Annotated in this window: 99 protein-coding genes and 1 pseudogene (1 of these 100 only partly in view); 25 read left to right on the top strand and 75 right to left on the bottom strand. The window is 56.0% G+C overall.

Annotated elements, in window-relative coordinates; all coding sequences use genetic code 11:
* The 9 genes and pseudogenes from QWJ34_RS21240 to QWJ34_RS21195 form a co-directional block, all read right to left on the bottom strand.
* Nucleotides 1-160 (bottom strand): annotated as a pseudogene (locus QWJ34_RS21240) (glycoside hydrolase family 130 protein); the annotation flags it as partial.
* A gap of 153 nt (nt 161-313) precedes the next feature.
* The gene (locus QWJ34_RS21235) at nt 314-1,987 is read right to left on the bottom strand and encodes an aminotransferase class I/II-fold pyridoxal phosphate-dependent enzyme (protein WP_368046977.1); all 1,674 of its coding nucleotides are present in this window, start codon (nt 1,985-1,987) and stop codon (nt 314-316) included.
* 116 nt (nt 1,988-2,103) lie between these two features.
* Nucleotides 2,104-3,003, bottom strand: a complete 900-nt coding sequence (locus QWJ34_RS21225; RefSeq protein ID WP_302730950.1) for an Rpn family recombination-promoting nuclease/putative transposase — start codon at nt 3,001-3,003, stop codon at nt 2,104-2,106.
* A gap of 30 nt (nt 3,004-3,033) precedes the next feature.
* Nucleotides 3,034-3,477, bottom strand: coding sequence for an NUDIX hydrolase (locus tag QWJ34_RS21220; RefSeq protein ID WP_302730948.1), 444 nt, complete (start codon nt 3,475-3,477; stop codon nt 3,034-3,036).
* 82 nt (nt 3,478-3,559) lie between these two features.
* A complete protein-coding gene (locus tag QWJ34_RS21215) occupies nt 3,560-4,039 on the bottom strand; it encodes a DMT family transporter (protein ID WP_302730946.1) in 480 nt (159 codons plus the stop codon).
* Nucleotides 4,040-4,079: 40 nt separating this feature from the next.
* On the bottom strand, nt 4,080-4,781 hold the full coding sequence (locus QWJ34_RS21210; protein WP_302730944.1) for a Crp/Fnr family transcriptional regulator: 702 nt from the start codon (nt 4,779-4,781) through the stop codon (nt 4,080-4,082).
* 20 nt (nt 4,782-4,801) lie between these two features.
* Nucleotides 4,802-5,227, bottom strand: coding sequence for a DMT family transporter (locus tag QWJ34_RS21205; protein WP_302730964.1), 426 nt, complete (start codon nt 5,225-5,227; stop codon nt 4,802-4,804).
* A 209-nt stretch (nt 5,228-5,436) separates the two neighbouring features.
* On the bottom strand, nt 5,437-6,405 hold the full coding sequence (locus QWJ34_RS21200) for an alpha/beta hydrolase (RefSeq protein ID WP_302730942.1): 969 nt from the start codon (nt 6,403-6,405) through the stop codon (nt 5,437-5,439).
* Nucleotides 6,406-6,421: 16 nt separating this feature from the next.
* A complete protein-coding gene (locus QWJ34_RS21195; RefSeq protein ID WP_302730940.1) occupies nt 6,422-6,886 on the bottom strand; it encodes a DinB family protein in 465 nt (154 codons plus the stop codon).
* A 199-nt stretch (nt 6,887-7,085) separates the two neighbouring features.
* Here QWJ34_RS21195 and QWJ34_RS21190 point away from each other — a divergent pair, with 199 nt between their 5' ends.
* Nucleotides 7,086-8,273 carry a cytochrome P450 family protein gene (locus tag QWJ34_RS21190; RefSeq protein WP_302730939.1) on the top strand — a complete coding sequence of 396 codons (1,188 nt, stop codon included), beginning with the start codon at nt 7,086-7,088 and terminating at the stop codon, nt 8,271-8,273.
* A gap of 92 nt (nt 8,274-8,365) precedes the next feature.
* On the opposite strand, the gene QWJ34_RS21185 is transcribed toward QWJ34_RS21190, so the two are convergent.
* A complete protein-coding gene (locus QWJ34_RS21185) occupies nt 8,366-10,912 on the bottom strand; it encodes a diguanylate cyclase domain-containing protein (protein WP_302730938.1) in 2,547 nt (848 codons plus the stop codon).
* Nucleotides 10,913-10,991: 79 nt separating this feature from the next.
* Nucleotides 10,992-11,591 (bottom strand): biliverdin-producing heme oxygenase, encoded by a 600-nt coding sequence (locus tag QWJ34_RS21180; RefSeq protein ID WP_302730937.1) that lies wholly within the window; start codon nt 11,589-11,591, stop codon nt 10,992-10,994.
* Nucleotides 11,592-11,946: 355 nt separating this feature from the next.
* Here QWJ34_RS21180 and QWJ34_RS21175 point away from each other — a divergent pair, with 355 nt between their 5' ends.
* Entirely contained in the window at nt 11,947-12,633 is a 687-nt protein-coding gene (locus tag QWJ34_RS21175; protein ID WP_302730936.1) for a Na-translocating system protein MpsC family protein, read from the top strand.
* Nucleotides 12,634-12,745: 112 nt separating this feature from the next.
* Here the strand turns inward: QWJ34_RS21175 and QWJ34_RS21170 are convergent, their stop codons facing one another.
* The 4 genes from QWJ34_RS21170 to QWJ34_RS21155 all read right to left on the bottom strand — a co-directional run bounded on the left by QWJ34_RS21170 (nt 12,746) and on the right by QWJ34_RS21155 (nt 16,695).
* Nucleotides 12,746-13,309 (bottom strand): GNAT family N-acetyltransferase, encoded by a 564-nt coding sequence (locus QWJ34_RS21170; protein ID WP_302730962.1) that lies wholly within the window; start codon nt 13,307-13,309, stop codon nt 12,746-12,748.
* A 1,568-nt stretch (nt 13,310-14,877) separates the two neighbouring features.
* Nucleotides 14,878-15,327 (bottom strand): chemotaxis protein CheW, encoded by a 450-nt coding sequence (locus QWJ34_RS21165; protein ID WP_302730935.1) that lies wholly within the window; start codon nt 15,325-15,327, stop codon nt 14,878-14,880.
* A 114-nt stretch (nt 15,328-15,441) separates the two neighbouring features.
* Nucleotides 15,442-16,164, bottom strand: a complete 723-nt coding sequence (locus QWJ34_RS21160) for a YebC/PmpR family DNA-binding transcriptional regulator (protein ID WP_302730934.1) — start codon at nt 16,162-16,164, stop codon at nt 15,442-15,444.
* A 108-nt stretch (nt 16,165-16,272) separates the two neighbouring features.
* Nucleotides 16,273-16,695, bottom strand: coding sequence for a hypothetical protein (locus QWJ34_RS21155; protein WP_302730933.1), 423 nt, complete (start codon nt 16,693-16,695; stop codon nt 16,273-16,275).
* A gap of 216 nt (nt 16,696-16,911) precedes the next feature.
* Here QWJ34_RS21155 and QWJ34_RS21150 point away from each other — a divergent pair, with 216 nt between their 5' ends.
* Complete coding sequence (locus QWJ34_RS21150; RefSeq protein WP_302730932.1) at nt 16,912-18,081, top strand: MFS transporter; 1,170 nt, start codon at nt 16,912-16,914, stop codon at nt 18,079-18,081.
* Nucleotides 18,082-18,179: 98 nt separating this feature from the next.
* On the opposite strand, the gene QWJ34_RS21145 is transcribed toward QWJ34_RS21150, so the two are convergent.
* A complete protein-coding gene (locus QWJ34_RS21145; protein WP_302730931.1) occupies nt 18,180-18,899 on the bottom strand; it encodes a general stress protein in 720 nt (239 codons plus the stop codon).
* A gap of 246 nt (nt 18,900-19,145) precedes the next feature.
* On the opposite strand from QWJ34_RS21145, the gene QWJ34_RS21140 reads away from it, so the two are divergent.
* A complete protein-coding gene (locus QWJ34_RS21140) occupies nt 19,146-20,801 on the top strand; it encodes a sensor domain-containing protein (protein WP_302730930.1) in 1,656 nt (551 codons plus the stop codon).
* Between the two features lie 118 nt (nt 20,802-20,919).
* On the opposite strand, the gene QWJ34_RS21135 is transcribed toward QWJ34_RS21140, so the two are convergent.
* From QWJ34_RS21135 to QWJ34_RS21095, 9 genes are all read right to left on the bottom strand, one after another.
* Entirely contained in the window at nt 20,920-21,075 is a 156-nt protein-coding gene (locus tag QWJ34_RS21135) for a hypothetical protein (RefSeq protein ID WP_302730929.1), read from the bottom strand.
* Between the two features lie 45 nt (nt 21,076-21,120).
* Nucleotides 21,121-21,714 carry a DNA-3-methyladenine glycosylase I gene (locus QWJ34_RS21130; RefSeq protein WP_302730927.1) on the bottom strand — a complete coding sequence of 198 codons (594 nt, stop codon included), beginning with the start codon at nt 21,712-21,714 and terminating at the stop codon, nt 21,121-21,123.
* Between the two features lie 15 nt (nt 21,715-21,729).
* Entirely contained in the window at nt 21,730-23,673 is a 1,944-nt protein-coding gene (locus QWJ34_RS21125) for an LTA synthase family protein (RefSeq protein WP_302730925.1), read from the bottom strand.
* A gap of 171 nt (nt 23,674-23,844) precedes the next feature.
* Nucleotides 23,845-24,348 (bottom strand): metallophosphoesterase family protein, encoded by a 504-nt coding sequence (locus QWJ34_RS21120; protein WP_302730960.1) that lies wholly within the window; start codon nt 24,346-24,348, stop codon nt 23,845-23,847.
* 92 nt (nt 24,349-24,440) lie between these two features.
* The gene (locus QWJ34_RS21115; protein ID WP_302730924.1) at nt 24,441-25,256 is read right to left on the bottom strand and encodes a (2Fe-2S)-binding protein; all 816 of its coding nucleotides are present in this window, start codon (nt 25,254-25,256) and stop codon (nt 24,441-24,443) included.
* A gap of 279 nt (nt 25,257-25,535) precedes the next feature.
* A complete protein-coding gene (gene pstB / locus QWJ34_RS21110) occupies nt 25,536-26,303 on the bottom strand; it encodes a phosphate ABC transporter ATP-binding protein PstB (protein WP_302730923.1) in 768 nt (255 codons plus the stop codon).
* A gap of 11 nt (nt 26,304-26,314) precedes the next feature.
* Entirely contained in the window at nt 26,315-27,211 is an 897-nt protein-coding gene (gene pstA, locus QWJ34_RS21105; protein WP_302730922.1) for a phosphate ABC transporter permease PstA, read from the bottom strand.
* Nucleotides 27,208-28,119 carry a phosphate ABC transporter permease subunit PstC gene (gene pstC, locus QWJ34_RS21100; protein ID WP_302730920.1) on the bottom strand — a complete coding sequence of 304 codons (912 nt, stop codon included), beginning with the start codon at nt 28,117-28,119 and terminating at the stop codon, nt 27,208-27,210. Before pstC ends, pstA begins: the two co-directional genes overlap by 4 nt.
* A gap of 91 nt (nt 28,120-28,210) precedes the next feature.
* A complete protein-coding gene (locus QWJ34_RS21095; RefSeq protein ID WP_302730918.1) occupies nt 28,211-29,158 on the bottom strand; it encodes a phosphate ABC transporter substrate-binding protein in 948 nt (315 codons plus the stop codon).
* Between the two features lie 438 nt (nt 29,159-29,596).
* On the opposite strand from QWJ34_RS21095, the gene QWJ34_RS21090 reads away from it, so the two are divergent.
* Nucleotides 29,597-30,829, top strand: coding sequence for an aminopeptidase (locus QWJ34_RS21090; RefSeq protein ID WP_302730916.1), 1,233 nt, complete (start codon nt 29,597-29,599; stop codon nt 30,827-30,829).
* Between the two features lie 146 nt (nt 30,830-30,975).
* Here QWJ34_RS21090 and QWJ34_RS21085 read toward each other — a convergent pair whose 3' ends face one another.
* Entirely contained in the window at nt 30,976-32,118 is a 1,143-nt protein-coding gene (locus QWJ34_RS21085) for a zinc-dependent alcohol dehydrogenase (protein ID WP_302730915.1), read from the bottom strand.
* A 231-nt stretch (nt 32,119-32,349) separates the two neighbouring features.
* Here QWJ34_RS21085 and QWJ34_RS21080 point away from each other — a divergent pair, with 231 nt between their 5' ends.
* The 3 genes from QWJ34_RS21080 (at nt 32,350) to QWJ34_RS21070 (ending at nt 34,848) form a co-directional block, all read left to right on the top strand.
* Nucleotides 32,350-33,153, top strand: a complete 804-nt coding sequence (locus QWJ34_RS21080) for a TraR/DksA C4-type zinc finger protein (protein ID WP_302730914.1) — start codon at nt 32,350-32,352, stop codon at nt 33,151-33,153.
* A gap of 311 nt (nt 33,154-33,464) precedes the next feature.
* Nucleotides 33,465-34,052 (top strand): RNA polymerase sigma factor, encoded by a 588-nt coding sequence (locus QWJ34_RS21075; protein ID WP_302730913.1) that lies wholly within the window; start codon nt 33,465-33,467, stop codon nt 34,050-34,052.
* On the top strand, nt 34,033-34,848 hold the full coding sequence (locus tag QWJ34_RS21070; RefSeq protein WP_302730911.1) for a hypothetical protein: 816 nt from the start codon (nt 34,033-34,035) through the stop codon (nt 34,846-34,848). Before QWJ34_RS21075 ends, QWJ34_RS21070 begins: the two co-directional genes overlap by 20 nt.
* Before the next feature lie 126 nt (nt 34,849-34,974).
* On the opposite strand, the gene QWJ34_RS21065 is transcribed toward QWJ34_RS21070, so the two are convergent.
* The 15 genes from QWJ34_RS21065 to QWJ34_RS20995 all read right to left on the bottom strand — a co-directional run bounded on the left by QWJ34_RS21065 (nt 34,975) and on the right by QWJ34_RS20995 (nt 50,316).
* On the bottom strand, nt 34,975-35,508 hold the full coding sequence (locus tag QWJ34_RS21065; protein ID WP_302730909.1) for a hypothetical protein: 534 nt from the start codon (nt 35,506-35,508) through the stop codon (nt 34,975-34,977).
* Between the two features lie 120 nt (nt 35,509-35,628).
* On the bottom strand, nt 35,629-37,263 hold the full coding sequence (locus QWJ34_RS21060) for a PH domain-containing protein (RefSeq protein WP_302730907.1): 1,635 nt from the start codon (nt 37,261-37,263) through the stop codon (nt 35,629-35,631).
* A complete protein-coding gene (locus QWJ34_RS21055) occupies nt 37,260-37,769 on the bottom strand; it encodes a PH domain-containing protein (RefSeq protein WP_302730905.1) in 510 nt (169 codons plus the stop codon). The genes QWJ34_RS21060 and QWJ34_RS21055 overlap by 4 nt, the downstream gene beginning before the upstream one ends.
* Before the next feature lie 131 nt (nt 37,770-37,900).
* On the bottom strand, nt 37,901-39,340 hold the full coding sequence (locus QWJ34_RS21050; RefSeq protein WP_483314293.1) for a hemolysin family protein: 1,440 nt from the start codon (nt 39,338-39,340) through the stop codon (nt 37,901-37,903).
* Nucleotides 39,341-39,667: 327 nt separating this feature from the next.
* Complete coding sequence (locus tag QWJ34_RS21045) at nt 39,668-40,531, bottom strand: class I SAM-dependent methyltransferase (protein ID WP_302730902.1); 864 nt, start codon at nt 40,529-40,531, stop codon at nt 39,668-39,670.
* 26 nt (nt 40,532-40,557) lie between these two features.
* Nucleotides 40,558-42,018, bottom strand: coding sequence for a DUF6892 domain-containing protein (locus QWJ34_RS21040; RefSeq protein ID WP_302730901.1), 1,461 nt, complete (start codon nt 42,016-42,018; stop codon nt 40,558-40,560).
* A 456-nt stretch (nt 42,019-42,474) separates the two neighbouring features.
* Complete coding sequence (locus tag QWJ34_RS21035) at nt 42,475-43,380, bottom strand: copper amine oxidase N-terminal domain-containing protein (protein ID WP_302730900.1); 906 nt, start codon at nt 43,378-43,380, stop codon at nt 42,475-42,477.
* 25 nt (nt 43,381-43,405) lie between these two features.
* A complete protein-coding gene (locus QWJ34_RS21030) occupies nt 43,406-44,908 on the bottom strand; it encodes an alpha-L-fucosidase (protein ID WP_302730899.1) in 1,503 nt (500 codons plus the stop codon).
* 133 nt (nt 44,909-45,041) lie between these two features.
* Nucleotides 45,042-45,401 carry a tetratricopeptide repeat protein gene (locus tag QWJ34_RS21025; RefSeq protein WP_302730897.1) on the bottom strand — a complete coding sequence of 120 codons (360 nt, stop codon included), beginning with the start codon at nt 45,399-45,401 and terminating at the stop codon, nt 45,042-45,044.
* Between the two features lie 358 nt (nt 45,402-45,759).
* On the bottom strand, nt 45,760-46,167 hold the full coding sequence (locus QWJ34_RS21020) for a spore coat protein GerQ (protein ID WP_302730895.1): 408 nt from the start codon (nt 46,165-46,167) through the stop codon (nt 45,760-45,762).
* A 375-nt stretch (nt 46,168-46,542) separates the two neighbouring features.
* Entirely contained in the window at nt 46,543-47,292 is a 750-nt protein-coding gene (locus QWJ34_RS21015) for an SDR family NAD(P)-dependent oxidoreductase (RefSeq protein WP_302730894.1), read from the bottom strand.
* Between the two features lie 207 nt (nt 47,293-47,499).
* On the bottom strand, nt 47,500-47,679 hold the full coding sequence (locus QWJ34_RS21010) for a hypothetical protein (RefSeq protein ID WP_302730893.1): 180 nt from the start codon (nt 47,677-47,679) through the stop codon (nt 47,500-47,502).
* Between the two features lie 218 nt (nt 47,680-47,897).
* A complete protein-coding gene (locus QWJ34_RS21005; protein WP_302730892.1) occupies nt 47,898-49,184 on the bottom strand; it encodes a hypothetical protein in 1,287 nt (428 codons plus the stop codon).
* A gap of 96 nt (nt 49,185-49,280) precedes the next feature.
* Nucleotides 49,281-49,967 carry an LrgB family protein gene (locus QWJ34_RS21000; RefSeq protein ID WP_302730890.1) on the bottom strand — a complete coding sequence of 229 codons (687 nt, stop codon included), beginning with the start codon at nt 49,965-49,967 and terminating at the stop codon, nt 49,281-49,283.
* Complete coding sequence (locus tag QWJ34_RS20995; protein WP_302730888.1) at nt 49,948-50,316, bottom strand: CidA/LrgA family protein; 369 nt, start codon at nt 50,314-50,316, stop codon at nt 49,948-49,950. Before QWJ34_RS20995 ends, QWJ34_RS21000 begins: the two co-directional genes overlap by 20 nt.
* Before the next feature lie 200 nt (nt 50,317-50,516).
* Here QWJ34_RS20995 and QWJ34_RS20990 point away from each other — a divergent pair, with 200 nt between their 5' ends.
* Entirely contained in the window at nt 50,517-51,446 is a 930-nt protein-coding gene (locus QWJ34_RS20990; protein ID WP_302730886.1) for an L-lactate dehydrogenase, read from the top strand.
* Nucleotides 51,447-51,746: 300 nt separating this feature from the next.
* Here the strand turns inward: QWJ34_RS20990 and QWJ34_RS20985 are convergent, their stop codons facing one another.
* From QWJ34_RS20985 to QWJ34_RS20970, 4 genes are all read right to left on the bottom strand, one after another.
* Nucleotides 51,747-52,856 carry a hypothetical protein gene (locus QWJ34_RS20985; protein WP_302730884.1) on the bottom strand — a complete coding sequence of 370 codons (1,110 nt, stop codon included), beginning with the start codon at nt 52,854-52,856 and terminating at the stop codon, nt 51,747-51,749.
* 115 nt (nt 52,857-52,971) lie between these two features.
* Nucleotides 52,972-54,063: a DUF3900 domain-containing protein gene (locus QWJ34_RS20980; RefSeq protein ID WP_302730882.1), complete on the bottom strand. Its 1,092-nt coding sequence runs from the start codon at nt 54,061-54,063 to the stop codon at nt 52,972-52,974.
* Nucleotides 54,064-54,528: 465 nt separating this feature from the next.
* Entirely contained in the window at nt 54,529-54,897 is a 369-nt protein-coding gene (locus QWJ34_RS20975; RefSeq protein ID WP_302730880.1) for a hypothetical protein, read from the bottom strand.
* 92 nt (nt 54,898-54,989) lie between these two features.
* The gene (locus QWJ34_RS20970; protein WP_302730878.1) at nt 54,990-55,940 is read right to left on the bottom strand and encodes a tyrosine-type recombinase/integrase; all 951 of its coding nucleotides are present in this window, start codon (nt 55,938-55,940) and stop codon (nt 54,990-54,992) included.
* A gap of 285 nt (nt 55,941-56,225) precedes the next feature.
* On the opposite strand from QWJ34_RS20970, the gene QWJ34_RS20965 reads away from it, so the two are divergent.
* From QWJ34_RS20965 to QWJ34_RS20950, 4 genes are all read left to right on the top strand, one after another.
* A complete protein-coding gene (locus QWJ34_RS20965; RefSeq protein WP_302730876.1) occupies nt 56,226-57,575 on the top strand; it encodes an outer membrane protein assembly factor BamB family protein in 1,350 nt (449 codons plus the stop codon).
* A 39-nt stretch (nt 57,576-57,614) separates the two neighbouring features.
* Nucleotides 57,615-58,979: an outer membrane protein assembly factor BamB family protein gene (locus tag QWJ34_RS20960; protein WP_302730875.1), complete on the top strand. Its 1,365-nt coding sequence runs from the start codon at nt 57,615-57,617 to the stop codon at nt 58,977-58,979.
* Nucleotides 58,980-59,083: 104 nt separating this feature from the next.
* Nucleotides 59,084-60,031: an alpha/beta hydrolase gene (locus QWJ34_RS20955; protein ID WP_302730874.1), complete on the top strand. Its 948-nt coding sequence runs from the start codon at nt 59,084-59,086 to the stop codon at nt 60,029-60,031.
* A gap of 146 nt (nt 60,032-60,177) precedes the next feature.
* Nucleotides 60,178-61,401: an outer membrane protein assembly factor BamB family protein gene (locus QWJ34_RS20950; RefSeq protein ID WP_302730873.1), complete on the top strand. Its 1,224-nt coding sequence runs from the start codon at nt 60,178-60,180 to the stop codon at nt 61,399-61,401.
* 170 nt (nt 61,402-61,571) lie between these two features.
* Here QWJ34_RS20950 and QWJ34_RS20945 read toward each other — a convergent pair whose 3' ends face one another.
* The 4 genes from QWJ34_RS20945 to QWJ34_RS20930 all read right to left on the bottom strand — a co-directional run bounded on the left by QWJ34_RS20945 (nt 61,572) and on the right by QWJ34_RS20930 (nt 65,138).
* The gene (locus tag QWJ34_RS20945) at nt 61,572-62,108 is read right to left on the bottom strand and encodes a hypothetical protein (RefSeq protein ID WP_302730872.1); all 537 of its coding nucleotides are present in this window, start codon (nt 62,106-62,108) and stop codon (nt 61,572-61,574) included.
* Nucleotides 62,101-63,876, bottom strand: coding sequence for a sensor histidine kinase (locus QWJ34_RS20940; RefSeq protein ID WP_302730870.1), 1,776 nt, complete (start codon nt 63,874-63,876; stop codon nt 62,101-62,103). The genes QWJ34_RS20945 and QWJ34_RS20940 overlap by 8 nt, the downstream gene beginning before the upstream one ends.
* A 2-nt stretch (nt 63,877-63,878) precedes the next feature.
* Nucleotides 63,879-64,571: a response regulator transcription factor gene (locus QWJ34_RS20935; RefSeq protein WP_302730868.1), complete on the bottom strand. Its 693-nt coding sequence runs from the start codon at nt 64,569-64,571 to the stop codon at nt 63,879-63,881.
* Between the two features lie 84 nt (nt 64,572-64,655).
* Nucleotides 64,656-65,138 (bottom strand): hypothetical protein, encoded by a 483-nt coding sequence (locus QWJ34_RS20930; RefSeq protein WP_302730867.1) that lies wholly within the window; start codon nt 65,136-65,138, stop codon nt 64,656-64,658.
* A gap of 135 nt (nt 65,139-65,273) precedes the next feature.
* Here QWJ34_RS20930 and QWJ34_RS20925 point away from each other — a divergent pair, with 135 nt between their 5' ends.
* A complete protein-coding gene (locus tag QWJ34_RS20925) occupies nt 65,274-65,849 on the top strand; it encodes a dihydrofolate reductase family protein (protein WP_302730866.1) in 576 nt (191 codons plus the stop codon).
* Nucleotides 65,850-66,155: 306 nt separating this feature from the next.
* On the opposite strand, the gene QWJ34_RS20920 is transcribed toward QWJ34_RS20925, so the two are convergent.
* Entirely contained in the window at nt 66,156-66,584 is a 429-nt protein-coding gene (locus QWJ34_RS20920) for a P-loop nucleotide/nucleoside kinase family protein (RefSeq protein WP_302730865.1), read from the bottom strand.
* A 68-nt stretch (nt 66,585-66,652) separates the two neighbouring features.
* Nucleotides 66,653-72,553: a rhamnogalacturonan lyase family protein gene (locus QWJ34_RS20915; RefSeq protein WP_302730864.1), complete on the bottom strand. Its 5,901-nt coding sequence runs from the start codon at nt 72,551-72,553 to the stop codon at nt 66,653-66,655.
* A gap of 186 nt (nt 72,554-72,739) precedes the next feature.
* On the opposite strand from QWJ34_RS20915, the gene QWJ34_RS20910 reads away from it, so the two are divergent.
* A complete protein-coding gene (locus QWJ34_RS20910) occupies nt 72,740-73,612 on the top strand; it encodes an AraC family transcriptional regulator (protein ID WP_302730863.1) in 873 nt (290 codons plus the stop codon).
* Nucleotides 73,613-73,751: 139 nt separating this feature from the next.
* Here QWJ34_RS20910 and QWJ34_RS20905 read toward each other — a convergent pair whose 3' ends face one another.
* On the bottom strand, nt 73,752-74,732 hold the full coding sequence (locus tag QWJ34_RS20905) for an aldo/keto reductase (RefSeq protein WP_302730862.1): 981 nt from the start codon (nt 74,730-74,732) through the stop codon (nt 73,752-73,754).
* A gap of 215 nt (nt 74,733-74,947) precedes the next feature.
* On the opposite strand from QWJ34_RS20905, the gene QWJ34_RS20900 reads away from it, so the two are divergent.
* Nucleotides 74,948-75,874, top strand: a complete 927-nt coding sequence (locus QWJ34_RS20900; protein WP_302730861.1) for an AraC family transcriptional regulator — start codon at nt 74,948-74,950, stop codon at nt 75,872-75,874.
* Between the two features lie 32 nt (nt 75,875-75,906).
* Here QWJ34_RS20900 and QWJ34_RS20895 read toward each other — a convergent pair whose 3' ends face one another.
* From QWJ34_RS20895 to QWJ34_RS20880, 4 genes are all read right to left on the bottom strand, one after another.
* Nucleotides 75,907-76,965 carry a hypothetical protein gene (locus QWJ34_RS20895; protein WP_302730860.1) on the bottom strand — a complete coding sequence of 353 codons (1,059 nt, stop codon included), beginning with the start codon at nt 76,963-76,965 and terminating at the stop codon, nt 75,907-75,909.
* Between the two features lie 271 nt (nt 76,966-77,236).
* Nucleotides 77,237-78,397 (bottom strand): multidrug effflux MFS transporter, encoded by a 1,161-nt coding sequence (locus tag QWJ34_RS20890; protein ID WP_302730958.1) that lies wholly within the window; start codon nt 78,395-78,397, stop codon nt 77,237-77,239.
* 270 nt (nt 78,398-78,667) lie between these two features.
* Entirely contained in the window at nt 78,668-79,117 is a 450-nt protein-coding gene (locus tag QWJ34_RS20885) for a nuclear transport factor 2 family protein (RefSeq protein ID WP_302730859.1), read from the bottom strand.
* A gap of 23 nt (nt 79,118-79,140) precedes the next feature.
* Nucleotides 79,141-79,590, bottom strand: coding sequence for a MarR family winged helix-turn-helix transcriptional regulator (locus QWJ34_RS20880; RefSeq protein ID WP_302730858.1), 450 nt, complete (start codon nt 79,588-79,590; stop codon nt 79,141-79,143).
* Nucleotides 79,591-79,767: 177 nt separating this feature from the next.
* Here QWJ34_RS20880 and QWJ34_RS20875 point away from each other — a divergent pair, with 177 nt between their 5' ends.
* Entirely contained in the window at nt 79,768-80,337 is a 570-nt protein-coding gene (locus QWJ34_RS20875) for a TetR/AcrR family transcriptional regulator (protein WP_302730857.1), read from the top strand.
* A 301-nt stretch (nt 80,338-80,638) separates the two neighbouring features.
* On the opposite strand, the gene QWJ34_RS20870 is transcribed toward QWJ34_RS20875, so the two are convergent.
* The 3 genes from QWJ34_RS20870 to QWJ34_RS20860 all read right to left on the bottom strand — a co-directional run bounded on the left by QWJ34_RS20870 (nt 80,639) and on the right by QWJ34_RS20860 (nt 82,449).
* Nucleotides 80,639-81,124 (bottom strand): hypothetical protein, encoded by a 486-nt coding sequence (locus QWJ34_RS20870; protein ID WP_302730856.1) that lies wholly within the window; start codon nt 81,122-81,124, stop codon nt 80,639-80,641.
* 45 nt (nt 81,125-81,169) lie between these two features.
* Nucleotides 81,170-81,565 (bottom strand): hypothetical protein, encoded by a 396-nt coding sequence (locus QWJ34_RS20865; protein WP_302730855.1) that lies wholly within the window; start codon nt 81,563-81,565, stop codon nt 81,170-81,172.
* Between the two features lie 164 nt (nt 81,566-81,729).
* On the bottom strand, nt 81,730-82,449 hold the full coding sequence (locus QWJ34_RS20860) for an SDR family oxidoreductase (protein WP_302730854.1): 720 nt from the start codon (nt 82,447-82,449) through the stop codon (nt 81,730-81,732).
* Between the two features lie 182 nt (nt 82,450-82,631).
* On the opposite strand from QWJ34_RS20860, the gene QWJ34_RS20855 reads away from it, so the two are divergent.
* Nucleotides 82,632-83,540 carry an AraC family transcriptional regulator gene (locus tag QWJ34_RS20855; protein WP_302730853.1) on the top strand — a complete coding sequence of 303 codons (909 nt, stop codon included), beginning with the start codon at nt 82,632-82,634 and terminating at the stop codon, nt 83,538-83,540.
* 64 nt (nt 83,541-83,604) lie between these two features.
* Here QWJ34_RS20855 and QWJ34_RS20850 read toward each other — a convergent pair whose 3' ends face one another.
* Both QWJ34_RS20850 and QWJ34_RS20845 read right to left on the bottom strand, forming a co-directional pair.
* The gene (locus tag QWJ34_RS20850) at nt 83,605-84,471 is read right to left on the bottom strand and encodes a hypothetical protein (RefSeq protein WP_302730851.1); all 867 of its coding nucleotides are present in this window, start codon (nt 84,469-84,471) and stop codon (nt 83,605-83,607) included.
* 175 nt (nt 84,472-84,646) lie between these two features.
* Nucleotides 84,647-85,561, bottom strand: a complete 915-nt coding sequence (locus QWJ34_RS20845; RefSeq protein ID WP_302730849.1) for a LysR family transcriptional regulator — start codon at nt 85,559-85,561, stop codon at nt 84,647-84,649.
* Between the two features lie 208 nt (nt 85,562-85,769).
* Between QWJ34_RS20845 and QWJ34_RS20840 the strand changes: the two genes are divergently transcribed.
* From QWJ34_RS20840 to QWJ34_RS20825, 4 genes are read left to right on the top strand one after another with little or no spacing between them, the layout of a single operon-like run.
* Nucleotides 85,770-86,774 (top strand): ABC transporter ATP-binding protein, encoded by a 1,005-nt coding sequence (locus QWJ34_RS20840; protein WP_302730847.1) that lies wholly within the window; start codon nt 85,770-85,772, stop codon nt 86,772-86,774.
* 26 nt (nt 86,775-86,800) lie between these two features.
* The gene (locus QWJ34_RS20835) at nt 86,801-87,874 is read left to right on the top strand and encodes an ABC transporter substrate-binding protein (RefSeq protein ID WP_302730956.1); all 1,074 of its coding nucleotides are present in this window, start codon (nt 86,801-86,803) and stop codon (nt 87,872-87,874) included.
* A 1-nt stretch (nt 87,875) separates the two neighbouring features.
* A complete protein-coding gene (locus tag QWJ34_RS20830; RefSeq protein ID WP_302730846.1) occupies nt 87,876-89,555 on the top strand; it encodes an ABC transporter permease in 1,680 nt (559 codons plus the stop codon).
* Nucleotides 89,552-90,949: an MBL fold metallo-hydrolase gene (locus tag QWJ34_RS20825; protein WP_302730845.1), complete on the top strand. Its 1,398-nt coding sequence runs from the start codon at nt 89,552-89,554 to the stop codon at nt 90,947-90,949. Before QWJ34_RS20830 ends, QWJ34_RS20825 begins: the two co-directional genes overlap by 4 nt.
* A gap of 330 nt (nt 90,950-91,279) precedes the next feature.
* Here the strand turns inward: QWJ34_RS20825 and QWJ34_RS20820 are convergent, their stop codons facing one another.
* Nucleotides 91,280-92,290 (bottom strand): phosphotransferase family protein, encoded by a 1,011-nt coding sequence (locus tag QWJ34_RS20820; protein WP_302730843.1) that lies wholly within the window; start codon nt 92,288-92,290, stop codon nt 91,280-91,282.
* A gap of 31 nt (nt 92,291-92,321) precedes the next feature.
* Nucleotides 92,322-93,020 carry a hypothetical protein gene (locus tag QWJ34_RS20815; RefSeq protein ID WP_302730842.1) on the bottom strand — a complete coding sequence of 233 codons (699 nt, stop codon included), beginning with the start codon at nt 93,018-93,020 and terminating at the stop codon, nt 92,322-92,324.
* A gap of 137 nt (nt 93,021-93,157) precedes the next feature.
* Here QWJ34_RS20815 and QWJ34_RS20810 point away from each other — a divergent pair, with 137 nt between their 5' ends.
* Complete coding sequence (locus QWJ34_RS20810) at nt 93,158-93,352, top strand: stalk domain-containing protein (RefSeq protein WP_302730841.1); 195 nt, start codon at nt 93,158-93,160, stop codon at nt 93,350-93,352.
* Between the two features lie 147 nt (nt 93,353-93,499).
* Here the strand turns inward: QWJ34_RS20810 and QWJ34_RS20805 are convergent, their stop codons facing one another.
* A complete protein-coding gene (locus QWJ34_RS20805) occupies nt 93,500-94,144 on the bottom strand; it encodes an HAD-IA family hydrolase (RefSeq protein ID WP_302730839.1) in 645 nt (214 codons plus the stop codon).
* Nucleotides 94,145-94,337: 193 nt separating this feature from the next.
* On the opposite strand from QWJ34_RS20805, the gene QWJ34_RS20800 reads away from it, so the two are divergent.
* A complete protein-coding gene (locus tag QWJ34_RS20800) occupies nt 94,338-95,099 on the top strand; it encodes a DUF6199 family natural product biosynthesis protein (protein WP_302730837.1) in 762 nt (253 codons plus the stop codon).
* A gap of 100 nt (nt 95,100-95,199) precedes the next feature.
* On the opposite strand, the gene QWJ34_RS20795 is transcribed toward QWJ34_RS20800, so the two are convergent.
* From QWJ34_RS20795 to QWJ34_RS20745, 11 genes are all read right to left on the bottom strand, one after another.
* Nucleotides 95,200-96,066 (bottom strand): aldo/keto reductase, encoded by an 867-nt coding sequence (locus QWJ34_RS20795; RefSeq protein WP_302730835.1) that lies wholly within the window; start codon nt 96,064-96,066, stop codon nt 95,200-95,202.
* A 105-nt stretch (nt 96,067-96,171) separates the two neighbouring features.
* Nucleotides 96,172-96,879 (bottom strand): hypothetical protein, encoded by a 708-nt coding sequence (locus QWJ34_RS20790; protein ID WP_302730833.1) that lies wholly within the window; start codon nt 96,877-96,879, stop codon nt 96,172-96,174.
* 161 nt (nt 96,880-97,040) lie between these two features.
* On the bottom strand, nt 97,041-97,460 hold the full coding sequence (locus tag QWJ34_RS20785; RefSeq protein ID WP_302730831.1) for a DUF3592 domain-containing protein: 420 nt from the start codon (nt 97,458-97,460) through the stop codon (nt 97,041-97,043).
* A gap of 21 nt (nt 97,461-97,481) precedes the next feature.
* Nucleotides 97,482-97,976, bottom strand: coding sequence for a DinB family protein (locus QWJ34_RS20780; protein ID WP_302730829.1), 495 nt, complete (start codon nt 97,974-97,976; stop codon nt 97,482-97,484).
* 139 nt (nt 97,977-98,115) lie between these two features.
* Nucleotides 98,116-100,338: a TerD family protein gene (locus QWJ34_RS20775; RefSeq protein WP_302730827.1), complete on the bottom strand. Its 2,223-nt coding sequence runs from the start codon at nt 100,336-100,338 to the stop codon at nt 98,116-98,118.
* Nucleotides 100,339-100,443: 105 nt separating this feature from the next.
* Entirely contained in the window at nt 100,444-100,833 is a 390-nt protein-coding gene (locus QWJ34_RS20770) for a hypothetical protein (protein WP_302730825.1), read from the bottom strand.
* Nucleotides 100,830-101,228 (bottom strand): hypothetical protein, encoded by a 399-nt coding sequence (locus QWJ34_RS20765; RefSeq protein ID WP_302730823.1) that lies wholly within the window; start codon nt 101,226-101,228, stop codon nt 100,830-100,832. Before QWJ34_RS20765 ends, QWJ34_RS20770 begins: the two co-directional genes overlap by 4 nt.
* A gap of 18 nt (nt 101,229-101,246) precedes the next feature.
* A complete protein-coding gene (locus tag QWJ34_RS20760; protein ID WP_302730821.1) occupies nt 101,247-101,813 on the bottom strand; it encodes a cysteine hydrolase family protein in 567 nt (188 codons plus the stop codon).
* Nucleotides 101,814-102,044: 231 nt separating this feature from the next.
* On the bottom strand, nt 102,045-102,980 hold the full coding sequence (locus QWJ34_RS20755; protein WP_302730819.1) for an NAD(P)/FAD-dependent oxidoreductase: 936 nt from the start codon (nt 102,978-102,980) through the stop codon (nt 102,045-102,047).
* Nucleotides 102,981-103,309: 329 nt separating this feature from the next.
* Complete coding sequence (locus QWJ34_RS20750) at nt 103,310-103,906, bottom strand: GNAT family N-acetyltransferase (protein WP_302730818.1); 597 nt, start codon at nt 103,904-103,906, stop codon at nt 103,310-103,312.
* A gap of 20 nt (nt 103,907-103,926) precedes the next feature.
* Nucleotides 103,927-104,625: a DUF4279 domain-containing protein gene (locus QWJ34_RS20745; protein ID WP_302730816.1), complete on the bottom strand. Its 699-nt coding sequence runs from the start codon at nt 104,623-104,625 to the stop codon at nt 103,927-103,929.
* A gap of 177 nt (nt 104,626-104,802) precedes the next feature.
* Between QWJ34_RS20745 and QWJ34_RS20740 the strand changes: the two genes are divergently transcribed.
* On the top strand, nt 104,803-105,554 hold the 5' end (the start) of the coding sequence (locus QWJ34_RS20740; RefSeq protein WP_302730815.1) for a cache domain-containing sensor histidine kinase. The gene runs 1,078 nt beyond the window's last position; 752 of the gene's 1,830 nt are visible here — the first part of the coding sequence; it begins with the start codon at nt 104,803-104,805; its stop codon lies off the right edge, out of view.

Below are 105,554 nucleotides of genomic sequence, written 5' to 3'. Positions count from 1 at the left end.
CGAGGTAATTCTTGCACGGGGTCAGGGAACCCGCGGTGCGTTCGATCATATAGAACTTGCCGTCTTCGATAATGACGGCCGGGTTGAACACCGTCGCTTTGCGCCAGTCGTACAGACCGGGCACGACGATCGGGTTATCGGGATGTCGCTTGATCTTCATTGTATCCGCCTCCTCAAACATGCTTTATCGCCATTATAAGAGGCGGAAGCCGAACGGAATATCCGGTGGATTATCGAAAATATCCGAATAATCGCGCCGGTTTCCCCGGCGGCCGGAGGACGTCGGCCTCCGATCGGCGCCTTTACGGACTCGCTAAATCTCTCCGCGGATAAACCGCCCGATCCGCCGAGCGGCTTCGAGCAGCGCCGCTTCTTCGCGCACCAGCGCGATGCGCACGAAGCCTTCGCCTTCGGCGCCGAACGCTTCGCCCGGCACGACGGCGACGCCCGTCGCCAGAAGCAGCTCGCCGGCAAAGCGGCTCGCGCTGCCCTGCCGGCCGCCGGACCGGAAGCGTTCCGGCAGCTCGGCCCAGAGAAACATGGTCGCCGGAGGTTTGGGCACCGCCCAGCCCTGCTTCGCCAGCGCCTGCGCGAATACGTCGCGCCGGCGTTCGTACAGCGGAGCGACGCCCCGGTCGCCCGCCGGGGCTTCCATCGCCAGTCGCAGCGCTTCGATCGCGGCTTCCTGCACCGGCTCGAATACGCCGAAGTCGATATGCCCTTTCAGCTCGCGCAGCGCGCCGACCGCTTCGCGGCAGCCCGCGATAAAGCCGACGCGGCAGCCGGGCATATTGAAGCTCTTGGAGCAGGAATGCAGCTCCACCGCCTGCTCTTTGGCGCCGGGCAGCGCCAGGATGCTGAGCGGACGGTAGCCGTCGAAGCCCAGCTCCGAGTACGCCAGATCGTGCACGATCAGCACGTTCCATTTGCGCGCCAGCGCAAGCAGGCGCGTCAGGTAGGCTTCGTCCGCCCGGGCCGCGACCGGGTTGCCCGGAAAGCTGACCAGAATAAAGGAAGCCCGCGCCCAGACTTCGTCGGGCACGGCTTCCAGTTCGGGCAGGAAGCCGTGCCCGGCGCGCAGCGGCATCAGATGCGCGCGCACGCCGGCGAGCTTGAGCGCGCCGGCATAGATCGGGTAGCCCGGATCGGGGATCAGCGCCAGATCGCCGGGATTGCAGATCGCCTGGGCCAGATGCGCCAGGCCATCCTGCGATCCGGACAGCGGCAGCAGCTCGCTGTCCGGATCGATGTCCGCGCCGAAGCGATGGCGCATCCAGTCCGCCGCCTGCCGGCGGAACGCCGCGCTGCCGCGCGTGCCCGGATAGCGGTACGCGTCTTCCCGCAGAGCCGCTTCGCTCAAGGCGCGCCGGATCTCCGGCGCCGGAGGCAAATCCGGCGTGCCGATGCTCAGGTCGATCATTTCGCGGCCCAGGCGCAGCGCTTCTTCTTTCCAGCCGAAGATCCGCGAGAAAATGGACGAACCCATTTCTCCGATCGCATCGGCTTTCCAGCCGGCCTTGAGCGAGCGCATGTACCAGACGTCGCAGGCGAAGTGCTCCGAGCCCGACAGCGGCGCGTCCAGCTTCGCGAAGCCGTGCTTCCGGTAGAAACGATTGGCCGCATCCATATTGCTCAGCGTTTCCAGGTAGCACTGGCTGTAGCGCGTTTTTGCAAAATCGAGCGCCGTTTGCAGCAGCCCCGCGGCCGTTCCGGTTCCGCGCGCTTCGCCGGTCAAATACATTTTTTGCAGCTCGCAGACTTCGATGGAATCGGCAAACGGCGCGATGCCGACACCTCCGAGAATCCGGCCGTTTTCTTCCGCTACCCAGTAGGCCCGGTCTTCCCCCGCATAATAAGCAGCCAGCGCGCTCAGGCTGTCGTCCTGCCAGGCCAGTCCTTCGCGGTTGCCGCCGAATTCGATCAGGCATTCCCGTATGATGCGTTCGATGGCGGCATTGTCTTCCGCGCGCAGTTCTCTGATTTCCACTGATGGGTTCCGCCCTTTCCGTTCGCTTCGGCGCCAGCGCCGGGACTTAAAAAAGTGTTTTCTTCAACAACGCGAAGAAAACACTCTTTGCGAATCATTATGAATGCTTATCCAAATTATTCATTCAATTTTCGTATTTCTTCCGGAGTCAGTCCTGACGCCTCCGCAATCGCCGACAGCTCTACGCCTATTTTAAGCAGTCTGCGGGCCATTTCTTTCTTTTCTTGTTCAATTCCTTTCTCCAAGCCTTTCTCCAAGCCTTTTTCCAAGCCTTTTTCCATCCCTGCATTAAATCCGTAAATCTCCGCATTTTTAGCCGCTTCACGCATGGACGCTTCATCGTGCAGAAACTTTTGCCGAGCTTCGTACTGAATCCTTGCTTCTTGATCCTGACTTAAGAATTCCAGCGTCGTCATCGCCTTTTTCAATTTCGGTTCGCTCATGGTCAGCGCCTCCCATTTTGTAGGGTTTGCTCCTTTAAGAAACAATAGCCAATTCACAAGTCCGCCTCGATCCAACGAAGTCGAATGTTCGCTCAGCTTAGGCAGCTCCAGAAAGTGAATTTCGATATCGTCGATCAACGGAATGCCGCTTCGATCTTCCCGCAGATGAAATACACTATGATACAAATCGTTTTTCAAAAAAGAAAAATCCAAAATATTGATCGTTACGCATCGTTTAAGAGTGCTGTATGCCTGTCCTTCCACCAACTGCGAAGCATACTGCTTGCTCCAATAAAACAGAGTTCTCTTATCCATATCGTACCTGTTGAACAGCTGCATTTCCACATTGATGATTTCGCCTTCGGCAGTTTTGGCCTTGATATCCAAAATAGACTGTTTGTCGCTCGGCGAATCTTTATCGGTATACGGATTAAGCAAAATGATTTCACGAAGCGGCGGCTTTCCGGCTTCGTCGAAGGTGCGGTTCAGAAAAGCAAGCAGAACGTCCTGATTCTCCTCGCTTCCAAAAATGCGTTTAAACAAAAAATCATTCCGCGGATCAAGCAGTTCCAAAACGATCAGCTCCGTTTTTCTTTCAGTATATCATTTTTCGGCAGCGCTGCCGCTCTCCGCGCCGTAAATCCGGTCGAATACCAGCCGGCTGACGGCCGAGACCCGGTGCAGGTCCGACTCGTCCAGCCAGGCGAGTTCTTCGATCTCCGCGGCCGGAGACAATTCGCCTTCGTACTCGGCCGTGTAACACGTCATGCGTACGGAGACGCCTTCCGCTTTGCCGTCCGCGTGCGCTTCGAAAGCGCCGAACAGTTCGGCCGTTTCCGGCTTGACGCGTACGGTCAGCTCTTCTTCGATCTCGCGCGCCAGCGTCTGGATATCGCTCTCGCCCGGTTCGCGCTTGCCGCCCGGAAAGTAGTAGGTGTCTTTGCCCCGGGAGCGCGCGCCCAGCACTTTTCCGTTCCTGACCAGAATCCAGGCGACTTTGTCGATGACCGCGGCCGGCACGTTAACTTCCGGTTCCTTGTTTTTCAAAACGATCTTCCTTCCCAACGCTCTTTTTATTTTCGTCCCATAGGCTGCTGTCTTTTTGGTTACGTCTATCTGTTCATCGTCTTCACTCCGCCGCCGCTTCCGCTTCGACGATCTCCACCGCTTTCTTTTTCCCGCCGAATTTGAAAATGTAGATGCCCGCGATGATGACCAGAACGCCGGCAATCTGCTTCCAGTCCAGCGGCATCTTCTCCAGCCCGAGCCAGCCGAGCGAATCGAACAGCAGCGCGAAGCTCAATTGAGCGGTCAGCACGACCGAGACGGAAAAGGTCGGTCCGAGTATTTTGACGCCGAGCACCAGACAGATGACGACGCCTACGCCGATCAATCCGCTGAACCAGTACCACGGCTGCATATTCGCCAGAGCGAACGTCCGCGATCCCTCGAAGATCAGGCTGCATGCCAGCGAAGCGACAAAGCCCATGAACAGCACCCAGGTCGTCGTGGCCCAGGAGCCCATATGCACATCCGTGCGATTGTTGAAGATCGTTTGCAGCGCGACCATTACTCCCGCGAAAGCCGCCAGCATCAAGCCCGTTACCATAGTATTGCCTCCCGTTTCGTTTCCGTAAAAATATTCGCGCTCAATGCTCGTACAGATTCCGTCCCGCCAGTCGACTCAGCCGGTCGCGGTCGCGCACATGCAGATAACCGCCGCCGCGCTCGACCATGCCTTCCTCCGACAGCCTGCGGATCACTCGGTTGAGATGCCGGTAGCTGGTGCCGATCAGGTTCGCCGTATCGGTCAGCTGGGAGATCGCCAGGCGTCCTTCGAAGCCTTCGTCGCTTTCGTCGTAGCAGACGGACAGCAGATAGCTCGCCAGCCTGACTTCCACCGGATACATCAGATTGAAGCTGAGGAAATCCGATTTGATATAAAACTTTTTCGTGATAACATCCAGCATAAACTTCAGCAGCGGCGCGTGATCGTCTCCGTAGCGCTTTACCGCCGTCCCCGAAATGCCGATCACCGTCACCGGCGATACCGCCTCCACGGTGTTGATGATATCGAGGTCCCGGACGTATTCGATGTCTCCCACCATGTCCGGCGGATTCTTGAACGAAATCACCAGTGTTTTTCCTTCGGGCGAAGTGGTGTAGATCTTGATCTTGCCTTTCACCAGCACGTGCAGCGCATCGGTGCTTTCGCCCTGCGAGCACAGCGCTTCGCCCGGTTCGAACGCATACAGATGCAGATGCGGGCGCAGCGGAGCGTGGAAGATGTCTTCGAGCGAATGCTGAGCCAGATACTTGTCGAGCCGGGCCGGATCTTTGATTTCTTTCATCTTCCGCGCTTCCTTTCCCGCTACAATTTCATAATCAGCACGCCGGCGATCATCAACGCCAGACCGATAAACTGCGGCGCGCCCATTTTGCTTTTGACGGTGCCGAACCACCCGCGCGTGTCGATCAGGAACGTCATGCAAAGCTGGGCGATCAGCAGCGCGGAAATGGTGAACGTGACTCCGATCGTCTGAATAGCCGTGACTTCGCTGAAAATGATCACCGACCCGAACGCTCCCCCGGCCAGATAGAGCGGTTTTACTTTTCTGAATCCCAGCAGATCGCCGTCCCGAACGAGCAGATAAATCAGCAGCGCCATAATAAAGCCGGTCAGCTGCGTAATCGTCGCCGCCTGCCACGTCCCGATATCCTGACTGATCCGGGCGTTGGCGACGCCTTGAAGCGTGATACAGGCGCCGCCGATAAATGCAAATATAATGCCTTTCAACATCCGATATGCCTCCGTTTCATGCCGATTTCCTTCCCTATTATACGGACAGCGGGGCGTCGGCGGGGAAGGACATATGTCCCAATTTTCAAAAAAGACCGATAAAAAGCGCTTCCCGCTCCCGTAAAGGAGGAGAAACGCTGAAATTTATTCCGGCTATAAACGGAAAGATTGCTTGCCGTCATAAGCTGAAACGCGAACGGCCCGCGTCAGTCCGACGCACTCAGCCCGTCGATACGCGTCCGCAGAAACTTCGTCACACTGCGCGTATACAGCGGTTTGTCGATAAGGAACGAATCGCCGTGTCCCGCTCCGTCCACGATCAGCAGTTCTTTCTCGGACGGGCAGGCTTCGTACAGCTCGTGCACCATCGAGGTCGGGACGAACTGGTCGTTCGACCCGTGGATAAACAGCATCGGGGTCCGGCAACGCCGCACCTGGCTCAGCGCCGACGCTTCGGTAAACGAATAGCCGGCTTTGAAGCGGGTCAGCGCCTCGGTCGCGGGCAGCATCGGGAATGCGGGCAGCTTGTACATACGCTTCATCTGGTAAGCCAGCTCGTCTTTGACGGACGTATAACCGCAGTCTTCGACAATGGCTTTGACCTGCGGCGGCAGGTCTTCCCCGCTCGTCATCATGACCGTCGCACCGCCCATCGAGATGCCGTGCAGCACGATCTGCGCGTGCGTTCCGGTCTGCGCCACCGTCTGGCGAATCCAGCCCAGATAATCCAGCCGCTCGTGCCAGCCGTAGCCGATATACGCGCCTTCGCTGCGGCCGTGGCCGCGCGCGTCGGGTACCAGGATATTCATGCCCAGGTCTTCGCGGTAGTACCGTGCGACCCCGCTCATGATCGAAGCGTCGCCGGAATAACCGTGCGCCAGGATAGCGGTCTGCGCCGTCGGCTTGCGGGCCGGCAGATAATAGGCGTGCAGCTTGAGCCCGTCGCCGGAGAGCAGCACGCGGTGGTCGAACGGCTGCTGCGCCCACCAGCTGCGGCTGGATGCCGTCTCGGTCTGCACATCCGGATTCGGCTGCAGACCGGGATCGGATGCGAGAAACGCTTTGGGCGCGCGCGCGACGGCCATGCGGTAGAAGTAGAAACTGCCGGCTACGACGACCGCGGCCGGAACGGCCGCCACCCCGAGCGCGGTCAGCAGAGCCTTGGATGTTTTCATTTCAACAAACCCTCCTCTATTGTCGCGCGATGCGCGCCATGGCGTTGACCATGCCCAGGTGATTGTTCATGTGCGACACATTCAGCATCAGCAGATCGCCGAGCGTCTCGGCTTTGGCAAAGTTGTCGGGATTGGCCAGCGGCTCGTCCGGCTTGTCTCCGAAGTCCGCGCGGAAGCGATCCGGCAGGCCGCGCAGTTCGGCGACCAGTTCGTCCCAGGCCGGAGCTTCGCCCTGCCAATCGGCCGGTTTGGTGCCCGGCGCGAAGAATGCGGGATATTCCTGCGGGAAAACGGGCGTGCGCCCGGACAGCCCGTTGACGACGCGGTCCGCCACCGTGACGATATGGCCGACCTGCCAGTGTAGATTGTTGTTGAATCGATCCGGCACGATGCCGCGCGCGTTTTCCGGTACGTCTTCCAGAATCTTGAGCAGAGCGTTCACCGCTCTGTCCATCAATTTGAATACGAATGCGTTTGTCATTTGTTCGACCTCCATGGGGCTCCGAGCAGGCGCTTCTCGTCTGCTCGTTCGGGAGCGCAAGATTGCAAAAACCACTTCTCCAGTATACAACGCGCCGTTTCGGCCGGGCAACGCGGCGGAATTTGTTGTTTCATCCGGCCGGCGGTTGAATATATGTGTTATGAGGTTTTTTATCCGATTGCGAGAGGAGATTGTTCGATTGAAACCAAACGAATCCGCAAGATCCGGTTTGTTTACGCCGGAATTCACACAGAACCCTTATCCGGCTTATGCCAGGATGCGCGAAGACGAACCGATCGCCAAGCTGATGTTTCCCGACGGCCAGTTCGGATGGATGATTACCCGTTACGAAGACGCGGCCGAGATTCTGAAAGACAATCGCTTTATCAAAGATATGACCAAAATCTACGGCAGCGCCGGACAAAGCATCTTCACCAGCAATATGCTGTTCTCCGATCCGCCGGATCACCGCCGCCTGCGCGGCCTTGTACAGAAAGCGTTTACACCCAAAATGATCGAAAGCATGCGCGAGCATATCCAACAGATCGCCGACGGCCTCCTCGACCGGCTGGAAGGCCGGAACGAGATGAAGCTGATCGACGATTACGCTTTCCCCCTGCCGATTATCGTCATCAGCGAAATCCTCGGCGTGCCGATCGAAGACCAGGATAAATTCCGCGTCTGGTCGAATTCGATCATCGGCGCGTCGAACTCCGAAGGCGGTCCGGACGTGTACCGCCATACCCAGGAATTTATCGAATACCTCGGACGCTGGTTCGAGAAAGTCCGGCGCGAACCGGGCGACGACCTGATCAGCCAGCTGATCCAGGCCGAAGAAGCGGGCGAACGGCTGTCCGAGCAGGAGATCTACGGCGTCGTCTCGCTGCTGATTATCGCCGGCCACGAAACGACGGTCAATCTGATCGGCAACGGCATGATCTCCCTGCTCCAGCATCCCGAGCAGCGCAAGCTGCTTCAAGGCGATCCGACCCTGATCCGCGGCGCGATCGAAGAAATGCTTCGTTATAACGGCCCGGTCGAATTCAGCACGTCGAGATGGGCGGGCGAAGATATCGAATTCCGCGGCCATTCGATGAAGCAAGGCGATATGGTCGTGGTGGCGCTCGATTCCGCCAACCGCGACGGCGAACAGTTCCCCGATCCCGACCTGTTCGATATCCAGCGCGAGCGCAGCCGCCACCTGGCGTTCGGCCACGGCATCCATCTGTGCCTCGGCGCTCCGCTCGCCCGGCTCGAAGGCGAGATCGCCGTCAATACGCTGCTGCGCCGCTTCCCGAATTTGCAGCTCGCCGCAGACGCAGGCGAACTCGAATGGCGCCCCGGCATGATCGTCCGCGGCGTTAAAGAAATTCCTCTGTCGCTGTAGATGTTATACAGCACCTAACTCCCACCACCGCCGCTCCAAACAACCAAGAGCCTCTTATCCTTTTGAGGGATAAGAGGCTCTTTATCGTCCCCTTAATGACTGAATTCCACGCGGTTCTTGCCCGCCTGTTTCGCTTTCATCAGCGCCCGGTCGGCCTGGGCCATAAAGTACGAGAAGTGATGATCCGGGTCCGGCTGCATAACGCATCCGCCGATACTCACGGTCACATACTCGCTCTCCTGGTCGTCGCGGCGGATTTGCAGATCGTATACGCCCTGGCGCAGCCATTCGGCCAGTTCTTCCGCTTTCTCCGTGTATATACCGTCCAGACGCAGCATGAACGTACCTCCGCCGGTGCGGGACATGCTGGCTTCGTACTGCCGGCCGAACAGATCGAGCACCTGCGAAACGCTCTGGATACAAAGATCCCCGCCCTGCAGGCCGTGTACGGCGTTGTATGTGCGGAAATCGTCGATATCGATCATCATCAGCGCAATCGGCATCCGTCCGTTCGTCTTCCGCGCGTTCCAGTCTTCTTCAAGCTGCTGCTCGAACATGCGGCGGTTCGGCAGATCGGTCAGCGGATCGGTCGTCATATAACTGGTCAGCTGATTGGTGATATTCGTATAAGCGTCCTGCTGCTCCGTATCGTCCGAAACTTTGCGGGCGATCAGCATGACCGACGGTCGTCCGCTGTGCGATACGGCGGCCAGCGTGACGTCGAGCTGCATCGATTCGCCTTTGGCATTGAGGAACGCCTGGCTGCCGGAAACGAACTGCGTCGCGTTTCCTTCCAGTTTCTGAAGCAGATCCTGCATCGGCAGGCGGGAATCTTCTTTTACGAAAGGCAGGAAATCGCGGCCGATCAGTCTGTCTTTGTGCGCCTCGCCGAGCAGTTGAGCCGCTTGTTCGTTGGAATACACGATATGGCGATTGGTAATGGTGAAGAAGGCGACCGGCGAGAATTCCATCAGCTGCAAATAGCGCTGTTCGTTCTGCCGCAGCATCCGCGAATTCTGCAGCGCCTGCTCTTCGGCCTGCTGGAGTTCGCTTTCGGTCTGTCTGCCGACGACCGCGCGCAGTTCCGGCAGCGCGTTCAGCTCCTCGTCTTTCCACCGCAGGGCCGTGGACTGCACGACCTGGCGCCATTTCTCGAACGATTTGCGCGGCGACAGGCGCACGCCGTCGTCTTCCTGGATCACGGCTTTGGCCGGATCTCCGGCCCAGTCGACGATCTGGAGCACTTCGGGGCGGAACCAGATGATATAGTTCTGCTGGCCCGGCGACAGCGCGACGTAGAGCGCGCCGGACGCTTTTTCCTTGTAGGCGGCCGCAGGCACGAATTCAAGACCGAGCCTGGAGGTATGGTATGTGTAGTTCTCGGACTTGCCGCCCATCCATCCGGCAAGCTCGCGGATCTGTCCCGGCGCCGGCGTATCGCCGAACTGGATCAGTTTGTCGTTATAGCTGATCGCCGCGCCGGATGCGCTCATCAGCTCCAGAATCCGGCTTTCGGCGGCATACAGTTCTTCGACGACCCGGAACGACGTCGTATTCCCGATAAAGATCTTGGCGATGCTTGACGCTTCGGTGCGCAGACGCAGTTCGGTCTGATACTCGTCGAGCTGCTGGCGCTGATACAGCTCGTTCGAGAAGAAAGCGCCCAGGAAATTGCACAGATTGCGAATACGGTGCGAAACGTATTTGGGCGAATAGTGATGGCAGGTAATCAATCCCCAGAGCTGGCCGTCCTGGATCAAAGAAATCGTCACCGTTGCCCCAACGCCCATATTCTGCAAATATTCGATATGCAGCGGCGATACGCTGCGCAGCACGGACAAACTCAGGTTCAGCGGCTTGCCCGTCAGCGGCTGTACGGTGGGCACGATCTCGACGGGAGCGTAATTCACGTCGACGATCGTGCGCAGCCAGTTGCGCACATACAGCGCTCGGGCCTGCTTCGGAATATCGGAAGCCGGATAATGGTGGCCGAGGAACGGTTCCAGTTCGGGCTCTTTGGCTTCGGCGATTACTTTGCCGTTCCATTCTTTGTCGAATTCGTAAATCATGACCCGGTCGTAGCCGAGGATTTCTTTGACCTGTTCGGCCGCGGCCTGGCTGGCCGTATACCGGTTGGCCGACTGCTTCAGCTTGACGAAGAAAGTACGGATCCAGCGGAAGTCCTCGTCGGCCGCTTCTTCTTCGATCAGCGGTTCGAGTTCCAGGATCAGCAGACCTTCGCTGTCGTGGGCGACGCCGGTGAACCTCGCCGGCACGCCCTCGATTTCGACACTCAAGTCGAGATACTGGAGATCGGAAGAAGCTTCCGCGTTCAGGTCGCGCTCCAGCAGATCCAGCAGCGCTTCTTCGCCGATCAGGTCGGAGAGCCGGCTGCCGAGCAGCTGCTCGGGCGTGCGTCCGAGCAGCGCGGCGGAGTTGCGGCTGCATTGGACGATCTTGCCGCCCGGTTTGCGCAGCGCGGCCAGCAGCACGCCGTTCGGCTGAATCAGACCCGGAATATGAATCGGTTCTTTGTCGCAGTTGGTCAAGTCGATCGGTTCGTTGGTCACGAACTCGCCGTCGGTAATCAGAGAGCGGTCCAGAGGCTCGTTCTCGAAATTGGGATTGGAGTTGGGCATCGGTACGGGTTAACCTCCTGTAGGTACTGTAGATGTAGTCGAGCGGTACATAATCCGGATAAACGCCCGGCGGTTTCCGTTAAGCGCGCGCCGCGGTCTCCAGCCAGCGTTCCAGCAGCGCGAAAGTCTCGATCGCCGAGGCGACGATTTCTCGGCGCTCCCCTTCGCCGGTCCCGGCTTCGAGCAGGCGTTCCCGGAAAGCGGCCCAGCGCGGCCGGGTCTCGGCTCCATACGCGTTAAAGTAGCGCAGTCCCCGCTCCGGCGTTACGGACAACGATTGCGACAGCTGCCGGGTAATCATCTGTCCGCCCATCGTCGAGCCTTCAATGACATAGAAACTGCCCAGCAGTTTCTCGGGCGTGGACAAATCGGGCAGTTCGGCGCAGCGCGGGAGCTCGTTCAGCCGCTGCCGGTCAAGGCCGAGATCGAGCAGGTCCCGCTCCAGCATCGGCGTTTTACGCCGCACATCCAGATCGTATGCGGAAGCGTCCAGCGCGCCGGATTGGTCGGCGAGCTGCTCAAGCGGCTCCACAAAGCCGTAAAAAAGTTCGAGATAACGGATATACTTCGGCATGGACAAACTTCCGTTCATAATGGCTGCCGCATAGGGGTTGGCCTCGACCCGATCGTGATAAGCGGCAGTCTCGGTTCTAAGTTGTTCCAGGATCGTAGAGGTCATAAGTGGGTCTCCTTCGAATGGATGCCGATTGCGCGCGACTGAAGAGCAAAGGCCGCGCCGCGTATCCGCATAAATATTAATAGGGCTTGATTAGTTAGGGCTTTATTTTCTGGCAAAAGAGTATCTATAGAATAACCGATTCGGGAAACGAAGAAAAGAAAGAGGCATAGGCTTTTTTCTATATCAATTGATCGAATCGTTTCGAAATATATTCTTATAAATTGTTCAAAACCCTTGACTATTTTTTTACAGAAATTTGTTGTAAAATATAGAGCGATCGTTTATGAAAAATTTTATTTTTTGTAAATGGATTGCTTACTAATTTTATTCATAAAAGCAGGAGTGGTCTCCCTTTATGCCTACCTTACAACAAACCATCGCTTCTTTCACCCGCAATCTTTTGGAAAACAGTTTCGGTAAAGTTCCGGACAAAGTCGACGTCTATATGGACGAACGTTCGATCATTATTCATATGGAAAAATTTATCGGAATCGTAATGACGGACCTGGTCGATACCGAAGATATGGACGCGATGCGGTCGATCCGGGAATTGATGGTCGAGCACCTTTTTCCCAGCATCATCGAATATATTCAGGAGTATACGGTATTCGAAGTCAGCGGACTCTATTTCGACTGGGACGACGACAACCTGTCCGGTACACTGATCGGAATCATGGAAAACGACCTGTATCAAACCGGCAAAATTCAGTACAAAGAGATGGATCGTGTAAATGCCGCAATTTCCGAAGTCACCAACGAAGTTCAAAAAACGCCGAAAGCCGTATACTCCTATTGGGCCGACCCCGATGTACTGATCGTGATTCGGGAAGGCCTTCTGCTTAAACTGGAAAAAGGATTCGTTAAGCAGGGAGCTGTCGATGTCCTGCGCAAAGTCAAACGCGGAATCGAAAAAGATGTAATCATTCACAAAGCCCGAATTCCCGCCATTCTTGAACGCAAAGCGAGCGGGCTTTATTTGGACTGGAAATTCGAAGACGACAAGAGCGTTATCGTTTATGTATTCGAACCCGAACCCGCTTAGTCAGGGCATTATTTTAAAAATCTCATCCCTTGATCGATAAAAGCTCCGCCGGACTGTTTCCGGCGAAGCTTTTTGTTTTCTCCGCACAACCGTTCGGCATACGCCGACGGCTTCAATATTGATGCCAGACGTCCTTGTAATCCGAATCGCGTCTGAACTGCGCCACCACGTACGAGCAGACCGGGAAGATTTTCTTGTCTTCTTTGCGCGCTTCTTCAACCAGACGGTCGAGCAGCGCTTTGGCAATGCTTCCGCCCCGGTATTCCGGTTTGACGTACGTATGGTTCGCCATCCACGTATCTTCTTCCGGACCGACCGCATACGTGATCTCGCCGATCACTTCGCTGCCCTTTTTCAACGTAAAGCCGCCTTCTTCCCGAACGAACTCCGCGCCCGGCACCAGCTTCCCCGCCGTTTCCTTGTCCTTGCCCGCGTCTTTCACTTCCGTCACCCCCTGCTTCGTTTCGGCGATCGTCGCTTTGGCGTCCGCGATGCCCAGCTTCAGATACGACATCGAAGACTTGAGCTTGGCCGGCTTTTCTTTCACCTGCGCCTGGACGAGCGCCAGATTGCCTTTCAATACGTCGGCTTCTTCTTTCACGCCGTTTATCGATTGCTTGATGCCGTCGAGCGCCTGCTTCGTATCGTTGATACTCGTTTTGATCGTTTTGAACATACTCACTTTGCTTTCGCCTCCCGTCGGATATTTGTGTCGCTTATTCCCCGTATTTGCTTATTACCCACATTCCCGCCCGCTCTATCGAGCTTGCCGATTGCCCGGAACGAGCATACTCGAAAAAAAACGCGTAATTCCAAGATTGGACAAGCTGTAGCGTGCTGGATTCACGAGATCGCGTTTTACAAAGATCTTGATGTTTTTACACAAGTTTTACTTTTCGGCCGAAGAGGTTAATATAGAGGCAACACCAGCGGCAATGCTTCAAAGCACTAAACCAAAAGCATACGCGGGTGGGCTCAAGAAGACTTTTTCCATCATCCTTATACAAGGAGGGACAAGTCCAATGGACTAGGGTAAGCGATGCATATCGGAAGGCTCTTAAATGGAAAGAAAGGCGACCGTGAAAACGTCTTTCGAGAGACCGGATATGCGGGAACTCAGATATTCACCGTAGGCCATTGAGTTGGGACGGAAGAATGAAGCCGATTCAAACGAGAATGATTTCTTGGATGAAGGGAGCAGGATTCCGATGACACAGGTTAGCGAAGCGTATCAATGACCGATTTTCACGCATGAAAAACTTCAGTGAAAAAGTTTTTCGTGAGATCGAGGATACGTGGGGAACTCAGAAGCAAGCGCGGTTCGAAACGGAAAGCACCGATTGCGCAGAATCAATTCTGCCGAGGGGAGTAGATTCCGATGAAACACGCCAGCGAAGCATACTGAGTGGTTTCACGTTTCAAAAAGTGTTCGTGACAGCGCTTTTTGTGAAATCAGGTATGTGGGAAACTCAACCGAAGAATGTGCAAGACCATGCAACAAACCCGGGTGAAACGAGTTTCTTAATCAATGAGTTTGAACGTGTACGAAATCATGCGATAAGGTTAAGGTGATCTGTTGAATAAGACCTTTGTAGAAGGAAAACGCGATTTCGAGCAGGGAATGAAACCTTGCAAGATGGGAGCATGATTCCAATGCAATAGGTTAGGCAGGCATAACGCTCTGCCGCATGACGCGACGGACGCTGTGAAGACGAGGTCCCATGCGAAAGCAGCTGCGATGTCAAACCAAAGTGAAACTATTGTTCAGCGGAAGAAGCCGTTTCGAGCATGAGTCGAGCCTTGCGTGGAGAGGAGCAGGATTCCGATGCAATAGCGAAAGCGAAGCATACTAGCCCGATTCACACCGAGGAAAAGTGCCGGTGAAAACACTTTTCGTGGAATCGATGTATGCGGGAACCCACCCCCATATGCGTAGAAGACATGGTAGCCGTGAAGAGTACGGCAAGCTCCGATAAGCTGCGGAGTACGGATGTTTCAAATAAGCACGATAAATTTAGAAACAAACCGCTAAACGATTGACGAAAGCTGTGAAGCATACGCCAATCGGCAAGACTGGAAACACAAGCAGTACGTTCACCATGTCAAGCATGTGGATTGGATCATCAGGAGGAACGAAGAAAATTGAATAATGATCTAAACGAATAGCCCCCCCGCAGTCTTGTTGATTCAAGGATGCGGGGGTATTTGTGTGCTTTTTTTCAGTTCGCTGCATTCCCGTTGGATCTAGTTCAGTTCCAGTCCTTCTTCCTCCAGCATATCGCGCAGGTCGAACAGCAGGACGATTCGTTCCGGGGTCCGGTACATGCCCGTGAAGAATCCGCCTTTGCGCATTCGGCGCACTCCGCTCGGCACCTCGGGCTGCTCCTGCCCCGTTTTCAGCACCTCCGTCACTTCGTCAACCAGCAGCGCGACGGTCAAACGTCCTTCCCGAATCACGATCAAACGCTGTCTGGGATCGGGAAAAGGTTCGTCGAAGCCGAATGCAAAATGCACGTCGAAGACCGGCATAATCTTCCCCGCTATCTTCATCATGCCGTGAACGGCCGAATAATAATCCGACACCGGAACGTTGTCCGGCACCGGAAGGATTTGATGGACCGATTCGATCGGAATCCCGTATTCTTCTCCTTCGATTTTAAATACGACGTATTGTTCGCTATCCGGGTTGAACATGCGGCGGCACCCTTCTTTCTTTTTTCCTCATTTTAGCATATTCCGTTTTGAACGACCTATTCGGCCTTACAAAAAAACGAGGCCCCCGCCGGGAGCCTCGCACAAATTTGCTTCTTACTCTTCTTCGGAATCGACGTTGTGGTAGACCTGCTGAACATCTTCCAGGTCTTCGAGCGCGTCGATCATCTTGTCGAACTGTTTCTCGCCGTCTTCGTCGAGGGACACAAAGGTTTGCGGCAGCATGGTGATTTCGGCGACCGTGAATTCTTCGATGCCCGCCGCGCGCAGAGCTTCCTGCACGTTGTGGAACTGGTCCGGTTGGGCATAGATGATAACAGCGTCGTCTTCGGCCATGATATCGCGCGCGTCCACATCGGCTTCCATCAGCAGTTCGAGCACTTCTTCTTCGTTCTTGCCTTCGATCCCGATTACGGCCGTTTCGTCGAACATATAAGCGACGGAACCGCTGACGCCCAGGTTGCCGCCGTTCTTGCTGAATGCGGCGCGTACGTCGGAAGCGGTACGGTTCACGTTGTTGGTCAGCGCGTCGACGATCACCATCGAACCGTTCGGGCCGAAGCCTTCGTAGCGCAGCTCGGTATACGTCTCGTCGCCGCTGCCTTTGGCTTTTTCCATGGCGCGGTCGATAATCGCCTTCGGCACGTTATACGTCTTGGCGCGTTCGAGAACGACCTTCAGAGCGCGGTTCGATTCCGGATCGGGCTCGCCTTTCTTGGCCGCTACGTAAATTTCAACGCCGAACTTGGCATAAACCCGACTGGTATTGGCGTCTTTGGAAGCTTTCTTTTCCTTGATATTATTCCATTTACGACCCATATCTATCCCGCTCGCTTTCCATTTATTGGTTCTGTACTTGGTTTCACACCTGTTTATTGTAGCGTGAATTACAGGGCGGAACAAGTGTAAATCGGTATACGCCGCTTCTTACAGGTCTCCGGTCAGCTTATTGAAGGCCCGGCGGGCGTTTTCCAGAAACCGGCGCTTGCGCTCCCGCTCTTCGCCTTCCGGTTCGCCCAGCAGTTCGTGTTCCGTTCCGGCGATTGCCATATGCAGGCTTTCGGTCAGGGCGTCTCTTTCTTCGTCGTCCAGCAGGCCCTTTAGTTTATCCGTCACATTGGGCTTGTACGGCATCCGGTTATACTCTTCCGCGCTGACCGTACGAACGTCGAGATACGTGCTTCTCACTTCGATAATCGTACTCGGATTGCGCACGTTCTTGTCCGTTTCCACGACGACCGTTTTATTGGCGTAATCCGGATAGACATTGATGATCTTTTGCCTGATGCCCAATACCCCGCAAATTCTGCTGAACGGAATCCGGTGAACCCGGCTCACTTCGTCCGACATCGCTCTCTCCTCCGCTTCCCCAGGGCCGTTGGTACCTTGTCAACGCTAAAGATAAGGTACTGTTCCTGTCTCTTTTTCTATCTTACCATATCCGCGCCCCGCATCTGTATTGACAATCCCGTTCAAAATTTATATAGTTGTTAAGACAATTAAAAGTGAAACGATATGTAGGAGGATGGTTGTCTGGATACGCAGCGATTATGGAGCCGCAATTTTTTGACGATAAGCTTCAGCAGTTTTTTTATTTTTATCAATTTCTACATTCTGGCGGTGACGCTTCCGGCTTATGCCCTGGAACACCTGAACGCGGCCAAAGGCGGCATCGGGCTCGTCACCACCGTTTTCGTGATCGCGGCGGTTATTTTTCGTCCGCTGACGGGTAAGTGGCTGGACGAGATCGACCGGAAAAAGCTGCTGGTGTTCTCGGTGTCGATGTTCGCGGTATGCAGCCTGTTCTATCTGTGGGTGCCGAGTTACGCTCTTCTGCTTCTGCTGCGCTTCGTGCACGGCATCTCGTTCGGCATCGCGGCCACGACGACCTCGACGGTCGTGCTGGATTTGATTCCGCGCGAACGCAAAGGAGAAGGCATCGGCTACTTTACGCTGTTCATGAGCCTGGCGATGGTATTCGGGCCTTTCGTCGGGCTGTCGGTATCGGAACGAGCCGGCTTCGCCACTCTGTTCGTTCTGATTATCGGGTTTGCCGTTCTCGCCTGCGTGTGCGGGATCGTCACGCCGATTCCTAAGCGCGAGCGGCCCGCGCACGAATTCGGGGCGTGGAATATCCGCCGGTTTATCGAATTCAAAGCGATTCCGGTTGCGCTGGCGGGCTTTCTGGTCGCTTTTGCTTACGGGGCGATCTCGACTTTTATTTCCGTGTACGCGGATTCGCTCGGGCTCAAAAGTTCAGCCAGCTACTTTTTTGTGGTGTTTGCCGCCGTCGTGCTGCTGTCGCGCCCGTTTACCGGCCGGCTGTTCGACAGACGCGGCGCGCATGCGCTGGTGTATCCGGGTATCGCGCTGTTTGCGGCCGGACTGATCGGGCTCAGCCGTGCGGACACAGCCGCCCTGTTCCTGCTTGCGGCGGCCGTTATCGGGCTTGGCTACGGCGCGATCATTCCGAGTTTTCAAACGCTTGCGATCCAGTCCGCTCCGCCGCATCGCAGCGGTCTTGCGACCGGCACGTATTTCGTGTTCTTCGATCTGGGCTACGGATTGGGCTCGTACCTGCTCGGCGCAATCGCGTCCTCGATCGGCTACTCTAAGATGTATCTGATCGGCGGGCTGATCGTGCTGTTGGCGCTGGCGGCTTACTACGGGCTGCATCACCGGATGGAACGCCGCAATCCGGTCCGCCGGGCCGGGGAGCCGAAGATTTCGGCATAAGCCGAAGCATGGCGCTTGATCGTGATAGAAAAAGGAGCTTTCGGCGGCATGCCGAAAGCTCCTTTTTCTATACAGATCGAACAGCGCGGCGGCTGCAGTCAGTCGTTTCCTTTGTATGGGCGGTCGTCGCGTCCGATGATCAGGTTTGACGACTGGCGTGTCGGGTCCGTCGTGCTGCTCGGATCGATCGCTTCTTCGCGGTTGCGAACCGGATCGCCGGAGTTCTCCGGCGTATCGGGCAGCTCCGCGCTTCTTGCCGCGGCCGGAGCCGCGCTCTGGTCGGCCGGCATCATGTCCGGAGTTCCCGTCGCGTCGTCGGGATCGAAGTATTCGGTATTGGTGGCGCCGTTGCGTAGATAGATCTCGTAAATCTTGCTGCGCATCGCTTCCTGTTCGTCCACGAGCACCAGGACTTCGCCCGCATGGACGCGGTCGTTGTAGTATTTGGCTTCTTTCTCCGGAATGCCGAGTCCGATAAGGCCGCCCGCCAGGCCGCCTACTCCCGCGCCGAGCGTGGCGCCGGCAAGCCCTGCCGCGATCGGTCCCGCCGCGAGCAGAGGGCCGATGCCCGGAATCGCAAGCGCGCCGAGGCTGGCGATGACGCCGGCTGCGCCACCGAGCGCCCCGCCCGCGATCGCGCCGCCGGCCATGCCTTCCGGCGCTTTCGTACCCGTTTCGCTGCGCAGTTCTTCGGATTCCTTCGTATCTTTGGCGATGACCGAAATCTCGTCGCCCGTATACCCCGCGTTTTTGAGTTCGTGGATTGCTTGTACCGCCTGTTCTTCGCGTTCGAAAGTACCTGCAATTTTCTTGATCATTGTCGTTTCCTCCCCGCGTTATCGGTTTCAACTTTTTTACCCGATCCGGCTTGCCGTCAAACTAGTCCATCTATTTGAGACACGTTTCCCGGGCCGCGCCCGCTCTGTATTTTCGACAAAAAATGGGAAGTCCTCTTCTCGTTATGACGCGTTTATCCTCCTTTCTTCCCCTAGGCGGGCGGAACGCGTCCATAGTATGATGGAATTATAAAATTGCGCGATCTCGGATTGATTAAGGGGGACATCATGAAACAAACAGATCCGCAGGAAAAAGTCTTGGCCCGGATGCTGAATGCGCTGGAAGATTGCGTATACGTCATGGCCGTGGACGATGAACAGTTTCGCTATCATTACGTCAATTCTGCGGCCGCGGAAATCAGCGGCATCCGGCCGGAACATATCGGGAAGACTTTCCATGACGTTTATGCCAACGAGCCGCAGATGGGCCAATATCTGCATCATAAATATCATAAAGTCGTCGACGAGCGCCGCAGCCTGCGTTTTGCGGACGGAACGCTTCTGCCGAACGGGGCGCTCAGCGGTGAAAGCATTCTGACGCCGATGTTCGACGAGCACGGGGAGATCGAGTACGTCGTCTGCGTAACGCGGGATATGATGAAAGGCGACGATTACGGACATCGCTCTCCGCACTACGCGTATCACGACGAGTTGACACATTTGTTTACCCGGCGCTTTCTGTACGATTTCGTAAACAAGCCTTATGCGCTGTTTCTGATCGACCTGGACAATTTCAAGAATATCAACGATTCGCTCGGACACGAGATCGGCGACAAGCTGCTGACCGAAGTGGCGGATCGGTTGAAGCAGGCTTTCGGTCCGCCGTATGTAATCGCGCGTCAGGGAGCCGACGAATTTATTCTGCTGTGCGAAACGCCGATCCGGGAAGCCGACCAGGAAGCGCGCAAGATTCTGAACATCCTGGAAAGTCCGTTTCTGCTCGAAGAACGCATGATCAAAGTCAGCGCCAGCATCGGCATCTCCTCCTCTCCGGCGCGCGACGATCTGTCGAAGCTGCTGCGCCAGGCCGATATCGCCCTGTACTACGCCAAAGGCAAAGGCCGCAGCCGCTACCACGAATACAAAGAAGACTTCCGCTACGACCAGATGATCAAATTCGATTACGAAATCGCGCTGAACCAGTGCATCGAAAGAGACGAGCTGCTGCTGCACTACCAGCCGATCTTCGATGCTTCGCGCAACCGGGTGATCGAGGTCGAGGCGCTGCTGCGCTGGAATCTCGGACACCGCCAGCTGATTCCGCCGGGCGATTTTATTCCCGTTGCCGAAGAGACCGGCCTGATCGTTCCGATCGGTGAATGGGTCGTCCGCCGGGCATGCAAAGATTTCCCCCGGCTTCGCGAGAAGTTCGGGCCCGAGGTGCGGATCGCGGTCAATATCTCCCAGGTGCAGTTTCAAAACGAAGACTTCGTCGACCGCCTGAATACGATTATTGCGGAAGAAGGCCTGACTCCCGCGCAGTTCGACCTCGAAGTGACGGAAACGCTTGTGATGCGCGATATCGAAGAAATTCGCGGCATCCTCAAACGGCTCCAGGGCCTCGGATACACACTTTCGCTCGACGACTTCGGTACAGGCTATTCGTCCCTCGGCATCCTGACGCAGATTCCGATCGACCGTTTCAAGATCGACCGCTCCTTCATCGTACAGATGAATCCCGCCGTTATCTCCGCTCTGCTCGGCATGGCCCGGGCAATGAACCTGGGCGTCGTCGCCGAAGGCGTAGAGGACGGCGAACAGCTGCTCCAGCTGATGGATATGGGCTGCCCGGGCATCCAGGGTTACTTGATCTGCCGCCCGATGAGCGTGGACGAACTGCCTGCGATCTGGTTCCCGGACCGCGCGGCAACTTCCGTCGTGTAATGTGAAAAAACCTGTTCGTCAGCCGGGAAAGCGTTGTACGCTGCCGCTCCGGATTCGAACTAAAAAAGCTGTTTCCGACCTGCGCGGTTGATGCCGCGGTGTCGGAAACAGCTTTTTTTTACCGAATCAATCCGACCCGGCGCGCCTGCTCTTCGGTCAGGATGAACTGTTCGTTCTCCCAGTAATCTTTGTCTTTCTCCAGCCCGAACATCTGGATAATATCGTCCCAGATCTTGCGCTGCATCGCTTCCTGCTGCGTAATCATGATCTTCATCGGATTCACGCTCCTCTTCGTCTCGTCAAACTTCCCTTTCTATATTTAACCCGGAGAAGGGCCCGATGAGACATCGCGCGAAGATCGGCAGCAGTCGGCCAGATGATCGTCGACCATGCCGGACGCCTGCATCAGCGCGTAGCAGATCGTCGAGCCGACGAAGCCGAAGCCCCTGCGCTTGAGATCGCGGCTGATCCGGTCCGACAGCGGCGTCTTCGCGGGCACTTGTTCGGGAGCGGACCAGCCGCCGATAATCGGCGCGCCTTCGACGAAGTTCCACATATAAGCGTCGAAGCTGCCGAATTCCCGCTGCACGAGCAGAAAAGCTTCGGCGTTCCGGACCGCCGACCGGATCTTCAACCGATTGCGGATAATGCCCGGATCGAGCAGCAGCTCGGCGATCTTGCCGTCGTCGTAGAGCGCGACCGCTTCCGGATCGAAGTTATCCATGACTTCGCGGTAGCGGGCACGCTTCTTGAGCACCGTATACCAGCTCAGCCCCGCCTGCGCGCCTTCGAGCGTCAGCAGTTCGAACCATTGGCTGTCGTCGTGGACGGGGACGCCCCATTCCTCGTCATGGTAACGGATGTACAGCGGATCTTCGTTGACCCAGCGGCATCTGACCGGCTGTGCGTTCATCTTACCGCTCCTTTCTTATTTGCCTCCGATTCCCCGCTTCGGCAGCACTTTGACGTAATCGTCCGACAGCTTCATCAGCTGGAGAACATACTCGTAATCGTCGCGGTACGGTTCGAGGTCTTCGACCGGCTCCAGCGTATCCAGCGATACGGCAGTCCCGTCTTCGAAGCCTTCGCCCGGCGTAAACAGCACGCCGTCGCCTACAAACGAACCCGTCGGCAGATAGTAGCGGATGCCGATCGTATTGCGCGCCGCATTGAGCAGATCGCGTCCGAACAGCGTGTAGCCTTCTTTTTCCGGCGAGATGCCCAGCAGGTTCATCAGCGTCGGCACGAAGTCCATCTGGCCTCCCGCAAGTTCGACTTTCTCCCCCTGCCCGGCGCCCGGAACGTGCACGATCATCGGAACGTTGAAGCGGGTAATACTCGGTTCGTACGGAATGCCCAGCACGGAGCTTACCCATTCCGGATCGTTCTCCGCCGTGGACAGACCGCCGTGATCGCCGTACAGCAGCAGCAGCGTATTGTCCCAGATTCCCTGCTCTTTCAATCCTTCGATCAGCTTGCCGACCGCGTAATCCGTGTAGTGCTGCGCGTTCAGGTAGCGGCCGAGCTGCGTATCCTGCAAGCGATCGGGAATCGCCAGCTGCGGGAACTCTTCCGGGACGTTGAACGGCGCGTGGCTCGCGGTCGTCACGAACTGAACGTAGAACGGCGAACCGTCCGCTTTCATCTCGTCGATTTTTTCCAATCCGACCCGGTACATCTCTTCGTCCGAAGCGCCGAAGTTGTTGAAATGGTCGTTGTCGTAATTGGGCTTGTCGTAAAAGTTCTGGAAGCCGAGCGCCGGATACAGCTGATTGCGGTCCCAGAATGTGGCGCTGTTGATCTGGAAAGTAGCGGTCTTGTATCCTTTGCTCTCCAGCAGCCTTGGCGAACTCGGAATCTGGCGGTCGCCGTAACCGGTCGACATCGCGATCTGCGCCGTGGGATAGATCGACGTATTCGAGATGAACTCGGCGTCGGAGGTGTTGCCCGGACCGATCTGCTGAAAAATATGCGGGAAATAAAAGCTTTCTTCGACCAGAGCGTTCAGGTTCGGCGTCACTTCCGTCCCGTCCAGCTTGTAGCCGATCGGGAAGTTCTGGAACGATTCCATCTGCACGACGACGACGTTCATGCCTTCGGCCGCGCCGAAATACTTCGGATCATTCGTTTGAGCCGCCGCGTCCGCGCTGCCCGAAGCATCGAACGAATTCTTCAGTTCCGAGACCTGCGCGGCGATTTCTTCCGGCGAAGTGGACGCGAGGAACTGTTTTTCTTTGCGCTTCTCGATCGCGGTACTGACCTGATAGTTGAAAAAGCCGATGTTTTCCGCGCGCACGATCTCGTTGCTGATCGCCGAGCTGCGGTTGATCCACACGCCCGACAGCAGCAGGCAGACGATAAGCGTCGCGGCCGCAGCCACGCGGCTCGTCTGGACGACGGCGGCACCGCGACCGGCCGGGCCGAAGATCGGTCCGCGCGGTTTGCGGCGAACCATCCGGGCCGCTGAGCGTCCGATCAGAACCAGCAGGTCGGCGAAGAACAGGAAGTATACGGGCTTAATCAACCCCTGCACCACATTGCCGACTTCCGGCACCTGACCGAGCGAGCCGAGCGCGACATAGGTCGGCACCGAGCCGAAATAGGAATGGTAAACGGCCGCCGAGAAGAACACCATCGACAGCGCAAGATTGATCGCCCACAGGACGCCCGCCCGCCAGCGGCGCGGAAGGATCAGTTCCATCAGGCAGGTCAGGCCGAGCGCGGCCATCAGATCCACGAACACGCCGCCGACCTGAAGCTCCGAGAAGAAAAATCCGCGCAGCAGCAGCAGTTTGGCGAACAAGATGCCGGCCGCCGTCAGAAGCAACCGGTCGGGTTTGTGCGTCGCGGCATAAGGTTGTACAAATTTCATGATTCGATACCTTCTTTGAACAAGAGAGTTGGATTCAAACGTCCATTATAAAACACTCTCTTTACACGGTCAAAACACTGCGCTTACAAAACAGGAATATTCGGGGAATTGTAGATACAAAGTTTTCATCCGCTGCAAGCCGGGGATTTAGAAGGATGTTTAAAGCACGACCTAGACTTTGGAAGAGTAATAGCCATGCTGATAAGTGCTCATTACACTTTGCAGCGTGATGATTCCGTAAGAAAAGCGTTCCTGCCGCCGTTTATCCGTCGCAGAGCCGGGATTGAACAGGGTGACGCCGTTCGCAGCTGTCAGAAGCGGCACATGCGAATGACCGAATACGATCGCGCTAATCCCTTCTTCCTCTTCAAAAGCCGCATACGCGTTCTGCGCGGCACTGCCCCACCCGAGATGGCCGTGCGCCAGGCCGAAGCGGTGGCCGCCGATCTCGACGATCCGGCGATATCCCCAGCGTTCGACAATATCGGGACCGTCGTTGTTGCCCGCCACGCCCTGCACCGGCGCATAAACGGCCAGCATGTCGTATACTTCCGGCGATGTCCAGTCGCCGGCGTGAAGAATCAGGTCGGCATCGGCCAATTCCTGCACAAGCGCAGGAGGCAGTGCTTTCGCCATTCGCGGCATATGCGTATCCGAGACCGCGACGATCTTGATCGTTGCGGTTGCATCTGCCGCTTCTTCGCTCAGTTCGAATTCGCTTCTGCCCGTTACGCCCTCCAGCCGGCCGTAAATCCGCTCTTTATCGCTCACTGCGCTCTCAGCCGGGCTCTGCGCTCCGCCCGCTCCCGTTCGTTCAGCTTCGGACAGTTATAACAGAAGTCGCCGCCTTCGATGGTGTGGTACAAGCAGCAGCTCGGACGAAGCTGGATCTGCTGCTTCGGGTCGATCGCATGCTCGACAAAGCGAAAGCGGATATCGAACGGATTCTTCTTGCGGCCGAACGCCTCCGCTTCCAGGTTCTTTATCAGCTCGTAGCCGCGTTCCAGCCGTTCGCGGTGCGGCGCCAGCAGCGGCGCGATCTGGGGATGGTTCCGCCAGCTCTCGGCGAAGTAATTCATTCGCCCGGGCAGCTGCGCCCACACCATGCCGACCGCAAGGCCGGAAGCGGCGGCCAAATTCTCCATCAGCGGCCGGCAGGTCCCGCCGAAGAAGCCGCGGAACCCGGCGCGCGTCCACTCTTCTCGTTCCGTTTCGTCCTGCGGAGCGGGCTCGGCCATCCGGCTGCCGACCACGAAGTTCAGCGAGCCGCCTTTCTCCAGCGGAATCAGCTGCACGCTCAGGTTGGCCGGCGAGAAGTCGGGCCGCTTCCCCAGCACGGCCGGAAAATAAAGCGAAGCGCTGACTATGCCGGAGTACCAGCTGCAGAAGTACGTAACCGGCGCCTGCAGATCGGGCGCTTTAAGCAGTTCCGCGTACCGGCTCAGGAACCTTTCCGCATGTTCCGGCGGGCTCAGTTCTTCCAGCGTAAACGTAAGTTCGGCTTCCGGCTTGGGTTCGGCCGTCATATAGAACTGCGGCTGAAGCGCTTCGGCGCCGAATTCGATCTTGTTGGCTTCGGACATGATAGGTTCTTCCTTTCCGTATCGGGAATCGTTCTCATTCGTTAATCCTACCCCATTCCGCGTGGCAGTTCAATGTATGCCGCGGGCGTTCGTCGGGTCCTCCAATACAAAAAGGCCGCTTTCTCCGGAAGAGAAAACGGCCGCGGAAGCCGGTACCTATCAAGGCTAAAGGCAAGGCTGCGTTCAATGGAGATTCGTACCTGAAACGTGTACGAAGTCTCAGCGCGGAATCGGCCGAAGCCCGCAAGAAATCGCCAACCGGGCAAGTTGGGCCGGGGTTCAGCCGAACCGGCCCATGATATACTCCTGGGTCATCTGGTTGGCCGGATTGGAGAACAGCCGGGTCGTATCGTCGTGCTCGACCAGGTTGCCCAGATAGAAATAGGCGGTATAGTCGGACACGCGCGCGGCCTGCTGCATATTGTGCGTGACGATTACGATGCGCAGTTCTTTTTTTAGCTCGATCACAAGTTCTTCGACTTTGCCGGTCGAAACCGGATCGAGCGCGGAAGCCGGCTCGTCGAGCAGCAGGATCTGCGGGCTGACCGACAGCGCGCGCGCGATACACAGACGCTGCTGCTGGCCGCCGGACAGCGACAGCGCCGATTCTTTCAAGCGGTCTTTGACTTCGTCCCACAGCGCGGCGCGGCGCAGGCTCTGTTCGACGATCTCGTCGAGCTTCTTCTTGCTGCGCGTGCCGTGGTACCTCGGGCCGAACGCGATATTTTCGTAGATCGATTTGTAAAAAGGATTGGGGCGCTGCCAGACCATGCCGATCTTCTGGCGCAGCGTGACCGCATCGGTGTCCCGGTCGTTCAGGTCTTCCCCGTCCATCCAGATACGGCCGGTCACGCGGGCGGACGCGATCTCGTCGTTCATCCGGTTCAGCGAACGCAGAAACGTCGACTTGCCGCAGCCCGACGGGCCGATCAGCGCGGTCACGCTTTTCTCCGGGAACTCCATGTTGATCTTCTTGACGGCTTCGTGCGTGCCGTAAAATACGCTTAATTCTTCCGTCCCGAATCGGGGCTGCGTGCTTGTCTGCATATGACTTCCTCCTAATCCATCCGCTTGGAAGCGGTAATCCTGCGGTAAACGAAACGTCCGAACCAGCGCGCGATCAGGTTGAAGATCAGGACCATGATCACCAGCACGGCCGAAGCGCCGGCGGAGACTTCTTTGGCGTCCGGAATGCGCGCTTCGCTGTTGACTTTCCAGATATGCACGGCGAGCGTCTCGGCCGAGCGCAGCGGATTGATCGGGGAACGCGGATGCAGCGGATTCCAGTCGCCGAAGTCCAGCGGCGGCGTGGTCATGCCGGACGTGAACAGCAGCGCGGCCGCTTCGCCGAACACGCGGCCCGCGGCGAGAATCGTGCCGGTAATCAAGCTCGGCAGCGCGACGGGCAGCAGGATCGACGTGATGATCTTCCACTTGGACAGGCCCAGGGCCAGTCCCGCTTCCTTCTGCTCGCGCGGCACGGCGCGGAACGACTGCTCGGTGATGCGCACCATCAGCGGAAGGTTGAAGATCGCCAGCGCGATCGCGCCCGACAGCAGCGAATAGCCGAGGCCGAAGGTGTTGACGAACAGCAGCAGGCCGAACAGGCCCACAACGATCGACGGAAACGACGACAGCACTTCGACGACGAGGCGGATAAAGCCCGTCAGCTTGTTGTCTTTGGCGTATTCCGACATGTAGATGCCGCCGCCGAGCCCGATCGGCACGGTAATAATCATGGTCAGCACCAGCAGGAACAGCGAGTTGAACAGCTGCGGGCCGATCCCTCCGCCCGCTTTGAAGTTCTGGGACGGCGAAGTCAGGAAGTCCCAGCTGATATGCGACAGGCCGCGTACCAGGATATAGCCGAGCAGCCCGCCCAGGATAGCGACGATCAGTACGGCAAAAAAGATAATGACGCCCGTGGCGACTTTGTCCGCGGTTTTGGCATTCACAGCTTATTCCTCCTTTGAAGCAGCCGTACGACGATGATGAACACGAAAGTCATAAAGAGCAGCATCAGCGCCATGCTCCAGAGGACGTTGTTTTGCACCGACCCGGTCGAAGTATTGGTCATGTTCAGCGTGATGACGCTCGTCAGCGTGGACGCCGACGTCAGCAGCGATTTGGGGATAAACGGCGCGTTGCCGATAACCATCTGCACGGCCAGCGCTTCGCCGAACGCCCGGGCGATGCCCAGGATGATGCCCGTCCAGAGCGAAGGAGCCAGCGTCGGGAGGATCACCCGGTAAATGGTCTGCCAGCGGGTCGCGCCGAGCGCATAGGACGCTTCGCGCAGTCCGCGCGGCAGCGAAGCCAGCGCGTCGGCCGCGATGCTTGTGATCGTCGGCAGGATCATGACCGAGAGCACAAGCGCCCCCGCCGCCACGCCGTAGCCGATCGAATCCCCGCCCGTCAGGGCCGAGATAAACGGAACGAGCACCGTCAGGCCGATAAAGCCGTAGACGACCGACGGAATGCCCGACAGCAGCTCGATGACCGGCTGGAGAATACGCTTGCCTTTGCCCGGCACGATCTCGGTCATGAACAGCGCCGCGCAGATGCTGAGCGGTCCGGCGATCAGCGCCGCCAGCAGCGAGACGATGAACGAACCCGCGATAAACGGCAGGGCTCCGAAAGAAGCGTTGTCGCCTACCGGATTCCAATGCGTGCCGAACAGGAACTCGACCGGACTGACTCCGTCCGTAATAAATGTCGCCAGTCCTTTGGAAGCGACGAAATAAACAATGGCCGTAATGACGATAATCAGCAGCAGGACGCAGATATACGTATACGTTTTGCCGATCAGGTCCTCGCGGCGGTGCCTGGCGAATCCGCCGGCACTTCCTTTGTTATTTTCCATAAGTGGTTACCCTCTCCATTCGTGGTTGAACGCGCAAATAGAGGCGGTCGACCCGCCTCTTTTGCTGCCGCTGCCGGCGCTGCCGGAAGAATTACTGAATGACTTTGCCTTCGGCGTCGCGCTTGACTTCCATGCTGGATACCGGAATGTAGCCCAGCTCGGTTACGTCGGCGTTTTGCACTTCTTCGGTCATCATGTAATCGAGGAACGCTTTAACCGCGCCTTCCGGCTCGCCCTTCGTGTACATGTGCTCGTAAGCCCAGATCGGGTACTTGCCGCTTTGTACGTTTTCTTCCGTCGGCTCTACGCCGCCGTAGCTGAGCGCCGTTACGGTGTCGTCCAGATACGAGAAGGCCAGGTAGCCTACAGCACCTTTGGTATCGGCCACGATTTGTTTAACGGTACCCGAGGAATCCTGCTCGATCGCGCCTTCCACGTTCTCGACCGATTGTCCCAGCGCGTACTTCTCGAACGTTGCGCGGGTGCCCGAGCTGCTCGGACGGTTGACGATCGTGATCTTCTGATCGGCGCCGCCCACGTCTTTCCAGTTCGTCACTTTGCCGCTGAATACGTCCAGCAGCTGCTCTTTGCTCAGGTCGGTTACGCCGGCATCTTTGTTAACGACCGTTGCCATAGCGACAACCGCTACTTGGTGGTCGACCAGTTCTTTTGCTTTGTCGGCATCCAGCTTCTCTTCCGCGAATACGTCGGAGTTGCCGATGTTCGCCGCGCCTTCGGACACCTGCGTCAGGCCCGTGCCGCTGCCTCCGCCTTGAACCTGTACGGTGACATCTCCGTTATTGGTCATGAATTCCTGTCCGACTTGATCGACCAGCGGCTGGAGCGCCGTGGAACCGACTGCCAGGATCGTGCCCGATACGGTTTCCGCCGCCGGCTGTTCCGTTGTCGTGCCGGTCCCGCCGCTTCCGGTCGTGCCGTTGTCGGCCGGTGCCGCCGTGCTGCCCGAGTTGCCGCAAGCGGTAAGTGCGAGCATTGCGGAAAGTGTTAATGCGCCGAATAACGTTTTTTTCGATTTCATGTCTGGTTAGACCCTCCTAGTGGTTTCATACGATTGCGGCCGTCTGCTCTCTATCCGAGTTGTCCGTGCCGCTTTACAGTCCTTATTGTAGAGAGCGAAAATTAACGCAAAACACTTGTTTTGTAAATGCAGTGTAAAATATGCCGGAAGGGTGATTCGTGAACGAAGACGTAAAAACGCGTTCTCTCCATTTGAGATCCTATTCGTAAAAGCATCGCAAAGGCTGCGCTCTATCCAGGCAAACTCTTTTGACGCGTCTTCGCGGTTTCGGCCCGAATTGTCGCTGTTGACCGCAATCCCCTGTCCCATTCGTTTTTTATATAGCGGCTTCCCGCGTAATTAACCCATGTTAGATTCCCTTTCGCGATACGATCTTGTACAATAAAAGACATAGCACTCATTATTAAAAAGAAGTAAATATCGAAACGGAGGCTTATCATGTCGGATTTCCAAACCAAACTCAACAAATACGCCGAACTCGCGGTCAAAGTCGGTGTCAATGTCCAGCCCGGACAGATTCTGATGGTCGACGCGGGAATCGAATCGATCGAATACGTGCGCCTGATTGTCAAACACGCGTACGCGGCGGGAGCAAAGCTTGTCAAAGTCAATCTGGCCGACGAAGCGATCACGCGCATGCGCTACGATCTCGCGCCGGACGACTCGTTCGAGATTGCGCCGAAATGGACCGCGGCCGAACGCGAAGAGCTGGCCGAGAACGGCGGCGCGATGCTGGCCGTCATCTCGAACAACCCGGACCTGCTCAGCGGCGTAAACCCGGAACGAATCGCCACGCTGCAAAAAGTTTCCGGACAAGCGCTGAGCAAATACCGTCAATACGTGCAATCCGATAAGCTGGCCTGGTCGATCGTCGCTGTGCCTTCGGCGGCATGGGCGGCCAAAGTCTTCCCGGAACTTCCGGAAAACGAGCAAATCCCGGCAATGTGGGACGCGATCTTCAAGGCGGTTCGCGTCGATCAGGACGAGCCGGTCGCGGCATGGCAGCAGCATATCGAAACGCTGAACGCCAAAGCCGCATACCTGAACGAGAAGAAATACAAAGCGCTTCACTACACCGCTCCGGGCACCGATCTGACGATCGAACTGCCCAAGACGCATCTGTGGGTGGCGGCGGACAGCGAAAGCGAACGCGGTTCCGCGTTTGTGGCGAACATGCCGACGGAAGAAGTATTTACGGCCGCGCTGAAAACGGGTGTAAGCGGCCAAGTGTCCAGCACCAAGCCTCTGAGCTACGGCGGCAATATCATCGACAACTTTACGTTGACGTTCGAGAATGGACGCATCGTGGACGTGAAGGCGGAAAAAGGCGAAGAAACGCTGAAGCGCCTGGTCGAAATGGACGAAGGTTCGCACTATATCGGCGAAGTGGCGCTCGTGCCGCATAAATCCCCGATCTCCGAGTCGGGCATCCTTTATTACAACACGCTGTTCGACGAGAACGCTTCGAACCACCTGGCGATCGGCAGCGCGTACGCGTTCAATATCGAAGGCGGCAAAACGATGTCCCGCGAAGAGCTCGCCGAAGCGGGCATCAACCAGAGTCTGGCGCACGTCGACTTCATGATCGGTTCGGCCGAAATGAATATCGACGGCATCGCCGAAGACGGTACGGCCGAGCCGGTATTCCGCAGCGGAAGCTGGGCGTTCTAAATTCGGTAATCGCATCTAAAAAAATATAAAAAACAGCCCTCTCTTCTTCCCTTGCGGGAAGCGGGAGGGCTGTTTGCGATTCCGAACGATTACAGCCGGCAGCGGACCGTTTGACGCCGATGCGCTGCCGATTTCGTTTCGACTTTTTACGGTTTCAGCACGACCTTGATGCAGTCTTCCTTTTTGCTGTCGAAGATGTCGTAAGCGTGCTCCGCTTCGTCCAGCTTCAGGCGGTGCGTGATGATATCGGTCGGGTCGATCTGTCCGGTCTTGATCTGGTTGAACAGTTCCGGCAGATAGTGGATCACCGGCGCCTGGCCTGTCTTCACCGTAATATTGCGCTCGAAGATATGGCCGAACGGGAAGTTGTTGTAGTTCAAGCCGTATACGCCGGTTACCTGGATCGTGCCGAATTTGCGCACGACGTTCGCCGCCATATGGAACGCGCCGAGACCGCCGCCCTGGAGCTTCAGCGTCGTTTCGACTTTTTCCATAAACGTCTTCTCGGAGTCCAGGCCCACGCAGTCGATCACGACATCGGCTCCGCCGTTCGTAATCTCCAGCAGGTGCTTGTCGAGATCTTTGTCTTCCATGAAGTTGAACGTCTCGACTTTGTTCGTGCGGCGCGCGTGCTCCATCCGGTATTCGACGTGATCGACGGCGATAACGCGCTTCGCGCCTTTCTGCCAGGCAAACTTCTGCGCCATCAGGCCGATCGGGCCGCAGCCCAGGATGATGACCGTATCGCCTTTTTTCACGCCGCCGTTCTCCACGCTCCAGTAGGCGGTCGGCACGACGTCGGACAGGAACAGCACCTGTTCGTCCGTCACTTCGGCGTCTTCCGGGATCACCAGCGGTCCGAAGTTGCCATAAGGCACTCTCAACAGCTCCGCCTGCCCGCCGGCAAAACCGCCGTAAGTATGGGAATAACCGAGCATCGCGCCCGTATCTTTGGCCGGATTGTCGTTGGCGTTGTCGCACTGGCTTTCCATCTGGTTTTTACAGAAAAAACATTCGCCGCACGATACGTTGAACGGGATAATGACGCGGTCGCCCTTTTTGACATGCGTCACGTCGGGCCCGATTTCTTCGACGATCCCCATCGGCTCGTGTCCGATGACGTAATCGTCGTTCATGCCGGGGATTTCCCCGTTGAATATATGCAGGTCGGAACCGCAAATCGAAGTCGAAGTCACGCGAATCAGAATATCGTCCCTTTTTTCCAATTTGGGAGTCGCCACTTCTTTAACTTTTACCTTGCGCTTGCCCTGGTAAGTGAGTGCTTTCATAATCGCCGATCTCTCCTTTGATGTTGGATTGTGGGGGTTTTTTACGGCGTTTTCTTTCTTCATTAACCCAATGGTTGAAAAGGTTAACAAATTTCATCGCGGCGCTTTTTCCGCAGAACGGCGCGGCGGGCCGAAGCGATTGGTTTACTTGCCCTGCGGGTATAGAAAGGGAAGAAGCGCACGGGCCGCCGCGGCCGAAATTCAGCGCCAACCCGAATGGAGGAATAAACGATGAAACACTTGGACGATTCCCAAATAGATACACTCAAAAACCTGCTGCTGGAGCAAAAAAGCGAGCTGGAACAGCATTTCGGCGACAGCGAGGATACGACGACCGGCTTCGAAACGTCGCTGCGCGTCTCCACCGGCGAGCTGTCGTCCGTGGACAATCATCCGGCGGATCTGGGCACCGAGGAATTCGAGCGCAGCCGCGACATGGCGATCGACTCCGACTTGTCCGACCGGCTGGACGAAGTGAACGCGGCGCTAAAACGGATCGAAGACGGCACGTACGGCGTCGATATCACCACAGGCAAAGAAATTCCGTTCGAGCGCCTCGAAGCGGTGCCGTATACGGCCTACAACGTCGATACGACGCCGGAGAACGGCCCCCTGCTCGATTACCGTCCGGTCGAAGAAGAAGTGATGACGCCTCCTCCGGCGGGCGCGGGCGAGAATCGCCAGGAACACGCGGGCAAATTCGACGACTCCCACGCCTGGCAGGCGGTCGAGAGCTACGGCAACGCCGATTCCCCCGCCATGTCCACCAAGCGCGACGTGAAAAGCTACGACCAGATCTCCAGCGAAAACGATCCGGACGAAGGCACCGTCGAAAGTTATGAGAAATTTACGGGCAACGATATGACGGAGGGCAACCGCAGCGTGGAGATGACCCGCGCCGAACGGGAATATATCGAAGCCGGCGAAGGCGAGCGCGTGGCCGAGATCGACGAGTCGGTCGACGACGAAGCCGAACTGGCCCGCGCGGCAGAGCGGAACGGCAGCCAATCCGGCAAAAGAAGCAGCGACGAATAAAAAGCGGCATGCTCTGAACAAGCGGGAATTTTCTTCGTTTGACAAAGAACCGGTCCGGATTTCGGGTCGGTTTTTTGGTATGCTTACGGTAGATGTATGCTTCTTCTCCCCGTTTACAGCGTCGTTTTATGCGCTTTCTGGCAGCGCGATTTCCTTTTGTTAAAATTGCAGCTAATAAAAAACGTCCACCTTCTTCCTATTTTCGTGTAGAATATGACAATAGGTTATATTTTCTGGCCATCCACAGCAGGGATCGGCGCAAACGGTAGCGTATTCGAAGAATACGTACAAGGACCGGGGAAGGAGCGTTTATGGCTCAACATCTTCAAATGCTGCTCACTCATCAGTTCGACGATCTGGATTCGGAACTGCAGGAGCTGCTCTATAACGAATATTACGACCTCGCTTACGGTTCCGTCTTCTATGTCGTGCGCGATCACGCGGCGGCGGAAGACGTAATTCAGGAGGCGTTCTTGAGATTGATCGGCAAGCGTCCGGAATTCGAAAGCGAAGCCAAGTTCTTCGCCTGGCTGAAGGTCGTAACGCGCAACTGCGCCATCAACGATTTGAGAAAAAATAAAAGACACCGTAACCATGTGGAAGCGGACAGCGTTCTTAATCATATAGAGGCCCGTCAGGAAAGCGGCGCTTCGCCGGAAAAAGCGGTCGAAGTGCGGATGATGGAAGAAGCGATCCTGCGGCATCTGCAAAGCATGAAGCCCGAATACCGGGCGATCATCCTCTACCGCTGGAAGTACGGCATGTCGTACAAGGAAATCGCCGATTCGCTCGGCACGAGCGAAGATATCATTCGGCAAAGACTGTTTAGGGCAAGGGAAAATATGCGTAAAGTGCTGCGCAAGGAATGGGAGGGCAGCGATGAAAGACGAAAAATTTGACGAGCTGTTCGACGAAGCGTTCGAACGGGCCGTCCGTTCCTCGTCGCCGGTGGATGAGGAATCCCGCCGCGCCGCCTGGCAGCGGGTGCAGCAGCACCGCCGCCAGCAGTCGAGCCGTCTGCGGCGCAAACGCACAATCCGGCTTACGGCTTCTGCGGCGGGTTTTATTTTACTCGGTTCGATCGCTTTCTCGGAGCCGGTCCGCACGGGAGCCCTGTCTCCGATTTATCAGAAGCTTCAGAATTGGGGCGACGGTTCACAGACGGTTACCATCGACAATCAGGTTGCCAAGGACCCTTCTCTGGCGTTAACCGCCCCACCGCCGGATTCGACGATGGACCCCAGCAATCCTTCAAATCAAAACGATCTGGACAAACATATGATCAGTTATGTCGAAAAAGAAGTCAGCTTGGAGGAAGCGCGCAGCCGTCTGGCTTTCGTTCTTCCGGATCTCACCGATATTTCGGAACAATTCGAATTTGAAAAAGTTGTTCTCATGGTTCCGGACCCGGACGACGGCAGCAAGGCGCGTACCGTGTTTCTCTATTATGCATCCGGCAATGGAGAACTTATGGATATCATGATCCGTTGGATCGCTCCTAATTCAACGTCCGGAATGGTCTTCGGAGGACCGGTTACAGAAGTGAACTTGAAAAATGAACAGCTCGCACATTTTGTGGACATGGACGACAACCCCAACTTTATTGAGTTTGTCTACAACAACATGGATATACAAATTAGCGGTAAACTATCTCAAAAAGAGCTGGTTGAACTGGCAAACCATATGATCGACTGATCGAATTTGTCGGTATACGGCAAAATATCGATTTCTAAGCCGGTTTATTTGTATAAAAGAACCGCTCCGTTTCCCGAAAAGGAAACAGAGCGGTTTTTCATTCTTGCCGCATTTAATTTTTAAATGTTATTTGGGGAGCAAAACGGTTCTGCTGTACGAGGTCAGATTCTCCCGGGTTCCCGAACTCTTCGCCCAATGGTCGGACCTTACGCGATAATAATACCCGCGTGTCAGCGTTTGGTTAAAGGAATTTGCAATATAGCTCGAGGAGGAACTGCCGGTCATTCCGGAGCTTGCGTTCAGCCATTTCGCTCCGTCCCATTGTTGAATGACGGCAGTAAATCCTACCGACAGCGAGGAAGGCGTTCCTCTTGTATAAGCGTCAATGGAAGCGGAAGAGCCGCCGTCGAATTCGATGGTGCCGGCCCCTCCTTTCAAATACTTGTTGGCGCCCAGCGTACTGAAGGACTCGTCTTCGTGAAATAAAGGAGGCGGCGGTGTCAGCGCCCCTTCCACGATCGGCAGCTGGAAGTTTTCCGGAGCGGACGGATTCAAAACGGCGGCGTCGGAAGCTTCCCCGATGCCGGCAAATGCGCCAAGCGCAAGAGTTAAAGCCAGTACGGGAGCGGCGAAGCCTTTAAGGATTTTAATGGTTCCCATGTGCATTCTCCTTTTTGTATGTAGGTCATCAACGCCTATTCCTCATACGAAAAAGAAGTTGCAAAGGTTCCTGGAATACCCAAATATTATTAATTGATTTTTTGGAATCACGATCTGTATTCAGGCAGCCGAACGTCTGCCGTACCAATCGCGCAGCCGTTCGGCGTCCGCTTGATCGAGCCGGGATACGCCGAACGAAGAAGCGCCGGGGCTGCCGATCAGATGCGCTTTGATCGTCAGCAGCTTTTTGCCGCGCTGGAATCGGCTGCCGCTGAGCGTAAAAGCGACGATATGCCGCCGCAGCGTGCAGTGCGTGCGTTTGGCGAAGATTCGATTGACCAGGATCAGGCGGTCTCCGTCCAGCGCCACTCCGGCATCCCGGAAATGCCGGAAATCGATGGCGGCGCTCGCCGGAAACAGCAGCAGCGACCACAGGCCGGCATGCGGGAAAAAGTAAATCGATATGGCGGCCGCAGCCGCGCTGACAATCAATCCCAAGCGCATATAAGCAAAAAGCGCGCGCTTGGGCGGACGGGATTCCGCTGCTCCGAAAGCGAACTGGGGAACCGTTTGTTCCAGCAGCGCGGGAATATCTTTCCGCCGGATAAACGGATGCAGGGCCGGCGTCTCTTTATCCGAAGAAGAAGATACGACGTTCAGCTCGACATGCGCATAGCCCAAAGCCTGGCGAAGCCAGCTCTCGCGCACGGTAACCGCCTGGACTCGTCTGGGATCGAACAGAAACTGCTTGCGTTCGAGCAGCCCGTAGCGGATCGACAGCCGTTCCCCGTCTCTGTAGAGCGAAAATCCGCCGTACTTGATTACGAAAAGAATCAGGGACAACAGCCAGGCAAGCAGCAGCGCGATAGCGGCCACGATCAGAATCGCCCGAAAGCCGGTTAAATACGCCTGCGCGTTCGAAATCGCCCGGTTCATCCACTCGTCCGGCAGCAGATCGTCGGCAAAAGAGAAAATGGCCGCGACGAACGCGGCGGCAAGCCCCAGATTCATCTCGGTCAGCGCCGCCTGCAGCAGTCTTCCCGGTCCCAGCCGGTATAACAGCACCGGCTGGCGGCGGCTTTGCGCCGCTGCGGCAGGGCCCGCCGCTTCCGGCGGAAACCAAGCATCCGCATCTGCGGCCGTCCGGTTTGCCGACCGCTCAGAAAAAGGCTGCACTTCGGAACCGGGCTCGGCACCGAAAGAACCGGGCGCGGAAGTTTCTTTGCCCGAACCGCTTAATTCGTCAGCCGTCCGCTCCTCATGTTCCTGGACGCCGGCGGCTTTTGCGCTGCTTGCGCTAAGAGAAGCCTGCTCGTTCAGCGCGTGCTGAAGCCGCTCCGCTTCGCGCCTCGGCAGGACCGGGAGAGTCGCGTCGCTGTCCTCGCTTCCGCCGGGCGTTTCGATCTTGAGCTGGACCACGCCGAGCAAACGCTGGATCAGCGGCTGTTCCTGGCTGACCGAGTGAATGCGCGAATAATAAATAATCTTCTCCGTGCGGCGAAGTATCCCGTGCCGGATCGTCAGCCGATCGCTTTCCTCCTGGTAGGTAAACCGTCTCCAGCCGAAGATTTCCCAGATTCCGGTCAGGATCAACAGCCCTACCAACACCCCGATAATCCAGTACAGGAATGTCGGAACCCGCTCTCCGCCAAGCGCGCGGAAGCCGAAGATCACGAGCAGCGGCAGCAGGCTGCGCAGCATTTTCAGCATCGTAAACACGATATAGAGCGGAGACATCCGTTTGGGCTCGCTCATTCCTCCGTCCTCCTCGCCAGCTCTCCGATCGTTCGTTTCAACCGTTCCGCTTCGTCCGATTTAAGTCCGGCGATCGTATGCGTGGTGGCCGCGGTAACGATGCGGATCTCCGCCAGCTTGTAGCGCCGCAGGATCGGCCCGCTTTCCAGCTCGACATGCTGCACTTTAGTCATCGGAATCAGCGTTTCGGTAATAAAGAACAGTCCTTTGCGAATCTCGATCTCTTCTTCGAATACTGCAAAGCCGAATCTCTTATACAGAATAACCGGAATGCGAACCGCCGCGAATACCAGCAGCAGCGCAAGCGCCAGGGTAATCAAGCCGCCCAGCCACGGCGGCAGCCAATTCCAGTCCAGTACAGCGGCTAGCACGGTCAGCGCGGCGGCGGCCAGCAGCGGAATCGAGTAAAATACAGCGCTGCCCAGCCGGGATGCCGCAATCCAGTCCGGGTGCAGCCGTCTGAAGCGTTCCGCTCCGTCCGGATTTCCGGATACTATTTTTTCCATAAGCCTTCCCCTCCATGCCTTTCAGCGTAGCGGGATTGAGAAGCGAAGTCAACGAACGGACGAAGACGGCGAAAAGCGGGCTCCGGAATGATTTCCGAAACCCGCTTTCTGTGTGCTTGCTTTCTTCTTGTTCAGGCGCCGGCCTGCTTGATTGGAAGAACGTCCGCTTCCTCTTCCGGTTCGTCTTCCGCAGACGGCGCCTGCGATCCGCGCCCGGCGCGTTCCCGCTCGAACTCCCCTTCGTCCGCCGGAACCGGCAGAGGCTCCAGCAGGGCGTCCGCTTCCGGCAGAGGCTTCAGGATGCGCACGCGGGAGATCCGCTTCTGCTCCGTCTCGTCGACGATAAACGTGCAGCCTTCGTGATCGACGGACTGCCCTTTCTGCGGCGGCAGCGCGTCGATACGCGCGTACAACCAGCCGCCGATCGTATCGTAGTCGTCGAAGTCCAGTTCGAAGTCGAACTGGTCGTTTACGTCCTCGATCAGCATCATGCCGTCGACCGAGTAGCTGAATTCGCCGGCCTGTTCCAATTCCGGACGTTCTTCTTCGTCGAATTCGTCCTGAATTTCGCCGACGATTTCTTCCATGATGTCTTCCAGCGTAACCAGACCGGCAGTGCCGCCGTATTCGTCGACCAGCATCGCGATCTGCGTCCGGCTGCGCTGCATCAGCTTCATCAATTCGCTGATGCGAATCGATTCCGGCACCGCGATAATCGGGCGAACCAGATTGTCGTAGTCGGTGTCCGGCGAACGCATCAGGTCTTTGATATGAATAAAACCGATAATATGGTCCTTATCCTGCTCGCAGACCGGATAACGCGTCCGCATGCCGTCGTAGGCGATCTCGAGATTTTCCTCGCGCGACAGATTCGTATACAAACAAATCATTTCCGTCCGCGGAATCATGACTTCTCGCGCGGTCGTATCGGCAAACTCGAAGATATTGTCCACGAGCGCCATCTCCGTATTGTCGATCAGCCCGTTCTTGTTGCTTTCCTTCACCAGAATCCGGATTTCTTCTTCGGTATGCGCCAGGTCGAGCTCGGAAGCGGGTTCGATTCGCAGCAGCCGAAGCAGCCCGTTCGCCATCCCGTTCAGCGCCCAGATAAACGGATACATCGCTTTGTAGAAAAAGACCATCGGAGCGGCCGCCAGCAGCGTCACCGACTCCGTTTTGCGGATCGCCATCGACTTCGGAGCCAGTTCCCCGATCACGATATGCAGCACGGTGATAATCACGAACGCGATCGCCACGGACGTGCCGTGAATCGCCGCTTCGTTATTCCACCCGATCGACTGAAACAGCGGCCGCAGAAACGACGCAACCGCCGGTTCCCCGATCCAGCCCAGTCCGAGCGACGCCAGCGTAATGCCGAGCTGACACGCGGACAGATAAGCGTCGAGATTGTTCACCATGCTCCGGGCAAATCCGGCTCTCCGGCTGCCCGCTTCGGCCATTGTGGCGATCCGGCTTTCCCGGATGCGCACCATCGCAAATTCCGCCGCTACAAAAAATCCGTTCAATCCGACAAGCAGCACCACCAATAAGATGCTTAACCAACCTGGCAAGGGGTCACTAGTCAATATGTTTCCCCGTTTTCCGCCCCGCTTCCCTGAGCGTTACATTGGCGAAAAACGGGTCCACCTCCTTCGATTTTCTGAATAATATTGAATTACCGTCAGGGACTGTCCTCTTTTCTTCGGCCGCATAGGCGGCGCTAGCAACTTCCCAATTTCGCTCACTCCGTTTCTTTTTTAGCTATAACTTTAATTATAATTCCAGACGCCGCTGAGCAAAATAGGGATAAGGCGTCAAAAAGAACAAAAAACCGCCTTTTCGGCGGTTTTTCGGCGTTATTCTTGTTTCGTTCATATTGAAATGCGGCCTGGATGGCTTTATGCACGCTTTTCCGGCGTTTCCTGCGAATATTTATGCGCCGTTAAGGTAAATGTTTTCGGAATTCCCCGATCGAAGCTGTCGCCGGACAGATTCGGTTCCTCGTTCAAACGATGGATCGTCAGCCCGGAAGCGGCGGCGGCCGTAACGATTTCCCCGAGATTCCACTTACGCAGCAGCACCTTCGGAGACTCTCCTTCCGCATACTTGGCAAAAGAAGCTTCCTGCTCTTCCAGTGAAGTATCGAAATAATCGCCGTCGACTTTATGCTTGCGGATCTTGGCCGTCGTGCCGCGCGAAGAGATCAGCTTGGTGGACACCGGATGGAAGTCGCGCAGCACGAACCGCCCGCCCGGGGCCAGCAGCGCGTGTACGAGTGCCATAAACGGAGACAGGTCCGTAAAATAATGCAGGATGCCCATCTCGGCCAGCACAATATCGAACGATCCCGCAAGGACTGCCGTATCCAGCTTCAGCACGTCGGAGACGATATACTCCAGCGGCACGCCGGCGGCTTTCGCCAGGTCCAGCGCGTAGCGTCGGTTGCCCGGCGAGAAATCGGCGACCGTGACTTTGGCGCCGAGCAGAGCCAGAGCCGCCGCTTTGCTGCCGTTCGAACCCATCAGGTTCATGATGCGTTTGCCGGAAGGATCGCCGATCGCTTCGAGCAGCACCGACAACGATTTCGCAGGCTGCGCGGCGATTCGCGCAGCCGCTTCTTCGGGCGTCCCGAACCGCTGCACCCAGGCGTCGTACGTTTCCTTGTTCCAGGCGTCCTCGTTAAAAGGATGCGAAGCGGCGGGTTCCGTTTGCTTCGTCGCGCCGTGTTCGTTTTCCCGGTCCGGGGTTGGCTGTTTGCTCATGCTGCACATCCTTCCTGTAGCTTTTTCTAATCCTGAATCAAAATAATGCCGCGCTCGACAGCGGGAGCCGCGTCGGCTTTCAGCAGCCCGATCGTCTGGAGCACGCGCAGATTCGGCAGGTGCTTGAGGTCTTCGAGCGAATGCACATCGAACATTCCGTCTTCGCCGTTCCAGAACGGCACGATCTGAAGCTGGACCTGCTGTCCGCCCGCGATGACAAGCTTGGTCACCCGCGCCAGATCCTGCTCGGTCAGCACGAGCCGTTCGAAATATTCGCGAACTTCCGGGATCGGGCAATCCCCTTCTTCGGCGATCGAGATTTCCCGCAGCACATACTCCTGCACGAATACCCCTACATCGAACCGCGGCCGCAGTACCTGCTGTTTATACATCAATTCCTCGATCACCGCAAGCTTGAAGTTGAAATCCGCGAATCTCACTCCGCCTTCTCCGCTGGGCATCCGTTCGGCTTCGATCTGCGCGATAATTCGATTCGCTTCTTCCAGCGTGCACGCCGCTTCTTCGGCGCGGGAAGTCCGGCGCTGCTGCCGGACCGCCAGGTCCAGTACCATCCGGCGCTCCGTCGATCTGGCAATCTGGAGCAGCGGCTGATGCAGCAGCGGATAATACACGAACGTATCCAGGAATTCGTCGAATTCTTCGTCCGTCCAGCCTTTCATCAGCCTGCCCAGCACATCCAGCACCGGCACGACGCCGCGTTCGAGCGCCGCCGCCCCTTCCCCCATGAAGGAAGAAGCGAGGCTGAGATAAGCGGCGCCTTTCTTTTCCCGGGGCCGGTCCAGCTTTACATAAAAGTCGATCAGCAGCGCCGTTTCCCTGGCATAATCGCCGTGATAGCCGAGCATATATACATGAATATGATTGCAGTCCGCATAGAAGATGCGGATCAGCGCAGGCAAAAGTCCGGCGGCTTCGGCGCGCAGATCGTCGTCGTCCATATAATGCGGATGATTGAAGTACACTTCGAACAGCGCAGCGGCGGCGCGCGAAAGTCCCGGAAACCCCGGACTGTCCGGCGCGGTCTGCGCTCCCCTGTCGATCCAGTTCTTCAGCAGTTCCAGCAGCCGGGGATGCTGCAGCCTGAGCTCTGACCGGAGCGCGTAGGAGCTTTCCAGCGAAGCTTTGCGTAAAGCGAACAATTCCGCCAGCTTCGCGCTTTGCCGCGCTTTTTCCGGTTCTACAAAAGGTTCGCGTTCCAAATATGTAAGTATCGTTTCATAGAACCAGACGCGGTCTTCAGGGGTCAGAAGAGCGAAAGTCGACCATGCTTCGTTGATCCGATCGTCGATACGCCTGTTTGTTTCATCGTCAAGCCCGAAATCGTCCACCCATTCGAAAGAAGCCTCGATCAGCGCATGCCCTGCTTGTTCCGGCATAAAGCTTTGCAGCCGGTTCAGCAGTCTTTGCGAGAGCTCCAAAGGCTCCTCGTCGGGATTCGCCTGAAGTAAGGCTTGGAGCTTGCCCATTGTCTTTCCTCCCAGTGCATATGTCGGTAAAACGTCAAATTCCCTTCCTTTCATAGTAGCATTTTGTCCGTTTGAAACACCAGTCTAGCTTTTTGGAATCCTTTCAAATTTTCATTAAAAACCGGTTGGGATTGACTAAGCTGGTTGCTTGCTTGAAAATCCGTCAGCGATACCTCCTTTCGCATGTGCAAAAATAAGCCGCCCTATACGAAACGCTGTACAAACGCAGCCGCCGGATTGAACGGCCTTTCTAAATCATACGATTTTTACAGCTCTTTTCAAGCGTAAAACGGCTTATTCCATAAACGTTCCGCCGTTTGCTTTCGTTTACTTTTCAACAAAAAAATATAAAAAGCCCCGAAGGGCCTTATAGAGAAAAGGAAAATTGATATTGCGCATCCCGTATATGAAAGCTGACGCGCCGAGGACGATACGCGATATGTCTTTGACCTGCGGTTAGAGCTTTTGTTCGCCTTCGATTCCGATTATGGTCCCGAAGTTCATTTCCCGCTGCCCCAGCTGCGTCTCCGTGCCGTCGGCTTCGACAAATCCGTACTGTGCCTCGCCGATATGCGGCATGACATGGAAGAAAGCAAAGCGGCCGGAAACCGCCGGTTTCTTGCCTTCCTGCGCAAGCGCTTTAGACTGTATGAACGGGAGCGCGCCTTCGCCCTTTTTGGTTAAAGGATCGAGCTTGGCGGTCCAGACTTCGCGGCTGACACCACTTTTGATCTCATAATAATAGATTAGATCGCCCGCCGCGATAAAGAAGCGGTCGGCGCGGCCTTCCGGGAAATAATAAGTAAGGTTCTGGCCCTCCGCGGAAACGGGATCGATTTCAAAACCTTTTACAAGTCTTATCGTCGGAAGCTGCACCGCGGCCGTCCGCGCTTCGGCCAAATTCTCGCTGTTCAGCCGCTCCAGCAGCTTGCTGTCGGCTTTGCCGATAAACACGGTCTGCGTTGCCGGGCTCCATTCCACATAAGCGCCCGACGCTTCCGCGATCACGCGCAGCGGAACCATGATCCGGCCCCCGCTCAGCACCGGCGCGGCAGCCAGCGCGGTTTTTTTGCCGTCGATCACAGCCCATTTCTGTCCGGCCGCCAATTGGACGGTTTTCGTGCCGCTCGTAACCGTAGCCGTTTTGGCCGCGTTGTCCCATTTCACTGTGCTGCCGGGAATCTGGCCGACTACATTCAGCGGGACGAAGGTCACGCCCTGCCGGATATAAGCGGACACATCGCTGCTTACGTTTTTGTCGTTGACGATAATTTCGATCTTTGCGGCAGCGGCGGCGTTTCCTTGAACAAGCGAGAGCGCAATCATCGCAGCGGCCCCGAATGCGGCGAATCGTTTGATCACATGAATCCCTCCGTTTAAATTCTTTTCAGTCTCGAATATGGGCCGGCCGTACATGCGCCAGCGTCATGAACCCCCGATAGGCTTTAAAAATGATCCGGATCGTTCCCGAGACCGGCCGGTTCAGTCGAACGATACGCTGATAGCCGACAATAGTTCCCGAGGCAACCCGATTCCAGCTTTTCGTATCCGCAGGAAAACCGGCGGCTTCTTCGCTTTCGCTCCAGATCTCGAACGCTTCGATTCGCTGTCCAAGCCGGATATGCTCCCGCAGCACAACGGCGTTAACTTTCGTTTCTCCCGACAATGTCAGCTCCAGCCAGGGCGCCGCGTCTGCGGTATCCGGCTTCCAGAAATCCCAATCCGACGCAAAAATATTTGACTGCGATTCGTCGACGGGACGGCTCGTATGCGCAAATCCGCCGTCCAGCCAGGCTTCGACACTCGTCAGGCGATCCGTGCTGGACACGGCAAGGCGCGCATTTGCGCTTGGAGATTCATCATGGAGCTCCGCAATGCGCCGACCCAGATCGAGCAGCGAATCGCGATCCGGCCGGGCGATCTCGCCCCGGGCGTTCGGCGGCACATTCAACAGAAAAGTCGCATTGCCGCCGACCGAATTAAGATAGATCTCAAACAGTTCTTTGCCGCTGCGGACGCGGTCGTCTTCCTCCGCATGATAGAACCAACCCGGCCGGATCGACGTATTGACCTCGGCCGGATACCAGACCCATTCCCCGTCGTAGGCTTCGATCGCCCGGCGGCTGCCCAGGTCTTCTTCCATCGAGTTGAAAGAACGGGAGAATTGCCCGTCGTCCGCCTGCTGCGATTTCTCCGACGTTTTCTCCGCGTCCCGCAGCGGCCCGGGCACGACGCTCCATTCTTCGACACGGGTATGTCCCGCCTCGTTGCCGACCCAGCGAATATCCGGACCGCATACGCTGATGACACAGCCGGGCTGACAGCGTCTGACGACTTTGTAATAACGATCCCAATCGTAAGACTGCTTTTTCCCGCTCGGACCTTCTCCGTTGGCGCCGTCCAGCCATACGCAGCCGATCTCGCCGTAATTTCGCAGCAGCTCCGTAAGCTGGCTGACATAGAAGTCGTCGTAAGCCTTGCCTTCGCCGTAGCTGGACTCCGTCCGGTCCCAGGGCGACAAATAGACGCCGAATTTCAATCCATATTCACGGCAGGCGTCCGACACTTCCTTGACCAAATCCCCTCGTCCGCCGCGCCAGGGCGTATTCGCTACCGTATGCGCCGAGTACTCGCTCGGCCATAAGCAGAAGCCGTCGTGATGCTTGCAGGTCAGAATGACCGCCTGCATGCCGGATTCGCGCAGCAGCGAAACCCACTCGCGCGCGTCCAGCTTCTCGGGGTTGAACAGCGAAAGATCTTCATGCCCTTCGCCCCACTCGCGGTTTGTCATCGTATTCATGCCGAAATGGATAAAACCGTAAAAACCCAGCCGCTGCCAGGCCAACTGCCTGTGCGACGGAGCAATGCTTGCGATTTCTTGCAAATTCATAGTGGAGATCGCGTCCTTTCTTGATCGGCTGCTCGCCGTTCCATCTGCGGCAGTTTGCCTGATTTAATACGTGCGAATCAAACTGCCGACTAATGTATTTCGCCGTCCGAGCCGATCTTCCTCTGCGTTTACTTTACTGCATGGGCGGATTTTCATCCGATAGCAGCTGTCTGGCGGGAAAATACGAAGGATTGCGGGACAGAATTTTTTGCAAAACGTCCCGCGCTTGCGCGATGCTTCCGGCCTCATGCAGAGTACGGGCATACTCCAGCGACACTTTGTCGCTTCTGTCGTTCAGAGCATAAGCCTGCTGAATATGCTTCTTTGCCGGCTCGTGAGCGTTCAGGCGTTTATAACATTCGTACAACCTCATATGTGTTGCAAAATGTTCGCCTTCGGTCAGCGATGCGTTGAAGTGACGGATCGCTTCCTCCATGCGGCCGGCATCGAGCGCTTCCATGCCCAGACCGTAATGCGAGTAACTCGCCTCCATGCGTAGCCCTTCTTTCTATCTGATCGCTCGATATATTATTCCCTGCTTACATGAATACTGTGCAGTTTATATTCTTTTTCTTCAAGGACAAAAATAACGACCGCGCCCGATTCCGAGCGAAAACCGGTTTGAGAGCCTTCGAACGTGTGCATCGCGTCGTGCGTGAATAGGATCGAAACTTGTGTTCCGGCTCTGTAAATAGTCTTTTCTAAACGACGTTCATTAAAAAAGCCCCTCCACCGTCCGATCGGCAAAGGGGCTTTCATATGTGGATATCCATGTGGGGTCCAAACCTCGCTTTAAAGTGGGATGATTGGAATTCCGCTTCGGAACGACGGGAACACCTGCTGGGTGAAGGTTATTGTCCGGCGAAAAAAGCTTCGTTGCCCGAATAGAAATAACCGGTCGTATCGCTGAATACCACGTAATCGATACTGCTCATCGGTACGACGGTGCGCTGGCCGTATTCGGCGCTCAGCACGATATGATCGCTGCCTGCGGCTTCGAGTCGTCCTTCGATCGAAGAAGCCGTAACGCCCGCGTTCATTCCGGGTACCAGATAAAAAGTGCCGATCCGTCCCAGGTTGTTCTGCAAAGTGGACATCACATTCGGCTGATCGTAATTGGTCTGCGGAATCGAAGCGTCGATCATCGGAGCGCCCGATCTTGCAAGCGGATTGCGGAAACCCGCCGCGCTCTTGCCCGACAGTCCGTTCAAACCGCTGCCAATCCGGTAAGTCACCGGCGAGTATGCGTATTCCATCATTTATTCCTCCTCGTGTTTTGCGCGGATGTCCGCGAATAAGTGAATTTGGCTTCACGTCCGGCTGTCCGTACAGTGAACTTAGGAGAAGAAATACTGAGAATAAGAAGCGAACATTACTCCATGCCTATTAATTTACCCGAAATCGAAGCACTTAAACCTTTTATTTACATATTCCATGACAAAAATTCGAACAACGTAAAAAAAGCGTACAGCGGATGAAGGCACAGCCCGCTCTGAACATCGTAAACAAGTATAAATAGCAGGTTTGCTAACATGCTCGGAAAGTCCGGAAATGCGTGCAATAAGTCCAGTCATGAAAATAAGGCAGGCTCCGCTTGCGCGTTTGCCCGCCTCGCTTTACTCTGCTTGATCGCCTCAATCGGGCTCGTAAATCATTTTCCGCGTCATTCCGCCGTCCAATACCAATTCCGTTCCGGTCAGAAACGTATTGTCCGGATGCGTCAGGTACAGACAAGCGCGCGCCACGTCTTCCGGGCGTCCCACGCGTCCGGCGGGATGCTGCTTGTGGTCCTCGTCCCGCAGCGCTTCGTAATCGCCCGTTTCGATCCAACCCGGACTGATGCAGTTAACCCGGATGCCGTCTTTGCCGAGCGACACGGCCATCGCGTGCGTCAGCGCCAGAATCGCGCCCTTAGACGCGGCGTAGGCTTCCGAATCCGGCTCGGACATGTGCGCGCGCGTCGAACACAGATTGACGACGCAGCCGGAAGCATGCTTGCGCATATGCAGCGCGGCTTCCCGCGTGCCCAGAAACGCGCCGCGCACATTCGTGTTCAACACGTCGTCCCATTCTTTGACGCTCAGCTCGTACGGCGACTTCCAGGTTCCGAAGCCGGCGTTATTGATCAGGATATCGATTTGTCCGAACGCTTCGATCGCTTCGCGCATCAGCTGGGTGATATCCGCTTCTTTGGACACATCGCAGGGAACGAAGATCGCTTCTCCGCCGGAATTGCGGATCTCCGCCGCGGCAGCCGCGCCTTCCGCTTCTTTCGTATCGGCAAGCACGACGCGCGCTCCCTGTTCGGCGTAGCTCTTCGCAACCGCCCGGCCGATTCCTTGAGCGGCTCCGGTGACGATTACGGTCAAATGTTCAAATTCCATGTGATTCTCAGCTCCTTGACGTCGTTTGCTTCCTATTACCCTTTCCCCCGCCGGCCGCAAACAGAACACCTCTATCCTTTTAAGACAAAAAGTCCTTCGCGGGAGGGGAGGCGAAAGACTTGTCGAGCACATATGAAAGTTATTGTGAATATATTCACTTAGTAAGATGCAATGAGTGTTTGTTAAAGGATGAAAAAGGATCGACGCTTAAGCGTAGTACATGTTCAGCAGTTCGTTTGTTTCGCTTGCTTCGGTTTCTTCGTCCATCAGTCCTTGTTCCGACCAGCAGGCCAGGCATTTTTCTTCGGTTTCGCAGAGGTGCGCGTCCTGGCAGTTGTAGCAGAGGGTCAAGTAGTTCCGTGTCAGTTGGCTGGTTGCAGTTGTCATAATCGATCACTCCTCGTTTAAGTTAAAAGCCTTTGGCTTATTTCTCGCTTGTCTTGTCGGATGTTTCGTTGTGCCGCTTCGTTTTGTTGCATTCTTTATATTTAAAAAATAACAGATTTCTCGAAAGATTTATGTGATTTTTTTCACAATAACAAAAGAAAAATTAAAAAAACGCCCCTTTTTGTTCAGGGACGTTTTCTTGCTGCTCGGTTTCTTCGCTACAGCACTTTCCAGGTGACGCCGCCATCCAAAGTTTGCAGCAGCAGCGAGCGCCGGATTTCCGTTTTACCGATCAGAATCCAGCCGACCTTCTGCGAGACGAACTGCAGCCGGAACACTTCCGGGTATTTCTCCATCTGTTCGGCCAGCTTGTCGCTCGCCGGCAGTGTCTTCCAGGCGGTTCCGCCGTCGAAAGTCCGGTACAGGCGATTGCCTCGTACCTGCCATCCGTTCATCCGGTCGAGGAAGAACGGCGCGATCGTTTGGTTGAGCGACTGCTGCGCCGGCAGATCGAACGAAACGAACTTCCAGCCCGCTCCCCCGTTTTGCGAAAAGTACCCGTTGTATTTCACCGTGTCGCGCTGTTTGCAGCCGATCGGAATCCAGGAACCCTGTCCGCCCGCCCGGTACGACTGCGGTTTGCCGCTCATATAAGCGTCGCAGCTGCCGATCGGATCTTCGGCGGAGAAGAAGTTCGACGCCTTTTTCCAATTGCGGCCCGCGTCGCTTGTCCGGTAAAGCGACGGCTTGCCGAGCTCAAGCATGGTCGCGTAGCCGGCGCTTGCGCTCTGGAACACCATTCCCGACACATAACCGAGATCCGGCAGCGGGTATTCCGAACCGGCCGGCTGCGTGCCGCCGACGGTGCGCATGACCGCTCTCCAGCTTTCGCCTCCGTCGATCGTCCGGTACAGCGTCTTGTCTTCGCGCCCGGCGTTGGCCGACGTCTTCGTCAGCAGCAGCCAGCCGTGATTGCGGTCGCTAAAGTACAGGGAAGTCGGCGTCTCGTCCGTGCGCCCCAGCGTCGCGATCGACCAGTTCTCTCCCCCGTCCACGGTGCGCAGCACCAGCGTTTCGTCCGAGGCTCCTGCGCTGCGAACGATCCAGCCGTGCTTCGCGTCCGTAAAAAACATTCCTTCTCCATATGCGGGAAGCGACGAAAACTCGACCTGCTCCGAAGGAGAGAGCGCGATCCAGTTCTTGCCGTTGTTGGCGGTCAGGTAGATTCGCAGCGCGCTGCGCGTCAGTCCCCAGGCCATCCCCGTAGTATCGTCGAACAAATGAAGCTCCGTCAGCCTCGTCTGCACCACGTATTTTTCATGTTCGTTGTCGCCGCCGCCCTCTTCGGGCTCGACGAGTGTTATGGTCTGGCCGCCGTCGTCCGCTTTGTCCGGTTCCACGGCGGTTTCGGAAGAAGTTTCCGGCTTCGCGCTCTCTTCGCTGCAGCCGCCGATTACGATCAGCAAGGCAAGCAGAGGCAGAAGAACCCTTCGCTTGAACCGCATCGCAACTCGCCCCCTTTGTTCCAATAATTTCGCACGGAGCGCAATCCTTCGTCATTATAGCACAAAACCCCGGGGGCGTCTCAAGCTTGCCCGCTATCAGCCGAGCCAGAGATACAGCGGGATAAACAAGATCGAAGTCACGATGCCCGAAAGACCCATCGCCAGCGCGCTGAAGCTGCCGGCCGTTTCCGATTCCTGCAGGCTGCGCGCGGTTCCGAATCCGTGCGCAGCGCCGCCCATGGCCAGGCCGAAAGAAACGGGATCGCCGAGACCCGCTCTGCGCAGGAACAGCGGTCCGGCCACGCCCCCCAGCACGCCTGTAACGACGCTGAACATCACCGAGAGCTCGGGCGTCCCGCCGAGCGTCCGCGAGATCTCGATGCCGATCGGCGAGCTGACCGATTTGGGCAGCATGCTGAGCAGCACCTCGTGCGAGCCGCGGGCGATATACACAAGCAGCGCCGCGCTGGCGATGCCCGTAACCGAGCCCGCGAGCACCGAGACGAATACCGACTTCATGCGTTCGCGGATCAAGCGGCGATGCTTGTAGATCGGTACGCCCAGCGCAACCGTGGCGGGACCGAGCAGCACGGTCAGCATGCCGATCTCGCTTTGATAGTCGGCGATATTGAAACGCAGCAGCCCCAGAACGATCAGGATGATCGCGCTGCTGCTGAGAATCGGATGCAGCCAGCGTACGCGGCGGTGTATCGCTCTCGCCGCTGCGTACGCGCCGATCGTCAGTGCAAGCCCGAAAAGAGGATCATGCAGAAAGTCGTTCATCCCGCGCCTCCTCCCCGCTTTTCGGCGCCGTTTTGGCCGCGACCGTGCCTGTTACCCAGAGTACTGCGAGCGTGCTGCCAACCACCCCGACGATAATGGAAACCGCATTATGGCCCATAAACGGAATCAGCGCCGCGGCCCCGATCACATACGGAATAAAAAAAAGCAGCAGATGACCCGTCAGCAGGTCGGCCGACGCCTCCACCCATTCCAGTTTGACGACTTTGCCGAACAAAGCGGCCAGAAACAGCAGCAGGCCGATCACATTGCCCGGCAGCGGCAGATGCAGCGTATCGTGCAGCAGCGCGCCGGCCAGACTGAATCCGAGCAGAATCGCGAATCCGCGCATACGTTTAACCTCTTTTCCAACGATTTTTACGTGATAATGCTTGTCCAAACATTTTTTTATTATAACAAAAACCGACATCGTTCGCGCAAAGACTTTTTGCACATTTCCGTGACAGAAGATCATTCGCCGTGTAAAGTGGTTAAAAGTTAAGAGAAATTCGATTCTCTTATCCAAAGACGAAGAAATGGAGTGAATTGAACATGACCACGATTTCCTCGCGTTCCCGCCGTGTCGTCGTAATCGGCACGGGCGACGTAGGAGCCACTACCGCGTATACCCTGCTGCTGAGGCAGCGGATGACGGAGCTGGTTCTGATCGACGTCAACAAAGAGCTTGCGCTCGGACAGGCGCTCGATATGAACCACGGCCTTCCGTTCGTCGGCGGCGTCAAAGTCTGGGCCGGCGATTATTCCGACTGCAAAGACGCCGCGGTCATCATTATCGCGGCCGGCGCCGCGCAGCGTCCCGGCGAAACGCGGATCGATCTGCTCAACCGCAACGCGGGCATCTTCGACCAGATCATCGGCAATATCGTCAAATACAACGATAACGGCATTATCCTGGTCGCCACGAACCCGGTCGATATCCTTTCTTACGTTTCGTACAAAAAGAGCGGCTGGCCGGCGCATCGCGTTATCGGCTCCGGCACCCTGCTCGACAGCGCGCGCTTCCGCTACCTGATCGGCCAGCAGAAGCATCTCGATCCGCGCAGTATCCACGCCCACATCATCGGCGAGCACGGCGATTCCGAGCTGCCGGTATGGAGCATGGCGAACGTCGCGGGCGCGGCGCTCAATCTGCCCGAAAGCGAGCAGGACGAAATCTTCGAGAATACCAAGAACGCCGCTTACGCGATCATCAACGCCAAAGGATCGACGTATTACGCGATCGCCCTGGCGCTGGACCGGATCGTAACGGCGATTCTCCAGAACGAAAGCTCCGTGCTCAACGTTTCCACGCTGCTGGACAACTACCACGGCATCTCCGACGTCTACCTCGGTCTGCCGTGCGTCGTGGACAGCACCGGCGTGCGCGAGCATCTGGAGATCCCGATGAACGACAAGGAACTTGAGCTGCTGAACGCTTCGGCCGAGAAGCTCAAGTCCGAGATCGCGAAGGTCAATCTGTAAGTTTTTCATTTTGAGCTTCGAAAAAAGCAAAAAAGAGACGCTCCCGCAAGCCGTAACACCGGCGGGACCGTCTCTTTTTGTTTTGCGTTTCTCTTTCCGGATAAATCGGGGGTATTTCGAAACCGCGAGAACAGGGAATAAGAGCAATATCGCGAAACATAATACGTATCGCGGTGCTACCGCGCCGAGCCGCCGGTTTTCGCGCGAGCAGGCACGGCAGCTTCACTTCGTTGTAACGCTCCACACCGGCGTCCCGCAGCTGTCCGGTACGAGCGCCAATGCGATCATCGGGCGAATCCGTCACAGCCGGATCGGCCGGGCCTCGATCAGCCGCCCGGCCGCGGCGTCGTAGACGAACGGACTCTCTTCCAGCCAGACAAAAGAGGCTGTGCGCGGAGCGCCGCCGCTGCGGTCTTCCGGCGAGGGACGCGCGTCGTACACGGGGACCGCGCGGATCGTATCGCGTAGGCTTTCCCAGGCTTCGCCCTCTTTGAGCTTCGGCTTCAGGAGAGTCCCGGCGAGACCCTCGGGACTCGACCGGCGAAACGAAAGCTCGTCGGAAGCGGACAGCAGCCGTCCGCTTCCGCGCTCGACGTACAGGTCGAGGCTGCCTCCGAGCACCGGCAGGCCGTTCGCCAGCCGGTATGCCCGCACATGGACGCAGCCGCCGTCCACGGGGCGAAAAGACGAGGCTTCCCGGCCGGCCAGGAAAGCCCAGCGAAACCCGCGCGGCCGGCTGCGCCGCGCCAGATAAGCGAGCACGGCCGCTCGGACGCGCCGCTGCTCTTCCCGGTCCAGCGGCTCAGCTGCGCTTCCTTCGCCGCCGGACGAACCGCCGCCGCGAACCGCGCGCCGCGGCTCCCGGGAATTCCGCCTGGCGGCCGCGGCCGCCCGCAGATCGAGCCATTCCCAGGGCCCCAGCCCGGCCCTGCGCACCACCCGCTCGCCGCCGCGGTCGACCATCCGCGGCGGAAACAGGTAAAGCGGCGCTTCCGACGACGCTTCAAGCGCATAGGCGCCGCGCAGGCATGACGCGCCGCGGTTCCCGCCCATGCCCGCCGGCTTCGCGAAGCCTTCGCCCGGCGGTTCTTCGAAGCGGCAGAGCGGCCAGTTCGCCCGCAGATCCCGCAGTCCGCCATCCGGGTCCATCCGCACAAAGACCCGGTGCTCCTGGTAAAGCGGAATCCCCCGGTGCTGCCGCCCGTATTCCAGCAGCACTTCTTCGTCTCCCAGCTTCAACGCGCTCAGCGGAAGCAGCTCCGCCGGATCGATCTCCGGCCGCCGGCGGGCGATCGCTTCCAGCGCGGCGGCGCCGTAATCGGCGCTCTCGCATCCGGACAGGAACGTAATCCCGTCCGGCTTCTCCCGCCCGATTTTCTTGAACGAATCCCGTCCGTTTCTATCCGTCAAAAGCATCCCCCTCTTGCTGCGCGCTCCTGCTGCCGTGCTTTTTCTACTGCTTGCTGTCGTCGCCGAAAGCGGGTTTAGCCCGCAGCGGCCGGTTAAATCCGCCGTTTACCCGAGCTCAATACGGCAGCCCGTCGTCCGGTTCTTCCCTGCGTTCGAGCAGACGCTTCGCCACTTCTTCGAACGGCTGCGGCTGAAGCAGCTCGACCGGCGAATGCCCTTTGTCGAACACGAACGATTCGCCTTCCAGAATCACCGCGTAGCGGCCGTTCAGCCGGGTAATATGCACGCCGTAGCCGAAGTCCGCCAGCAGTCCTTTGACCTGGCTGTTGCCGAGTTTGAAGCGCACTTCGATCTCCGGCTGGAGTTCGGTAATCCGCTCGGCCGCTTCCATGACCTGCTCCGGCTCCCATTTTCCCTGGAGATCGCGCTTGTCGCTGGCCGTCCACAGCTCCAGATCGTGTTCTTCGCGCTGGCGTTCTTCGCTGCTTTCGTCGGGCCATTTCTCTTCGACGTAGCTCTGCACGTATTCCATCACCCGCTCCGTCACGATCTCCGGCACGGACTGCTCGTACACGACGAATTTGAGGAAGTCTTCGAAATAACGCGCGTGCGACGGCTGATGGATCTTGAGTTCCCACTCTTCGGTCATGCCCGGTTCCGGCATATGCGGATACATAATCGACTTGATGCTTTTGGTGCTGATCGCCATCTCCACTTCGTCAATCAGGTTTTGCTCGTCGGAAATGCGCGCGATCTTGTTCTCGAAGTCGCATTTCATCACGAAGATAAACGGATCGTCCGAATGCGTCGTCAGTTTGGCCCGGGTCAGGATCAGCGCTCCCCCGCGCACCGAACCCGTGTCCAAATAGTTTCGCACGACGTCGTCGCAGGCGTTTTTGAAATCTTCTTTGCCGTCCGCGGTCCGCATCCGGTTGAGCATGTTGAAGTTCGGGTTGCTGTCCAGCTCGTAGCCGGGTTCGACGATAAACGCTCCGATCTTGGTCGGCGCCTGTTCCGTCAGCGGATTTTTCTCCACTTTGCGTTTGGCCGTCCGCGAGAATTCCCCGTCCAGGAATTTCTTCACCGGGCTGTCCTCGTAATCGTAATCGTCCATCGTCTGGTAATGCTTATATCCCCTCGCTCCCTGCCCTTCGCGTCCTTCGACCTGGATCACGAAAAAAGACAGGTATTCGATATCGAAACGCATGTCTGCCGCTCCTTCCGCCTTCGCCGCCGCGCGCATACGCGCCGCTCTCCGGCTGCCTGTAAATAGTGTGCCCGTTTGTGCTTGTAAACGTTCCGGCAAAAAAATGCCTGTCTGCCTACGATAGCACGAGCGGGACGAATGGACAATGAGCGGGCGGGAAAAAGCCGCATCTCTCGGCTTTGGTTTTGATAGGTTGAGAAAGTCCTGTTCGTGTATAAGAAGCCTTGGAGGCTGCGGGGGAGATTCGTTTCGGTCGCGTGTTGAAATCGGGAAGAGACTAATTAGATTTTATGGAATCTTCCCGATTTCAAAGGCGAACACTATCGTTCCTCCACTGAATCTCCCCCTCCGCTAGCCGGCTTCTTAAAAAACAGGAATTCTTCAATAAAAAAACCGCAGCGCTCGGCTGCGGTTTTACGCCCTCTTTAAGAAAAGGGAGGGAAAATAGAAAAGGTAAAGAAAATCTTATTTCCCTTGGCGGTTCTGCATGAACTCCAGGCCTTTTTGCAGCAGTTCCTGCATGGAGCCGAACTGGGTGTTGGCTTTGACTTTCTCGTCCAGTTCCTGCGGCGGAACGCTTTGCAGCGCGTTCGGGTCGCTGCCGCCGACTCCGAATTTTTGCAGCATCTCGGCTACGGAGCCGAAAGGCGTATGCTGCTTTACGAAGTCGGAATTCAGCAGTTGTTCCAGCGGAAGCTTTTGCAGCAGTTCGCCCATCGGCAGCTTGTTCAGCAGTTCCGACAATCCGCCGAGTCCGCCTCCCGTACCGCCCGCGTTCGAACCTCCCTGAATTTTGCCGATCAGATCGCCGAGTCCTCCAAGATTGAATCCCATCGCAATGACCTCCCTATTTGGGTTGCGCGTTATGCGCTCCTATGCAAATATCGTACATAATGACGATTGGCCGCATCCGGCCTTTTTCGCGTTCAGGAGTTTTTACCCGAATCTCCGGGAAGCCTAACATCCAGGCGGTCCATCGCTTCTTCTTTCTCGCGGCTGGTGACGTGCGTGTAGACGGTGGTCGTCTGGATCGAAGAGTGGCCGAGCATTTCCTGCACCGTGCGCAGATCCGTGCCCCGGCGCAGCAGCATGGTGGCGAACGAGTGCCGCAGTTTGTGGCTGGAATACGGAACGCGCAGCTGCGGCTCGATATCCTGCTGGAAACGGTCGAAAGTATCCGAAGCCAGCTGCTGGATCGCGCGAATCGACATGCGGCGGCCTTTTTGCGAGACGAACAGCGCTTCTTCGCGGTCCGTCCACGGAGCCAGGCGCTGAGCGATCGCTTTTTCCAGCACGCCGGTCACGGCCGAGGGTACCGGCAGCGTGCGCCACTTCCGCCCTTTGCCGAATACCTGCAGCGTGCGCCGGTCGGCATTGTAATGCGACAGATTGAGCGCGTGCACTTCGCCGACCCGCAGCCCCATATAGGCCATCAGCAGAAAAATCGCCAGATTGCGCTCCCGGTACTTGCCGTCGACCGATTCGAGGAATGCGGCAATCTGCTTTTCATCCATATAAACGGGCGCGCGGTTCTGCTCGGTCTTGGCTTTCTTGATGCCCGCGGCCGGATTATTGTCCAACAGTTCAAGTTCGGCCAGCGCTTTGAACAAACAATGCACCGCCGCGTGCTTCCGGTTGCGCGTCGAATCGCCCGCCCCGCTTCTTCTTGCGTTCGACAGGAACGACATGACGTGGATTTTCTTCGTATCTTCCAGCGCCCGGCCGTTCAATGCGTCGATAAACTGCTTCACGTCGCTCAGGTAATTTTTTTGCGTATATTCCGTATAGCCCGCGTCCTGCATCCAGATCAGAAACGCTTCCAGGTAGTCGTAATAGTTCTCGTAAGCCTCGTCGTCGGGAATGCGAATACTTGTCATGGATCGTTTCGTCCTTCTTTAATGAAAATTTTTGGGTAAAAAAGCGAGGAAGTCTTCCCCGGCTCCGTTCTATTAGTATTGTGAACGACGCGGCGGCGCGGCGCAAGCTTCGATCGCGCAAAAATAAGGAGGTGTCGAACGATGGTCTATCAACCCGGTCCCTGGTCGTGGCTGCAGCAAATCCTGATCAGTTTTCTGGATATCTTTTTCTGATAGAGACATATTATTTATTATGTAAACTTAAAAAGCGATTGAAGGCTATTCTAACGAACAGGAGGCTTTTTGATGAAAAAACGTTCGCTAAGCTTTGCCAAAACATCTTTCGCCCTGCTGCTGTCTTCCATTCTCGGTTTCTCCGCTCTGCCCTCCGCTCATGCCGGCCCGGTGACTTCTTATAACGGAGGATTCAGCCTGACTTCGAGCGATTCGACGCCGGTGCTCAAGCCGCTGTGGACCAAAACCGCCGATATCGGCGGCGCGCAGCGTTTGGATACCTTCTATGCGCAAACCGCCGACGGTCTTGTTTTCTATCCGGCCAAAGGCAAGCTGTTCGCCGTCGAAGCTTCGACCGGACGCCAGAAGTGGAGCGTGAACGCCAAATTGGGCTCGGAAATGGTTGTCGGCAGCGGAACGATCTATTTCATCGATAACTCCGGCAGCCTGGTGGGTCTTAATGCCAAAACAGGCGGCGTACTTTGGAAAACCAAGACCGGAATTACAGCCCGGTACGGGACGTACAACCTGGCTTTGTCCGGCGGCAAGCTGATCGTCGGCAGTACCGAGACCCTGCACGCTTACGATACGGCAACCGGCAAACGGTTGTGGAAGCAGTCGACGGAAGCCGTGGAAGGGGGTACGGTCTACGGAACGTATGACGGCGTGCTGGTCGCGTCTTCTGTTGTCAGCGGAGCGATCATGGTCGACCAATATATCGGATACGATATCAAAACGGGCAAACAGCTGTGGGCGCTGGGCGGCAGCTACGCTCCCTTGCTGGAACAGCGCGGCGGCTATCTGTATCTCAGAGACAATTCGATGTGGGCCAATCAGGATTACGCCGCGATCGTGGATAAAGTATCCGTCAAAACGGGTAAAAAAGCGGCTTCCTATTCTTTTGCCCAGGTGCAGGACGGCATGTACCAGCAGGCGGATCAAGTCATTATCGACGGCAAATATATCTACGTTTCCATGCAAAAATATATCCCGAATGTGCTTCAGGGATATTCGAGTATTCTGTACCGGTACGAGCTGGATAAAGACCCGAAAACGCAGAAGCCGGTCGCTTACGAAGATCATGGCGATCTGCTGGCGGGACCTTATATGGATCGGTTCTTTTTCCAACGCGGCCTTCAGCTTTCTTATATGAAATTTGCCGGTCAGGCGAGCACCTCTTACCCGGAGATCCACAACCCGGTTTCACGGCTCGATCTGCACGGTACGGGCATTTACACCGGACTTAGCGACGGCCTGTTCTACCTGATCGATATCCCGTCGGCCAAAACGCTCGGACGGATCGATACGGGCGGCCGGGTGTACGGAGAAACGCTGTTCTCGGACGATACCGTGATTGTGCAGGCGGAAAATAAACTGATCGCCGTTAAGCGTCCTTCCGCCTTAACAGATAAAGCTCAATAGTTTAATGAATCAAAAAGGACAAAAGGAGCCTGATATTCCATGAATAAAATTCAGCAGGGAGCCATGTGCATACTTGCCGCAGCCTTATTTTCTTCAGGCGCGCCGGGTTGGGTAAGAGCGGAATCGCTTCTGACGCCAGCGGCTCCGCAGCGTACGAGCGTCCAGGCTGCGCAGGTCGGTCAAGCTTCCCCGGCCGCTTCCGCAGATGTAAAACCGCCCCGGAAACTCCAGCCGGTATGGCAGGCGGATACCGCCGGCAGCGAACGTTCGGCACTCCTTCCCGTTTCAAACGGTTTGACGTACTACACCGATCGCCAGCAAACGTTGCATGCGGCCGATATACGGACGGGCAAAATCAAATGGTCGATCAAAGAGGCCGGAGCGCCGGAAGTCGTAACTTCCAATACCGTTTCTTTTATCAACAAGGCCGGTCAATTAGTGAAGGCGGATGCCGTCAGCGGCCGAATACATTGGAAAGTTTCGGCAGTAAAGCTCCCGAATGTACTCGGCGCGCATATTCATTCCGTGGGAGGGCTGCTGCTGGTGCTGAACGAAGACGGCGGCGTATCGGCCTACAACCCGTCCAGCGGTAAACGGATATGGAAAAACTCCCGGCTTCGCATGTATGCAAGCGATGTGATCGGGCAGTATTCCGACACGCTGGTCGTCGCGAGTTCGGTCGACAATATGCAGACCCGGTTCTTCGGTCTTGATCCGGATACCGGAAAAATACGATGGAGCCTAACCGGGTTCTATAATAAGATCGGAACGGATAACGGCAACCTTGTGCTTCGGGAAGTCACAGAGCAGGCAATGCGCTTGTTTTACAGGGAGAAGCCTTTTCGCGGTTACCAATTCCGGCTGGCCCTGCTCGACCCCAAGACCGGCAGGATTGTCGAAACGGAAAAATACGGTCTGCTGCAGGATGCTCGGTTATCCGTCGATTTGCAGGGTTACCTGACAGGGAAGTTTGCCTACGGCGTCGAAGGGGAATTGGACAGCAGGAACGTGGATAACAGACTGACCCGTTACCTGCGCGGCAGCACCTCGCCCGAAACGATCAAGAGCTACGCGGAATACGGGAATCTGGTTTCGGGATTGGAAGAGGGATGGTTTTTCTTTCAAAAAAACGGCGTTCTTACCGCCCTTCGCGCTTCGGACGACAAGACCGTCTCGTTCGGCCGTCTGCCCGCCTCCGTGGAAACGACCGGCGTCAAAGTCGAAGGTCAATACGTCTTTGCGGGACTTAACGGCGGAGGCGGATATCTGTTCAATCTAAAAACGGGAGCTCCGATCGGCCGATTTGACACAGAGTTGGACCTTTTCACGCATCCGTTCTTTTCCGAAGGTATGCTCTTTATTCGAACCGAAACAAAAATAGAAGCATTTCAAATAGGAGAGTGACGTAATTTTAATTATGTAAACAAAATTGTGCGGATGATTTCAAATCCAATTTTTGGTTTAAATAAAAGCTGGAATAAATTCACTTTCGAAAGGAATTGATCCCGTTGACCGAAGCCAAAAAGGTAGTGCTCGAACCCGCCGCACAGAAATTTGCCGACGATAATGCCAACCCGCCCTATTTGTTCGATCTCGGACCGGAAAAAGGCCGCGAAACGGTCGATCAGGTTCAATCCGGCGAGATCGCCAAGCCCGACGTAGACATCGAAGACCGGACGATACCGGGCGGCCCGAGCGGCGAAGTCTCGGTGCGCATCCTGCGTCCCAAAGGCGCGACCGGCCCTCTTCCTGTCCTGATCTATATCCACGGAGCGGGCTGGGTATTCGGCAACGCGCATACCCACGACCGGCTTATTCGCGAATTGGCGGTCGGCGCCGAAGTCGCGGTCGTGTTCCCGAACTACAGTCTGTCTCCGGAAAATAAATACCCCGTCGCGATCGAAGAAATCTATGCGGCGCTGGAATGGATAAGCAGCGAAGGCGCGGCCAACCGTTTCGATACGTCCAAATTGTACGTGGGCGGCGACAGCGTCGGCGGCAATATGACCGCGGCGATTACCCTGATGGCCAAAGAACGCAAAGGACCGAAGATCGCCAAGCAGCTGCTGTTCTATCCGGTAACGGACGCCGCGTTCGAGACGGAATCATACAACCAATTCGCGGAAGGCTACTTCCTGATGAAGAAAGGCATGCAGTGGTTCTGGGATCAGTACACGACCGATCCGCAGGAGCGTGCCCAGATTACCGCTTCCCCGCTGCGCGCGACGACCGAACAGCTCAAAGATCTTCCGGAAGCGCTGGTTATTACGGGCGAAGCCGACGTGCTGCGCGACGAAGGCGAAGCGTACGCCAACAAGCTGCGCGAAGCCGGCGTTCCGGTGACCGCGGCGCGGTTCCAGGGCATTATTCACGACTTCGTCATGCTGAACGCGCTGGCGGAAACCAATGCCAAGCAGGGCGCGATGCTGCTGGCGAATGCGTGGCTGAAAGCTTAAATCCGCTTCTGAAGTACCAATCAAAACGTCGGCTCCGTATCGGAGCCGGCGTTTTTCTACGCGTTTATGCAACTATTGATCGGAGCAAAGCGTCCAAACACTGTACAGATATTCATATTGATTCCTATTTTTAGGAGGGGTATTAAATGTCGATTATCAAACAAACCGGATCTTCGATCCGTAAATTGGCCGCAGCCGTTCTGGCGGTTTCCCTGCTGCTTCCGGCGGCCGGAGGCGCGCAGCGGGTTCTGGCCGAGCAGTCTTCCGTTACCGCCAAATCGGTCTATCTGAAACCCGATTGGGAAAAGACCGTGCGCAAGATCGAGTACGGAGCCGGACCGGAGATCGGCACGTATGCAAACGGCCGCGTCTTCTACAAACTCGGGCAAACGCTGACCGCTGCCGATGTGAAAACCGGCAAAGCGCTCTGGAGCTGCGCGGCCGAACCGGGAGCCGCTCCGATCGCGGACGGCTCCGGCGTTTATTTTGTCGATGTGCAGGGGTATGCCTACAAACTCAATCCGTCTACCGGAAAGCGGATCTGGAAATCGGCGGCTTCTCTCAACGGGAAAAACGGCATGTATAGCGCCTACAATATCGGGCTGCAAAGCGGCCTGCTGATAGTCGGCGATTCCGGGAATCTGAGCGCTTTCGATACGGCGACGGGAACGCTCAAATGGAAAACGCCCGCCGGCAAAACGTACGGCTACCGGCTTCAAGAAGGCGGCGGCAATACCGTTCTGGCTGTTCAAGTCATGCTGGACCCTTACCTGGCGGGAAGCAAACCCAAGCAGCTGTACGCTTTCGATGCGCAGACCGGCAAAAGGCTCTGGAGCACAAAGTCGATCTATCAAGAAATCGTGACGGTGCAGGACGGTTATGCTTACGCTAAAGTTTTTGCCACGGAAGATGAAGAATACCGGCTGAATATCGACAAGATCGATCTCAGCAATGCCAAAGCCATCGAAACCTTCCGCTATATCCCGCATGAAAAGGGGTATGGCGAAGAAGGCGGAAGCTCGGCAGCGTATTACGACGGTAAATTCTATATCAGTTACCTGATCGATTATCAGAAAAGGCAATGGGGGCTGGCGCGCATTCCGCTAGGAGCGCCCAGCGGTGCCAAGCCCGAAAGCACGCTCAGCTTCCCTACGCCGATCTACCAAGTCACACCGAGCAAAGATTATATCGCCGTCGCGCTTATGACCAAGCAGGTTTACCTGATCAACCGCCAAACGAATAAAATCGCCGCTTCAAGCACATTCACCTCGAATTTTTTCAACCTGACGCTGGATGCGGACACCCACTTTCTGGTGCAGACGGCCGGAAAAATATCGGCGATCAAAAAGCCCGCTCCGGTAAAAGAATAGCCGCTCGAAATCCCTGTCCGCTTGCCGGTATTTACAATCGAAACCAAGAAAGCGCCGCTCCATTTCGGAACGACGCTTTCTTGGTTTACATAATAAAAATGACGTAAACTAAAACAAAAACTTCTAAAAACCGAATTCCCAGAATCGTTCCCGCTTGTTTCTTCCGCTCGTTATTGAAGCGTAATCTTCTTTTTCCAGCTCAACTCTTCTCCTTCGTCGTTGACGAATACAAAGGACACCTCGCCCCGCTCGCCTTTTCTGGAGTTGGGATACAGAAAGCCGGAAAATTGACCGTCCCCGCTGATATAGAAGCCGTCTCCGCCGGTCGCGCCTTTCTCGGCCGCTTCCTGAAAAGTGCTGACGATCGGCTCGCCGTCCCCTTTCCACTGCATCGTTTGCAGCGCATAGCCTTCGGGTCTGCGTTTTACGGAAAAATTGAAACCGCCGCTCTCGATCGGCATTTCGGTCTGATCGATTACGATCAGGATCTCGGTATCTTCCGGTTCGCCGCCCGCCGCTTCGTCTTCGGCATCCCCCGGCATCGTTTCGGAGTCGGGCTTTGTTGGCGGCTGAACGGAATCGGCGCTTTCTTCGGCTGTGTTTTCTTGTTCGGAAAAACCGGTTTCGCTTTTATGGTTTTCGCCGCAGGCACTCAGCAGCAAAGCAACCAGCAGAGCGCAGACCGCCGGCAGTACTCGTTTATTCATTGTCTTTTCTCTCCCCGTTATCGGACGCCGCTTCCCGCAGCGTGAAGCGGAAAGCAACGCCTTTCTCTGTATTGGCCGCGCCGTATTCACTGCCGTGCAGCTCCAGGATATGGCGCACGATCGCCAGCCCCAGCCCGGTGCCGCCAGATTTGCGGTCGCGCGAACGCTCCGCCCGATAGAACTGCTCCCAGATCCGCTCCAGCTCGTTTTCCGGAATAGGCGGGCCGTCGTTTTCCACAATGATCTCCGCGGTTCCCTGTCCGATCCGATTCAGCGTAATGAGAATCTCTCCGCCTTCGCCGGCGTGACGCACGGCGTTGCTCAGCAGATTGAGCAGCACCTGATCGATTCGCCGCGGGTCGGCAATCGCGAGCAGTTTTTGCTCTCCCTGTATGCCCGCGCTCAGATTCCGGGCTTCCAATTGGGCCGCAAAAGAGTCCAGCAGCGAGCGGACATGACCGGCGATATCGACCGCCTCGGGCTTCAATTTGATCGCTTTCGCTTCGAACCGGGACAACTGGAGCATATCCAGGATCAGGGCGTTCATCCGGTCGGTCTCGCCGACGATCAACTGCAAATAACGTTCTCTTTTGTCCGCGGCCACATCGTCCTGAAGTCCTTCGGCGAAGCCTTTGACAATCCCGAGCGGCGTTTTCAGTTCATGCGAAATATTGGCGATCAGCTCTTTGCGCAGTTCTTCCGCGCGGACTTTTTCTTCCATCTGCCGCGCAAGTCCGGTATTGGCTTCGGACAGCCCGCGCAGCGCGGCGTCCAGATTATGGCCGAGCGCATCGAGATTGCGGGACAGTTCCCCGAATTCGTCGCGCGAACGGATCGCACGCCCTTCGTCGGGCGTGAAATCCAGCGCGGCCATGCGCGCCGAGGTGCGGCTGAGACGCACCAGCGGCCGGGACAGCAGCCGCGAGTAAACAAACGAAAGCAGCAGCAGGACGCCGGCCGCGGCCGGCGCCAGATAGAGGAAATACCGCCGGAGCATAACGGTCGCTTCGCCGAGCGGCTGGAGCGAAGACAGCGCGAACGCGTAGCCGATTGTTTGTCCGTCGGGTTTTTGCAGCGGCACGATCACCCGCGCATACACGACGCCGCTCCATTTGTCGGTCCATTCTCCGCGCAGTGCAGCCGTCCCGGCAGAAACATCCCCGGTGCCGGTTTGCTCCGCGCGCCAATCCCGAAGCGCTTCGTCGAGCCGCGTCTGCGTGTAGAACGGATTGATCGCCTGATTCTCCGGCAGTACCATCTCCGTTATCTCCCCCTGCACGCGGGTGAGTCCCTGCTCCGGCTTTTCCGTCTCCGGCTGGAGCGTAACGGGCTGCATCAGGGTATCTTTTTCATCCATATATATACCGTCCGCCGTCAGCGGGTCGCCGGTTTGCAGACCCGAAGGCACGTCCGCGGCCGCTGTACCTTCCGAAGACAGCAGCAGCGTAACGCTCCGGCCTTCGCTTTGCAGGGTGATGAAATACGGATCGAAGCTGCGGCGTTCCATGTTATCGTTCAGGATCGCCAGCGCCGCTCCGTTCTCATTGGCGAATCGTCCCAACACCCGCGCGGAAGACACCGGATCGGTCCGGACTTCGGTATATTCCTGGCCGAAGGTCTGCATATGCCGTACCAGATCGTTTACTTTCACCGTCCGGTAAAAGCGTTCGAAGAAAAGACTCTGAGCCAGCAGGATCAGAGTCAGAATGCCCAGCATGACGAGCGAGGTAACGAGAAACAGCTTCAGTACAATGCCTGCCTTTTTCATCTCTACTCCAACTCTCGTTTCTCGACCTCGAATTTATATCCCGTTCCGATGACGGTTCGGATATGCCGCCCTTCCCCGCCCAGCTTGGCGCGCAGCTTCTTGATATGCGTATCGACCGCGCGCGGATCGCCGAAATAATCGATGCCCCACACCGCGTTCAGAATCTCGTCCCGCTCGAGCACCGCGCCGGTATGCCGGGTCAGCAGAAGCAGCAGATCGTATTCTTTCGGCGACAGGCCGACGGATTCTCCGTCGACCTCTACGGTATAAGCCCGTTTGTTAATCGTTATCCCGCCGTACGACAGCACATCTTCTTCGCGCCCGAGCGTGCCTTCCGCCCGTTTGAGCAGCGCCGCGGCGCGGGCGACCAGCACTTTCGGGCTGAATGGCTTGGTAACGTATTCGTCCGCGCCCAGCTCGAAACCCATGATCTGATCGTCGTCGTCCGCTCTCGCCGTGATGATGATAATCGGCACGCCGGATTTCTTGCGCACGCGCCGGCAGACCGACCATCCGTCGATCTCCGGCATCATGATATCGAGCACGATCAGGTCGATCTCGTGCAGCTCGAACAGCTCCAGCGCTTCGCGTCCGTCGCCCGCTTCCAGTACGTTCCAACTGTCTTTTTTAAAATAATCGGTCATAAATTCGCGCATCAGCACATCGTCTTCGACCAGCAGAATCGTTCTCTTCATTAAATATGCACTCCGTATCTTCTCCGGATTCAACGTCCTCTTCCATGCTAACCGGAGAGCGTCGAGGCTGTCAAAGACGGTGAATTACTTATTGATTCCGTATACGCCGAGTTTGCCGTCCAGCTTGCCGATCCACAGCGTTCCGTCGCCGACCGACACGCCTTTCCAGTTGACGAACAGATCGTCCTCGATCGCATAACCGAGCGTCTTTTTCACTTCCGGCGTCATGATCGAATCGTATTTGGCGATAAAGCGCGCCGGCGTGGCGAATTTATACGTTTTGCCTCCCGTGTTGACGTTAAGCGGATAGCTGACCATCGAAGCAACGGCTTTCTTATTGTTTTTGGCAACGGCCTGCTGAAGTTTGACGAAAAAAGTGTGGAATTCCGCGGGATCGTCGATTCCGGCCGTGTAATAAGGGTTGTTCTTCTGCGCCGTTTGCGAAGCGGACGCGCTTGCGCTCTGCGACGCCGCGGAAGCGGTATCGGCCGGAGCCGCCCAGGAAGAACCGACAACTGCGGTGCCTGCGAGTGTAACGCCGATCAGAAATTTGGATGTTTTGTTCATGATAGATTGCCTCCCGTTTGTTTGGTATGATCCAAGTATAAAAAAGCGGTGTGTAGTCGGTGTGTACATGGCGTGGAATTTTGGACGCGAATAGAAAACGGTCTTTTTTCGTTTACGATCAAAGGAGGACGGACAATGAGAAAACTCGTTTTGTTTCTGCATTCATCGCTCGACGGATTCGTGGAAGGCCCCGGCGGCGAGATGGACATTGGCTGGGCGGCTTACGATGCCGATCTGGAGAGTCAAGCGCAGGAGATTCTGAGCACGGCAGACACAGTCGTCTGGGGACGCGGAACTTACCAGATGATGCACGGGTACTGGCCTTCGGTGCTTTCCGATCCAACGGCTTCGCAGCACGAACGGGATCATGCGCAGTGGATCGACAAAGCGTCCAAAGTCGTTTTTTCGACCACGCTGGACAAGGTCGAATGGAACAATTCCCGACTGGTCAAAGAAAACGTCGCAGAAGAAATCGAGAACCTCAAGCGGCAGGAAGGCGGGGATATCGTGATTCTCGGCAGCCCCCGCTTCGCCCACTATCTGATGCAGCTCGGCGTAATCGACGAATACAAAATCACCGTATCCCCCGTGCTGATCGGCAGCGGACTGCCTTTATTCCAAGGAATCCAGGAAAGAATCAACCTGAAGCTTATCGAGAACAAAACATTCGACTCGGGAGCCATCGTACTTATTTACCGAACGGGTGAATAATTTCATCTGCCGGCGGACGCGTTTATCAAATCTTTGCAAGCAGCGGCAGGCCGAGACGTTGGAATCCGGTTTACCGCTTCGGTGGCGAAGGTGGTTAATCCGATGATTCATAATAATTATTATGTAAACTTAAAATTTAACGTTTGCCATGCTCGAAAAACATGCAAGACAAGTCTGTTTTTTCTATGGAATAAATTAGAAGAATTCGTCTTTGCAACCTCTTTTTAAAGCGGGTAAGGAGTCGAATTGGCGTTTATTAATCGATTTGAGCGGAAACAGCGTATAATTTATATTATACGCTGTTTTTTAAGTGCTATTTTCGACTGAAATTCTTGCTTCTTCATTGCCCGAAATCAAGATAAAACTTGAGGCCGTCTTGACCGATTGCAGCAGAGCCTCCTTATTATGCCCCGAAGTATCCAGAAAAAAGCCGGCGTTCAGAGGCTCCTGACGCAGCTTGTCCCGCAGAAACAAAGAACGTTCGAACGATTCCGGATCGCCTCGCCGCTCCAACTGCCGAATGATCCGTTTCGTATCGGCTTCCAAAACGACATAACGCACTTCGGCGCCAAGTTCCGCAAAGCGAAACTTTTCCCGGATCCAAGGCAGTTCGTCTTCGACGACAAAGTCGATCACGACCCCATGGCCGTTCTTAAAGAAATTCCGCGTCAAAGCAAGCAGGTTGTCCCAGGTGATCTGAGGGCGCTTTTCCCAAAGTGAGCTGTTAAAAACCATTTATGAATGAAAAAGAACCCGCTTCGGCGCATCCATACGGTGCGTGTCGAAGCGGTTTTTTTGGTTAACTATTTGACCGTTACCGTCAACTTGGATGTCCGGGTTTCTCCGGCTGCATTTTGCAGAACGGCTTCATACTCGTAGCTGCCTGTCGCTTTGCCGGAAATATTCGTTGTCGCCGTTTGCGCGCCAGGCGTTGCGGCTTGCAGCGCTTGCGTATCGACTAGCGTTCCGTTCTCGTACAAGCGATATTCGGTTGCGTTCGTGCCCCACCACAGATTCATGCTGACCGCGTAATTGCCGTCTTGATCCCAGTTGTCGTGCGACAGGACGGCTTGTCCCGGCGCGGCGTCCGTGACCGTCACGGTCAGCGGCGCGCTTGCGGTGGTGCCGAGCGCATTGGTTAATTCGCCCGTGTAGACATAAGTGCCATTCGGCTTACCCGCAATATCCACCTTCATGGATTGCGCGGAAGGCGATTGATCGGTCAACGGGACTTCCTTGATCAGCTCCCCGTTCTCATAAAGCTTGAACGAGCTTCCGTTATTCCCCCACCACAGATTCATCGTGATCGTATAATCGCCGTCTCTCAACCCCGTATCGTGACCGTTGTTATCCGAAAGAACAGCGACTCCCGGAGCGCCTGTCGCAAGCGGCGGCGCGAAAGCGATCGAGATTTCCAATACTTGCTCCGCTTCTTTATTCCCTGCGACATCGACACTCCAATAGGTAATACGATGGCTTCCTTTTTCGTTCAATGTGAGCAGATTGCCTTCGACAGCCTCTCCATCATTGATACGGTAGTAGGTAGCCGCTACTCCCGATCCTTCATCTGCTGCTTCGAATCGAACTTCGACGGCTGAGGCGTAGGAACCGTTTTGCAAATCGCCGGTCGGAGTCGCCGTCGTCTGCGGAGGTGTCTGATCCGAACCGTCATCCAGCGTTACGAAGGCGGACAGCGGGATATTCAATTGCTTGACCAGACCCGCGACGAGCTTGGACACTTCGATTGCGCCGTTCATTTGCAAATGCGTATTGTCTTCCGTCGCGCCGACCCACATGAAGATCGATTTGGTGCCTTCCGTGCCGAGTCCACTGAAGTATTCCCAGCTTGCCTGGTTCAGGTCGACCAGCAGCGTATCGGTTTCCTGAGCCACTTCCTTCATGGCTTGCACATATTCCGGGAAACTTTTGTTCAGTACGTCTCCTGTGTAATCGCGGCGGTTCACAGGCGTCACCAGAACCGGAGTTGCCCCGCGTTGGTTCGCGCCGTCGATGTACGTTTTCAGATACACTTTGAACTGTTCCGGCGTCAGATAACGTTCCGGACGGGACGGCGTGGAGTCGTTATGCGACCACTGCATGAACAGATAATCGCCTTCATGCACGTCCAGCAGCAGATCGTTCAGATGCCCGCCGACCAGGAAGGTCTTGCTGCTCAAGCCTCCGATTGCCCGGTTATCCACGCTCACTTCGTTCGGATCGAAATATTGGCCCAGCATCTCGCCCCAGCCGGCTTGCGGACGGTACGTTTCGGCATAATTGGCTACGGTGGAATCGCTCGCCAGATAGATTGTAGGACGATCGGCCGTGCCATGATCCGGCAGACGCTCAAGGGTCAAAGCGTTGATCTTCGGCGAATTGCCTGCAAACTCGAAGTTGAATACGCCGTCGATCAGCGCTAAGTCGTATGTCACTTCCTTGAACTCGCCTTTGGCGATGGTCGCCAGCGGGAGCTTGGTCATCTGCTCCGTGATTACGCTGGTGCTTGTCGATTCCCCGGCATCGCCGACGATCATCGTCACGCGATAGTTGGCGGGTTCCAGTTCCGCCAGGAAGGAGGTCGCATTCACTCGGGTGAAGTCTTCCTTCAGAGCGTCGCCTGTCTCCCGGTTCTCGTCATTGGTCAAAGCCGTATCGGCAAAGCCATAGCCGTTGCCTTCGATATAGGCATGATCGGCCGTGACTTGCGTGTAGCCGTCGGCGATCGCTCCCGAACCGAAATCGAATTTGTATACATTGACAGGTTCAGCGGCTTCGCTGGTTAGCGAAGCTTTGGCAACTCTCAGCATGTTCAGGGCATGATCCACCTGAGCCTGCGTTGCCGTCTTGTCGATGATCTTCTCGGCAGCGGTCAAAGCCTTGCTCAGCACGGCACGCGAAGCTTCCGTATAAGGCGACAGATCCAGTTCTTGGATCTCTGCGTACAAAGCTTTCAACGCCGTCTGATCGCCGGATTCCGGCGGAAGCTCCGTGCCTTCGATCCGCACGTTGTCGATCGCCGTTGTCCAGTTCAACGTACCTGCGCCCCCTTTTCTTGTACCCAGGAAGCGAAGCGATCTTACATTATCCGCATAAGCCCCCGGACTCAGCGCCAAGCCTTCGAACGTCTGGGTGACCGATGGATTGCTTCGGCTCGTGAGTGTCAGATCCAACGTTTTGCTGGCGAAGTTAATCGTGGCATCCACGTTGACCCATTGATTTTTTGGAATCGTGGTCGCCGTACCGCCTTCAGGGATCGCGGTGTTGCCTCCTGCGTAATCCGCGACGTATGGACCTACGAAGTAATACAGATTGGCATCGCCGTTTTTGGCAACCAGGGTAAATAGTGCATTTTCATTCGAATCCTGCACGGTCAGATGACCTTCCGAAGGGAATGCCGCTACATTGCCGGATTGCCAATCGAAATTCACATCGACTTTGTCGCCGTTCACGGCATCGAAGATGCGGAAAGTCTTCGCCCGATGGCCGGAGCCGCTGCCGTTTAACGACAGCACTTTGCTTCCGTTCTGGTCCACGACCGTGCCTGCCATCGTTCCTCCGATTCCCGTCGCATTGATCAGGGAGTATTGAACATCGGCCGGATCGCCTTCGAAATCTTCTTCATAGAGCTGCGCTTCCGGTTCCGGCTCCGGTTCTTCAATATCCGGGTCAATGACCAGAGGCGAGATGCTCAGTCCCAGATCTTTGACCGCGTTTGCGACCAAACCCGCGATTTTCTGGGCGCCGTAATGGCTGAAATGGGTATTGTCGTTAATGCCGTTCGGGTATTTCGGATACTCGCCCGGATTGGCGTACAGGAATACTTTTTCCGTTGCCGTATTGCCGATTTGGTCGTAATACGCCACACTCAATTGGCTGAGATCGACCAACGGTACGTTCAGCTCTGCCGCGACTTCTTTGGCAGCCTGCACGTATTCCGGGAAACTCACATTGAATTCCTGAGTCACCGTATTGAAATCGCGACGACCGACCGGAGTAAGCACCACCGGAGTCGCGCCGCGCTGCTTGGCCCCGTTGATATAACGCGCCAGATACATTTTGTAATCCGCCGGCGAAGCATACCGATCCGGAATGCCCGCGCTTGCATCGTTATGGCCGAAGGAAACAAACAGATAATCGCCCGGTTTGATACGCTGCAGAATGGTGTCCAAGCGACCGTCTACCAAGAAGGATTTGCTGCTGCGGCCGCCGATCGCATTGTTCGCCACGACCGCTCCGTTCGCGAAGTAACGACCAAACTGTTGGCCCCAGCCTTCTTGAGGCGCTTGCGACTCGCTGTAAGACTGCATCGTCGAATCGCCCGCCATGTAGAGGGTCGCAGCGGCTCCGGCTTCTTTGTCCGGATACTTCTCGATAATGATATCCTGAATATCAATCGCTGTGCCGGTGAACAGGAATTCGAGCTGTCCGTCCACCAGAGCTACGTCATACGCGTATTCCAGAGGTTCGCCCGCCGTTACCGAAGTCACCGCCAGCTTCTGGACATATTCCGACTTGACGCCGACGTTGGAGTCACGCGACTCGCTGCCGAGCCGTAAGGTGACTTTGTAATTCGCATTCGGCAGGTCGACAGCAAACGTCGTTCCTGATTGGACAGAGACTTGATTGGCTTCCGCAACGACACTGCCGGTGTCCGTGAAGCCATAACCGGTCTGCTCGGTGTACAACGTATCCTGCACACCCGTATTCCCCGCTGCCGGCTCGGTTCCGAAGTCAAATCGGTATACCGACTCCGTTTGTTGGCCTCCGCCGACCAGTTTCAGATCTGCTTTCGGGAATTCGGTCGCTTCCGCGCCGATATAGAATCCGGTATGCGGAGGCTGATTATAGGCAACATTCTGCCAGGCAATCCCCAGTCGGTAGATGGGGTCCTGCATCAGGGTAGGAATGCGGTATTCTGTCGGAATCGTTGTCGTATACAGACGATATTCCGAGCTATCTTCGCTACGCACCAGAATTTCTTCGCGCCAATCGCCCAGAAGATCCGCCTGAAGCGCCGGATTCCCTTTGGTATGATTGTTGGTCAACGCACCGTTCGCACGGAAAATCTCATTCAGTTTTTTATTCTCATAATCCCATTTGTAAATAAGCGGAATGCCTTTTGCCGTACTGGCGTCCCATTGATGGTCGAACAGTTCGCGCTGCAAATCGCCGTCCCACCAGATTGCGAAGTTTGCCGTTTTCGGCGATTGCTCCGGCGTATACACGACTTCTCCGGCTGCTGAGTACGTGCTCGTGACCGGAATGCTTTGTCCGTCCGTAATGGTTGTGGCCCAAGATTCATAACCCGGATAATTCGGATCGATGTCCGCCGACATGCCGCGTCCGGTATCCCGACCCGTGAACTCGCCCCAGACGATCTCGCCCGTCCCGGCGTCGCGCATCTCGACCCCGTATGTAGCGTTGGTATGCTCATGCACGCTCATGACTTGGTACCCCTCGCGGTTCGGATCGAGCTTGCCTGCATGAATCGCATCCCCGTGTCCGAGCCCGGTGCTGTAGATCAGCGTTCCGTCGTCGTCGATCGCCAGAGCGCCGAACATGATCTCGTCTTTGCCGTCCCCGTCGACGTCGAGCACGCTCAGGTTATGGTTGCCCTGCGATTCGTACTCTTTGCCCGCTTCGTTCGTATCGAACACCCAACGCTTCACCAACTGACCGCCTTCGTAATCGTAAGCGGCGATCACGGTGCGCGTATAATAACCTCGGCTCATGATCACGCTTGGCGTCTTGCCATCCAGATAAGCGATGCCGCCGAGGAAACGGTCGACGCGGTTGCCGTAGCCATCGCCCCAATCGCTGACGTTGCCTCTCGGCGGATCGTAATCGACCGTCGATACGGCCGCTCCGGTCTGTCCGTCGAACAGAGTCAGATACTCGGCACCGGATAAAATGTAGCCGCCGTCGTTCCGGTAATCTTTTGACGCGTCGCCGATCACCGTGCCTTGGCCGTCGACCGTGCCGTCCGCCGTTTTCACCACGACTTCGGCTTTTCCGTTACCGTCCAGATCGTACACCATCAACTGCGTATAGTGCGCGCCCGCCCGGATATTGACGCCCAGATCGATCCGCCACAGCTTCGTGCCGTCCATTTTGATCGCGTCGATATACACATTGCCCGTATATCCGGCTTGCGAATTGTCCTTGGAATTGCTTGGGCTCCACAAGAACACGATCTCGTATTCGCCGTCGCCGTCCAAATCCGCTACAGAAGCATCGCCTGCATAATAGGTATACGTACCGCCGTCTTTGGTTCGACCGTCGGCAGGCTTGTCCAGCGGAATCGGCAGGTAATCGTTATGCCAGACCGACACGACTTCCGGCTGCATCTGCTCCTTGCCCGCGATGACCGTCGAGATCTGATACTGCGAGCTATCGAAGCCTGTCGTATCCACGTAGTTCGTCACATCGTCAATCGGTGACGCGTTTACTTTAGTTCCGTTTTTATATATATTGAAAGCGATATCATTTGGGTCCGTATTCAAGTATCTCCAGCTCAAAAAGACACCATGATCCATGAGCACAGCCACCAGCCCGCGATCCAGATACTCGGCTTGACGCGCGAATACTGAATCTGTGTTTTCCGCATTGGCCGGAGCCGGAGGAATAACCAACGAAACGACCATAAGCAAGGCTAGAATTGCGACAGCTATGGATTTCTGAACGGAACCTTTTCTGCGGTTCATCGAATGAATCCCTCCTGTTTGTGAATATTTATTTTGTATTTTGACCTTTATCTTCTGCGGTTCAATCACGAATCCCCCTTTCTTGGTATCGTTTACAATTATTTTACAAGTACTTAAAAAGCCACACAATCTAAAAAACGTGACTTCTTCTATAACAGAATTGACTTTTTTATGGGAGCTGAGAAGATGTATCAGACCGTTTCTTTTGCTTTTCGTAACGAGGACGCGGCCATCATGACGATCGACTCTGTAGGCTGGCAGAATGTATCTCATCCCAAATATCGCTGCTCCAGCGACGCAAGGCCGGACTATGGACATGTCGTTTTCCAATACACGCTGAGCGGTCAGGGATATCTGGACATCGACGGCCGGACCCTTGCGTTGTCAAAAGGGCATGCGCTTGTGGTAAAAGTCGACGAAAAGCATTGTTACTACTATAAAGAAGACAGCACCGAGCCCTGGGAGTTTGTGTGGATTAATATTCGGGGCGATGAAGCGAACCGGATCTGGAATCTTGTCATCGAAAAAGAAGGGCATGTGATTAAGCGAGGCGCAGACTCCCCCGTGATCCAGGAGCTGTGGAACATTATCCGGCTGATCCATCAGGAAAAGGTGACCGATCGATACCAGCTATCGGTGCAGGTGTATCAATGGCTGCTTACTCTGGTGCAGAGCAGTCGGGATGCGGAGAAGGATATCGGGGCGATGTCGACAACGACCCTCGAAAAATGCAAGCAGTACATTCGGGAGCATTACGCCTCGCCGATCACGCTGGATATACTGGCCAAGCATTGCGATATTAACAAGCATTACCTTTGCCGCCTGTTTCAGCGATCCGAACAGACCTCCCCGCTCGCTTATCTCAAAGATCGACGGGTCGAAGCCGCACTGACGATGCTGCGTACAACCGAGCTGCCCATTTCGTTGATCGGCCAAAAATGCGGCTTCGAGAGCCCTAGTTACTTCGGCAAAGTGTTCCGGCAATACATGTCCATGTCGCCTAAGGAATATCGGTTGAATAAGTTGGAATTTCCGTATGATGCGATTTATTACGAGTAACGTATATCCGGTCGAAAAAGCTTCATCGCACGAAAAAGGCTTCGAGGTGTACGCAAGGTATACGCCGAAGCCTTTTTATGGATTATGGAAAAACACTTCCGGTGCCGACAGGCGTGCGCGATCCCGCCTTGCTTTTAGCTTAACTATGTCCGATGATCGTATGCGGCGTATAAGGCTCTTCCAACCAGGCTAGATCTTCCATCGTGAGTTTCAGATCAAGCGCGCCTATTGCATATTCCAAATGATCGAGCTTCGTCGCCCCGATGATCGGAGCCGCAATCGGCTCTTTATGCAATAGCCACGACAACGCGATATGGGTACGGGGCACCTCGTATCGATTCGCCAGCTCCGCTACGCGTTCGATGATGATTCGGTCAGCTTCCGCCGTTCCGTCGTACTTGGATTTCTGCACCTGATCGCTCTCCGAACGCTGCGTCGTATCCGAGATATCCCGCGTCAATCGGCCGGAAGCCAACGGGCTATACGGCGTAACGCCGATTCCTTCCGCACGGCAAAGCGGCAGCATTTCCCTTTCCTCCTCGCGATAAATCAGATTCAAGTGATTCTGCATCGATACGAACTTCGTCCAACCGTACCGATCCGAGGTATAAAGCGCTTTCTGAAATTGCCAAGCGTACATCGCCGAAGCTCCGATATATCTGGCTTTTCCGGACTTCACGACATCCTGCAACGCCTCCATCGTTTCCTCGATTGGCGTGCGATTATCCCACCGATGAATGATATACAGGTCCACGTAATCCGTGCCCAACCGCTTGAGGCTTTTATCGATTTCGCTCAAGATGGCTTTGCGCGACAAGCCTGCGCCGTTAGGCCCTTCGTGCATACGCCCATGCAGCTTTGTCGCCAGCACCACCTCGTCGCGACTGGCATAGTCCTTGATCGCCCGGCCCAGAATCTCCTCGCTGGCTCCCATCGAATACACATTGGCCGTATCGAAAAAGTTAATACCTAGCTCCAACGCCTTCCGAATGACCGGACGGCTTTCTTCTTCGTTCAGCACCCAGGAATGAATCCATTTGCCTGGGTCGCCGAATCCCATGCAGCCCAGACAAAGATTCGAGACATCGAGTCCTGTATTCCCCAATTTTACATATTCCATTCGATCAGTCTCCCTTTACGATTCATGATCCGTCGGTTTGGATCAGAGTCTCTTCGTGATGTCTCCGATTATGACACGAAAATTCGACCGTCCCTATTCGTATTCCTGCCCGAATTTTGCCTAAAACTCTCAAGTCCCTTTTTGGAAAACGAAAGATCGGATAAAATGGGCTTAAGTGAAAAGTGCCGGAGTCTTTCAAAAAAGGAGCAATTATGATGAGCGAAACCCTCCATAAAAGGATGGAAGAAGTGTCTAGTGGAAAGAAAAATCTGGAAACGTTGATCCGAAAACACGCGCAAACGGACGGTGTTCACTCTACGCTGATTCCTTCGTTGTTTTTGATTCGGGAATCGGAAGTCAGCGAATCGGTGGCCCGGGTAAACGAAATCTCTTTTTGCCTAATCATTCAGGGGGAAAAGGTAGTTTGGCTCGGTGAACAGCGTTTCCACTACGGGCCAGGTCATTATATCGTGGCTTCGGTTGAGCTTCCGGTCACGGGACAGATCGTTCAGGCTTCCTCCGATCTACCCTATCTGGCGTACAAGATCGAATTCACTTCGGTCGAAGTGCTGGAAGTGATGAATGATGCGAATCTCAAGCCAACGCGCGACAAAAAAGCAAAGCGGGCTATGTTTGTGGGCGATGTGGAAGCACCTTTGCTTGATGCGGCAATCCGGCTCGGCTGCTTGTTGGATCAACCGCAGCATATTACCGTCCTAGCGCCTATTTTTAAAAAGGAGTTGCTATACTGGGTTCTGCAAGGGCCGCACAGTGATTCATTGAAACAAATGGCGGTGGAAGACAGTAGCGCTCGGCGAGTCCGTACGGTCATTGAACATATTCTGGCGAACTACAATCAAGCGCTTCCTGTCGAAGAACTGGCTCGGTTGGTCAACCTCGGCGTGTCATCGCTGCATCGGCAGTTCAAGGAGGTGACCGCCATGAGCCCAATCCAGTTTCAAAAACAACTTCGGCTCCAAGAAGCAAGGCGCCTACTGCTAAGCGAATCGTCGGATATTGCTAGTATCGCGTTTCGTGTCGGTTACGAAAGCCAATCGCAATTTAGCCGGGAGTATTCACGCTTGTTCGGCAGCTCACCGCGTGCGGATATTCAGAGGATGAAGGAGAGGTACGGTGGATAGTATGTCCTGAATCATCGATTAACGTTCTTCACTTAAAGTTTGATCGTTTTTTCCGGAAGTTCCATGTCATAAGACACCAGTTCCACAATCAGACTTCCGGAGAATGTTTTGTCCACCAGCCCGATTGCGGTTACTCGACGCTTGACCCCATTAGCGTTTGGCTGGCTTTCGGATGAATAAAATACGGAGAAGAGCAATTTCCCGGCTGTATCAATATTAGTCATAACTTTAGGCTTTGCATCCAAATAATCTTTGGAATAGAACTGCAATCGCAGATTGTCTTCCGATTCATAGTCGACAACAGCCAGATCCTGATGTTTGGGACAAACCAGCTCAAGCCCGCCCAGATATTGTTCCTTGAACTTCTGCCATTCTGCTTCCGTCGAGCTCTGCGGAGCAGGCTTTGCAAAATTCGCTTCGGCTTGTGCCCAAACATCTTCGCGTTTCGAAGCTTTGATCGAGAAAAACCGATTTTTTCGGGTAACCGGATCGTAAAAAGAATACTGGACTTCATTTGCCGCATCTCCAAATTCCAACACAATCGGCTCCGTACGCAAGGCGACTGTACGAGAAGTGCTATTGAACTTTAACGTGATGTCCAATTCCTTTTCCAAATCCAGATCGGGAAAATGCTCGGAAGCGGTCTGCTCGTAAAAAGTCAAAAACAAACGATCAACGCTGACGTCCGCAAAACTTGCCAGCTCCATTCCTTTTTCAACAAAATGCTGCAATTTCATATACGCTTCGTGATCTTGTTCCGTACAGAACGTGGACTGCGATGTACCGAACGTCATGAGCTGTCCTTGAATGATCATCTTAGAGATGGAATCTTCCTGATCGCCAAAAACCACCTTGTCTTGTAAAGCCCCCTGCATGCGCTGGCGGTGGGTTAGGTTCTCTTCAGGTTGGTAATCGGGATTTTCTTCATACACCCAGTCCGGAATTTGACGCAGCGACCACAACTTATGGCGACCATTTTCCGATGTGATCGAAATCAACAGAACATCCGCATCGTTGATACGGATCAGACGATTCAACATGATTTCACGATCAGGAATCAGCATAGTCTCTTTAAGTTCTTTAAATCGCATAAAGACCTCCTTCGACTTATGAATACAGTAAAACATTTTAATTCCATTTTTTACTATACAACAAAAAGAGGAGCTTAAGAACTCCTCCTAACATGTTGAGAAAGTCCGACGTAACTGGAAGCGAGAAGACGGAGAGAGAAATTCAGGTCAATACGCCTTTGAACTCGGAAAGCTTCTCCTTGAATGTTCTTCTCGCAGCTTTCCGAGTGAGACAGCGAATTGACCGAATTTCTTTCGGAGTCTTCTCGCTTCCCGCTCCCACGTGACTTTCTCATGAACTTCCTCGTCCCCACAACGTAGTTACCAGACATCCGACCCCAGCAACGAAAACCAATATGCCCAAGGGAGCAGGCGTTCCGTTTGCAAAAGCTCCCAGTAACGCCGAACCGATCATCCCTCCTCCGTACTGCGCGCAGCCGAGCAAAGCCGAAGCCGATCCAACGTATTCTTTTACACTGGATAACGCACTGGATATGGCATTGGCGGCAATCAAGCCATTGGTCGAAGCAAATAGGAACAACGATACGGCCATGAGCGGTAATCCTCCGACTCCGGTTATTCCTGTACAAGCCGTCATCAATCCAAAACACGCCGCTGCAACGGCTCCAATACGCAATAGCCGATCTGTGCCATAACGCTCGACGAGTCTGGCATTGAGCATGTTCATGCCCATTATTCCAGCGGCTCCGGCGGCGAATAGCACGCCATAAGCTACGGACGGCAATCCGTAATAGGTGATATACACAAACGGCGAGCCTGCCACATAAGCGAACATACCGGCACTAAGCAGAGCCAGCGCCAACGCATACGCCAGCAATTTTCGATTTCGCAATAGGCGCATGTACTGAACAAAAATCTCCCGCCAGGATAAACGGATTCGTAGCTTGGGGGCTAGCGTCTCCGGTACATAAAACGGCAGCGCAACCAGCGTAATGACTCCTATCAGGACAAGAACGCCGAAGATGCCTCGCCATGATGTCAAATTGGCAATTTGCGTACCCAATGTCGGCCCCAGAAGCGGTGCAATGGCCATAATCGCCGTAAGAGTCGATAGTACTTTGGCCGCTTGAGTTCGATCGTAACGATCCCGAATCATCGCCCGAGCCAAAACGACGCTTGCGCTGGCTCCCAAAGCCTGAAGCACCCGCCACGCGATCAACGATCCTATGCTTTCCGAAAATGCGCATCCGGCAGAGCCGATAATGAACAGTAGCAATCCGGCGGCTAATGGAAGCCTTCTGCCGAATCGATCGCTAAGCGCGCCCCAAAACAATTGTCCCATACTGAAGCCGAGCAAATAAGCCGAGACCGTCCATTCCATCATGCCTGAATCGGCAGCTAGCTCTTGACCCATTACGGGCATGACAGCCAAATAAAGATCCGTTGAGATCGAGGCGAAGGCCAGCAGCAAAGCGAGGATGGCCAGAAATATTCGTTTTGAGCGAAGCGGCGGGTGGATCGGTAAATCTGCGATGACAAGTCACTCCTTCAGGCGTGTATGCGGAAGCTATATCAAATCGACTTACGTACTACACATCTTTTATTAAACACGGATACTTCATTATGTACATCAAACAGGCGACCCTGTTATCCTGTTACTGCTTGATTGTTGCCTAATTCTCTCCCTGCATCGAAAAAGAGTACAGAACCTGCCCTAGCGGCGATTCTGTACTCTTTTTCGAAAATTCGGTAGAGAAGTTGATTAAGGAGTCATGTGGTTCAAGACTCTCGACTCAATAAATGTATATTCCGAGGTACGCTTACCGATCAGCCAAGCACCATTTTGTTTGACGTACACATCGTTGTATTTTACGCTGTAATCCGTAAGCACTTCCTCTCCATCCTGCTCGCGCAGCATTTTCATTTGAGAGAATACAATGCCCGTTGCACGATCTCCGTCCACTTGAACGACATGTTGGCCGTTGAGCGTAAAATATTGTTTGACGAGCGAAACGTGCCCATTAAATTCTTGCTCCAATTGTTGGGTTCCCGACACTTGCGATACCAGCTGTCCACCCATGTATACGTCAAATTGAACATCGGGCGTAAATAAAAGCATTTGCTCGGCAATCTTTTTTTCATCAGTTAATGTGGCGTAGGAATCGACCAGAATTCTTAAATCGAATTGGGCTTGAAAAGTTTCCAGTGACATCAAGGTTATTCTCCTTCTTATCTTTATTTATTTTTATGCGAAGCTCTGTCCAGCTTTGCATTGCTGTTCAGCTTTGATACCAACATTTCAAGAGTTTGCAGTGCTTTATCGTCAATGCCTTCAAAAATCTCTTCGAGTAGATTCCGACGTTCGATTTTAGCTTGCCTTAATTGACTCTTTCCAAGATCGGTTAATTGAACAAGCAGGTTTCTAAGATCTTTTGTACTTCTTTTTCTCTCGATCAATCCTTGAAATTCGAGCTGTTGCAAATGACGAGTAACGGCCGCAGCATCCAGTTCTACTTGTTTTCCAAGTTGATGTTGCGTTATTGTTTCGGCGTCTTCGATGACAGTCAGCAATTCAAAGCGTGATTGTCCCATGCTAAATCGGCTTTCGAACACGGTATTCATCAAATGGCTTAATCCATGAATTCGGTACAAAACTTTCACTTGGCGAGCATGATTCTTTTTCAATACGCCTCCTTCCTTTCCAACATTCAAATAATGAAATCCAACATTTGTTGAATAAGTGAGGTACAATGCTTATTATAGAAGAGATTCAGATTCCTTCAATCGTTAATAGAGTGCGTTTTGTGGGATATCGAACAAACGAAGCAGAGATGTTGAAGAAGTGGTATCGGAGGGATAACCGTGGAAGTGAAAACGGATCGGAGAATCGCAAAAACGCGGGAAGCGATCTTTCAGGCATTTATTTCGTTGATCGGCGAAAAGAATTTCGAGAGCATTACGATCAATGAGATCGCGGACCGGGCCAACGTCAATCGGGGCACGATTTATTTTCATTACAGCGATAAATACGATCTGCTCGACAAGTGCATGGAAGAGTATTTGAGCAAAATGAGCACGGTGTCGACCGCAACAGGTCAAGACGGAGAAACGGTCGATTTGTTGGAGTCGTCGCTGATGCCGATCATTCGTTATTTTCAGGAGCATCATGCCTTTTATTTGTCCATGCTGTCCAATCAGGGCATTCCTTCGTTTCGCAAACGCATGTTGGAGATCGTAACTGCCAGCATTGCGACACATGTCGATATGGAGGATCAGAACCAGGGATATAGCAAAGAGTTGGTGACCCAGTTCATGGCTTCCGCGTTTGTCGGAGTGATTGAATGGTGGATTTTAAGCGAAATGTCTCAGCCGCCGGAAGAGATTTCGACGCAGTTATGGGGGCTGCTCAAGCGAAACCAGGTGATTCGTTGAATCGGCTGCACAAAAAAAGAAGCGGAACGCCGTTGCCAAGCGTCCCGCTTCTTTTTGATTGCCTCTCGATTTCATCCGGCCTGTGCTTCTGCCGCCAAATTATTTGTTCCCGACAAACTCCGCTTCCTTCGCGAATTGCAGCGACTCATAGCTCCATGCCTGCTGGCTGCAGCCTCCGAATGGCTTGCGACAACGTGGATTTGCCCACGCCCAGCGGACCGGATATCAGATAAACGACCGGCGGTGTCTTTTTCAATTTTGCCCTCTCCTTTTTATGTGTCTGTCTGCGAAACCGGATTGTTCACAAACCGGCTCGAAGGACTTTCAACCCGTCCCGGAATACGTCTTCCAGCTCCTCCAACTCTTCGTCGTCCCATGCGGGTGTGTACCATTCCCCGTCTCCTCTTAATACCTCAGGATTGGTTCCGTAGAACACTTTATCGTAAGTCGGCGTAACTTCATCTTTGTCTCCGTAGAAATCGAATGTTAATGTATGTGCAATATCGCCGACCATGTTCCAAAAATTCAAAAAGCAAGCGCAGTCTACCGTCCTTGTTTCTTGGATTCGTTTGAATTCTTCCCGCAGCTGATCGGCCCAGACCATACAAATATCTCTATCCTTATACGCCCAGCCGTTCGATCGAAAATAAGTCCCGAGGGCTTCTTCCGACTCCATCTGCTTCAATCTGCCGCCCTCTACCAGAAAACCGTCTTTATCGTCCATATACCAGATACACCAGTGCAGACGACCGTCTATATGAAATCCGACCGGAAAATAATCTTTCATATCACTCATCCTTTGCGCGGAAAATTGAATCGGTATTAAGTTTCGTTATGCCGTTGCAGCCACTCCCTTGAAATCGAGGACGATAAGTCTCCAGGACAGAATCCAGAGAACAAGCGAAGACCAGAATCCGACATAACCGAATAGCGGTCCCAGCAGTCCTGTAAAAGGAAGCAGAAATGTCACGATTGCAAAAAATACCGGGTAGGTAAATTGAAGATTTATCACCGACGGTGTCTCCCGGATGACCATAAAGCGGATAAAGTAAGCAAAGAGAAATAAAATCGGCAGGTAAAAAATCAGCAGATAAATTCTGTAATTATCGATCTCGTACCAGGGCACCCACTTGAGATCGAAAGAATAGATATATAAGGTAAACAGGTAGATAAACTGAACGACTATATGAAATAGAATTATCGATAATTTGTGGAATGATTTTTTCATTCACTCCCTCCTTTCGCTTTGCTCGCTTTACATGAATACCCAATTTTTGATTGCTAATAAACTTTTTCGTTTTCAAGTTCACTTAATTTTAATTATGTAACCTATAGGCAAGAAACTCGACCGCCCGCAGCAAACGGGCAATCGAGTCGTTTACAACATTTCTTTTAATTCTGCGCCGTAGGCCGAATCACAATCTCTCCGATGTCAATCTGCTCCGGCTGTTCGATCGCAAACGCAACCGCTTCCGCGACCGCTCTTGGCGGCATGGCGATTGCTGCCTGAGCGCGCACGACGGGATCGGTCATACTCTCCACAAATTCAGTACGTGTCATGCCCGGGGAAATGATCGTCACGCGCAATTTATCGCCCGCTTCCTGCCGGAGTCCTTCCGAGATCGCGCGCACGGCAAATTTGGTTCCCGCATACACTGCCTGCGCCGGTACGACCCGATGCGCCGAGGTCGAAGCGATATTGATAAAATGTCCGAACTCCTGGCGGCGGAAGATCGGCAGCGCTTCGGCGATTCCATAGAGTACGCCTTTGATATTGATATCGACCATCGCTTCCCAGTCGGCTACTTTCAGTTCATCCAGCGGCGAGATCGGCATGACGCCCGCGTTATTGACGAGCACATCCAGCTTTCCATAATGCTCGATCGCCAGTTGGACCAGCCGCTTCACGTCTTCGTGTCTGGAAACGTCGGTGCTTGCACAAACCGCTTCGCCGCCGGATTCGGTTATCGCCGCCGCTATTTGCGCAAGCTTCTCTTCACCTCTGGCTCCAAGCACAATCTTCGCTCCTTTTTCCGCCAGCAGCAGCGCGATCGCTCTGCCGATTCCGCTGCTGGCGCCGGTTACGACCACTACTTTTCCCGTTAAACTCATCTTTTCGTCCTCCTCGACCTGTTCTTTGCCTTTTTGGCACATATTCAGTTTAAAGGACGTAATTATCGCGGTGGTAGAGCAATTCGAAACGATCCTTGCCTATTTTTCTTTATGAAGTTTGCTATTATAATGAAAGAATGAGGCACGGAAAAAGGTACGCAAAGAAAGGAGACTGCCCCGAAATGACGCTTGCTCATCCCGAAATCAAGACGCGGTTGAACGAACTGATTCAGTCGATTCTGCGGCACGCGCCGGTGGAAGGCCTGTACGAATCGGCGGTGCCCGGACTTCGTTTCCGGCACACGGCCCGTGTCACGCAACCTGTGCATTCCGTGGCTTCGCCTTCGCTGTATATTATCGCGCAGGGTTCCAAAGCGGTTTCCCTGGCCGGGCGGTTGTACCGCTACGATCCGCTGCGCTATCTGGTGAATCCGATCCATCTGCCGGTGGTCGGCATGATCGACCGCGCTTCCCCGCGGGAACCTTATCTTAGCTTACAGCTGGACTTCTCGACGACGGACATTCTGGATCTCGCCGAAGAACGGCGGGAGCGTCAAGAAACCGCGGCGGACGGCGGTCTGTTTGTCAGCCGTTCGACGCCCGAGCTGTTGGACGCGGCCTGCCGGCTGCTCCGTTTACTGGATAAACCGGCGGAAATCCCTGTGCTGGCGCCGCTCATTATCCGCGAGATGCTGTACCGCGTTCTGCTGGGCGAACAAGGAGCGCTGATCGCGCGATATGCCGCCTCCGGCAGCTACACGAATCGCATGGTCGGCATTATCGACCGGATCAATCGCGATTATGCAGAACCGCTTAATATTCGGCAGATCGCGGAAGAAGCCCATATGAGCTCCGCTTCGCTGCATAAATATTTTAAACAGGCGACCTCGATGAGCCCTTTGCAGTACCAGAAAGCGCTTCGGCTTCAGGCGGCGCGCCAGATCCTGCTCACGACGGAAACGGACGCGGCGGAAGCCGGATTTCGGGTCGGCTACGAAAGTCCTTCGCAGTTCAGCCGGGAGTATGCGCGCATGTTCGGACTGCCGCCGAAAAGCGACGTGAAGCGCTGGCAGGGTGCGGTTGAAGCGTAAATACAGCGAAAAGACGAAGGATTCGCTCCCTCGTCTTTTTTGTCGTTTCCGGTTGCGTGTTCGCTTAATAGCGTTCCAGAATCAAATTCGTTTTGAGCGAGTCCGCGTGGATCAGCCAGCCTTCCCCGTCCAGTTTGTCCATCAGCTTGGCGCGTTCTGCCGAAGCAACTGCGTAATCGTCCGTTTTGAACGAAATCTCGACCAGCGGCTCCGTGCCGGTACCGGAAGCGCTGCGGATCGGCCAGACTTCGATATCCACTTCCTGCCCGTCGAATGTGCCGGCGTATTTGCTCACCTGAACCGGGCCGTGCGCATAGGAAGCTTTGAGCATCTTCGTTCCCCAGCCTTTGGAGACCGCTTTGTCCAGCTTGCCGGGAATGCTGCTTACCAGCAGCTTCAGCGCTTCGCTCTCGGACGGAAGAACGAGTCCTTTGGACGCATCCACCTTCTTCGTGTTCGAAAAGCTCAGCGTCTGCTTGCCGTAACCCCAATCGACTTCGGCTTCGTAGTTGTCGTCGGAGGCGTCGAAACCCGCGGCGTTGGCGGCGGTCAGCGCGTCGTCGAGCTTACCGTTTTCGACCGCGAAGCGCTTTTTGTAGGTCAGCTCGTAGTTGGATTTGCTCTCCTTTTTGCGAAAACGCGCGTTCCAGCCTTCCCCGTTCAGATCCAGCGAATCCGTATCGAAGTACTCCACCAGCTGACGCTCCGGCGAAGACGCAACGGAAAAAGCGCTGTTGACCGCCCCTTTCAGCGTTCCGTCCGCGTTCAGCACGTCGTTCGAATCGAGCAGGAACTTAACTTCGTACGACGGAACGGCGTTCGCGGCGGCGTGCGCCTCGGGCGGAGCGCTCCACCCCGTAAACAGGACGACGGTGCTCAAAGCGGCTGCGGTGATCGATCGGACGAACTTGCGGGACATCTGCGTGTTCATGGCGGTTCATTCCACTCCTTCGGAAGTTGGGTTGAAGTACCCTTTTACTTTAGAAGGAGCAGGTCAAGGGAAGATCAAGCGCCGCGGCGATTCCGGTAAAAATGGATAACAATTTCCTGATGGCGTCCAAGATTTGTTTGAAACCGTATGAACCGCCGACTCGGCATAAAGTTATTCAATCTCCTTTAAAATCGCCCGCGATCCAATCCGGCAGCTCTTCCGTAAAACGCGCCAGCAGCGCGGACGGGTAACGCTGTTTGTGCGCAGCCATATAAATATGCCGCTTGAACGATCCTTCCGGCACGGGATATACGTTCAGCAGTCCGCGTTCGACTTCGCTTTGCACCGCCATCCGCGATACGAACGATACATGCTCGCCCAGCATTACCGTCTGCTTGATCGCTTCCAGCGAGTCCAGTTCCAGCCAGGACGGCAGACGCCGGCCGCTGCGTTCGAGCCAGCGTTCCGTCAAGCGGCGGGTGCTCGATTCCGTGCCGTGCATCACGAAGTACGAAGCGGCGATCTGCCCGGCGGTCGGGGCTTCGACTTTTGCCAAAGGATGCTTCGGCGAGAAAATCAGCACTAGATCGTCTTCGCAGATCGGCTCGGTATGCAGCTCCGGCGATTGAAACGAATCGGTGGAGATGATGCCGAGGTCGATCTCGCGCCGCTCCAGCATACCGCGGATTACGGGCGCCGTCTTCACCGCCAGCGAGAGATGCACGCCCGGGTATTTGCCGGAGAAGCGGTGCAGCATCCCGGGCAGAATATACGTCGCGGGCACATAGCTGGCCCCGATCTTCAATTCCCCTCTGCGCAGCGTATCGAATTCGAGCACGGCGCGCTGCGCTTCTTCGGCGAGCGCGCCGATCTTCACCGCGTAATGATGCAGCGCGTAACCGGCATCCGTCAGGATGATCTTGCCCATGCGGGCTTCGAACAATTTGACTCCGAATTCTTTCTCCATATTCTTCATATGAAAAGTAACGGTCGGCTGCTTCAGATTCAGGATCTCCGCTACCGTCGTTATCTTGCGATGCGTCTCCAGCAGTTCCACAATCCTGAGCTTGGTCAGATTCATATTGTTCATCATCGTTAACTCCGTCCTTTCTGCCCGCCGCGAATCGGCTGCCTACCATCAGTTAAATCTATGAATGTTAACAGGATTCATTGAGAAAATTAATTTTGTGTTGACTTCCCGTTAATCCGGCGCGCGAATACGGAAGCTAAACTGTAAACGTAAGCACAAGATTCGCCGATTCGTTTGAAGACACTGCCTAAACGGGAAGGACAAGAAGATGGACTTGACTATCAGGGGATTAAGCAAATCTTTCGCCGGCACGACTGCGCTGCACCCCGCCGACCTGACGATCCGGCAGGGCAAATTCACGACCCTGCTCGGACCGTCCGGCTGCGGAAAAACGACGCTGCTGCGCATGGTGGCGGGACTGGAAACGCCGGACGAAGGTTCGATCGCCATCGGCGAAGAACGGCTGTACGACCGGGACGCCCGCCGGAACGTTCCGGCCGAGAAACGCGGACTGGGCATGGTCTTCCAGGATTTCGCCTTGTGGCCGCATATGACGGTGTTCGAAAATGTCGCTTTCGGCCTGCGTACCGGCCGCCGGACGCAGGATCTGCAAAGTACGGTGATGCAGGCGCTGGCCAAAGTGCGTCTGGAAAACATGGCGCAGCGCTATCCGCACCAATTGTCGGGCGGCCAGCAGCAGCGTGTGGCATTCGCCCGCGCGGTCGTCACCTCGCCGCGTCTGGTGCTGTTCGACGAGCCGCTGAGCGCGCTGGACGCTTCGCTGCGCGAAGAGATGCGGGTGGAAATGCTGTCGCTCGTGCGCGATCTGGGTCTGACGGCGCTGTACGTCACGCACGACCAGGTCGAAGCGATGTCCATGTCGGACGAAATAATCGTGATGCAGGCCGGGCGGGTGCTCCAGACCGGAACGCCGGAGCAGATTTACAACCGGCCCGACGACGCTTTTGTCGCGCGCTTTATCGGGCGCTCCAACTGGCTGAACCCGGGTGAAGACGAACGGGCACAAGGCGTTCTCCCCATGTTCCGCCCGGAGCATCTGCGCTGGGAGCCTGTCAACGGAGCGGCCTGCCGGACTTACGACGTCGAAGTGCTGCAGTCCAGTTATATGGGCGACCGCTACGAAATACATATGCAGGCGGAAGGCCAGCGCGAGCGCTGGACGGCTTATCATCACAGCCGCATCCCTTCCGGCAGCCGGATGAACGTTCATCTGCCGCTGCAGCGGATTCACCGCCTTTCCACCAAACTTTAGGAGGAATCATTATGACCACTTTTCCAATGTTCAATCGCAAAACCATCCGCCGGAATGCTTCGATGACGCTGGCGCTCGCTTTCGGCCTTACACTTGCCGGATGCGGCGGCGCCGGTTCCGCTTCGGATCAGGCGAACGCTTCGGCCGCCGGAACGACGGCCGCGCCGGACAAGGCGGCGGCTCCCGCAGCCGACAACAAACTGGTCGTTTACACCGCCGGCCCCGAAGGTCTCGCCAATAAACTGATCGAAGGTTACGAAGCGCAAAGCGGCGTCGACGTCGAAGTATTCCAGGGCACGACCGGCAAGATTCTCGCCCGCATGGAAGCGGAGAAATCCAACCCGGCGGCCGACGTCGTGATTCTGGCTTCCCTGCCTTCGGCAAGAGGACTCAAGCAGGACGGGCTGACGCTGCCTTACCCGGAAGCCAAGAACGCGGATAAGCTGAATCCCGACTGGTCCGACGAAGAAGGCGGCTATTTCAGTACCAGCGCTTCCGCGCTCGGCATCGCCTACAATACCAATCTGGTCAAGACCCCGCCGGCTTCCTGGGCCGATCTGTCCAAGCCGGAATACCGCGATCTGGTGAATATCCCCGATCCGTCCCTGTCCGGTTCCGCGCTCGACTTTATGACCGGCTACCTGAGCGCCGAAGGCGACGAAGGCTGGAAGCTGTTCGAAGACTACAAGAACAACGGCGCAGTAGTCGCCGGCGCCAACAACGAAGCGCTCGACCCGGTCGTTACCGGCGCCAAAGGCATCGTGGCCGCGGCGGTGGATTATATGACCTACAGCGCCAAAGCCAAAGGCGAGCCGATCGATATCGTCTACCCGGAAGAAGGAACGGTGATCAGTCCGCGTCCGGCCGTGATCCTCAAGTCGACGCACCGCGAAACGAACGCCAAAGCTTTTATCGACTACCTGCTGTCCGACGAAGCGCAGAAGCTGGTCGCCGACGCGTCGCTGCTGCCGGGCCGGACCGATATTCAAGCGGCGAACCGCGCCAACCTCGACGAAATTCCGCTGCTGGATCTCGACGAAGCCTGGATGGACGAGCACAGCGCCGAAGTGACGGAACGTTTCCTGAAGCTGTTCAAGTAAGATGAATGTACAGCCGTCCGCCAAATCGCTGAAAGGCATTTCCCTTCTGCTGGCTCTGCTCGTATTGTTCGCGCTGATCGTCCTGCCTTTGATCGAGATCTTTATCCAAAGCGTTTACCGCGAAGGGAAGCTGGAGTGGTCCGCTCCTTTCCGTACGCTGGCCGATTCCGATCTGCTGCGGATCATGGGCAGTACGGTCGGGCTCGGCCTGTGCGTCATCCTGGGCACGACGCTGCTGGCGCTTCCGCTGGCCTGGATCATGGTCCATACGCCGCTCGGCCGCCGGAAATGGCTCGATATCGTGCTGCTGATCCCGTTTATGACGCCGCCGTATATCGGGTCGATGGGCTGGATTCTGTTTATGCAAAAAAACGGATATCTGGAGCAGCTCGTGCCGGGACTGTCGCGCTTCGCGCCTTCCTTCTTCAGCTTCGGCGGCATGGTGGCGATCATGAGCCTGCATCTGTTTCCGTTTCTCTACCTGCTGCTGCGCGGTGCGCTGGAGCGGATCGGGGGTAGTCTGGAAGAAGCGGCGGCCGTTATGGGCGGATCGCCGGGCTACCGCTTCCGCCGGATCATCGTCCCGCTGCTGCTGTCGCCCTACGGGATGGGCGCAATGCTGATCTTCGTCAAAACGATCGCGGAGTTCGGCACGCCGGCGACGTTCGGACGAAAGATCGGGTACGAGGTGATGACTTCGGAGATTCACCGCTATGTATCGAGCTGGCCGATCGACTTCGGCAAAGCGACCTCGCTGTCTTCGCTGCTGCTGACCGCCTGCCTGCTGATGTGGTACGTCCAATCGGTATTGAACCGCCGCTTTACCTACAGCCTGGTCGGCGGCAAAGGCTCGCGCCGTTCTTCCCTGTCCGGGCGCAAAGCGCTTCCGTGGCTGGGGACTCTATTTACGGCTGCGCTGCTGGCGCTGTCGATCGGCATCCCGTATTTCTCGATTATCGCCGCGTCGACGATGAAGCTGCGCGGCGCGGGATTGTCGTTTCACAACTTGACGCTGGACGCTTACCGCGAGCTGCTGAGCTGGGGCACGCCGGGCATGAAAGCTTTGACGAGCAGTATCTGGCTGTCGCTGGCCGCGTCCACCTGCGCGCTGATCTTAGGCACCTGGTTCGCGCTGACAATCGGGCGCTCGCATCGGGCGTCCCAGCGCACGGTCGATCTGCTCAGCCTGCTGCCCAATACGGTGCCGGGCATCGTCACGGTGGTCGGATTGATCCTGCTGTGGAACTCGCCGTGGATGCCGATTCCGCTGTATAACACATACGGCATGGTAATCCTGACTTACGTGGTGCTGTTCCTGCCGTACAGCGTCCAGTATGTCAAAAGCGCCGCCGGGCAAATCGATCCTTCGCTCATGCAGGCCGGACGGGTGCACGGAGGCGGCGCGCTGTATCTGCTGCGCCGGATTACACTGCCGCTGATCGCGCCGGGCATGCTGGCCGGCTGGATGATGACGTTCACCATCGCTTCGCGCGAGCTGGTCGGCTCGCTGCTGATTCTGCCGCCGTCCGTGCAGACGTCGGCCACCTATATCTTTGCGCAGTTCGAACAGGGGCAGGTCTCGCTGGGCATGGCGATGGCGGTCGTCTCCGTCGGCCTGACCACGGTGATCCTGCTGATGATGGAGAGCCTGGGCTCCGGGAATAAAAGGAGCCGGATATGAAGCTGCATAACTGGGGAGGCGCCGGCGAACACGGGCGCTCCTGCTATTATATCGAAGGCGAGAATGTACGCCTGCTGCTCGACTGCGGTGTCAAAAAGGAAGCAGCCGGACAGTATCCGCTGCTCGATCCGGCGAAGATTCCGGAGCTGGACGCCGTATTCCTGTCCCACGCCCACGACGATCACGCGATGGCGCTCCCTCTGCTTTACAAATACGGCTACGAAGGCGAGATCTGGACGACGCGCGCCACGCAGCGGCAGCTTCGTGCCGGCTTTGCGGGCTGGAAACGGTTCGTCGAAGGGCGCGGAGGAAGTCTTCCCTACGACGACGAGCATGTGGAGCGGATGCGTTTTCGCTATCTGGAGGACTATGCGCTTCCCTGCGGATGGTTCGAACTGCCGGCCGCGATTCATGCGGAAACCGGCTCGACAGCGCAGCGGACGGCGGCTTTCCCGCAGCGGGAAAGCCGCCGGATTCGCGTTCAATGGGGCCGGACCGGCCACCTCGCCGGCTCGGTCTGGCTGAGGCTGGAAGCCGAAGGCAAGCGCATCTTCTTCTCCGGCGATTACAGCCGGGAATCGCTGCTGCTGGCCGCGGACGCGCCGGGCGCAGACTCCGGTCCGGATAGGGTACTCTCTACACCCCGCCCTTTTCCTGTCCGCGATCTGCCGGACGACCTGTCGATCGTGGATAACGCTTACGGCTCCGACGAAGAGGATCAGGTTGCGAAGCTGGAACGACTCGGCGAGGAGATCGGCCGCGCCCTGGGCGAAGGCGGCGCCGTGCTGCTGCCGCTTCCTTCGTTCGGCCGCGGGCAGGATCTGCTGCTCTGGGCCTGCGAGCGGTTCGATCCCTATCCGATCGCGATCGACGGCGCGATCTGGAACGGCCTGCGCGATCTGCTTGAGCAGCCGCTCTGGCTGCGCCACGCTGCGTCTCCTGCGATCGCGCAGCGGCTCGAACAGCACTCGCATCGCCTGCTGCCGATGGACAGCGAGGAAACCCGCCTGGCCGCTCTGGAAGCGGGCGGTCCCCGCCTGATCCTGGCGGCCGACGGTACGATGGAATCCGCCGTGTCCCGCCGGTATCTCAAGACGATCGCGGACGACCCGCGCAATCGGGTACTGCTGACCGGACATGTGTATCCCGGCTCGTTCGCGGATGAGCTGCTGCGCGAGCGCGTCGCCGGCGTTCGCTGCCGCGTGCGCAAGCTGAACTACAAAGTGCACCAGGGACTGGGCGATGTCCGCGCCATGCTCGACGCAGCGCCGTCGGCGTGTACGGTTCTCGTACATGCGCCGGAACCTTCCGCCCGGCGGGCGTATGAAGCGCTGTTCGGCGAAGGAAGGCGCGGCCTGCGGCTGCTCTTTCCCGGCGATGTGCTTTCGTTTTGATCCGGCTCGTTGATTCCGCTTGCCGGACTTCGACTTATTCTCTCTGCTGCTTTCTTCATGAAAAAGAACCTTCAGACCCGCGATCGACGCGGAGAACGAAGGTTCTTTGTTGAAACAAAGAAGCGGTTAGCTGTTCAAAAAGTCCGGGTCCCTGTAACGCGGATTCGGCTAGGTATAGAACCCTTCGCCGCTTTCTTTGCCCAGCTTGCCTTGATCGATATACTCTTTTTTCAAAGCGATCTGGCTGCCCAGAACGCCGCTGCCGGCAATCGTAATGCGTGAGTAATTCGTCGTCGGCTTCGTCTCCTTTTTGGGCTTATAGCCCCGCGTTCACTCCTTATTAATCCCGTTCAAGCCGCCGCCAACCCCATTCAGCCGCAGCGCTTCACGCACCAGCCGCGCAAACCCTTCGATCTCGCCGGGATTGCAGTCGATCGCCCAGCGCAGCTTGTCGAACATGGCCAGCAGCAGAAGTTCCCTTGTCTCCGCCTGGATGTCTTCGCCCAACCCGTAACCGTCCAGAAAAGCCAGAAACTCTTCTTCCGAAGGCGTTCCGTCGCGCGCCTGCGTCTGGATCAACTGGATCAGGTCGCCGTGGGGAACGGGCGCGACTTCGGCGCTGCCCCAATCCAGCAGCGTCACATGCAGACGTTCGCCGCCGCTTTCTTTATCCGGTCCGCCGTGTTCGGCAGAACGCACCAGCGTATTTTTGAGCGACAGATCGCCGTGAATCAGTCCGAAACGATAGTTTTTCCCCCTCATCTCCTCGAAGATCCGCCGCGCCTGCCGCGATTCGTCCGGCGTGATGAACCCGCGCGCGATCAGTTCATCTTCATCGTTCAAGCTCGCGATATTGTACGCCAGGTAACCGCTCCAGCTTCCGTCGAAACCGGGATGCGGAGGCGAACGGAACCGGCCGCGAACCGGATCGATCAGCTCTTCCCCTCTTCCGCGCGCCGGAACCGCATGAAACAGCGCCGCGTATTCGCCGATCCGATGCCAGATTTCGAGCCTCGCATCCGGCACTTCGAGCCCGTTTTCTCCAGGCTCGAACGTTTGGATCATATACGGCGTCCCACCGCAGGTTCCCAGTTCCAGCACTTTCGCGCCTGGAATACCGGCTTCGGCCGCCTGTTCCATACACCATTTTTCTTTGACGTATATCGCTTCGGCTCTGCTGTCCGCGTCGTTCATCCGGATCACGATCCGCTCGCTGTCCGCTTCGGCGATCCAGACTTCGTTGACGAAACCTTTGCCGACCACAGCGCGCAGCTTTTGCGGCTCGCGTTTGAAAAAGCGTTCGGCAATCCGCCGCGCTGTCGTTTCCGGGGATTCGTGCATGTCGGCGCCTCCTTTGGGGATATACATGCTGCTATGCTTCCTGCGCGGTTTGTTTTTTCGATAATACGTATTCTTTTAATGCGTTAAACTCGTTTTTGTGCTTTTCCGCCCACTTCGCTGCATCCGTCACTTGCAGAATGCCCGTACCCGGGTCGGCGTGGACGATCAGCTTGTGGGCGGACGGAAACAGTTCCGTATTGCCCGCCGCCACCCGATCGAGAATAAACGGCACAGCCGGCACGCCGAGCTTTTCCAGAGCGGCATTTTTTTCTTCAACGGTTCGGGATGAACCCGAGATCTCTTCGACCTTTTCCGGCAGCGTGCTTAGTTGAAATTCCCATTTGCGCGCAAACTCCTTGCCTGTCGCCCACGCCGTGCTTTCTTTTTCTTTCAAATCGACCTGCGAAATTTCTTCTATAGCCGCCGCGAAAGCGTAAACGGTTAATCCGCTGTCCGCGCTCTGTTCGATCTTTTTGTCCAAAACGGGAATCGCGCCCGGCCCCAGCTTCACGATTCGCTTATACTCCCGGCTGTTTTCGATAAAATCGTAAGGATTGCTGCCGGCTGAAAGAATGGGGTTAGCCCCGTTCGACGCCGACAGCTCCCTGGACAAAGCGTCTGCGCTCCGGGCCGCTTGATTCTCGATCGTTGGGACCGCGTACGCGGTGTATACCATGCCTGCAGCGGTACACGCGAGCAGGGCCAATCCGATCAGGCCCTTCCTGTTCATTTTCATCGCCTCCGCTTCGTGAATTCGAATCACTATCCCGGACTACCCGGTGTTTGGACGAGTATCCGAAGTGTTAATGGTAAACGTGTCTCCCAACATCGTAACACCGACCTGCTTCAACTACAGCGGACGACAACGTGATCTATGAAGCTCCGCTCGACTGCCTGCCGGAAACCGATATCTGCAAGCTGGATCGCGAACGCGATCGCGGGCCGTTCGTATACAAAGGCAAACTTTACGTCCCTGTACGTCCGGCCGCCGAAGCTTTCGGTTTGCATGTACAGGCGCAAAAAGCCGAGAACGGATCGACGATCATCTTTGCCGAATCTTGATTGCGTCGAACACAGGATACGAACTTATCTGCCGTAACATCAAAAAAGACCGAAAGCCGACAGGCCCACGATCTTTCTGCGCAGAATGTTGGCGAAATGCCGCCCTGCTGCAACCCTTTTAAAATAACGCTTTCATTTTTTCCCTTTTTATACAGTGCCCGCGTTAAAACAATCGATCGCCGCAAATACTTCGCGCGGACGTCCCGCCATAAAGTCGGGCGAAGAGCGTTTCATCAGTTCGAACGAATCGTAGCCCCATCCCGCTCCCACGATCCGAATCCCGGACTTGCGGCCGGCTTCGATATCCCGCAGCTCGTCTCCGATATACAGAGCTTCGCGCGGCGCGATCTTGTTTTCTTTCAAGAAAGAATGGATCGCCCGATGCTTGCCGAATAACCCCCGGGAAGAACGGATATGCGTAAACTGGTCGATTCCGTTGTGTTCCAGGAAAGAGCGGATATTGCCTTCCAGATTGGACGAAATGATGCTGAGCGTGTAGCCCCGTCCGTTCAATTCCAGAATCAACTCGCGAACGCCGTCTTTGACCTCAAGCGTCTTGATGTGTCGTTTATAGGTAAAGATCACCTGTAAAGCGAGAAGCGGGAGCTTATAGAGCGGAATCCCCAGCGCTTTGCAGCGTTTGCGAACAGACTGCCCGGAAAAAGGCCCGGAGTCGCTATCTTTAATCGGACGGTATCCGTGCTTTTCGGCCAAACCGTTATAAAGCTCGGTCATGAGCGGCCTGGAGTTGGCGATCGTTCCGTCAAAGTCGAAAATCACATGCCGAATCATGGTCCCTACCTCCTCTTCGGTGGCTTATCCTTTTTATAACCTATTTTTATGGTTTTGTCTGCTTTTTAGCGAAATTAAATCCGTTTTAATCCTTTTTTCGCGCACGAACGTTCCCTTTCTTCGATGTTGAAACGTTTTGAAAGCCTATGCGTAAAAAGTTACACCGACTCCAAACCGAAAGCAGGGATCGATCATGAAATTTTCCGACTCGTTCGAATCTTCCTCTTCTTCCTCCGCTTCTGCCTCCGGCCTGCTTGAATTCGTAAAACGAAATAAACGCCGCCTGCTCTGGGTGCTCGCCGTGCTGGCGCTGATTGCGATCCCGCTGCTGATCCGTCACTTCAACACGGAAGTTTTCTATCTGGACAACGCGCGCTACAAACAAGTTTCTGTGCAGGGCGACGCAATCACTTACGACTCGGCGCTCGCTTCCGCCGTAACGGTACAAGGGGGCAGCGACGGGAAAGAAGTTTCGGTTGAAGGCGATACTTACCGAATCTCTCGCAAAGAAGGCGGCGGTTCATCCGAGTTTCTGTACACGATTGCGTATCCCGACGGACAAACGTTCTCGGCCGAGTCCAGCGGCGATACCGTGTGGAATGTGGACGAGAACGGCGAGCCGCAATGGATAACCATAAGCGCCCAATCGGGCGGAAAAACGATTGACGGCACATACGGCCGTTACTACCCGCCCAGTCGGATCGTAAGCGCCGCTTATCCGCAGTTTCATGAAAAAGCCGGCAATCCCGTCGGCTTCGTGCTGTTTCTGCTGCTCGCCGCGTTCGGCTGGTGCTGTTTTTATTACCGCGGGCTCCAGAACTTCCTGTTTCAGCTCAGCGCTTACCGCATCTGGGTGAAAGATCCCGAGCCGAACGACTTCTATTATGCGATGAGCCGCGTAACGGGAATCGCGATTGTCGCGGTAAGCGTATTTGCGGCTTTGATGCAGCTGTAACGCGCGGTTCGCAAACTCAAACTATGAGGAAAACAGAAAGCCGGTCCCGCGTGCTCCCTGGGCCGGCTCTTTTTATGGCAAACCTTCACTTCGCGCCGGCTCAAGCCAGCTTGTTCAGCGTTTCGATATCTTCGTCGCTCAGTTCCAATCCCGCCGCTTCGATATTGTCTTCCAGGTGGGCGACGGACGAAGTGCCCGGAATCGGCAGGATCACCGGGGAGCGGCGCAGCAGCCAGGCCAGCGCAATCTGCGCCGGTTTGGCGTTCAAGCGCTTGGAGATGTCGTCCAGCGGGCCGCCGTCGCGGGCCAGTTCGCCGGTTGCGAGCGGGAACCACGGGATAAAAGCGATGCCGCTGGCTTCGCATTCTTCCAGCACGTCTTCCGCTTTGCGGTTGGAGAGATTGTACAGGTTCTGCACCGATACGATCTCCGTAATCTCGCGCGCTTCGCGCAGCTGCTCCACGCTGACTTCGCTCAGTCCGATATGGCGGATCTTGCCTTCTTTGCGCAGCAGCTCCAGTTCGCCGAGCTGTTCGGCCAGCGGGACTTTGGGATCGATGCGGTGCAGCTGGAACAGATCGATCCGCTCCAGGCCGAGATGCCGCAGACTCATCTCCGCCTGCTGGCGCAGATACTCGGGGCGTCCTACCGGGCGCCAGTCGTTCGGGCCGGAACGGGTCAGGCCCGCTTTGGTCGCGACCACCAGGTCGTCCGTGTACGGGTGCAGCGCCTGGCGGATCAGCGGTTCGGCGACGACCGGACCGTACGAATCGGCGGTGTCGATAAAGTTGACGCCAAGCTCGATGGAACGCTTGAGCACGCGAACGGCTTCGTCCGGATCTTGGGGATCGCCCCAGACGCCTTTGCCGGTCAGCTGCATGGTACCGTAGCCCAACCGGTTGACGGTCAGATCTCCGCCGATCGTAAAGGTGCCGGAATCGGCGGCGGTGATAGGTTGTGCGGTCATGGAATAGCTCCTCTCGAGTTCGATTCTGAATCTGTAACCTCTTCTCGTACGGTTTCCATTACCCCAAGTGGGCGAACGGCAATCGGGATTCGAACAGCTTTTCCGCTACTCGCTCGGCTGCACGGATTCCGCGTAATAGTCGAGCGCTTGTCGTTTGAGCCGGTTGAAATGCGCAAGCGTATCTGCATTCGGGGAAATGAAGTCGATCTCTTTAAGTTCGCTTTCCTTGATTCGGCTTCCGTAGAAAAGTTCGGCGGGCTCGGGACGGCTCAGATTGAACTTGCCCTGGTAAGAACCGTTTACGGCATAAGTATTTTCGCCCGTGCGGCGGAGGAAAAGCAGATAGCGGTCGGAATCGTTCAGCATCGTATACCCGCTGAGCGTATGGTACGTCCCGTCTTCGACTCGCCCGCCTTGCACCAGCGTGACCGTCGAATCGCCGGGCGCTTCGCCCTGGAGCACCCGTTCGATCTTCAAAGGAATCTTGCCCAGTGTCTCCAGCACTTCGCCCGATCCGGTCCGAATCTCGTAAGTGGACGCTTCTCCGCCCCGGCTTGCGACGACGATCAGATCCGACTGTCCTTTGAGAAATTCGATATTCGGGAACATGACCAGATCGATGAGTTCCGCGGAGCTGGCAAGTTCATAGCTGCGCTCTTCTACCTGCCTGGAATCGGCCGCTTGACGCGCCGCGCTTTGGATATCCGGATCGGACATCGACGTTCTCGAAGACGGGGCATAAGGTTCGTAAGCGGCCAGCAGCAAACTTGCGCCCAGCGCCGCCGCGACGATAATCATTCCTGTTTTTTTCACAGAATCCCTCTCCTTATCCTTCTATTTCTATTTTATCAAACGAAGATCATCACGAAAAAGTTGCATCGGCGGTTCCGCAAGCAAACGCGCGGGAAGCCCGGACGCAAAAAAGACGCCGCCCCGGCGCCTTGTGTACTTGCGGATGTTTCTTTTCTACCCTGTTACTTTCCGATCGCCAGCACAACGCCAACCGCTACAAAAGCGACGCCGACCGCGATTACCAGGCTTTGCCGGCGCGCCGATTCAGGCTCGCTCAGGATCTCGAAGGCCGCCGGATCGTCCGGACGCGCGTGGACCTCGACTTTCGTTCCGACCGGAGATCCCATCGTAGAAGATCCCGAGCGCGACATTTCCCGGAAGGAACCTCCAGACGTTTGGAATTGTACGATCGGATGGTATTTGACGCCGGTGCTTCCTCTTTCCATGCCGGTGTCGGCCATTTCCTCGTAACCCACGATCTCGCCCGGTACCGTGTGTTCGCTTGCCGCAAGTCTGCGCCGGCGCGCACCGGAATAAATACCGAAGGCGATAAACAGCGCGCCGAGCACCCAGAATATCGCCGCGTTTCCCGCTCCGCTCAATCGATCTCCTCCTTGTATGTTTCAGTCGAAGCTGCGCGTGGCCGGCCATGCGCCCTGGAGTTTGCTCAGCAGCACGATCTGGCCGATATGGTACGCGTCGTGCATCGCCAGGCTCCGGATCGCTTCCGCCAGGGACTTCTCGTCCGGGATCGGCCGGCTGAGGTCTTCGGGAGCCGCCTTCGCCAGAATCGAGGACAGTTCGCGGTGCGCGGCGTAAAGTTCGTTTTTCGCGGCTTCCCAGCCGGCTTCCGACGCGTCGTCGTAAGCGAACGTTCCGTTGTTGTCTTCGGCTTCCGGCAGTCCTTCGCTTTGTCCTTTGACCCGCAGCAGCAGTCTTTTATCGTAAAAAAGCAGATGCTGGACGGTTTCGCGGATACTATTGGCCGGTCCGTCCGCCGGTTTCCATACGGATTGTTCGGCCGTTACGTCTTTGAGCGCGTCTTCCAGCGGCAAAAACCAGTCTTCTTGGTCCATACAGCTGTCCCACTGGCTGAGCAGCAGTTCTTTAACGTCCATCTTCGATCCCTCCCGCAAAGGTGTTTTTTCCAGACGATCTTCTTCCTTCTTTATATTCCCCAGCGCGCCGAGCCGTCAAACGAAGGCAGGCCAAAAGCCCGGAACCGAAGAACCGGGCTTACCTCATTAACCGCAGGGCTTACAAATACTCGCCCAGGATAACGTCGATCTCGTACGGGGTAATGCCGTCTTCCACGTCGAAGACCGTATCGGCGTCTTTTTTGCTTCCGACGACCGTCCCGCGGGATTCGGCGTGCAGCGTGAACAGTTCGGCCAACGACGCTTTGCGCAGATCGGAGAAGGCATGGCCGAGCATCTGCAAACTGCTCATATTTTCCTCCGCGTTGATGCGGAAGCTGCGGTTCTTCGCCGCGGCGTCCATCCAGATCATCTCGCGCTCCCGCAGATCGACGGCGAACGGAACAGCCTGCTGCGCTTCGATCGTCAGGTCGAACTTCGACTCCACCGTGCGCGGATCGTAGATCTGTCCGGTCTGGCTGCCGCCCGGAACGCTGCCGCGCATCATGAAGCCGGCGAAGCATTCCGGCAGCTCGGAGAAAGCCTGTCCGGTAAAGCAGGCGATCTGCACCATGGCGTAGCGCGCTCCGGTCCTGGCAAGCACGACCGGAATGTACAAATCGATAAATTCGGACGCGCCGTTCGGGGCGTCCGTAATATCCCCGCTGTGCGCGCCGAATTCCTCGCGCAGATTATAGTAAGCGAGCGTTTCGACATGATTCCAGTTCTCGTCCAGCAGCACGAGCGAGAGATCCACGTCCACGCGCCGCTCGTTCTTGTAGCCCGTCTTCATATTGGTCCACCAGCAGAACAGCCGCAGCGTGTCGCCGCCTGGAACGGCGACGCGGCTGCCGCGCGGCAGCGGACGCAGGGCGGCGCTGGCCGAGCGCTGCGAGAACGGCACCGGAATCTTGGCCAGCCGCGGATCGATATAAACGCGGCCCAGCGGTTCGCGCTCCGCGAAGCGGCGCTTCAGTTCGGCTTCGACGAGCCGGACGACCTGCGCGGCCTGCCCGCCGCGAAGCGGCGCCAGCCGGTTGTGCACCGCCACGGCCCGGGCCAGATTGCCTTTCGGGAAAAATACCCGGTATTTCCGCGGCTCGCCGCGGTGCTTGAAATGCGACAGCAGCTGGAGCAGCAGCGGCGTGGCGATTCTGGCTGCGGCCTGCTCCAGCGCGAGCAGCAGTTTGTCCGCCTGGTCGGGCTGGGTGCGCAGCAGCAGATCCAGCCGCCGCGCGAGTTCGCCGGGGCGTTCGGCCAGCCGGTCGATCACGGCCGGATCGCGGCGATGCAGCCCGGCTTCGGTCTCGCTGCGAAACGTCGGAATCTGCTTATCGCTGCGCAGGCGGGTGAACGCTTCGAATGTCTTCGGATAGCGGGCGCGCATCTCGCCGGGATGCAGAATCTCCCCGAGCCGCTTCCACAGCTCCCGGTACAGCAGCATATCTTCCAGCGGTCCGCCGGTTTGCTCCAACAGCCCGAGCAGCAGCCGGCGTTCGCAGCGTCTGAATTTGCGGAAAGCGAACTGCGGACTTCGCTTCGGCGTCGTTTCGGGATTGAGCTGCTGATTCAGGTTGTACATATTGGCGAACGGAAGAGTGAGCATCGGGATCTTTTTGGCCCACGACAGGCTGGTATCGAGTCCCGACAGTCCCGCCGCCAAACGCAGCACATCGGTCGCCGTACGGAAATATTTGCCCATGCTTCGTTCGTCGACCCGTTCTTCTTCAATCAGGATCGAAGCGACGAACGCCGCGTTTTCCTTGTACGGCATTTCTTCGGGCAGCACAAGATTCGGGTCGATGTCGCTGCGGAGCACCGCGGCCAGGTCGGCTTTGTCTTCGTCCGACAGCGAGCCGTTCGCTCCCGCCAGATTGCGCATCGAGCGCAGAAATTCGCTTTCCGTCGTCACGCCGATCGGTTTGAGCTTTTTGTGATCCAGGCTCAGCGGGCGCGGTTTGGCTTTCGTTTCCGGCAGTGCGCCGTATCTATAGTGCAGCACCGCCCGCAGGTACAGCTCGGCGTCCGAAGCTTCCATCACCTGATCCGGAAAGTTCGGGTACATCGGACGGTGTTCGATATGAGCGCCGAGCATGCTTCTCAGCACGGGTACGGTTGTGTAGTAAAGATGCGTCAATTCGCGATCCGGCAGCCGTTTGGCGGCTTCGAGCAGCTCGGGCGAGAACGTATAGCCGAGACTTTCGATATTTTTAATAAAAGACGCCAGCATCCGCTCGTTCGCCGCGCCTTCGATATTGGGCAGGACGAGACGGCGGCTGCGGCGCAGCGTAATGTCATTCAGCGTTTGCAAAGTCAAATCCATGGCGAGGTTCGGAGTATTCATCGGTCAAGACCTCCTTGAGTGGAAAAAGCCGCAGGAGAGCCGGGACGCTGGGATTTTGGAGTCGTTTAGAAGGAAGCGTTCCGATAGCCTGCGGCGGTGATGAACTCAGTATAGGCAAAGACCGGGGAGGTCAACAGGGCGTAAGTATGGCGATGTTCCGATCTTCCGCATCTCCAGCCAGTCTCTTTGGCGAAAAGGACCGTAAAGCATTTGTTCCAGCCGTTTGTACGTTTCGGGACCGGCATCGATCCAGACGACGCGGCGCGCGGCCAGCTTGGCGAACGGGATGTGACGGATGCGCCGGCCGCCGGAGCGCGTTTTGAGCGGAACGCGAAACCGCAGCAGCTCTTCGGCATCGGACCATTCTCCCCAGCTCAGCCGCGCTCCGCGCTTGAAGTCGACCGCATACAGCGTAAAGCGCTGGAGTCCCTGTTCCCGGCAAACGCCGACCAGCCAGAGCGAAGGAATCCATTTGGATCGTTGACGCTTGTTCATTTAAAATCACCGGTCATATCCCTTCGGACATAACCGCCCGGCAGCGCGCGCGTTTCTTCGAAGCTGCGAAACAAAGCGGCCGTTTCTTCGGCGTCAAACGTTTCGTCCGCTTCGCGCACCGTTTCTTTGCGCAGCCCGAACAAACCGCTTTTTCGCTCATGCTGTACCGGTTTGCCTATTGCGTAATGGCGGAATCCCGAGACATGCGGCTCGCGCACCTCGACGATCATCGCTTCGGCGGTGCCGGCGCATTGAATATACCAGCCGTCGTTGACCGACAAGCTGCAGTAAGTGCGATCCCTGTCGTTCAAGAGTCCGAGCATTGCGGCGATCCGTTCCGGCGACGCATCGAGTTCGAGTACTTCCGCATGACCTTCATCGTAGCGAAACTCCATCCTTTTCGCCTCCTTGTTCTACAGCTTGTTCGTCCATTCGTCGACCGTCTGCACATCCGCCTGTACCGGGAATATTTTTTCGATCAATATGCGGTGCACGTCGGGATCGGAGTCGATACACGCGTCGGACAGGACGGTCAGTTTGTAGTCCTTGTCCGCGGCTTCGCGCAGGGTGGACAGCACCACTCCGCTCGTGGCGATACCCGACAGGATCAGGGTGTCGATTCCCTGCGAACGCAGGAGAACTTCAAGATCGCTGCCGGCAAATGCGCTCACGCGAACTTTGGTGACGACCGGTTCGTCGCTGCGCGCATTAAGCGAAGCATGGATCTGAGCGCCCTGTTCGGCCTGAGGGTGGTCCGGCATCCCGACCAGGCGTCCGAACATTTTATTGCGCGAACTGACGTTGACGGCGTCCGGACGGAATCCAACGCGCACGAAGATGACCGGAATGCCGTGACTGCGCGCGGCGTCGAGCGCCCGGCGAAACGGATCGAGCATTTCTTCTTCGGGAGCGTAGCGCGATACGATCACGTTTTGCACATCCATCATCAGTAAAGCCGTACTTCCGCGATTTTCTGTCATGGTTTGTTTCCTCCTCCGTCTGATCGGATCGATAAAAAGCACGACAAAAAGCCGCAGGAGAGCCGGGACGCTGATTATACCGGCCCGTTGAGCTTTCGCCCCCGGATTTCCGGTCCCTTGTAATAGAAGGAAGCTTCCCGATAGCCTGCGGCTTTTTGAATTGTCTTTTATTTTACACACTCAATCGATATTGAACAAGGCGCAAGTATGACGATCATGGTGAAAAAGGGCTTATCCCCGCTCCTGCCACTCGCTCTCCAGCAGCTCCGAGTTCATCATGGCTGCGGCGATCGAGCCGGCGGCGACCGATGCGGCCACCTGGTACATCCGCGAAGCTCCGTCCCCGGCGCCGTAAATACCGGGAATATTGGATTTCTTGAACTCGTCCACGATCATGCTGCCGTTTTCTTCCGTCTCGCAGCCCATCGCCTTCGGCAGATCGGTGCCCGGAGCCAGACGCGGAGCGAAAAAGATTCCCGTCCGCTCAACTTCCGTTCCGTCTTCGAGCACGATACTGCGTACTTTGCCCCGGGTGGACTCGATGCGCCGGATCGGCGATTCGTACACCGGGATGCCTCTTTGCTCGATCGATTCTTTGACGCCTTCTTCCCAGTCGGAGAATCCGTTCGTAAACAGCGCCAGATCGCTCGACCAGCCGGAGACGGTCTTCGTCAGGTGCAGCGCAAACTCGCCGCCGGCGATAATCGCCAGCGCCCGGTCCTGCATTTCCCAGCCGTCGCAGTACGGACAAACGAACGCGCTGCTGCCGTATACCTCTTTCAACCCGTCGATTTCCATTGGCAGGTCTTTCATCCCTGCCGCGAACAGCAGCTTGCGGCCGCGATACACTTTGCCCTCCGTCGTGGTCACGTTAAAGTTCCCGTCTTCGCCGGATGCTTCTACAGCCGCCGTCTGGACGAAAGAGACTGTCGGATAAGCCGCGATCTGTTCCCGCGCGACCCGGCGCAGCTCCGACGGCGATACGCCGTCCCGCGTCAGAAAGCCGTGCGATTCTTTCGTTACCCGATGCCGGGGCAGCGCTTCGTCGATCACGAGCACGCTGCGCCGCGCGCGTCCGAGTACGAGCGCCGCGCTCATGCCGGCGGGTCCTCCGCCGATAATCAGAACGTCCAGCAGCGCATCGGGATTATTGTGAAATAGAGTCATCGTTTTAGTCTCCTTTAGAGATACTCAATATCCTTTATAGAGCGATAAGAATCGGCAGTCTCCAAAACCATCCCCAAGGACGCTGTCGAAATCCTGCCGAATTCATTTAAAGATATTGTAACTCTATAATATTCGCAATCATTACGATTTGTCAATATCCTGACTCGGAATCTCGGCGATCGCCGACTGCCCGTGCTTCAAAGCCTCGTCCGATGCAGTTTTGCTTTCGGAGTTTGTCATGCCGGGATCGGTTTTTCGTTTTTTTTCCGCTTTTTTGATTTTTATTATTGTGAATTTTTCATATAATGATTTTATTTTTTTTGAAATTGTTATTGCGGTTCCGTCAGCTCCAGATCGTAGCGAACGGTTTCGTGCACACGCGTGAATTTGCTCAAAATATACGCTTTGTCCGAGCCGGTATAATGCGCAAACAGCGATACGGGGCGCAGCAGCGGCACGCGGCTTTCCACGATGTCTTTGAGCTCTTCCCCTCCGTCGATATGGACCTGGAAATAAGAATCGACAGGCTGGAATCCGGCGGAAGCGTACCATTCCCTTACCCATTCGTCGTCGCGCGTCCAGGCTTCCAGATACTCCGCGCCCAGCGCTTTCGCCCGCTGCACGGCTTCATTCAGCAGCATGCGCGCTATTCCCTGTCTCCGGTAGTCCGGATGCACCGCGAGATGCCAGATCATCCCGCCGGTCTTCTCCCCGTTCGAGCATACGCTGCCCGGCTCCGTGTCGAGTTCGATATCGAGCAGCCCGACGATCTTTTCCCCTTCGGCGGCCACCAGCTCGATTGCGGGATGTTCGTACCGTTCTTTTTCGCGCAGTACATTGTCGTAGTAAGCCGTATCGAGAAAAGCCAGCACCCGGCATCTCAACCAGCTCTGCTCGTCGGTTTCTTCGTAAGGTCTGATAATCATGATTGCAGTCTCCTTTGTATTTATTCCGCCAGATCGGGTCCGCCGGCATAAAGATCGATATCCAGTTCCAATCCGAGCGCGGCCAACCGTCTCATCGTTTTCGCGTCCAGATGGATTCCGTTCATTTCTTCTTTGTAGCCGTAGTATGCGATTTCGATAAAAGCATCAACATCCAGCGCATCCGGCAGCGGCAGATGCCCGGCATGCCGTTCGAGCAGATCCAGCAGACTTTCCAGTTTCGCTTCCGCGTCTGCATAGCGCCGCTTGTCGGGCTCTACGAACAGGGCGCTGAATGTATAAGGCGGGGGCGTCCGTCCAGTCGAAGCGGAGCTGCGAATGGGTCTTGGCGATCCTTTTTGCCGCTGTCTGTCGGGTTCGATCGGCAGCAGCCGCTTTAGATCGTCGAGATCGACCGTTTCCGAAGAAAGTTCGCAGTAGACGCTCGTTCCGGGAGACATGCCCATAAACCGCGGTTTGATCTCCGGCTCCGTATCCAAATACACGACGAAAAAGTAATACTCATTCTGCACCGGAAAGTAGACGGCGGCGCTGCCGGAGTCCTCGTCCAGAATGATACCGGTAACGAGCGGCACGCCGTTTTCCCGCTCCAGCGGCTGGTTGTCCAGCAGCTGCCGGGTCAGGGCAAAGCTTCTTTCTTCGATTTCGTTCCGCGCCGCGGCTTTGAGCCGCTGGTGAAATTCATCTTCGTTTCTATCCATTCGACCCTCCAATTCATTCCTTCGGCTCTCTTTTGTCAGTATAACAATCGTTCAAGATATTGGAAATCGAAAGTTGTCTGCCGACCCCGGTTGCTAAAATCTGGACGGACGGGCAGGGAAGCTTTAACATCGAGGCGAATCATTAAGAGAACGCGCATACTTAAGGAGGAATCCGTCTTGCCCCGATTGATGCCGCGCCTGACGGCGCCCGCGAAAAGAATAGTGAACGCTTTCAAAAACGCGGGCATTCGCCAGAAGATGCTTGTGATGGTTATCGGGCTGATGTCCGCTTCCCTCGGACTCAATCTGCTGGCGCAGCGGGTCGCGTTCGGCGTATACGACAATCAGATCTACGAGCAGACGTCCCGCACGCTCAATCTGTCGGCCGGCGGCATCGAGACCCAACTGCGCGAAATGCAGCAGCTCTCGTTCAACGTCGCTACCGACGAGCAGATCCAGGAAGCGCTGCTCGAGATCAAGCACGAAAGCGATCCGTACCGCAAATGGGTGCTGCGCAGCCGCCTGACCAACCGGCTGATCGCTCTGGCCGGCTCGGAGAAGTACGTGTACTCCATGATGCTCGTGACCAAAGGCGGCGGCGTGCCGTTCACCGGCAACCGCGGGGCGGTCGGCGACGAATTCTGGGAACGGTTCGTGCCCGACGCCGAACAGGCGGAAGGCGCCAACCGGTGGGTGGCGCACGCATTCGCCGATTCCACCGTGCTGTCGGTGCGGGAAGTCCGCTCCTACAACGGGACGACATTTACGCTGGAGTCGATCGGGACGCTGGTGATCCGGGTCCGGCTGGACCGGATCGCCGCGGACGCTTCCGGCGGAATCGCCGGCGTGGACGGCGGCAGCCTGATTATCGCGGACGAAGCCGGCGCGATCTATCCGGTCCCTCCCCCGCTCCGCGACGAGGATATCCG

This window comes from Saccharibacillus sp. CPCC 101409 (genome assembly GCF_030518235.1).
Classification (GTDB): Bacteria; Bacillota; Bacilli; order Paenibacillales; family Paenibacillaceae; genus Saccharibacillus.
The sequence above is the reverse complement of the archived record's forward strand: the minus strand, read 5'-3'. Positions and strand labels throughout refer to the sequence as shown.

Coding starts and splice junctions, on each gene's coding strand:
- QWJ34_RS21215 (WP_302730946.1), bottom strand. CDS start 4,039: ATGGTAACGGGCTTGATGCTGGCGGCTTTCGCGGGAGTAATGGTCGCG.
- QWJ34_RS21210 (WP_302730944.1), bottom strand. CDS start 4,781: ATGAAAGAAATCAAAGATCCGGCCCGGCTCGACAAGTATCTGGCTCAG.
- QWJ34_RS21200 (WP_302730942.1), bottom strand. CDS start 6,405: ATGAAAACATCCAAGGCTCTGCTGACCGCGCTCGGGGTGGCGGCCGTT.
- QWJ34_RS21195 (WP_302730940.1), bottom strand. CDS start 6,886: ATGACAAACGCATTCGTATTCAAATTGATGGACAGAGCGGTGAACGCT.
- QWJ34_RS21185 (WP_302730938.1), bottom strand. CDS start 10,912: ATGCCCAACTCCAATCCCAATTTCGAGAACGAGCCTCTGGACCGCTCT.
- QWJ34_RS21180 (WP_302730937.1), bottom strand. CDS start 11,591: ATGACCTCTACGATCCTGGAACAACTTAGAACCGAGACTGCCGCTTAT.
- QWJ34_RS21175 (WP_302730936.1), top strand. CDS start 11,947: ATGCCTACCTTACAACAAACCATCGCTTCTTTCACCCGCAATCTTTTG.
- QWJ34_RS21170 (WP_302730962.1), bottom strand. CDS start 13,309: ATGTTCAAAACGATCAAAACGAGTATCAACGATACGAAGCAGGCGCTC.
- QWJ34_RS21165 (WP_302730935.1), bottom strand. CDS start 15,327: ATGTTCAACCCGGATAGCGAACAATACGTCGTATTTAAAATCGAAGGA.
- QWJ34_RS21160 (WP_302730934.1), bottom strand. CDS start 16,164: ATGGGTCGTAAATGGAATAATATCAAGGAAAAGAAAGCTTCCAAAGAC.
- QWJ34_RS21155 (WP_302730933.1), bottom strand. CDS start 16,695: ATGTCGGACGAAGTGAGCCGGGTTCACCGGATTCCGTTCAGCAGAATT.
- QWJ34_RS21145 (WP_302730931.1), bottom strand. CDS start 18,899: ATGATCAAGAAAATTGCAGGTACTTTCGAACGCGAAGAACAGGCGGTA.
- QWJ34_RS21140 (WP_302730930.1), top strand. CDS start 19,146: ATGAAACAAACAGATCCGCAGGAAAAAGTCTTGGCCCGGATGCTGAAT.
- QWJ34_RS21135 (WP_302730929.1), bottom strand. CDS start 21,075: ATGAAGATCATGATTACGCAGCAGGAAGCGATGCAGCGCAAGATCTGG.
- QWJ34_RS21130 (WP_302730927.1), bottom strand. CDS start 21,714: ATGAACGCACAGCCGGTCAGATGCCGCTGGGTCAACGAAGATCCGCTG.
- QWJ34_RS21125 (WP_302730925.1), bottom strand. CDS start 23,673: ATGAAATTTGTACAACCTTATGCCGCGACGCACAAACCCGACCGGTTG.
- QWJ34_RS21115 (WP_302730924.1), bottom strand. CDS start 25,256: ATGTCCGAAGCCAACAAGATCGAATTCGGCGCCGAAGCGCTTCAGCCG.
- pstB (WP_302730923.1), bottom strand. CDS start 26,303: ATGCAGACAAGCACGCAGCCCCGATTCGGGACGGAAGAATTAAGCGTA.
- pstC (WP_302730920.1), bottom strand. CDS start 28,119: ATGGAAAATAACAAAGGAAGTGCCGGCGGATTCGCCAGGCACCGCCGC.
- QWJ34_RS21095 (WP_302730918.1), bottom strand. CDS start 29,158: ATGAAATCGAAAAAAACGTTATTCGGCGCATTAACACTTTCCGCAATG.
- QWJ34_RS21090 (WP_302730916.1), top strand. CDS start 29,597: ATGTCGGATTTCCAAACCAAACTCAACAAATACGCCGAACTCGCGGTC.
- QWJ34_RS21085 (WP_302730915.1), bottom strand. CDS start 32,118: ATGAAAGCACTCACTTACCAGGGCAAGCGCAAGGTAAAAGTTAAAGAA.
- QWJ34_RS21080 (WP_302730914.1), top strand. CDS start 32,350: ATGAAACACTTGGACGATTCCCAAATAGATACACTCAAAAACCTGCTG.
- QWJ34_RS21075 (WP_302730913.1), top strand. CDS start 33,465: ATGGCTCAACATCTTCAAATGCTGCTCACTCATCAGTTCGACGATCTG.
- QWJ34_RS21070 (WP_302730911.1), top strand. CDS start 34,033: ATGAAAGACGAAAAATTTGACGAGCTGTTCGACGAAGCGTTCGAACGG.
- QWJ34_RS21065 (WP_302730909.1), bottom strand. CDS start 35,508: ATGGGAACCATTAAAATCCTTAAAGGCTTCGCCGCTCCCGTACTGGCT.
- QWJ34_RS21060 (WP_302730907.1), bottom strand. CDS start 37,263: ATGAGCGAGCCCAAACGGATGTCTCCGCTCTATATCGTGTTTACGATG.
- QWJ34_RS21055 (WP_302730905.1), bottom strand. CDS start 37,769: ATGGAAAAAATAGTATCCGGAAATCCGGACGGAGCGGAACGCTTCAGA.
- QWJ34_RS21045 (WP_302730902.1), bottom strand. CDS start 40,531: ATGAGCAAACAGCCAACCCCGGACCGGGAAAACGAACACGGCGCGACG.
- QWJ34_RS21040 (WP_302730901.1), bottom strand. CDS start 42,018: ATGGGCAAGCTCCAAGCCTTACTTCAGGCGAATCCCGACGAGGAGCCT.
- QWJ34_RS21030 (WP_302730899.1), bottom strand. CDS start 44,908: ATGAATTTGCAAGAAATCGCAAGCATTGCTCCGTCGCACAGGCAGTTG.
- QWJ34_RS21025 (WP_302730897.1), bottom strand. CDS start 45,401: ATGGAGGCGAGTTACTCGCATTACGGTCTGGGCATGGAAGCGCTCGAT.
- QWJ34_RS21020 (WP_302730895.1), bottom strand. CDS start 46,167: ATGATGGAATACGCATACTCGCCGGTGACTTACCGGATTGGCAGCGGT.
- QWJ34_RS21015 (WP_302730894.1), bottom strand. CDS start 47,292: ATGGAATTTGAACATTTGACCGTAATCGTCACCGGAGCCGCTCAAGGA.
- QWJ34_RS21010 (WP_302730893.1), bottom strand. CDS start 47,679: ATGACAACTGCAACCAGCCAACTGACACGGAACTACTTGACCCTCTGC.
- QWJ34_RS21005 (WP_302730892.1), bottom strand. CDS start 49,184: ATGCGGTTCAAGCGAAGGGTTCTTCTGCCTCTGCTTGCCTTGCTGATC.
- QWJ34_RS21000 (WP_302730890.1), bottom strand. CDS start 49,967: ATGAACGACTTTCTGCATGATCCTCTTTTCGGGCTTGCACTGACGATC.
- QWJ34_RS20995 (WP_302730888.1), bottom strand. CDS start 50,316: ATGCGCGGATTCGCGATTCTGCTCGGATTCAGTCTGGCCGGCGCGCTG.
- QWJ34_RS20990 (WP_302730886.1), top strand. CDS start 50,517: ATGACCACGATTTCCTCGCGTTCCCGCCGTGTCGTCGTAATCGGCACG.
- QWJ34_RS20980 (WP_302730882.1), bottom strand. CDS start 54,063: ATGCGTTTCGATATCGAATACCTGTCTTTTTTCGTGATCCAGGTCGAA.
- QWJ34_RS20975 (WP_302730880.1), bottom strand. CDS start 54,897: ATGGGATTCAATCTTGGAGGACTCGGCGATCTGATCGGCAAAATTCAG.
- QWJ34_RS20970 (WP_302730878.1), bottom strand. CDS start 55,940: ATGACAAGTATTCGCATTCCCGACGACGAGGCTTACGAGAACTATTAC.
- QWJ34_RS20965 (WP_302730876.1), top strand. CDS start 56,226: ATGAAAAAACGTTCGCTAAGCTTTGCCAAAACATCTTTCGCCCTGCTG.
- QWJ34_RS20960 (WP_302730875.1), top strand. CDS start 57,615: ATGAATAAAATTCAGCAGGGAGCCATGTGCATACTTGCCGCAGCCTTA.
- QWJ34_RS20950 (WP_302730873.1), top strand. CDS start 60,178: ATGTCGATTATCAAACAAACCGGATCTTCGATCCGTAAATTGGCCGCA.
- QWJ34_RS20945 (WP_302730872.1), bottom strand. CDS start 62,108: ATGAATAAACGAGTACTGCCGGCGGTCTGCGCTCTGCTGGTTGCTTTG.
- QWJ34_RS20940 (WP_302730870.1), bottom strand. CDS start 63,876: ATGAAAAAGGCAGGCATTGTACTGAAGCTGTTTCTCGTTACCTCGCTC.
- QWJ34_RS20935 (WP_302730868.1), bottom strand. CDS start 64,571: ATGAAGAGAACGATTCTGCTGGTCGAAGACGATGTGCTGATGCGCGAA.
- QWJ34_RS20930 (WP_302730867.1), bottom strand. CDS start 65,138: ATGAACAAAACATCCAAATTTCTGATCGGCGTTACACTCGCAGGCACC.
- QWJ34_RS20925 (WP_302730866.1), top strand. CDS start 65,274: ATGAGAAAACTCGTTTTGTTTCTGCATTCATCGCTCGACGGATTCGTG.
- QWJ34_RS20920 (WP_302730865.1), bottom strand. CDS start 66,584: ATGGTTTTTAACAGCTCACTTTGGGAAAAGCGCCCTCAGATCACCTGG.
- QWJ34_RS20915 (WP_302730864.1), bottom strand. CDS start 72,553: ATGAACCGCAGAAAAGGTTCCGTTCAGAAATCCATAGCTGTCGCAATT.
- QWJ34_RS20910 (WP_302730863.1), top strand. CDS start 72,740: ATGTATCAGACCGTTTCTTTTGCTTTTCGTAACGAGGACGCGGCCATC.
- QWJ34_RS20905 (WP_302730862.1), bottom strand. CDS start 74,732: ATGGAATATGTAAAATTGGGGAATACAGGACTCGATGTCTCGAATCTT.
- QWJ34_RS20900 (WP_302730861.1), top strand. CDS start 74,948: ATGAGCGAAACCCTCCATAAAAGGATGGAAGAAGTGTCTAGTGGAAAG.
- QWJ34_RS20895 (WP_302730860.1), bottom strand. CDS start 76,965: ATGCGATTTAAAGAACTTAAAGAGACTATGCTGATTCCTGATCGTGAA.
- QWJ34_RS20885 (WP_302730859.1), bottom strand. CDS start 79,117: ATGTCACTGGAAACTTTTCAAGCCCAATTCGATTTAAGAATTCTGGTC.
- QWJ34_RS20870 (WP_302730856.1), bottom strand. CDS start 81,124: ATGAAAGATTATTTTCCGGTCGGATTTCATATAGACGGTCGTCTGCAC.
- QWJ34_RS20865 (WP_302730855.1), bottom strand. CDS start 81,565: ATGAAAAAATCATTCCACAAATTATCGATAATTCTATTTCATATAGTC.
- QWJ34_RS20860 (WP_302730854.1), bottom strand. CDS start 82,449: ATGAGTTTAACGGGAAAAGTAGTGGTCGTAACCGGCGCCAGCAGCGGA.
- QWJ34_RS20855 (WP_302730853.1), top strand. CDS start 82,632: ATGACGCTTGCTCATCCCGAAATCAAGACGCGGTTGAACGAACTGATT.
- QWJ34_RS20850 (WP_302730851.1), bottom strand. CDS start 84,471: ATGAACACGCAGATGTCCCGCAAGTTCGTCCGATCGATCACCGCAGCC.
- QWJ34_RS20845 (WP_302730849.1), bottom strand. CDS start 85,561: ATGAACAATATGAATCTGACCAAGCTCAGGATTGTGGAACTGCTGGAG.
- QWJ34_RS20840 (WP_302730847.1), top strand. CDS start 85,770: ATGGACTTGACTATCAGGGGATTAAGCAAATCTTTCGCCGGCACGACT.
- QWJ34_RS20835 (WP_302730956.1), top strand. CDS start 86,801: ATGTTCAATCGCAAAACCATCCGCCGGAATGCTTCGATGACGCTGGCG.
- QWJ34_RS20830 (WP_302730846.1), top strand. CDS start 87,876: ATGAATGTACAGCCGTCCGCCAAATCGCTGAAAGGCATTTCCCTTCTG.
- QWJ34_RS20825 (WP_302730845.1), top strand. CDS start 89,552: ATGAAGCTGCATAACTGGGGAGGCGCCGGCGAACACGGGCGCTCCTGC.
- QWJ34_RS20820 (WP_302730843.1), bottom strand. CDS start 92,290: ATGCACGAATCCCCGGAAACGACAGCGCGGCGGATTGCCGAACGCTTT.
- QWJ34_RS20815 (WP_302730842.1), bottom strand. CDS start 93,020: ATGAACAGGAAGGGCCTGATCGGATTGGCCCTGCTCGCGTGTACCGCT.
- QWJ34_RS20805 (WP_302730839.1), bottom strand. CDS start 94,144: ATGATTCGGCATGTGATTTTCGACTTTGACGGAACGATCGCCAACTCC.
- QWJ34_RS20800 (WP_302730837.1), top strand. CDS start 94,338: ATGAAATTTTCCGACTCGTTCGAATCTTCCTCTTCTTCCTCCGCTTCT.
- QWJ34_RS20795 (WP_302730835.1), bottom strand. CDS start 96,066: ATGACCGCACAACCTATCACCGCCGCCGATTCCGGCACCTTTACGATC.
- QWJ34_RS20780 (WP_302730829.1), bottom strand. CDS start 97,976: ATGGACGTTAAAGAACTGCTGCTCAGCCAGTGGGACAGCTGTATGGAC.
- QWJ34_RS20775 (WP_302730827.1), bottom strand. CDS start 100,338: ATGAATACTCCGAACCTCGCCATGGATTTGACTTTGCAAACGCTGAAT.
- QWJ34_RS20770 (WP_302730825.1), bottom strand. CDS start 100,833: ATGAACAAGCGTCAACGATCCAAATGGATTCCTTCGCTCTGGCTGGTC.
- QWJ34_RS20765 (WP_302730823.1), bottom strand. CDS start 101,228: ATGGAGTTTCGCTACGATGAAGGTCATGCGGAAGTACTCGAACTCGAT.
- QWJ34_RS20760 (WP_302730821.1), bottom strand. CDS start 101,813: ATGACAGAAAATCGCGGAAGTACGGCTTTACTGATGATGGATGTGCAA.
- QWJ34_RS20755 (WP_302730819.1), bottom strand. CDS start 102,980: ATGACTCTATTTCACAATAATCCCGATGCGCTGCTGGACGTTCTGATT.
- QWJ34_RS20750 (WP_302730818.1), bottom strand. CDS start 103,906: ATGATTATCAGACCTTACGAAGAAACCGACGAGCAGAGCTGGTTGAGA.
- QWJ34_RS20745 (WP_302730816.1), bottom strand. CDS start 104,625: ATGGATAGAAACGAAGATGAATTTCACCAGCGGCTCAAAGCCGCGGCG.